70 protein-coding genes, 2 tRNA genes and 4 pseudogenes are annotated in these 87,247 nt (G+C 58.5%); 28 read left to right on the top strand and 48 right to left on the bottom strand.

Annotated elements, in window-relative coordinates; genetic code table 11:
* Positions 1-96: 96 nt before the first annotated feature.
* On the bottom strand, positions 97-1,611 hold the full coding sequence (locus JaAD80_RS01555) for an ABC transporter ATP-binding protein (RefSeq protein ID WP_102292578.1): 1,515 nt from the start codon (positions 1,609-1,611) through the stop codon (positions 97-99).
* A 438-nt stretch (positions 1,612-2,049) separates the two neighbouring features.
* Between JaAD80_RS01555 and JaAD80_RS01550 the strand changes: the two genes are divergently transcribed.
* Both JaAD80_RS01550 and gluQRS read left to right on the top strand, forming a co-directional pair.
* Positions 2,050-2,862 carry an outer envelope protein gene (locus JaAD80_RS01550; protein WP_102292577.1) on the top strand — a complete coding sequence of 271 codons (813 nt, stop codon included), beginning with the start codon at positions 2,050-2,052 and terminating at the stop codon, positions 2,860-2,862.
* Positions 2,863-3,135: 273 nt separating this feature from the next.
* The gene (gluQRS, locus tag JaAD80_RS01545; protein WP_102292569.1) at positions 3,136-4,062 is read left to right on the top strand and encodes a tRNA glutamyl-Q(34) synthetase GluQRS; all 927 of its coding nucleotides are present in this window, start codon (positions 3,136-3,138) and stop codon (positions 4,060-4,062) included.
* A 76-nt stretch (positions 4,063-4,138) separates the two neighbouring features.
* Here the strand turns inward: gluQRS and JaAD80_RS01540 are convergent, their stop codons facing one another.
* On the bottom strand, positions 4,139-6,370 hold the full coding sequence (locus JaAD80_RS01540; RefSeq protein ID WP_102292568.1) for a TonB-dependent receptor: 2,232 nt from the start codon (positions 6,368-6,370) through the stop codon (positions 4,139-4,141).
* A gap of 534 nt (positions 6,371-6,904) precedes the next feature.
* On the opposite strand from JaAD80_RS01540, the gene JaAD80_RS01535 reads away from it, so the two are divergent.
* Positions 6,905-9,580, top strand: a complete 2,676-nt coding sequence (locus JaAD80_RS01535) for a PAS domain-containing hybrid sensor histidine kinase/response regulator (RefSeq protein ID WP_102292567.1) — start codon at positions 6,905-6,907, stop codon at positions 9,578-9,580.
* Positions 9,573-10,463 (top strand): class A beta-lactamase, encoded by an 891-nt coding sequence (gene bla / locus JaAD80_RS01530; protein ID WP_102292566.1) that lies wholly within the window; start codon positions 9,573-9,575, stop codon positions 10,461-10,463. Before JaAD80_RS01535 ends, bla begins: the two co-directional genes overlap by 8 nt.
* Here the strand turns inward: bla and JaAD80_RS01525 are convergent, their stop codons facing one another.
* The 3 genes from JaAD80_RS01525 to JaAD80_RS01515 form a co-directional block, all read right to left on the bottom strand.
* A complete protein-coding gene (locus JaAD80_RS01525) occupies positions 10,464-10,904 on the bottom strand; it encodes a DUF695 domain-containing protein (protein ID WP_102292565.1) in 441 nt (146 codons plus the stop codon).
* A 42-nt stretch (positions 10,905-10,946) separates the two neighbouring features.
* Positions 10,947-11,621 carry a hypothetical protein gene (locus JaAD80_RS01520; RefSeq protein ID WP_146012226.1) on the bottom strand — a complete coding sequence of 225 codons (675 nt, stop codon included), beginning with the start codon at positions 11,619-11,621 and terminating at the stop codon, positions 10,947-10,949.
* 116 nt (positions 11,622-11,737) lie between these two features.
* Positions 11,738-12,604 carry a hypothetical protein gene (locus tag JaAD80_RS01515; protein WP_146012225.1) on the bottom strand — a complete coding sequence of 289 codons (867 nt, stop codon included), beginning with the start codon at positions 12,602-12,604 and terminating at the stop codon, positions 11,738-11,740.
* Between the two features lie 97 nt (positions 12,605-12,701).
* Between JaAD80_RS01515 and JaAD80_RS01510 the strand changes: the two genes are divergently transcribed.
* Positions 12,702-13,676 (top strand): nucleoside hydrolase, encoded by a 975-nt coding sequence (locus JaAD80_RS01510; protein WP_102292562.1) that lies wholly within the window; start codon positions 12,702-12,704, stop codon positions 13,674-13,676.
* A 3-nt stretch (positions 13,677-13,679) separates the two neighbouring features.
* Here the strand turns inward: JaAD80_RS01510 and JaAD80_RS01505 are convergent, their stop codons facing one another.
* The 8 genes from JaAD80_RS01505 to JaAD80_RS01470 all read right to left on the bottom strand — a co-directional run bounded on the left by JaAD80_RS01505 (position 13,680) and on the right by JaAD80_RS01470 (position 22,250).
* Positions 13,680-14,870 carry an esterase-like activity of phytase family protein gene (locus JaAD80_RS01505; RefSeq protein ID WP_102292576.1) on the bottom strand — a complete coding sequence of 397 codons (1,191 nt, stop codon included), beginning with the start codon at positions 14,868-14,870 and terminating at the stop codon, positions 13,680-13,682.
* 116 nt (positions 14,871-14,986) lie between these two features.
* Positions 14,987-15,982: a PHB depolymerase family esterase gene (locus JaAD80_RS01500; protein ID WP_102292561.1), complete on the bottom strand. Its 996-nt coding sequence runs from the start codon at positions 15,980-15,982 to the stop codon at positions 14,987-14,989.
* A 124-nt stretch (positions 15,983-16,106) separates the two neighbouring features.
* On the bottom strand, positions 16,107-18,326 hold the full coding sequence (locus JaAD80_RS01495; protein ID WP_102292560.1) for a TonB-dependent receptor: 2,220 nt from the start codon (positions 18,324-18,326) through the stop codon (positions 16,107-16,109).
* A 147-nt stretch (positions 18,327-18,473) separates the two neighbouring features.
* Complete coding sequence (locus JaAD80_RS01490; protein ID WP_102292559.1) at positions 18,474-19,268, bottom strand: alpha/beta fold hydrolase; 795 nt, start codon at positions 19,266-19,268, stop codon at positions 18,474-18,476.
* A gap of 107 nt (positions 19,269-19,375) precedes the next feature.
* Positions 19,376-20,023 carry a TetR/AcrR family transcriptional regulator gene (locus JaAD80_RS01485; RefSeq protein WP_219726767.1) on the bottom strand — a complete coding sequence of 216 codons (648 nt, stop codon included), beginning with the start codon at positions 20,021-20,023 and terminating at the stop codon, positions 19,376-19,378.
* An 86-nt stretch (positions 20,024-20,109) separates the two neighbouring features.
* Positions 20,110-21,075 carry a bifunctional helix-turn-helix transcriptional regulator/GNAT family N-acetyltransferase gene (locus JaAD80_RS01480; protein WP_102292558.1) on the bottom strand — a complete coding sequence of 322 codons (966 nt, stop codon included), beginning with the start codon at positions 21,073-21,075 and terminating at the stop codon, positions 20,110-20,112.
* Positions 21,076-21,149: 74 nt separating this feature from the next.
* A complete protein-coding gene (locus JaAD80_RS01475) occupies positions 21,150-21,578 on the bottom strand; it encodes a hypothetical protein (protein WP_102292557.1) in 429 nt (142 codons plus the stop codon).
* 114 nt (positions 21,579-21,692) lie between these two features.
* The gene (locus JaAD80_RS01470; protein WP_102292556.1) at positions 21,693-22,250 is read right to left on the bottom strand and encodes a hypothetical protein; all 558 of its coding nucleotides are present in this window, start codon (positions 22,248-22,250) and stop codon (positions 21,693-21,695) included.
* A gap of 187 nt (positions 22,251-22,437) precedes the next feature.
* Between JaAD80_RS01470 and JaAD80_RS01465 the strand changes: the two genes are divergently transcribed.
* On the top strand, positions 22,438-22,959 hold the full coding sequence (locus JaAD80_RS01465; RefSeq protein WP_102292555.1) for a DUF1993 family protein: 522 nt from the start codon (positions 22,438-22,440) through the stop codon (positions 22,957-22,959).
* A 42-nt stretch (positions 22,960-23,001) separates the two neighbouring features.
* Positions 23,002-23,520 carry a hypothetical protein gene (locus JaAD80_RS01460; RefSeq protein WP_102292554.1) on the top strand — a complete coding sequence of 173 codons (519 nt, stop codon included), beginning with the start codon at positions 23,002-23,004 and terminating at the stop codon, positions 23,518-23,520.
* 3 nt (positions 23,521-23,523) lie between these two features.
* On the opposite strand, the gene JaAD80_RS01455 is transcribed toward JaAD80_RS01460, so the two are convergent.
* Positions 23,524-24,240 (bottom strand): SDR family oxidoreductase, encoded by a 717-nt coding sequence (locus JaAD80_RS01455; RefSeq protein WP_102292553.1) that lies wholly within the window; start codon positions 24,238-24,240, stop codon positions 23,524-23,526.
* Between the two features lie 170 nt (positions 24,241-24,410).
* On the opposite strand from JaAD80_RS01455, the gene JaAD80_RS01450 reads away from it, so the two are divergent.
* The gene (locus tag JaAD80_RS01450) at positions 24,411-25,715 is read left to right on the top strand and encodes an MFS transporter (protein WP_102292552.1); all 1,305 of its coding nucleotides are present in this window, start codon (positions 24,411-24,413) and stop codon (positions 25,713-25,715) included.
* A gap of 57 nt (positions 25,716-25,772) precedes the next feature.
* On the opposite strand, the gene JaAD80_RS01445 is transcribed toward JaAD80_RS01450, so the two are convergent.
* Positions 25,773-26,186 (bottom strand): SMI1/KNR4 family protein, encoded by a 414-nt coding sequence (locus tag JaAD80_RS01445; RefSeq protein WP_180979252.1) that lies wholly within the window; start codon positions 26,184-26,186, stop codon positions 25,773-25,775.
* Positions 26,187-26,573: 387 nt separating this feature from the next.
* Here JaAD80_RS01445 and JaAD80_RS01440 point away from each other — a divergent pair, with 387 nt between their 5' ends.
* The 6 genes and pseudogenes from JaAD80_RS01440 (at position 26,574) to JaAD80_RS01410 (ending at position 35,398) form a co-directional block, all read left to right on the top strand.
* A complete protein-coding gene (locus JaAD80_RS01440; protein ID WP_102292550.1) occupies positions 26,574-28,154 on the top strand; it encodes an isocitrate lyase in 1,581 nt (526 codons plus the stop codon).
* 465 nt (positions 28,155-28,619) lie between these two features.
* Positions 28,620-28,739: pseudogene (locus JaAD80_RS31305) on the top strand (LysE family translocator); the annotation flags it as partial.
* Positions 28,740-28,938: 199 nt separating this feature from the next.
* Positions 28,939-30,987, top strand: a complete 2,049-nt coding sequence (locus tag JaAD80_RS01430; protein ID WP_102292549.1) for a M13 family metallopeptidase — start codon at positions 28,939-28,941, stop codon at positions 30,985-30,987.
* A gap of 384 nt (positions 30,988-31,371) precedes the next feature.
* Positions 31,372-31,872 (top strand): RNA polymerase sigma factor, encoded by a 501-nt coding sequence (locus JaAD80_RS01420; RefSeq protein ID WP_258002762.1) that lies wholly within the window; start codon positions 31,372-31,374, stop codon positions 31,870-31,872.
* Between the two features lie 12 nt (positions 31,873-31,884).
* Complete coding sequence (locus tag JaAD80_RS01415; RefSeq protein ID WP_102292547.1) at positions 31,885-32,862, top strand: FecR family protein; 978 nt, start codon at positions 31,885-31,887, stop codon at positions 32,860-32,862.
* A gap of 118 nt (positions 32,863-32,980) precedes the next feature.
* A complete protein-coding gene (locus tag JaAD80_RS01410) occupies positions 32,981-35,398 on the top strand; it encodes a TonB-dependent siderophore receptor (RefSeq protein ID WP_180979251.1) in 2,418 nt (805 codons plus the stop codon).
* Positions 35,399-35,653: 255 nt separating this feature from the next.
* On the opposite strand, the gene JaAD80_RS01405 is transcribed toward JaAD80_RS01410, so the two are convergent.
* The 5 genes from JaAD80_RS01405 to JaAD80_RS30075 form a co-directional block, all read right to left on the bottom strand.
* Entirely contained in the window at positions 35,654-36,073 is a 420-nt protein-coding gene (locus JaAD80_RS01405) for an STY0301 family protein (RefSeq protein WP_308410548.1), read from the bottom strand.
* A gap of 53 nt (positions 36,074-36,126) precedes the next feature.
* On the bottom strand, positions 36,127-36,513 hold the full coding sequence (locus tag JaAD80_RS01400) for a BPSL0067 family protein (protein WP_102292544.1): 387 nt from the start codon (positions 36,511-36,513) through the stop codon (positions 36,127-36,129).
* A 1,128-nt stretch (positions 36,514-37,641) separates the two neighbouring features.
* On the bottom strand, positions 37,642-38,685 hold the full coding sequence (locus tag JaAD80_RS30080) for a hypothetical protein (RefSeq protein WP_146012222.1): 1,044 nt from the start codon (positions 38,683-38,685) through the stop codon (positions 37,642-37,644).
* Positions 38,682-40,583: a DUF3696 domain-containing protein gene (locus tag JaAD80_RS01395; RefSeq protein WP_102292543.1), complete on the bottom strand. Its 1,902-nt coding sequence runs from the start codon at positions 40,581-40,583 to the stop codon at positions 38,682-38,684. Before JaAD80_RS01395 ends, JaAD80_RS30080 begins: the two co-directional genes overlap by 4 nt.
* A 20-nt stretch (positions 40,584-40,603) precedes the next feature.
* Positions 40,604-41,131: a hypothetical protein gene (locus tag JaAD80_RS30075; protein WP_146012221.1), complete on the bottom strand. Its 528-nt coding sequence runs from the start codon at positions 41,129-41,131 to the stop codon at positions 40,604-40,606.
* A gap of 585 nt (positions 41,132-41,716) precedes the next feature.
* Here JaAD80_RS30075 and JaAD80_RS31955 point away from each other — a divergent pair.
* Positions 41,717-42,121, top strand: a complete 405-nt coding sequence (locus tag JaAD80_RS31955) for a hypothetical protein (protein WP_146012220.1) — start codon at positions 41,717-41,719, stop codon at positions 42,119-42,121.
* A 26-nt stretch (positions 42,122-42,147) separates the two neighbouring features.
* Here JaAD80_RS31955 and JaAD80_RS01385 read toward each other — a convergent pair whose 3' ends face one another.
* Positions 42,148-43,062, bottom strand: a complete 915-nt coding sequence (locus JaAD80_RS01385; RefSeq protein ID WP_102292541.1) for a GIY-YIG nuclease family protein — start codon at positions 43,060-43,062, stop codon at positions 42,148-42,150.
* A gap of 109 nt (positions 43,063-43,171) precedes the next feature.
* Positions 43,172-43,585, bottom strand: coding sequence for a DUF1249 domain-containing protein (locus JaAD80_RS01380; RefSeq protein WP_102292540.1), 414 nt, complete (start codon positions 43,583-43,585; stop codon positions 43,172-43,174).
* A gap of 168 nt (positions 43,586-43,753) precedes the next feature.
* Between JaAD80_RS01380 and JaAD80_RS01375 the strand changes: the two genes are divergently transcribed.
* The gene (locus tag JaAD80_RS01375) at positions 43,754-44,626 is read left to right on the top strand and encodes an HNH endonuclease (RefSeq protein WP_102292539.1); all 873 of its coding nucleotides are present in this window, start codon (positions 43,754-43,756) and stop codon (positions 44,624-44,626) included.
* 272 nt (positions 44,627-44,898) lie between these two features.
* On the opposite strand, the pseudogene JaAD80_RS01370 reads toward JaAD80_RS01375, so the two are convergent.
* A pseudogene (locus JaAD80_RS01370) lies at positions 44,899-45,552 on the bottom strand (transposase); the annotation flags it as partial.
* A 202-nt stretch (positions 45,553-45,754) separates the two neighbouring features.
* On the opposite strand from JaAD80_RS01370, the gene JaAD80_RS01365 reads away from it, so the two are divergent.
* From JaAD80_RS01365 to JaAD80_RS30065, 3 genes are all read left to right on the top strand, one after another.
* Positions 45,755-46,510, top strand: a complete 756-nt coding sequence (locus JaAD80_RS01365) for an HNH endonuclease (RefSeq protein WP_102292538.1) — start codon at positions 45,755-45,757, stop codon at positions 46,508-46,510.
* A 355-nt stretch (positions 46,511-46,865) separates the two neighbouring features.
* On the top strand, positions 46,866-47,252 hold the full coding sequence (locus tag JaAD80_RS01360) for a hypothetical protein (RefSeq protein WP_102292537.1): 387 nt from the start codon (positions 46,866-46,868) through the stop codon (positions 47,250-47,252).
* Between the two features lie 1,179 nt (positions 47,253-48,431).
* Positions 48,432-50,348, top strand: coding sequence for a hypothetical protein (locus JaAD80_RS30065; RefSeq protein ID WP_146012219.1), 1,917 nt, complete (start codon positions 48,432-48,434; stop codon positions 50,346-50,348).
* 457 nt (positions 50,349-50,805) lie between these two features.
* Here the strand turns inward: JaAD80_RS30065 and JaAD80_RS01355 are convergent, their stop codons facing one another.
* The 9 genes from JaAD80_RS01355 to acs all read right to left on the bottom strand — a co-directional run bounded on the left by JaAD80_RS01355 (position 50,806) and on the right by acs (position 61,744).
* The gene (locus tag JaAD80_RS01355) at positions 50,806-51,696 is read right to left on the bottom strand and encodes a DNA adenine methylase (protein ID WP_102292536.1); all 891 of its coding nucleotides are present in this window, start codon (positions 51,694-51,696) and stop codon (positions 50,806-50,808) included.
* 15 nt (positions 51,697-51,711) lie between these two features.
* Positions 51,712-53,226: a ParB/Srx family N-terminal domain-containing protein gene (locus tag JaAD80_RS30060; RefSeq protein ID WP_146012218.1), complete on the bottom strand. Its 1,515-nt coding sequence runs from the start codon at positions 53,224-53,226 to the stop codon at positions 51,712-51,714.
* Positions 53,227-53,355: 129 nt separating this feature from the next.
* Positions 53,356-54,696 carry a hypothetical protein gene (locus JaAD80_RS30055; protein WP_146012217.1) on the bottom strand — a complete coding sequence of 447 codons (1,341 nt, stop codon included), beginning with the start codon at positions 54,694-54,696 and terminating at the stop codon, positions 53,356-53,358.
* A gap of 370 nt (positions 54,697-55,066) precedes the next feature.
* The gene (locus JaAD80_RS01345; protein WP_102292573.1) at positions 55,067-55,267 is read right to left on the bottom strand and encodes an AlpA family transcriptional regulator; all 201 of its coding nucleotides are present in this window, start codon (positions 55,265-55,267) and stop codon (positions 55,067-55,069) included.
* Positions 55,268-55,403: 136 nt separating this feature from the next.
* Positions 55,404-56,270, bottom strand: a complete 867-nt coding sequence (locus JaAD80_RS01340; protein ID WP_102292534.1) for a phage integrase N-terminal domain-containing protein — start codon at positions 56,268-56,270, stop codon at positions 55,404-55,406.
* Positions 56,271-57,268: 998 nt separating this feature from the next.
* A complete protein-coding gene (locus JaAD80_RS01335) occupies positions 57,269-57,907 on the bottom strand; it encodes a DUF4102 domain-containing protein (protein WP_180979250.1) in 639 nt (212 codons plus the stop codon).
* Entirely contained in the window at positions 57,900-59,210 is a 1,311-nt protein-coding gene (locus tag JaAD80_RS01330; RefSeq protein ID WP_102292532.1) for an integrase arm-type DNA-binding domain-containing protein, read from the bottom strand. The genes JaAD80_RS01335 and JaAD80_RS01330 overlap by 8 nt, the downstream gene beginning before the upstream one ends.
* A gap of 231 nt (positions 59,211-59,441) precedes the next feature.
* Positions 59,442-59,532, bottom strand: a tRNA-Ser gene (locus JaAD80_RS01325).
* Positions 59,533-59,737: 205 nt separating this feature from the next.
* A complete protein-coding gene (gene acs, locus JaAD80_RS01320) occupies positions 59,738-61,744 on the bottom strand; it encodes an acetate--CoA ligase (RefSeq protein ID WP_102292531.1) in 2,007 nt (668 codons plus the stop codon).
* Between the two features lie 309 nt (positions 61,745-62,053).
* Here acs and JaAD80_RS01315 point away from each other — a divergent pair, with 309 nt between their 5' ends.
* The 6 genes from JaAD80_RS01315 to JaAD80_RS01290 all read left to right on the top strand — a co-directional run bounded on the left by JaAD80_RS01315 (position 62,054) and on the right by JaAD80_RS01290 (position 67,395).
* The gene (locus tag JaAD80_RS01315) at positions 62,054-62,668 is read left to right on the top strand and encodes a YqhA family protein (RefSeq protein ID WP_102292530.1); all 615 of its coding nucleotides are present in this window, start codon (positions 62,054-62,056) and stop codon (positions 62,666-62,668) included.
* A gap of 140 nt (positions 62,669-62,808) precedes the next feature.
* On the top strand, positions 62,809-64,350 hold the full coding sequence (locus JaAD80_RS01310; RefSeq protein ID WP_092798220.1) for a fumarate hydratase: 1,542 nt from the start codon (positions 62,809-62,811) through the stop codon (positions 64,348-64,350).
* Between the two features lie 177 nt (positions 64,351-64,527).
* Positions 64,528-65,346, top strand: a complete 819-nt coding sequence (murI, locus tag JaAD80_RS01305) for a glutamate racemase (protein WP_102292529.1) — start codon at positions 64,528-64,530, stop codon at positions 65,344-65,346.
* A gap of 142 nt (positions 65,347-65,488) precedes the next feature.
* Positions 65,489-65,564: transfer RNA gene (locus tag JaAD80_RS01300), tRNA-His, on the top strand.
* A 182-nt stretch (positions 65,565-65,746) separates the two neighbouring features.
* Positions 65,747-67,105, top strand: coding sequence for a family 43 glycosylhydrolase (locus JaAD80_RS01295; protein ID WP_102292528.1), 1,359 nt, complete (start codon positions 65,747-65,749; stop codon positions 67,103-67,105).
* A gap of 50 nt (positions 67,106-67,155) precedes the next feature.
* On the top strand, positions 67,156-67,395 hold the full coding sequence (locus tag JaAD80_RS01290) for a hypothetical protein (protein WP_102292527.1): 240 nt from the start codon (positions 67,156-67,158) through the stop codon (positions 67,393-67,395).
* Here JaAD80_RS01290 and JaAD80_RS01285 read toward each other — a convergent pair whose 3' ends face one another.
* Positions 67,396-67,842 (bottom strand): response regulator, encoded by a 447-nt coding sequence (locus JaAD80_RS01285; protein WP_102292526.1) that lies wholly within the window; start codon positions 67,840-67,842, stop codon positions 67,396-67,398.
* Between the two features lie 286 nt (positions 67,843-68,128).
* On the opposite strand from JaAD80_RS01285, the gene JaAD80_RS01280 reads away from it, so the two are divergent.
* Positions 68,129-70,249, top strand: coding sequence for a TonB-dependent siderophore receptor (locus JaAD80_RS01280; RefSeq protein WP_102292525.1), 2,121 nt, complete (start codon positions 68,129-68,131; stop codon positions 70,247-70,249).
* 109 nt (positions 70,250-70,358) lie between these two features.
* Here JaAD80_RS01280 and JaAD80_RS30510 read toward each other — a convergent pair whose 3' ends face one another.
* Positions 70,359-70,535 (bottom strand): hypothetical protein, encoded by a 177-nt coding sequence (locus tag JaAD80_RS30510; protein WP_180979249.1) that lies wholly within the window; start codon positions 70,533-70,535, stop codon positions 70,359-70,361.
* A gap of 45 nt (positions 70,536-70,580) precedes the next feature.
* Here JaAD80_RS30510 and JaAD80_RS01275 point away from each other — a divergent pair, with 45 nt between their 5' ends.
* Together JaAD80_RS01275 and JaAD80_RS01270 are read left to right on the top strand one after the other, a co-directional pair.
* Positions 70,581-71,240: an FxDxF family PEP-CTERM protein gene (locus JaAD80_RS01275; RefSeq protein WP_102292572.1), complete on the top strand. Its 660-nt coding sequence runs from the start codon at positions 70,581-70,583 to the stop codon at positions 71,238-71,240.
* 255 nt (positions 71,241-71,495) lie between these two features.
* Positions 71,496-71,942, top strand: coding sequence for a hypothetical protein (locus JaAD80_RS01270; protein WP_102292524.1), 447 nt, complete (start codon positions 71,496-71,498; stop codon positions 71,940-71,942).
* Positions 71,943-72,300: 358 nt separating this feature from the next.
* Here the strand turns inward: JaAD80_RS01270 and JaAD80_RS01265 are convergent, their stop codons facing one another.
* From JaAD80_RS01265 to JaAD80_RS01200, 14 genes and pseudogenes are all read right to left on the bottom strand, one after another.
* Positions 72,301-72,684 (bottom strand): hypothetical protein, encoded by a 384-nt coding sequence (locus JaAD80_RS01265; protein WP_102292523.1) that lies wholly within the window; start codon positions 72,682-72,684, stop codon positions 72,301-72,303.
* 152 nt (positions 72,685-72,836) lie between these two features.
* Positions 72,837-73,409: a hypothetical protein gene (locus JaAD80_RS01260; RefSeq protein WP_102292522.1), complete on the bottom strand. Its 573-nt coding sequence runs from the start codon at positions 73,407-73,409 to the stop codon at positions 72,837-72,839.
* Positions 73,410-73,575: 166 nt separating this feature from the next.
* Positions 73,576-73,923, bottom strand: a complete 348-nt coding sequence (locus JaAD80_RS01255; protein ID WP_180979248.1) for an energy transducer TonB — start codon at positions 73,921-73,923, stop codon at positions 73,576-73,578.
* A 30-nt stretch (positions 73,924-73,953) separates the two neighbouring features.
* The gene (locus JaAD80_RS01250) at positions 73,954-74,304 is read right to left on the bottom strand and encodes an energy transducer TonB (RefSeq protein ID WP_258002761.1); all 351 of its coding nucleotides are present in this window, start codon (positions 74,302-74,304) and stop codon (positions 73,954-73,956) included.
* Positions 74,301-76,067: a methyl-accepting chemotaxis protein gene (locus JaAD80_RS01245; RefSeq protein WP_258002760.1), complete on the bottom strand. Its 1,767-nt coding sequence runs from the start codon at positions 76,065-76,067 to the stop codon at positions 74,301-74,303. The genes JaAD80_RS01250 and JaAD80_RS01245 overlap by 4 nt, the downstream gene beginning before the upstream one ends.
* A 517-nt stretch (positions 76,068-76,584) precedes the next feature.
* Entirely contained in the window at positions 76,585-77,049 is a 465-nt protein-coding gene (locus tag JaAD80_RS01240; protein WP_102292520.1) for a hypothetical protein, read from the bottom strand.
* Positions 77,049-77,999, bottom strand: a complete 951-nt coding sequence (gene dusA, locus JaAD80_RS01235) for a tRNA dihydrouridine(20/20a) synthase DusA (RefSeq protein ID WP_374755214.1) — start codon at positions 77,997-77,999, stop codon at positions 77,049-77,051. Before dusA ends, JaAD80_RS01240 begins: the two co-directional genes overlap by 1 nt.
* A 164-nt stretch (positions 78,000-78,163) precedes the next feature.
* A complete protein-coding gene (typA, locus tag JaAD80_RS01230; protein ID WP_102292518.1) occupies positions 78,164-79,996 on the bottom strand; it encodes a translational GTPase TypA in 1,833 nt (610 codons plus the stop codon).
* A gap of 271 nt (positions 79,997-80,267) precedes the next feature.
* Complete coding sequence (gene truB / locus JaAD80_RS01225) at positions 80,268-81,203, bottom strand: tRNA pseudouridine(55) synthase TruB (protein ID WP_102292517.1); 936 nt, start codon at positions 81,201-81,203, stop codon at positions 80,268-80,270.
* Between the two features lie 2 nt (positions 81,204-81,205).
* The gene (rbfA, locus tag JaAD80_RS01220; RefSeq protein ID WP_102292516.1) at positions 81,206-81,628 is read right to left on the bottom strand and encodes a 30S ribosome-binding factor RbfA; all 423 of its coding nucleotides are present in this window, start codon (positions 81,626-81,628) and stop codon (positions 81,206-81,208) included.
* A gap of 116 nt (positions 81,629-81,744) precedes the next feature.
* On the bottom strand, positions 81,745-84,603 hold the full coding sequence (gene infB / locus JaAD80_RS01215) for a translation initiation factor IF-2 (protein WP_102292515.1): 2,859 nt from the start codon (positions 84,601-84,603) through the stop codon (positions 81,745-81,747).
* Positions 84,604-84,649: 46 nt separating this feature from the next.
* Positions 84,650-86,216, bottom strand: a pseudogene (gene nusA / locus JaAD80_RS01210) (transcription termination factor NusA).
* Positions 86,213-86,701: a ribosome maturation factor RimP gene (gene rimP, locus JaAD80_RS01205; protein ID WP_035828693.1), complete on the bottom strand. Its 489-nt coding sequence runs from the start codon at positions 86,699-86,701 to the stop codon at positions 86,213-86,215. Before rimP ends, nusA begins: the two are co-directional and overlap by 4 nt.
* Positions 86,702-87,046: 345 nt before the next feature.
* A pseudogene (locus JaAD80_RS01200) lies at positions 87,047-87,247 on the bottom strand (23S rRNA pseudouridylate synthase B); the annotation flags it as partial.

The raw sequence follows: 87,247 nt of genomic DNA, 5'->3' as shown, positions 1-87,247 counted from the left end.
TTCGGATACACCTGACGCTTTCCAACCGCAAGACGAACTTAGCCATGGGCCGTCCCCTTCGGGCACACCTGACGCTTTTCCAGCCGCAAGACGAACTTAGCCATGGGCAACCTCCTGCGGCCACAGCCCGCTCATCCATTGCCCCACCTGCGCCACGCTGGCCTCGCCCACGTCCAGGGACGGCGAGATTTTTCCCTTTGCCATCACCAGCAAACGGTCGCTGATATCGAACAATTCATCGAGCTCTTCCGACACCACCAGCAGTGCGCAGCCGGCGTCGCGCAAGGCCAGCAATTCGGCGCGGATCTGCGCGGCCGCGCCCACGTCCACGCCCCAGCTCGGCTGCGCCACCACCAGCACGGTGGGTTCGCGCATGACTTCGCGCCCGACTATGTATTTCTGCAAGTTGCCCCCCGACAGGCTGCGCGCCAGCGCCTGCGGTCCGCCCGCCTTGACCTGGAAGCGGGCGATGATGGCGGCAGCCCGCTGCGCGATCACCTTGTGCCGCACGAAGCCGTGGCGGATGGTGGCGGGAGTCTGCAAGCTCAATAAAACGTTGTCGGCCAGCGCCATGTCGGGCACGGCGCCGCGTCCCAGCCTTTCCTCCGGCACGAAACCGAAGCCCAGCGCGCGCCGGCGGCCCGGCGGCAAACGCCCCACTGGCGCGCCGTTCAGCACGATGCTGGCGGCGGGCGCGCGCGTATCCTCGCCCGACAGGGCGGCCAGCAATTCCTGCTGGCCATTGCCGGAAACACCGGCGATGCCGACGATTTCTCCCGCGCGCACGTCGAAATGAATGTCCGTCAACTGCGTGGCGAACGGGTGGCTCTTCGGCAGATCGAGGCCCTTGACGCTGAGCATGGCCGCGCCCGGCGTGCGCGCCACGCGCGTGACGGCCGGCGGCTCGGCGCCGATCATCATGCGCGACAGGCTGGCCGCCGACTCTTGCGCAGGGTCGCACACGCCTGCGTTCTTGCCAGCGCGCACCACCGTGCAGGTATGGCACAGGGCGCGGATCTCGTCGAGCTTGTGGCTAATGTAGAGGATGCTGCAGCCTTCGGCCGCCAGCTGACGCAACGTTGTAAACAGTTTTTCCACGGCGCCCGGTGTCAGCACGGACGTCGGTTCATCGAGTATCAAGAGTTGCGGCCTGGCCAGCAAGGCACGCACGATTTCCACGCGCTGGCATTCGCCCACGGAAAGCGTGTGCACATGGCGCTGCGGTTCCAGGTCCAGGCCGTACTGGCGCGCCGTGTCTTCGATGCGCCGCGCCAGCTCCGCCATGTTGCTGCCTGCAGGCAGACCGAGGGCGATGTTTTCCGTCACGGTCAAGGTATCGAACAGGGAAAAGTGCTGGAACACCATGGCGATGCCGAGCGCGCGCGCAGCCGCCGGGCTGGCGATTTGCACCTCGCGGCCATTCCACAGGATGCGGCCGCCATCCGGTTGCACGGCGCCATAGATGATTTTCATCAAGGTCGATTTGCCGGCGCCGTTCTCGCCCAGCACGGCATGGATCTGTCCGGGCGCCACGTTCAGGTGGATGCCGTCATTGGCCACCACGGCCGGATAACGCTTGCTGATACCGAGTAATTCCAGGCGTGCCGTCATGTTTTTTTCATGCCTCGCTGCGGGATAGCCGGCATCGTCGCCGGTGGAAAAAATCAAGCTGTTGTCTCTATCGTATCGGCATCCGCAGCGCTTGGGGACACGGCGTGGCGGCGTGCATTTCTATTTCCGCAAAAAAAACAACACCTGTATACAATTTCGAAAAAAATTATCAGCTTTACAGCGGCCGCCTTGCCCCGCAAGGGCGGGAAGGTGCGATGATTATATGCAAGAACTGATAGTAAGTATGCAGATAAGACATATCGCCCAACGCGGCGCTTCTCGCATCATGGATTGAACGGCGCGCAACTGGTCCTATCGCAGCGCATCGTGCGGGCGCCCCCTGCCATCCTATTTCCCGTTTCCCCACACCGCCACCAGGAGCCGAAAGTGCCAAAAAAACTACCTTGTCTGTTGCTCTGCCTCACCACCGCTCTCGGCGTGGGTACGACCGCGCAGGCTGCCGAATGGAGCGACACCGCGCTGAGCTGGCGCGCCGGCAATGACTACCGCGAACCGTTCAATCCGGAAGACATCAAGAAAAACATCTTCGCCATCACGCACGCCAGCGGCTACAAATACGGCAGCAATTTCGTCAACCTCGATTTCCTGATGTCCGACAGCAAGGACCCTGGCGCGCTGGGCAAGACGTCCGGCGCACAGGAGGCCTACCTGGTGTACCGCAACACCATCGACATCGGCAAGGTGCGCGGCAGCGACATCAAGTTCGGCCCCGTGCGCGGCGTCGGCGTCACCCTGGGTTTCGACGTCAACACCAAGAACGACGTCGGCTACAACTCGCGCAAGCGCATGCTGGTGGCCGGCCCCACCCTGATGTGGGACGTGCCCGGCTTCTTCAACACCAGCCTGCTGTTGCTGCGTGAAAGCAACGCCCCCAGCGGCGCCTTCCCGCCCATCTCGCAAGTGACGGGCCGCTACACGTACAAGACGCACGCCATGCTGACGGGTGCCTGGGCCATCCCCCTGTCGCCGCTGTTCTCGTTCGAAGGCTTCTTCAACCTCATCGACTCCAAGGGCAAGGATGAAGTGGGACGTGACACGGCAGTGGAAACCAATATCGACATGCAAGTCATGTTCGACGTGGGCGCGGCCCTGGGCAGCCCGAAAAACACCTTCCGCGTAGGCCTGGAATACCAGTACTGGAAGAACAAATTCGGCAACTCGGCCGCCACCACTGGCAACGTGGGGCAAACGGCGAAGACGCCGATGATACGTGCCGAATACCATTTCTAGGATTCATTGTTAAGTATCAACACCCACGGTCACGCCTGATGCCAGCATGAAGCTTTCCAGCTGGCGGAGAGCGCGATCGTGGAACACCGCACACCATGCGGCCTTGCAAGAGATGCGCAGTACCATCACCTTTTACTCGAAGCAAACGACACACCGCCACTGCGATCGACATCGCCTTCCGTTGCCCACACTCCGCTCATTTGACACACCTGGCTGCCTCGCCGATACTGGTGCCACCCCGCCTTGCCTCTGTCACCGCTTTTGCCCGCACGAATGAACATTTCCGCCCCCACCGCCCCCTACACCGGCCGCTTCGCCCCCTCCCCCTCCGGCCCCCTGCACATGGGTTCGCTCGTTGCCGCCATGGCCAGCTATCTTGATGCCAAGGTGCATCACGGCACCTGGCTGCTGCGCATCGAGGATCTGGACTATGACCGCAATGTCGAGGGTGCCGATATGGGCATCCTGGCCAGCTTGCAGCGCTGCGGCATGCACTGGGACGGCGAGGTGACGTGGCAGAGCCGGCGGCTGCCGCTGTATGAGGCGGCGCTGAAGCAGCTGCAGGATGCGGGGCTGGTGTATGCCTGCGGCTGTTCGCGCAAGGAGATTCAGGATTCTGTAATGCAGGCGGGGGCGGCGAAACAAGGCGCGGCCGTGTATCCGGGCACTTGCCGTCATGGCTTGGCGCCGGGCAAGGCGGCACGGGCCTTGCGCTTGCGCTTGCCGCAAGGGGCGGACGCCGTGTACGGTTTTACCGACCGCTGGCATGGGCCGCAGCGGCAGGACCTGGCCAGCGAAGTGGGTGACTTCATCGTGCTGCGTGGCGATGGCTACTGGGCGTATCAGCTGGCCGTGGTGGTCGACGATGGCGCGCAGGGCATCACGCAGGTGGTGCGCGGCGCCGATTTGCTCGACTCCACGCCGCGCCAATTGTATCTGCAAGACGTCTTGCACTTGCCGCATCCGGGCTTTTTACATGTACCGGTTGTCACGAACGACAGCGGCGAAAAGCTGTCCAAGCAGACGGGCGCCCTCGCCTTCGATACAGCCGGCAACGCCGCCGACCTGCTGCGCTCAGCCCTGCTGCCGGCCGCCCGGTTTCTGGGCATAGCGGTGCATGCGACATCGGTCGAGGATTTCTGGCGGCAGGCGATTCCCGCCTGGGCACAGCGGCTGGCGCGGCTTCCCGAACAAGCATAAAAAAACCCGCCGCGGCGAACCGTCGGCGGGTAGCAATGCAGGCGCCAGCACATGGCTGGCGCCTGGTATCAGGCAATTAGAAGTTGCCTTTGAACTGCACGCCAAACTGGCGCGGCTCGTTGATGAAGCCCGTGCGGTTGTTGAAGTCGATGGCGCCCGTGATGCGTTTGGTGTCGGTGATGTTGCGGCCGAAAGCTGCCACTTCATACTTGCCGGCATCCCAGGTGTAACCGACACGCAAGCCGCCTTCCAGCATGGCCTTGCCGGCGAACTCGGTCGCTTCATACAGGAAGAAGTTGACCTTGCTGCGGTAAGCCCAGTCCGTGAAGACGAAGAATTCGCCGTTTTCCATCGGGATCGAGTAGCGGCCCGTGGCCGTTACCGTCCACTTCGGTGCTTGCGGCAGCGGGTTGCCATCGATGATGGCGTTGCCAGCCGCGTTTTTCGGATCGGTCACGCTGCAACGCAATGGATTGCAGGTGGCGATCGACAGGCTCGGGTCCTTGATTTCCGTGAAGTTGTAGCTGCCGCCCAGGGACATTTTAAGGCTCGGCGTGACGAAACCTTCCAGTTCCAGTTCCGCGCCGCGGCCATTCGTCTTGGCTGCATTGATCAGGCGCGTGACGTTCGACGTGCCGCCCACTACCGTCAGCTGCTGGTTCTTCACCTGGTAGTCATACACGCTGAAGGCGACGCGCGCGCGGCGGTTGAACAGGTCGGCCTTGATGCCGGCTTCGTACGAGGTGATGGTTTCCGCATCGGCCACGGTGACCGGCACGCTGGTGCTGGCCGGGGCGATACTTGGCGCGCGGAAACCGGTGGCGATACGGCCGTAGAAGTTCACGTCCTTGTTGTACTTATAGGTACCGCTCAAGTCCCAGTTGACCTTGGCCTTGCTGACATCGGCGCTGGTCGGATTGATCTGCACGACGTTGTTCGCCGAAACCGTATCGAAATCCTTCTTGTCCTTGGTGTAGCGTAAACCGGCGCGCAGCATGAAGTCGTCGTTCACGGCGTAGTTGACGGAACCGAACGTGGCCCAGGCCGTGTTCTTCTGGCGGCTGGCCAGGTGCGAGGCCAGCACATGCGTGCTGGTGTCAAAGGTGTCGGAGAAACCGTTGGCATCTTCGTTGAAATAGTACACGCCTGCCTGCCAGTTGACCGGGCCGGCGTTTTTCGATTCGGCGCGGAATTCTTGCGAGTATTGCTTCACGCTCGTGATGCCGCCGGCCGTTTCCACCTGGAAGGGAATGAAGCCTGGGCCCGTCGGCGCGCCGCCGTCGATGTCGCCGTGCGACACATAGCTGCCCACGCGCTCGAAACCGGTGATCGAATACAGCTTGACGCCGTCCAGGTCCCAGCTCAGACGGGCGCTGGCGCCGTTGGTGCGCAATTGCTGGAAGTTCGGTGCATTGGTGAACGACTTGTTCGGGTCAAAACCGTCGACGATATCGTTCGTGCCTTGCTTGATCATGTTGGCGTAGAAGACGCGCGCGCTGCCCGTGGTGCTGCGCTGATGCACGTTGAACAGGGCGTTGAACGTGGTGTTCGGCGCGTACAGCAGCTGCACGCGCTCGGCGTGTTCGTTGTAGCCGTCCAGCGCATTTTTCTGGCCCGTAAACGTGTTGTCGACATAGTCGTCGCGGTGCTGGCGCAGGGTCGAGACGCGCATCGCCCATTCCTTGCTCAGCGGCACGTTGACGGCGCCTTCGGCATTGATGGTGTTGTGCGTGGCGACCGAACCGCTGTAATAGCCTTCGACCTTGTCCAGGCTCGGCTTGACGGATTCGAACTTGACCACGCCGGCAGGCGTGTTACGGCCGAACAAGGTGCCTTGCGGGCCGCGCAATACTTCCACGCCGGCCACGTCGAAGATCGGATAACCCTTGAGGATAGGATTTTCCTGGACGACGTCGTCGTAAATCAGGGAAACCGGTTGCGATGCGAAGATGTTGAAGTCGGTATTGCCGTAGCCGCGGATATAGAAGCGGGGGAAGGTGCGGCCGTTCGACGATTCCACATTCAGGCTCGGCACTTTGCCGGCCAGCACGCGGATGTCTTGACCGCCCGATACCAGCACGTCGAGCTTCTCGTCGCGCAGCAGCGAAACGGAGACGGGCACGTCGCGGATATTTTCCTTGCGGCGCTGTGCCGTGACGGTCACGGTTTCCAGCTGGCTGGCGGCAGGGGCCGTGTCAGCAGCGGCTTCATCGGCGTAAGCCGAGCCGATCGGCAAGGCAGCGGACAGTGCCAGCATCGCTGCGCTTTTGGCGCACAAACGCTTGTGCATCTTGGACATCTTGATCATGTGGTTTCCCAGAAGTTTAAAAAAAGAATTGCGAAATCTGTCTTTCTTGCAACTTGTCTCCGGAATGTACGGCGCTGGACGATCGTTTGCACCATCACGGTGCAACAGCGCGAGCGGATGTCCCCCCGCTCTCGGCGTCACTGGCTCTGCCCTGACTGTCTCGTACGTCAACAGTGGTTCCGGCCGCATCTCTGGGATGTCTGATGAACACCAACTTTTCAGTAAGGCGCCACTTTATTTCACGCGGCTGATGCGCTGCAAGAATATTGTTCTGTAAAATATTTATTCATCAACATAAACGGCTGACTAGTGGTTATTCAGCCACACTAGGGTACCCACCGCGCTGTTTTGGCCCGTTCCGGACGCTGGCGCCGCTATTGCCGATAGGCACGAAAATTACGCTTGCGTCCGCCTGGAGGACGGCCCCGCGCCGGCAATTGCCTGTAATATCGGCGTACCTGCGTGCCGCCCGCCGCTCCATCCCGGTGCGGCGCCAGCCCACTGCACCACATTGCACCACTACGTACGCGACCCATGCCCGAACCAAGCCAGCACAGCCACGACGAACCTTCTTCCCCCTGTGCCTCCCAGGCGGCGCACATGCTGCTGGGTGCGCATTGCGACATTGTCTGGCGCACGAAAACCTTCGGCCAGTTCGACGCCGACCAGCCTTCCTGGCGCGCATTCACCGGCCAGAGCGAAGAGGAACTGATGGGACGCGGCTGGATCAATGCGCTGCATCCGGACGATCGCAATTTGCCCTATGTCGTGCCGTCGCACCTGACCACCGTGTTCGAAGCGGAATACCGGCTGCGTCACGTCAGCGGCGCGTATCGCAACATGATCGTGCGCATGCTGCCGGTGCTGGCGCCCGACGGCAGTATTCTTGAATGGCTGGGTTCACACAGCGATGTGACACAGCAGCGCCAGACGGAGCAGCGCCAGCGCCTGGCCATGCAGGGTGGCCGCATGGGCACCTGGGAAATCGACCTGGGCAGTGGCAGCATGAGCGGCTCCGATGCGTTCAAGGCGAATATCGGTTTCCCGCCAGATGGCAACATCAATTATGCGCAGCTGACAAACGCCATGTTCGACGGCGACCTGCAGCGCTGGCAGGCCGTCGTGCATGCGGCGATCGCCAGCGCCAGCGATTTCGAGATCGAAATCCGCGTACGCTGGCCCGATGGCTCGCTGCACTGGGCACACATGCGCGGCACCTGCGCCAGCGATGGCGCAGGCAATGTCGTCGGCCTGTCCGGCATTTCGCTCGATCTGACCACCAGCAAGCACAACGAAGAAACCCTGCGCCTGACCCTGGCCGCCGGCGAAGTGGCGACATGGAACTGGGACATCGCCGCCGACAGGGTCACGGTCGACAGCAACATGGCGCGGCTGTTTCCCGTCGATACCAGCGAGGCGGCACCGGCGCCGCTGGCGCGCTACATGGACATCATCCACCCAGACGACCGCGCCCTGGTGCACGAACACATCCGCCAGGCGCTGGACGAACGCCTGCCGTTCGAGGCCAGCTACCGCGTCTGCGCCAGTGATGGCCAGTACCGCTCCGTCATCGCGCGCGGCCGCGTGGAGTATGGCGCCGACGGCACGCCCTTGCACTTGCCGGGCGTCATACTCGACGTGACGCGCCAGAAACAGGTGGAAGACGCGCTGCGCAGCAGCGAGGAGCGCTACAGCAGCCTGATCGAACTGATGGATCAAGCCTTCTGCGTGATCGAAATGCTCTACGACGAGCAAGGCAATCCCGTCGACTTCCGCTACCTGGAAGGCAACCCCGCCTTCGTCAAGCAATCAGGACTGGAAAACGCCATCGGCAAGACCATCCGCAGCCTCGTGCCGAACCATGACCAGCACTGGTTCGACCTGTACGACCAGGTCGTCAAAAGCGGCGACCCCGTGCGCTATGAAAACGAAGCCGTGGCCATGGAGCGCTGGTTCGAAGTGTTTGCCGCGCGCCTGGGCGGCCCTGGCAGCCGCAAGCTGCAAGTGCTGTTCAGCGATATCAGCGAACGCAAGCGTTCAGAGCAGCAGCTGCGCCAGCTGGCCGACAACCTGTCCGAGATGGACCGGCGCAAGACGGAGTTCCTGGCCACCCTGGCACATGAGCTGCGCAACCCGCTCGCGCCCATCCGCAACGGCCTGCAAATCATGCGCCTGGCCGCCGACAAGCCCGCCACCGTGGCGCGCGTGCGCGACGTGATGGAGCGGCAAGTCAATCAGATGGTGCACCTGGTCAATGATTTGCTGGACGTGGCCCGCATCACGCGGGGCCAGATCGAACTCAAGCTGGAACGCACGGACTTGAAGGCCATCATTGCCGGGGCCGTGGAAACAAGCATGCCGCTGATCGAGGCCAGCCGCCACCAGTTGCAAGTGCTACTCGATGACCACCCGCTGCCGCTGAACGCCGATCCCACGCGCCTGGCGCAAGTGCTGGGCAATCTGCTCAACAACGCGGCCAAGTACACGCCTGCGGGCGGCCTCATCACATTGCGCGCCGTGCGCGACGGCAACGACGTGCTGATCTCGGTGCAGGACAGCGGCGTGGGCATTCCAGCCGATTCGATCGCGACCGTCTTCGACATGTTCACCCAGGTGGGGCAGAACATGGGCCGCGCGCAAGGCGGCCTGGGCATCGGCCTGTCGCTGGTGCGGCGCTTGGCCGAACTGCATGGCGGCAGCGCCACGGCGGCCAGCCCCGGCGCCGGCCTGGGCAGCACATTTAGCGTGCGCCTGCCACTGCTGGTAACGGTGCCAGCGGCACCAGCCGGGGCGGTGCCCGTTGCAAGCGCCGTTGCCGCGCGCCATTTCCGCGTACTGGTAGTCGATGACAACGTCGATGCGGCCGATACCCTGGCAGCCGTGCTCGACATGATGGGCCACGCCACGCAAGTGGCCCACGATGGCGCGCAGGCACTGGCCGTGGCGCCGCATTTTTTGCCCGACGTCATCTTCCTCGATATCGGCCTGCCCGGCATGAACGGCTACGACGTGGCCCGCACGCTGCGCCAGACGGATGCCGGCAGCAAGGTCGTGCTCGTCGCATTGACGGGCTGGGGCGCGGAAAATGACCGCAGCCAGTCGAGCGCGGCCGGTTTCGACCACCACCTGACCAAGCCGGCCAACCTGCTCGCCATCGGCGAGTTGCTGGCCAGCCTTTCCCACTCCAATACGAGCCACGAACATGACTAATTTCACCCATTCCCCGCGCCGCCGCACCCTGCTGGCCACCGGCGCCGCCTTGCTGCTGCCCTCCCCGCTGCTGTTTGCCGCGCCTGCCGCCGCTGGCACTGCCGAGGCGCAACTGGCGGCACTGGAACAGGCCGCAGGCGGGCGCCTTGGCGTTGCTGCCTGGCGCACGGACAACAGCGCCCGTGTCAGCCACCGCGCCGACGAACGCTTTCCCCTGTGCAGCACCTTCAAGGCCATGCTGGCCGCCGCCGTGCTGGCCCGCAGCGCCAGCCAGCCGGGCTTGCTGGATCAGCACGTGCGCTACGAGAAAAAAGAACTGGTGACGTATTCGCCCATCACGGAAAAGCATCTGGACGACGGCATGAGCGTCGCCGACCTGTGCGCCGCCACCTTGCAGTACAGCGACAACAGTGCGGCCAATTTCCTGATGGTCATATTGGGCGGCCCGCAAGCCGTGACGGCGTATGCGCGCAGCATCGGCAACATGGTGTTCCAGCTGGAACGCTGGGAAACGGAATTGAACAGCGCCATTCCGGGCGAAGTGCGCGACACGGCCAGCCCCGCGTCGATGGCGCACAGCTTGCAGCAATTATTGTTGGGAACGAGTTTGCCGGCGCCGCAGCGCCAGCTGCTTGACAGCTGGATGCGCGGCAACACGACGGGTGACAAACGCATCCGTGGCGGCTTGCCCGCCGGCTGGGCCGTGGCCGACAAAACGGGCTCGGGCGCCTATGGCAGCGTCAACGATATCGGCGTCGCCTACCCGGCCAGCGGCGCGCCGCTGGTGATCGCCGTGTACTACACGCGCGAGCAGAAAAACGCGCCGACGAATCAGGACATCATCTCGGCCGCCACGCGCATCGTGGCCGCCGCGCTGGCTTGATCAGGCCGTTGGCGGCAGTGCCGCCATGAAACCGGCATAAGTCGACCAGGCAGGGTCGGCCGCGCTGCGGATTTCAATCGGGAATTTCGGACGCGGCGCCAGCGCCGTGTTCAGGCGATTGAAGAATTCCTCGCCCGACTGCGTGTAATAAATCCACTCGCGCAAGTTTTCACCGGTAGACACCAGGGCCAGGGTGGCAAAGCCATCCTCTTCCACCACGGGCGCCAGCGCCGCTTCCAGTTCTTCCATATGCTCGCGCTCGTTCGGCGCGGGCATGCCCGTTTCGTCCTCGTAGCGCCAGGCAATGATGATGCGGTCCGGCTGCGACGACAGGTCCCAGTCGTCATGGAAGGTGTCGACGTAGCGGTAAATGATGGCCATCTCGTCGCTGTGCGTGACGATGGTGCCCCAGCTGCGGGCGGAAGTGGAATTCTGGTTCATGGTTGCGGCAGTCAAAAAAGGATCAGGCAAAGGGCGAACAGTTTACAGCACCGGCGGGCAAGTCACATTCCACGCGTCATATTGGGCGCCGCTCTTGCGCAGCCAGATGCGCGCGTAGCTGTCGCGGTCGCTCTTGAAGACCAGCGCATAGCGCTCCTCGGCGCGCGGCGCGGCGGCCCCCACATCGACGGCCGCCAGCGAGAATTTCAACGCGCGCAGCGGCGCGCATGCCGTATTGCCCGCCATCAATAACCGCGCCCGCTCCAGCAGCGATTTCTGGTACAGCAAGACGCCTTCCAGTTCCGTATCGGGTACGCGCTGCAGCATGCGGACAGGCTCGGCCACGGGACGGCAGGTGCCCCGGTCCAGCCAGGCGAAATATTCCATGCCCGCTTCCTGCCAGCGCGCCTGCTTGCCGGCGCCTTGCAGCACGAACTTGGTGCGCTGCGTGCGGCACAGCGCGCCATGGCCACGATACGGCGGCGCTTCGACGCTGCCCACCACCTCGCTGCCACGGCCACCCACCACGGGCACGCTCTCGAACACGGTACGCACGGCCGGCTCGCCCGGGTATTGCTGTGCATAAAAGGCCAGCAGGGAAGCGCGCTGCTGCGCATCCACCGCCACCTGCCCGGCAGCACCGGCAGAGAGGCACACGGCCGACACGACACACAGCGCCAAGGGGCGCACAAAATATCCTGGCATGGTTCCTGGCATGTCATTCCTTCAGTGGGATTGCAGGGCGGACATCGCCCAAGCGCCGATTATATAGTTCCCAGGAAAGACGAGGAGGATGCGGTGTCAGAGGTGCGGAAGTCGGCGGAAACGGTTAGTCAGTCGGAACCCGCCAAGGTAGCCAATACTTCCATCAACGCTTGCCGCTTGGCCAGCAAGGCGGGGTCGAATGCGGTCCATTGCTGCAGGCGCGGGGCGTAGGCGGGGGTCATCATCCAGCCGAACACTTCCGCCTTGTCTTCCTCGGGGCCGTAGGCCGCGTACAGGCTGACGAAGCCAGGTTGCGGGTGGCCCAGGTTCTGGAAGCCTTTGCCGTAGGCCGTGGCGCCGCCCTGGCCGTAGACGGCGGCGGGCGGGTTCAGGGCCAGCCAGGCGGGGTCGCGGTAGTAGAAGTCGTTGAACAGCCGGTATTCGATGAAGTGGTAATACTCGTGGTGCACGCGCAGCTCCATGCCGGACGGACACATGGCGGCCAGCAGGTTATCGGCATACACGACACTGTCGATTTCCGGCGCCGGCATGGCCAGGCGGCGCTGGCCTTCCACGCTCAGGTTCTTGACCAGCACCACATGACGCAAGCCCGTCCGCGCGAAGACCCCGGCCGGATAGCGCTCCATGGCCGGCAAGACGATGCTGAGCAACAATTGCAAGCCGGCCCGGTCTTCGGGCGAATCCGTAAATGTTTGCGCCTCGCTGCCGGACATGTCCAGGCTCCAGGCCGGCGCCAGCTGCATTGCTGCCAGGCGGGCCGTGGCGACCGCCTGCAATTGCGCCACGCTGGCGTCCGCGGGGGCCACCGGCGCGTAGCGCACGCGCCAGTCGCACTCGCTGCGCATGCTGTCTTGCTGCGCAGCACGCTCGAACGCCTGCGTGCCAGCGGCCGATGGACTGTGCGTGCCGACATGGGCGCAGCCTCCCAGCAACAAGGCGGACAGGACAAAGGGCAAACGGCGGCAAGACAACATGGCGGCTTTCATCAAGAGGGCAGTGGCAGCATTGTACTGATGCAATGCGTGCGCCTGCTAAAATCGCCGCGCCCTTCTTTTTCCCTACAGGCCTGCCATGTCACTCTGCCGTTCCCTGCTGCGCCGCGCCGCGCTCTCGTCCATCCTGCTGCTTGCCGCCCTGCCCGCCAGTTTCGCCGCCGCGCCTGCCCACAAGGTCATTGTCGACATGGATATCGGCGACGACATCGACGACGCCTTCGCCCTGGCCCTGCTGCTGCAAAACCCCGACATCGAGATCGTCGGCATCACCACCGACTGGGGCGACACGGCCTTGCGCGGCCGCCTGCTCGAACGCCTGCTGCGCGAAACGGGCCACGCCCACATTCCCGTCGCGCAAGGCATTGCCACGCCCAACCCCACGCCGTTTACACAGGCCCGCTATGCGCAGCGGGGAGCCGCACCCACGCAGCCGCCGCAGGACGCCATCGATTTTCTGTTGCGCGAGATCAAGCGCCAGCCTGGCCAGATCACGATCCTCGCATTGGGACCGCTGACGAATATCGGCGCGGCCATCGCGCGCGACGCCGCTACTTTCAAGCAGGTAAAGCAAGTGGTCATGATGGGCGGCTCCGTGCGCGCCGGCTACCGCAAGTCGCAGTATGTGCCCGTGCGCCCGGCCGACAAGGAATACAACATCGCGTCCGAGGTCAAGGGTGCGCAGGCGCTGTTCGGCTCCGGCGTTCCCATCGTCATGATGCCGCTCGACTCGACGCAGATACGCCTCGACGAAGTCGAGCGCAACGCCATCTTCGGCCACGGTTCGCCGCTGACGGATGCCGTCACCCTGCTCTACCACCAGTGGATCGACACCTATCAGCCCTGGTCCAGCAACATGCCGTCGCTGTTCGACGTGGTGCCCGTCACCTGGCTGATCGACCCGGCCAGCTGCCCCACGACACCGCTGCGCATCGCCGTCACGGACGATGGTTATACGCGCGAAGTGGCGGGCCAGGCCAACGCCCAGGTGTGCCTGGCGTCGGACCAGCCGCGCTTTTTCCACCTCTTCATGCAGCGCCTGCTGGCACGCTGAACATCAACGCGGCAAGACTTCAAAGACGAGGAACTGCGTCACCTGGATCTTGTCGTGGAAATTGTCGTCCGACACCATCACCAGGCTGGCGTGGCCATTCGCCAGGGTTGGCCCCCAGCTGATGCCTTCGATATTGTCCAGGCGCGGCAAGTTCAATGCATTCATGTCCAGCACCAGGCGCTTGCTGGCCGCCGTATAACTGGCACCGGCCAGCGCCGGCATCGCCTTGACGTCCGTTGCGCCGCGCACATCCATTTCATACACGCGCACAAATTCGTGGAATACACCCTGCGCATCCTGCACGCCGGCCCGCTCGATCACCAGCAGGCGGTGCTCGTCGATGGCGAGGATTTCCGAGATGCCGTTTTCGGCAAAGCGCGTGGGACCGGCGATGGACGCCACCTTGTCCAGCGGATACACATATTGCGCCAGCACCCGGCCATCGCGGCCAAAGCGCGTGATGCGGTTGTGCGCGCCGGAAATGACATCGGCCACCGGCCCATCCTGCAGCAGCGGCGCCTCGATGGCCGCCCACAGCGACTGCCCATCGGCCGCGAAACTCAAGCCTTCAAAGCCCAGGTTGTCGCGCACGCCCGATGGCGTTGCCTGCGCCGCAGCGCCTGGTGCCGGCATGGCAAACATGGCCGGCAGCGGCAAGGTGGCGATCAGGCTGCCATCGGCGCGCGCATGGCGGATGAACGGTTGCGCGCCCAGCTTGCGGTCGCCTTCGCTCGTGTACCAGACGCTGCCATCGCGCGGATCGAGGCGGATGCTTTCGATGTCGGGCACTTCGCCGCCCTTCGTCCGCCATGCCTTCAAGTCCGGATAGGTGCTGCCGTCCGCTTGCAGGTAGAAATGCACGCCCGTAAGTTCGACAGGCGAGACGTGCTGTGCGTCATAGCGCAGCTTTGCGGTATAGAAGCGCGCCGGGTTGATGGCCGAACGGTCATCGCTGGTCATGATCCAGCGCACATTTTTTGCATCGTAATCGATGCCGGACAAGCCGCCCACGGCCGTGCCCTGGTAATCGTGTTGCCAGCCGATGCGCTGCTCGCCGATCAGGCGCAGGCGCAGGCCGCTTTCCGCCACGGCGGAAGGGGTGGCGGGCAAGCCGCGCAAGGGCGCCTGGGCGCAGGCGGCCAGCAGGCTGGCGATGGCCAGCGGGGCAATGATACGGCGCAAGGTGGCGGCCATGGTTTCCTCGTCAGTGATGCGCAATGCTGCGCCGGGACACCATGTCGCCGCGCGATGCGTCGACATTCTGCGGCGCAGGAAGGGGCCGGTCAAGCGCCCTCCCTGCCCGCTGCGTTTTACCGCTGGTAATGCTTGAAGAAATTCCAGCTGATCACGGTGGCATCCGGGCCCAGTTCATCGCTGAACGGCCAGCCCGGCGGGCCGCCGCTCCACGCGTGGTTCATGCCCTCGACCGTGTATTTCTGCGCGATGACGGCGCCATTGTGCAGATACGTGTCGATGGAGTAACTGCGGCCATACGGCACCGTCTGGCGCACGATGCTGTCGGCACGGTAGCGCACGCTGTCATTGTCCAGGCCATCGTCGCCGTAGTCGCTGGTCTGCAGGAATTGCTCGATGGTTTGCTCGCCATTGACGGGGTTGACGACGATGTCGGAGGTGCCGTGGAAAACCATCGTCGGCATCAAACGGCGTGGCGAACCGGAGCAGCGCCAGGCATCCTTGCCGCGCACTTTCGGATCGAACGAGCTGCCGTTGAACAGCGAATCGGCGGCCGTGACCAGGCCCGTGGCGCCCTTGTACATGCCACCCGAATGCACCATCACGGCGGCGAACACATCCGAGTAACAGGCGGCCATGATGGACGCCATGGCGCCACCGGCCGAGATGCCCGTCACATACACGCGGCTGTCCTGCACCGCGTATTTATTCTTGACCTTGTTCAAGATGCCCATCAGCACGGCCGGCTCGCCCGTGCCCCGCTCCTGGTTCAAGGGCAGCATGAAATTCCAGCAGCGCATGGGGTTGGCCGTGGCGTTCTGGCGCGGGTAGACGACGATGAAGTTCTCGCTGTCGGCCAAGGCGTTGTAGCGGCTGACGGCCGCCATGCTGTTGGGCTCGGAACCGCAGCCATGCAGCATCAGCACCACGGGCAGCGGCGTGTTGGGATTGTAATTGCTCGGCAGCCAGACCTGGTACTCGCGCGATCCCCACAGGCTCGTGTACAGGCCGAAGTCCCACTGTCCGGCGGACGCCGGCAGCGCGGCCAGCAAGCCGCAGGCGGCAATGCAGGCAGTAAATAAATGACGCAGTTGTTGATGCAGATGTGCCATGCCAGTCTCCATGATTGTTATTGACGACGAAAACAGCGACCACCAACCGGCCCGGACGTTTGCCAGGCCGGCACTCCCGACCGGCGAAGCGGCACCCAGGGGCCCGCCGCGCCAGCGCAGAACCTTAAAACTTGTAGCTTGCCTTGGCGATGATCTGGCGCGGCGGACCATAGAAACCGTCGAGGATGAAGAGCGCGGGGATGTTGTAGCCATCCGTGCGGTAGCGTTTATTGCCCAGGTTGCTGCCATGCAGGCTCAGGGTCCAGTTCTTCGGCGCTTCCCACACGACGCCAGCCGTCCACATGCTGTAGCCGCCCTGTGCCAGCGTTTCGCTCAAGTCCGTGGTCGGATAGACCTTGCTGCGGTAGCCATAGCCGACCATGCTGCGCAGCGCACCGCCGAAGACGTCGCGGTCCGTGCGCGTCAGGTTCAGGCCCACTTGCCGGCGCGGCGTGTTGCTGAACTTTTGCGTGTCCGCGATATTCTTGCCGCCGCTCATGAACTCGTCGTAGCTGGCATTGAGCAAGGCGAGGAAACCGTTGACTTCCCACTGGCGGTTGGGCCGCCATGAAAACTCGAACTCGGCCCCTTTGACGGTGGCCTTGCCCGCATTCGTGAAGTCGCCATAGAAGCCGGGCAAGCCGCCCGGCTGCACGTAGCTGGTGAAGACGGACAATTGAATGTCCTTGTAGCGGTTGTAGAACAGGGCCACGTTGGCGTCAAACGTATCGTCCGGCGCCGCGTATTTCATGCCCACTTCCAGCGCATCGAGTTTTTCATCCTTGTACGGCCGCGCCGAGTCCGGCACCACCAGGTTGTTGGCGCGCACGTTGTAGCCACCCGACTTGAAGCCGCGCGACAGGTTGCTGTAGAAATTCGTCGTCTTCGACGCTTCGTAGCGCACGGACAATTTCGGCGAGGTATTGCTGACGGAAAGCGACTTGTCGAAGTCGGCCGCCGTCTGGATCGGACGCGTAAAGCCAGAATCGGCAAAAGCGCGGTTGAGCACGATGGCGCGCTTTTCCTCGCGCGTGTGGCGCAAGCCCGCGTTGATGCTCCACACCTTGCCCACCGGCCAGGTCCAGTCCGTGTACAGGGCCGTGCTGTCCGTTTCCACCGTGCTGACGGCGGCCTGGAACTGGCGCCCCAGAAAATTGTTGTAGATGCCGCCGCCGGCCGTGCCTTCGAAACGGTACAGGCCGATCACGCCGGCGCCATAATCGCCGCTGTACGAGGCTTGCAATTCCAGGCTTTTCTGTTCGTCGCGCGAATCGCCAAAGACGTCGGCGATGGGCTGCGGCAAACCGTCGAAGTCGATGGTTTGCTCGGACGTGCTGCGCCGCTTGGCACCGATGACTTTCACCGACCAGTCGTTCGAGATGGTGTAGTTGGCCACCAGCGAGCCGCCCCGGTTATGCGTGAAGTTATTGCCCGGCATGCCGCTTTGGATATCGTACGCATCCGTGCTCGGCGGACGCTTGAGCGGATCGAAGGCGCTCACGCCCATGCGCTGGAAACCGCGCACGCCCGATTTGTCGTCGGTGGCGTCCAGGCTCAGCACGACGGTGAGCGGGATGTCTTGCGGGAAGTAGCCGACGGACAGGCGCGCGGCCGTGCTGTCCTGGTCGCTGACCTGCTCGCCGTTATAGGTGTTGCGGCCGAAACCGTCACGGTCCAGCTTGGCGGCAGCCAGGCGCGCGCGCCAGGTGCCGTTTTCATTCGCCACATTGAAGGCGGCCTTGAAGTTGCGCTGGTTATAGTTGCCCAGACCCACTTCCGCCGAGCCGCCATTTTCCTTTGCCAGCGGACGCGAAATGTACTTGATGGCGCCGCCGATGGTGTTCTTGCCATACAAGGTGCCCTGCGGGCCGCGCAGCACTTCGATGCGCTGCACGTCGAACACGTCGAGCAGCGCGCCTTGCGGCCTGGCCATGTAGACGTCGTCGAAATAAATGCCCACGCCCGGGTCCACGCCCCAGACGGGGTCGGCCTGCCCCACGCCGCGGATAAAGGCCGTCAAGGTGGTGTTCGTGCCGCGCGAGGCGTACACGGTGAGGTTCGGCACGCGTTCCTGCAAGTCGGCCAGGTTCTGGATATTCGCCCGTTCCAGCGCCTTGGCGGAAAATGCCGTGACGGCCAGCGGCACGTCCTGCAGGCGTTCTTCGCGGCGGCGGGCGGAGACCGTCACGGTTTCCATGCGTTCTTTCGCGTCGCTGGCCTCGCTGGCGCTCAGGCCGGCAGCGGGGGCGGGGGCGGGGGCGGCCACCTCTTGCGCCAGCGCATGGGTGGAAAAGGCACCGGCGACGGCGAGTGCGGCGGGCAATAATGTCAAAGCAAGTTTCATAGCGTCTCCAATGTCAGGCTTGCCCACCGCCAGGAAAGATGGCCGGATGCGAGGATCACAAGACGTGGCGGTACCCGCGCGCGTGGAGCGAGCACCTGCCCTGCGATGACGAAATCCGGTCCTCGGCCCGTGCGGCGAGTGGCCTGTTTATTTTGAATTGATGGTAAGGAAGGACTGCAACAAGGTATTCACACGCTGCGCCTGGTCCAGGGGCGTGGCGTGGCGCGAATTCGCAATGACTTCGAATTCGCAATGCTGAAACTGTGCGGCAAAGCCCCGCTTGCTCTCGACGGGCGTGTAATCCTGGTCGGCCGCCATGATCAGGACGGGCATGGCCAGGGCCTGAAAATGCGGATCGATATCCCAGTGAAAGATGGCATCGAGCGCAGCCAGATAGGCACGCTTGTCCATGCCCGCCATCTGCGTGGCGAAGCGCTCGACCAGTGCCTGCTGGGACGCATCGGGAAACAGTTTCCTGCCGATGATCTTGCCCATGGCTTTCAGGCCGAAGGTGGCGATCACCGTGCGGCGCAGCCAGTAGGCAAACAGCAGCGCGGCGGGCTTGCTGCCCTGGAACGGTTGCGAATTGATCAGGCACAAGCTCACCACGCGGCCCGGCGCGCGGTTGGCCATTTCCAGGCCCACCATGCCGCCCAGGGAAAAGCCGACAATATGCGCGCGCGCTATGTCGAGCTGGTCCATCAAGTTGAAGAGGTCGTTGGCGAAGTCGCCGATCTGCCAGTCGCCGGGGGGGGCGGGGCTGCGGCCGTGGCCGCGCATGTCGGGCACGAGCAGGCGGTGCGCACTGCCCAGTGCGACGATTTGCGGGCGCCAGTCTTCGGCGCAGGAACCGAGGCCGTGCAGCAGAAATACCGGCTCGCCGTGCCCCGTGCCGAGGTCGAGGTAATGCAATGGAACATCGGATGTCGTGTGACGCCGCATTCTGTCTCCTTGCTGTTGAACATGCTTTGTGTTCAGGTGCAGGAATATGTTTTCCTGCTGTTGGAAAACATAATACGGAATCCGAATTCCGATTTCAAGTTAAATCGCTAAATATCTGATGTCAGGTAATTTAAAGCAACACGCACCAGCTCATCTTCCAGTGCCGTGCCCGACAAAAAGGACAGGGAACCCGTCAGGGTATGCTGGTTCAGGATGCCCAGCAGCACGGGCGGCACCACCATCATGGCCTGCGTGGGATTCGGGTGGCGGATGCTGGACGACTTGCTGGCCAGCACGGCTACCGTGCGCTGCGAGATCAGGTGGTTGATCTGGTGCACCCGGTCGCGGAATTGCGCATCCTGCGAAGCGCGCGTGATGAGCGCGCGCAACACGCCGCTGCGCCCGCCATTCACGGCCACGAACATGGCCACCATGGCGCGAATGAAGTCTTCCAGGCTGCGCCCTTCCCACTGGCGCAGTTCCGTCAGTGCCTCGACTTTTTCCACCATGTCGGAAAAGAAGCGCTGCAGCAGCAAGCGGCTCAGGGTGTCCTTGTCGCCCAGCAGGCGGTAAAACGTGCCCACCGAGGTTTCCGCCAGTTTGGCCAGGTCGGCCACGCCGATTTCATCGAAACGGTTTTCCGCCAGTAACTGCTCGCCCACCTGCAGCAGGCGCTCGAATGCCTGCTTGCTGCGCGCCTGGGTAGGCTCCGGGGGAACGATCATTTGCGGGAAGGGCATCGGAAAGGAAGGCATGCGGCGTCGGCGTCTCTCAATAGTGGAACCAGGGTTCCGTTATGGGTGCGCGTATTGTAACGCGAGAGACGGCCGATGGGGTGCGTTCAGCCGCGCGGCCTGCCCTGCCACTCCATGTAGACGTCGGCGCGCTGGTAGTGCGCCTCGCCCGCAGGCCGCGCCACATGGACAAAACCGCTGCTTTCATACAGGGCGATGGCCGGCTGCAGCTTGCTGTTCGACTCCAGGAACAGCAATGTTGCACCGCTGGCCTCGAAGGCGTCGAAGGCGCGCTCGATCAGGCGCCGCGCAATACCCAGGCCCTGGCATGCGGGCGTGACAGCCATCTTCGACAATTCAAACGCATCGCCGCCCGCGCGGATCAAGGCGCAGGTGCCGACGATGCGGCCGTCGAGGCGGGCGAGGAAAATCTGCCCGCCAGCGTCGAGAATCGAGCTTTGCGGATCGGACAGCACCTTGTCATCGAGCGCTTCGACATAAAAATAGCGTTCCAGCCATTCAATGTTCAGGCGCTTGAAATCCGCCGCATACCTGGCCCCGTAATCGATGATGTCGACGGCCGCCCGTTCGCGCTGGCGCCGGCAGGCGGCGATCGTCTCGCCAAAACCCTGCGTGTGCAGCCGCGCCTCGGCCCGCTCCAGCAGGGCCATGAATTGCGGCGTGCCCTGCTCGAACACGGCATCGACGGCGGCGCGCACATCGTCCCACAGCGGTGCCATGTCGCGCAGCAAGGCCAGCCCGGCGTCGGACAGCGCCAGCAGACGCCGCCGCTCATCCTTGGCGTCCGGCATTTCCACCACCACGCCGGCATCGAGCAGCTTGCGCCCCAGCTGCACCACCACCGGGTGCGTCTGCCCGATCTGCGCGGCCAGTGCCGTGATCGCCGTGGGGCCGTTGTCGCGCAGCAGCAGCAACAGGGGGAAACAGCGCGACGTCAACTCGACGCCGGCCGCCAGGTAGCTGGCATCGACACCCGCGTACAGTTGATCGGAAAGACGACGCAGGCGGCTGGCCAGCATCAGGGAGCCATAGGTTTGCAGGGTGGAAGACATGTCAGTCAAGATATATGTAAGTATTTACGTATACCGTAACGCAAACCGGCTTGCCATGTCAAGCGCAGGCTTGCCTAGTCCTCATCGTCCGCCAGCGCCGCTTGCAGCCTGGCTTGAAACACGGCATCGGCCACCTCACCCAGCCCTGGCCACACCTGCGTCAACCAGCGCTTGCCCTCGACACTGGGCTCCACATACGCATCGCCCCGCGTGGCGCAGGCCAAGCCGATGGCGATGACTTGCCCTGCATCGTCCAGGCCGCCCGCGATCATCGCATCGATGGGGAATACGATCAGCTCGCGTGTCAGGTGCGGCCGCAGCAGGCAGGCGGGCGCGATGATGGCGAACGACGCTTCCACGTAGCTCCAGCAATTGGTGGGCCAATGGGCGCTTTTCACAGCCGCCAGGAAGGCCGCATCGCTGATGGCGTCCGGCTGCGCTTGCGCCCTTTCATAAAAGGCGGCAAGGGCGACGAGCTGCGGCGGGGAAGTCCAGGTTGACATCGATATTGATCCAGGGAAGGCGGCGAAGGCGGACTGTAGCATGTCCGATGGGCACGCTGGAACACGGCCCGGCAGCTCCTCCGGCAAGCACCCGGCAACGGGACCGAACTGAACTTAACCGGCGCCGCTGCGCTTGAACACCACCGTGGCGCGCGGCTGGGCGTCGCGCTCCAGGTGGTACGTGAGGGTCGTGCCGTCGGCGCTGACGCTGATGGTCCACACATTCGTGGCCGCGCCCTTGACCAGTTTTGCCGTGTAGTCGTCGGCCAGGAACGATTGCGACAAGGCCGAGCCTGTTGTACTGGCCATGCCGCCGTACATGGTCACGGCGTCGGGCGTGCCGTCCGCGTGGCGATGGTCGTGCTGCAAGGCCAGGCCAGTCGGCGTGCGGCTGATGATCCAGGTGCGCGACTTGTCCTCGCCCACCTGGAACGGCACCTTGATTTGCCGCTCGCTGCAGGCGGCAAAGTCCGCATGCAGGCGTTTGCCCGCGAAATCATGCTGGGGATCCTTGGGGTAGACCAGCACGCCGTCAAATTGCTGGCCGCACAGGCTTTTCAGGGTCGCGAAGAATTGATCGCGTGCATCTTGTGTTTGCGCTTGCGCTTGCGCAGCGGCCGGCAGCAAGCCCAGCAAGGAAGCGCAGACGGCGCTGGTGACGAGTGATTTCATGGCGTTCCTATCGAGGGAAAATATGCAAACCCGGGCAGCCAGCGAGGGCGGTCATCCGAGGCTGCCATGGTAGCGGGAACGGCACTCCTTTAGCAAATCATTACAAATTTCAATATGCTAATATCTGGCCCGCCCAGGCCCCACCTGGCGTCAGCCCCCTGCATCTCCGCTCAATCGAGGATTATCCATGTCGGTCTACGCCATCATCATCCCCTGCTTCGCACAAATGCTGCGCTCCCTGAACACGCTGTTAAACAAGGGCGAAGAACATGCCCAGGCACTGGGCTTCGATGTGCAAAACCTGCTCGAGGCGCGGCTGGCGCCGGACATGCACACCCTGGCCAGGCAGGTGGAATTCAGCTGCACCCAGGCGCGGGAAGCCGTCTGCCGGCTGAGCGGGCAAGCGCTGCCCAGGCTCGCCACGCCCACGGACATGGCTGCCGCCAGGGCGCTGATCGCGCAGACGCTGGCAGTGCTGGCCGCCGCCGACCGCGCCGTGATCGACGCCAGCGCGCAGCAGCCCGTGCCGGTCACCCTGGCCGATGGCCTGACCTTCGACATGACGGGCCACGAGTACGCCGTGAACTGGGCCACGCCGCAGTTCTATTTTCACCTGGTGACGGCGTACAACATCCTGCGCCACAACGGCGTGCCGCTCGGCAAGGCAGAATACGTACAGCACATGTTTGCCTACGCGCGCCAGGCCTGACGGCGCGGGTGGACGCCCCTCTCAATCACACTGGAAAGCACCATGCTGTTATCACTCGACGACCCCATCTGGCCCACCCTGGAAGGCGGCTACCGCATCGCGCATGACGCCAGCGCAGCGCTCAAGGCCATGCAGGCGGGAGAAGATGTGTGGCATGAACTGTGGGAAGACTTGCACCACCAGGGCGACGTGGGTGTCGCCTCGTATGCGGCCGTGCCCCAGCTCGTCCACATCCTTGGCAGCGCGCCCGCACGCGAGGAAGATTTCTACGCGCTCATCGCCTTGATCGAGCTGGAGCGCCACCGCAAACATAATCCGCCGCTGCCGGACTGGCTGGCCGACAGCTATCGCGATGCATGGGCGCAATTGCCCGCCATCGCGGCGCGCGACCTGCAAGGCCAGCCTGACCCCGTCATGCTCGATGCCATCTTTGCCGTGCTGGCCATGGCCAGGGGCAATCTGCGGCTGGGCGCGATGCTGCTGCAGATGGACTCCTCGGAAGTGGACGACTGGCTGGAAGAGCGCCTGGGCTGGAGCGAACTTTATCGGGACGGCGTGTAGCGCTTAAAAGCGCTCGTCGCGGATCGCCGGCATCACCAGTTCGCGCACGAAGGACACGTTCGACAAGCTCAGCAGCATGCGCACGACGGCGACGACATCGTGCACGGGAATCAGCTCGCCTTCGCCCCGTTCGGCCGCCTGCGCCAGCGGCACCGACAAGCCATCATAGGTATTCAGATAGCCCAGCTGCAGCGCCGTCACGGCCAGGTCCTGCGCGCGGAAACTTTCACGCAAGGCATCGGCAATGCCACTCAGGGCGAATTTCGACGCGCTGAAGGTCACTTCCGGGCGCCCGCTCTGGCGCAGGCCCGAAGTGGACCCCGTGAGTATCAGCTGCGGCTTGCGGCTGTTGAGCAGCCTGGGCACCAGGCGCTTGAGCAGCAAGATCGTCGCCGTGATGTTGATATTGACCATGTCGACGATGGCCTCGTCGCTATCGTCCAGAAAAGCGTAGTCGTCGCTGAAGGCTTTCTCTTCCCACACACCGAGGTTATAGATGACGGCATCGAGGTCATCGGGCGCTGCGCGGGCGATGCGGGCGACGGCCTCGGCAGGGTCGGCCATGTCCGCCGCGATCCACTGCAGCTGCGTGCCGTCGGCAATGTCCAGGTCGGCAGGCCGCTGGCGCGAGACGCCGATCACGGCATGCCCGTCATGCAACAGGCCATCGGCCAGCGCCCGGCCCAGGCCACGGCTGGCACCCACGATCATGATCTTCATGCGGTATTCCCTTCTGTATTGTGCTGAAATGGAAGGGCGATGATAGTTGCGTTTTATTAAATGTAGCTGAGGAAACCACCGCACGGATGCCCCGCCGCCGCGTTTACGGATTCGGCGGAAATGCGTATGCTAGGTCTGGCAATCTCCGATAACATACAAGAACGAGACACATGCCTAATTCCAATACCGCCGCAACGAACGCCGCAAGCCGTCCCCTCACCCAACAAGACTACAAGACCCTGTCGCTGGCCGCCCTCGGTGGCGCGCTGGAGTTCTACGACTTCATCATCTTCGTCTTCTTCGCCAACGCCATCGGCCAGTTGTTCTTTCCGCCGGAAATGCCGGAATGGCTGCGTTTGCTGCAAACCTTCGGCATCTTCGCCGCCGGCTACGTGGTGCGCCCGCTGGGCGGCATCGTCATGGCCCACTTCGGCGACTTGCTGGGCCGCAAGCGCATGTTTACTCTTTCCATCCTGATGATGGCCGTGCCCACCCTGCTGATCGGCCTGCTGCCCACGTATGCCACCATCGGCCTGGCCGCTCCCCTGCTGCTGCTGTTGATGCGCATCTTCCAGGGCGCGGCCGTGGGCGGCGAGGTGCCGGGCGCCTGGGTGTTCGTCTCCGAACACGTGCCCAGCCGTTTCACGGGCTTTGCTTGCGGCGTGCTGACGGCGGGCCTGACGGTGGGCATTCTGCTCGGTTCGCTGGTGGCGACGGGCCTGAACACCATCTACACGCCGGCGGAAATCGCCGACGGCGCCTGGCGCTACCCGTTCCTGCTGGGCGGCATCTTCGGCTTTGGCGCCATGTATCTGCGCCGCTGGCTGCATGAAACCCCGGTGTTTGCGGAAATGCAGCAGCGCAAGGCCCTGGCGACGGAAATGCCGCTGAAATCCGTGCTGCGCAGCCACCGCGGCGCCGTTGTTGTCTCGATGCTGCTGACGTGGATGCTGTCGGCCGGCATCGTCGTCGTGATTTTGATGACCCCTGCCCTGCTGCAAAAAATCCACCACATCGCGCCCCGCACCACCCTGGTGGCCAATACCGTGGCAACACTGTGCCTGGCCTTCGGCTGCATCATCGCCGGCATGCTGGCCGACCGCCTGGGCGGCAAGCGCGTGATTTTCACCGGTTCCGTGCTGCTGGCCATTTCCACCTACATCTTCTACACCACCGTCGGCAGCCGCCCCGACCTGCTGCTGCCCCTGTACGCCATGACGGGCCTGTTCGTCGGTGTCGTCGGCGCCGTGCCCTACGTGCTGGTGCAAGCGTTCCCGGCGCAGGTGCGCTTTTCCGGGCTGTCGTTTTCCTACAACTTGTCGTACGCGATTTTCGGCGGCCTGACGCCCGTGGTCGTGACCCTGATGCTGAAGAACAACGTGCTGGGCCCTGCCTATTACGTAATCGGCGTGTGCATGATGGGCATGCTGACGGCGCTGTTTATAAAGGATCAACGGCAGACAGTAGGACGCTAAATACACGCAGCGCGCCGGGCTTGCCTCGTGCGCTGCAACAATTACCCCGGCAAGCTATCAGGAAAATAGCAACAGGAAGTCGTCAAAGGAGTTTGAAATCTTTCGCCAGTAATCATCGTCCCACAAGATGACGGATGGTGCCCCCCGGGCACCCCTGAAATCGAGACAGAATGGACTCCCGTCACCGGCCATGCCGAAACAAATGATTCCTGTAAAATCAACGATGTCTGGCATGGCTCCCGGGCCGGCACTGCCACTTCCAGGCTCTCCATAGCAGCCATCGCAGACGAAATACGCCCCAAGCTGCGCTGTCCGGGCAGTCAATTCGACGACATCCGTATAGATGTGCGCCAATTCCGTCTGCAGAACGCGACCGAAAGAATCGAGCTCCTCCTTCAACCTCAAATTGCAGAATCCTGCCGCGTCCCGATATCTTGCCGCAAAAGCAATATACTCGACGGGTAAATCCATACCGTTAATCTGCATCGCTGACGTTACCTTTCACAAGCGGATCATGATATTAAAACAAATGTACCGCTACGCCACCTTCGGGTGGCTTTTTTTTCGCCCCGATTTGTCGCGCTGCACCAAAATCTGAAAAGGCGTTTCACATCGCGGAATTCAGCGCTTGAACCGCCTGCCTCAGCGTTCTCACTTTTTGAAAATTCATTTCACATCATGAAAAATAATAATTAACATCTTTAAAAACAAAGACTTAATTTAAGTTATATGTCTTATATAAGACTTGAACTGCTGCCTGAATCGGCCTACTATTTAGTCATGCAGTTTGCTTCGACAAGACGTTGTGGCGCACTCGGCGATTTTCTCAAACATTGCTTTTCTTTTTAGGAGATTCACATGTCCCAATATCAAGACGACATCAAGGCTGTTGCTGGTTTGAAAGAGCAACAAGGCAGCGCCTGGAACGCCATCAATCCCGAGTCCGCCGCCCGCATGCGCGCCCAGAACAAATTCAAGACCGGCCTCGACATCGCCCGCTACACGGCGAAGATCATGCGCAACGACATGGCCGCCTACGATGCCGACCCATCCAAATACACCCAGTCGCTGGGCTGCTGGCATGGTTTCATCGGTCAGCAGAAGATGATCTCGATCAAGAAGCACTTCAACAGCACCGACCGCCGCTACCTCTACCTGTCGGGCTGGATGGTGGCTGCCCTGCGCTCCGAGTTCGGTCCGCTGCCAGACCAGTCCATGCATGAAAAAACCGCCGTCACCAGCTTGATCCGCGAGCTGTACACCTTCCTGCGCCAGGCCGATGCCCGCGAACTGGGCGGCCTGTTCCGCCAACTGGACGCTGCCCAAGGTGCTGACAAGCAAGCCATCCAGACCAAGATCGACGGCCACGTGACCCACGTCGTGCCCATCATCGCCGACATCGACGCCGGTTTCGGCAATGCCGAAGCAACCTATCTGCTGGCCAAACAGTTCATCGAAGCGGGCGCCTGCTGCATCCAGATCGAGAACCAGGTGTCCGACGAAAAACAATGCGGCCACCAGGACGGCAAAGTCACGGTGCCACATGAAGACTTCCTGGCCAAGATCCGCGCCATCCGCTACGCCTTCCTGGAACTGGGTGTGGACGACGGCATCATCGTCGCCCGTACCGACTCGCTGGGCGCCGGCCTGACCAAGCAGATCGCCGTCACCAATGAACCAGGCGACCTGGGCGACCAGTACAATTCCTTCCTCGACTGCGAAGAAGTGTCGGCCGACGCGTTGGGCAATGGCGACGTCATCATCAAGCGCGAAGGCAAGCTGCTGCGTCCTAAACGCCTGCCAAGCAACCTGTTCCAGTTCCGCGCCGGTTCCGGCGAAGAGCGTTGCGTGCTCGACTGCATCACCTCCTTGCAAAACGGCGCCGACCTGCTGTGGATCGAAACGGAAAAACCGCATATCGCGCAAATCGGCGGCATGGTCAGCGAAATCCGCAAGGTCATCCCGAACGCCAAGCTGGTGTACAACAACAGCCCGTCGTTCAACTGGACCCTGAACTTCCGCCAGCAGGTCTACGATGCGATGAAAGCGGCAGGCAAGGACGTGTCCGCCTACGAACGCGCCCAGCTGATGAGCGTGGAATACGACCAGACGGAACTGGCGCTGGCCGCCGACGAGAAGATCCGCACCTTCCAGGCCGACTCGGCCCGCGAAGCCGGCATCTTCCACCACCTGATCACCCTGCCGACCTACCACACGGCAGCCTTGTCGACGGACAACCTGGCCAAGGAATACTTCGGCGACCAGGGCATGCTGGGCTACGTGGCCGGCGTGCAGCGCAAGGAAATCCGCCAGGGCATCGCCTGCGTGAAACATCAAAACATGTCCGGCTCGGACATCGGCGACGACCACAAGGATTACTTCAGCGGCGAAGCGGCGCTGAAAGCGGCCGGTAAAGACAACACCATGAACCAGTTCTGATTTTCAGCCCTGTCTCAGCATGAAAAGCCCGCTTCGGCGGGCTTTTTTCGTTAATCGAACGGCAATCCAGCTTGCTTAGGGATGTTCATGCTTCATAAGCATTCGCGAATCGATAGCGCCGATGCTAAGGGCAATCGATATCGATATTGTTCTATCCGGTCGTGCTGGCATTCCTGTCATTAACTTCGTAAAAATGAATGAATACTGTCGTGCATCCAGCTCGACCGTGTTACTTCACCGCTGCATTGCCGCCCCTTGCCGCCGGCGTTTTCACAGCGTGGCATCGATGCCGGGAAGACTGTGCTTCGCCGCTCGATTGTTTCGGCGGTTTTGGCTGATTAGGGTAGCTTCGCGGCTTGCCGTGGCGGGTGTTGGCCGCTTCAGTATGAAAATCACAAAGGAGCTCGTGGAATCACGGGCTTTTTTGCTTTGGGGTGCCAGGGTCAAACTGACCCCGGCCCTCTCGCCGACGGCCCGCGCAAGCTGTTTCTGATGGGCTTGACCACCAGCCTTGCCAATCCCGGGAGCGCCGTCATGTACTTGTTACTGCTGCCGCAATTCATCACGCCCGGCCATGGCAGCGTGCCATCGGGCATGGCCGCGAAGATGGCGTGGGAAGGCAAAAGGCAGCATTCCCTGCCGTGCTACCGGATGGCGGGCACGCCCATGGCATGTTGCATTGCAGCACCGTCACGTGCAATTCCTGCGAGTATAATCTTTCGCCACATGCCTGGACACAGCATGCTTTCCACCATGAAGTCAGATTAAAATTAAAGGAATCTTCGTGCACCGTTCCCTGATCAGCGCCGCCTGCTGCGCCTTGTTCGCCCTCTCCTCCCCTTCGCTGTACGCCCAGCAAGCCGCCAGTCCTGCCGCGCCCGTCTCCGGCATCGACTTGAAAACCCTGGACCCGGCCGTCAGCCCGAAGGATGATTTCTACGGCTACGTCAACGGCGTCTGGACGCGCAACACGGAAATCCCGGCCGACAAATCCGTCTGGGGCACCTACATCGAATTGCGCGAAATCGCCCAGGGCCAGCTGCGCGGCCTGATCGACGCGACCCTGAAAAATCCCGGCAAGCCCGGCAGCGATGCGCACAAGATCGCCGATCTGTACACCAGCTTCATGGACGAGAAGGCGCGCAACGCGGCCGGCTTCAAGCCCGTCAAAGCGGACCTGGCCCGCATCGCCGCGCTGAAGGACAAGAAGGACTTGCCGGCCCTGTTCGCCTACCTGCAAGGCAATGGCATCGCCACGCCGTTTTCCGCCTATATCGCGCCCGATGCGCAAGATCCCGAGCAATACACGATCAACATCAGCCAGTCCGGCCTGGGGTTGCCTGACCGCGACTATTACCTGAAGCAGGACGACGCCAAGCTGCAAGCCGTGCGCGCCAAGTACCTGAAACATATCGAGACCATGCTGGCCATGAGCGGCGACAAGCAGGCCGCCGACCACGCGGCGCAGATCCTCGACATCGAGACGCGCCTGGCAGGCGTGCAATGGACGCGCGTGCAGATGCGCGACCCCGTCAAATCGTACAACCGCGTCGCTTTCGACCAGTTCGCCGCCATGGCGCCGGCGTTTGACTGGAAAGCGTATTTCGCCGCCGCCGGCATGGCGAAAAAGGAAAGCTCGGCCGTAGTACGCCAGCCCAGCTTCCTCACCGGCTTCTCCGACACCGTGGCTGCCGTACCGCTGGAATCGTGGAAGAGCTACCTGAACTGGCGCGTCATCGAAAGCTATGCCTCCTACCTGGACAGCGCCACCGTCAAGGAACGCTTCGCCTTCGAAGGCACGGTGCTGCGTGGCGTGCCGCAAAGCGAACCGCAGTGGCAGCTGGCCCTGCGCTTTACGGACAGCGCCCTGGCCGATGCCGTCGGCAAGCGCTACGTGGAAATGTATTTACCGCCAGAAACCAGGCCGCGCGTGATGGCCATGTTCGACAACTTCGTCGCCTCGTTCAAGGACGGCATCGAGCAGCTGGACTGGATGGGCCCGGAAACCAAGAAGGAAGCCCAGCTCAAGCTGGCCGCCCTGAAGCCGAAGATCGCCTACCCGGACAAATGGCGCGACTACAGCAGCATGAAAACCCAGCCGCATGACCTGGTCGCCAACGTGCGCGCATCGCGCGAATGGAGCCGCCAGCAAAACCTGGCCAAGCTGGGCAAACCGGTCGACCGCGACGAATGGTCGATGACGCCGCAAACCGTCAACGCCAGCTACAGCCCGGCGCTTAACGCGATCACGATTCCCGCCGCCATCCTGCAGCCGCCGTTCTTCAACGTGAAAGCGGAAGACGCCGTCAACTACGGCTTGCTGGGCATCACCTTCGGCCATGAAATCAGCCACGCCTTCGACGATTCGGGCAGCCAGTACGACGCCAAGGGCCGTTTGCGCAACTGGTGGACGGCGCAAGACCGCGCCGCCTTCAAGGCCCTGGCCGCCGGACTGGTCAAGCAATACGGCGCCTACAGCCCCGTGCCCGGCTACCACATCAATGGCGAACTGACGCTGGGTGAAAACATCGGCGACAACTCCGGCCTGTCGATCACCTACAAGGCGTATCAGCGTTCGCTGCACGGCAAGCCATCGCCGGTGCTCGACGGCCTGACGGGCGAACAGCGCCTGTACATCGGCTTCGCGCAGAAATGGCGCGCCAAGCTGCGCCCGGAAGCGGCCATTGCGCAAATCAAGAGCGATCCGCATTCGCCCGGGGAGTTCCGCGCGAAAGGTACCGTGAAGAACCAGCCTGGCTTCTATGAGGCGTTCGACATCAAGCCGGGCGATCCGATGTATCTGGCGCCGGAGCAGCGCGTGATCATGTGGTAAGGGTGCACGGGCTGATGCGCCGGGCGCGGTCATAGCGTCCGCCATCCGGACCTGATCCGCAGCCCAAGTTGCACAGCCACCGCAAGGTGCCATGCCGTTCACTCCAGACTGAACGGCATTTTTTATGCGCCAAGCATTTACGCGCAGGCTTCCCGCCGCCTCGCCTGCCGGGCCGGGCCGGCAAGGCAAGACAAGGCAAGGCAAGGCAAGGCAAGGCGATGAGCATCATCAAGTTCATTACCAAAAGTAATCAAGTCCAGTATAATCAAATAGGAATGATTCTTATTTATAGTAGCATCCTGCCCAGTGGCCCTCACCGCGCACGCGCCATCCAGCCAGTCGTGCGCGCCGCGAGGGACAGCATCGCCGGGCATGGCAGCCGCCATGGGAGCAGCACGCGTGACCCTGCATTACTACAACGAATTGCTTGGCTACTTCACCCGCTCCGTGGCGGACCGCCACACGGCGACCGACATCGTCCAGGAGTGCTATGCGCGGCTGATCGCCATGGAAGCCCGCACGGCGCCGCATAATCCACGCGCGCTGCTGTATCACATCGGCAAGAACATCGTCACCGACGGCGCCCGGCGCAAGCTGGCCGAGTCGCGCATGCTGGAAACCCTGACCCTGATCGCCGCCGATGCCGCCCCTTCGCTGGAACGCGAAGCGTGCGCGCGCCAGCAGCTCGGGCGCCTGCTGTCGCGCCTGGAAGCGATGCCGCGCAAGCGCCGCGAGGCCTTCATCCTGGTGCGCCTGTATGGCTTGACGCATGCGGAAGCGGCCCGGCAGATGGCATGCACGGAAGCTGCCATCGAAAAACACATCGTGCGCGGCGTCATCGACTGCATCGATTTGCGCCGCCTGTTCGCTGACGCACAGCATTGATTCTCCTGCGCCATGTCTCCACGCCAGTCCTTTGAGCACGCCCTCCTGCTGATCGCCCGCTGCCACGGCGGTGGTGCGGCGGTGGCGCAGGCGGCCGAGCAGGAACTGAACAGCTGGCGCGCACACAGCGGCGACAACGATGCCATCTATCGCCTGGCGCTGAACGCCTGGCATGCCTCCAGTCCTGACGGGTTGCAGGAGCATATCGCGCGCCCGCTACCGGCAAGCATGCAACGCCGCAAGGTCGTCGCGGCGCTGGGCCTGCTGGGGATGGCCTCCCTGAGCGGGGCTGCCGCGCGCTGGCACTGGTTGCAGCCGGTGGAACTGGCCGCACTGAACACCGGCCAGTCGCAGTTGCTGCTGCAGCGCATGGGCGACGGCAGCGAACTGCACCTGGCCGCACGCACCCGTGCCGCTGTCGCGTATTACCGCGACCGGCGCGAGGTCACGCTGCAGACCGGTGAAATTCACCTGCGCGTCAGCCGCGATGCCGCGCGGCCGTTCAGCGTGCACACCCCATGGGGCAAGGTGGCGGTGCTGGGTACCACCTTCACGGTGGCCGTGCGCGACAGCGCCATGTACGTCGAAGTCGCGGAAGGCCATGTGGCGGTGTGGAGCGGCCAGGGCAGCGGCGAAAACAGCCAGTTGCCCGGACGCATACCGGACGCCAGCCTGCACGCTGGCCAGGCGGTACGCATCGGCGCCGATGGCGCGGGCGATGTGCACAGCGTGGCGCTTGCCAGCATCGGCGCCTGGAAAGATGGCTGGATGGTATTTAACGGCACGCCGCTCGGCGAAGCCGTGCTGCGCTGGAACGACTACCTGGCGCAACCGTTGCTGATGGGTACGGACAAGGCGCTTGCCGACCTGCGGCTGACGGGCAGCTTCCGTCTCGCCGAGCCCGACGTTTTCCTGCGGGTGCTGCCAACCATCCTGCAGGTCAGGCTGGTGCGGCAGGAAAATGGGCAGGCCATCATCCAGCCCCGGTAAGCAAGTCCCCTGGCCGCAATCCTGCGCCGCCAATGCTTTGCTGCGCATGGAAAAATAATTGTCCGGTATGCGGGAAGTTCTGCGTCTTCAGCAAGACAACTTACCTAAAGGACATACCATGCCTGTGCAGCACCTCCGCGTCACCTCCATCAAGCACCACGCCGGCACTGCGGCGCAGCGCCAGTGCGCCCTGTCGGCAGCGCTGCTGGCGGCATGCGCCCTCTTCGGCCATCCCATGGTCGCCCATGCCCAGGGCGCCTTGCCGGCCGCCTCGGTGGCGGTGGAAAGGCCATACGCCATCCCGGCCGGGCCCTTGGGCCAGGCCATCAATGCGCTGGCACAGCAGGCAGGCACGGCAATCTCCGTCAACGCCGCATTGGTGGAAGGAAAAAACGCGCCCGCCGTCCAGGGTACGATGACTTTGCAACAGGCGCTCGACACGGCTCTGGCGGGCAGCGGCCTGGCGGCGGCCAGGAACGGCTCGGCCATGGTGGTCGTGCCCGCCGGCCAGGCCGCGGCGCAGACGCTGCCCGGCATCACCGTCCAGGCCGAGCAAGACACGGCCAGCGATCCCGTCTTCGGCTATGTTGCCCGCCGCGCCGACACGGCCACCAAGACCGGCACGCCCATGCGCGAAATCCCGCAATCGGTCTCGGTGATCGGGCGTACGGAAATCGAGGCGCGCGGCGCACAGGACGTAATGGCCATCGTGGCCCAGACGCCCGGCATTTCCGTCAATACCTATGGCCCGGACAACCGCGGCTGGGAATATATTTCCCTGCGCGGCTTTAGCGGCAACAGCGGCAACTTCCGCGACGGCCTGGCGCAAACGCCCTTCGGCATCGTCTACCGCATGACCGAACCCTACCTGCTCGAGCGCGTGGAAGTGCTGCGCGGACCGGCCTCGGTGATGTTCGGCCAGGCCGACGCGGGCGGCATCATCAACCGGGTCAGCAAGCTGCCAGGCGGCGATCCCGTGCGCGAAGTGGAGCTGCAGTACGGCAGCTTCCAGCGCAAGCAGATCGGCATCGACCTGGGCGACAAGTTCGCCCCGGACAGTGACTTCAGCTATCGCCTGACTGGCGTGGCGCTCGACAGCGACGACCAGGACCGCTACCCGACGGGCCAGCGCATCAACCGCAAGCGCTACGCGCTGGCGCCCTCGCTGCGCTGGTCGCCAAACGCGGCAACTTCGCTGACGGTGCTGGCCGAGTTGCTGCGCAATGAGTCGGGCGAAGATCCCTACTACGCGATCGCCGCCGACAAAAGCCTGACGCGGGTGAAGATGGGCGACCCCGCATTCAGCCGCATCAGGCAGGACCAGAATTCCCTCGGCTACCGCTTCGAGCATGCGTTCAGCGACGACTGGAGCGTCCGCCAACACTTCCGCCACACGGATAACCGCGTCAAGCGCCGCGTGATCTGGGTGGACGCACTGCAAGCGGATGAACGCACCTATACGCGCATCGCGCGCACCTGGGACGACAAGCACCAGCACACAGGGCTCGATACCCAGCTGCTGGGAAAACTGCACAGCGGCAACGTCAGCCAGACCCTGCTGTTTGGCATCGACTGGAACCGCTCCAAGGGCGATGCGAACCGCTTCATCGGCCCGACGCGGGATCTTGACCTGCTCAACCCCGTCTACAACTTGCCCATCGCCATGCCGACCAAGCCATGGGCGAACTACACGCAGACGGCTGAACAGACCGGCTTGTATGCGCAAGACCAGATCAAGCTGTACGAGCGCTGGGTAGTGACCGTGGGCGGCCGCCAGGATTACGCGCGCAGCGTCACCGACGACCGGCTCGACGCCAGCCACACCGTCCAGAGCGACAGCGTCTTCAGCGGCCGCGCCGGGCTGAACTATCTGTTCGCCGATGGCTGGGCGGCCTACGCCGGCTACACGCAATCCTTCCTGCCCAACAATGGCCTGGACTACAACAACGATCCGCTGAAACCCAGCCGCGGCAAGCAGGTAGAGACCGGCATCAAATACCAGCCCGAGAATTCGCGCCTCTTCTTTGGCGCCGCCCTGTTTGACCTGCGCAAGACCAACGTCGTCACTTATGACAACATCAGCGGCGATACCCGCCAGATCGGCAAGCAGCGCTCACGCGGCATCGAGCTGGAAGCCAAGGCAGAACTGACGCGCGACCTGAACCTGGTGGCGTCGCTGACCAAGATGAACCTGAGGGTGCTGGAAAGCGCCGACCGCACCGAAGCCGGCAAAGTGCCCGCCACGGAACCGCAGCAGATGGCCTCGCTCTGGCTGGACCAGACACTGCCCAAGGGCATCGGCATCGGCGGCGGCATCAACTACGTCGGCCCGCGCCAGAACGACGAGGCCAACACCTCGCGCGCAGGCGGCTATGCGATCTTCACCGGCATGCTGAAATACGAGACAGGGCGCTGGCTGCTCAGGCTCAACGCCAGCAACCTGCTCAACAAACAGTACAACACCATCTGCTACCACGGCGAATGCTACCTGGGCGCCGAGCGCACGGTGACGGCGACGCTCAAGTACCGGTTTTGATTGGGGGGCGGGCTGCTTGGTTAGCGGCTCGTTTATCTGGCGATTTTTGATTTTTTTCTTGGCGCAGGAAGGCTTGGTCTGGTCAAGGTCAGGCGCTATGGCGACATGCCAGCGTCCGTGGCCGCGCGCTTCACGTATCTGGATTCCACACCCTGAACAGAACCACGATCAGCAAAAGGCGCAATGCCTTTCGGCCCCGGCTAGACGGCATTTTTTATGCGTCACCGGCATGCCTGCAAGACATTGCACATGCGTTTAGCGGCAAGCGATATGGATATCGTTCTGCCCGGCTTTGCTGCCCTGTTTATAACTGAACTCGCACTGGCTGACACTGTCATCCATTCTCCTCGCCAGCGTCACCTCGCCATGCGCACCATAGCTGCATTGCAGCCACTTGCCATCGGGATAGCTGCCTTCCAGCCGGTAACTGAGCGTCGTTTGGCCCTTCCTCTTGCGTTCGCCGCTGGGCGCCAGCTGGCCCCTGCGCTCCGGTGCGCCATCGATAGGCGCCGCGGCGCTCAGGTAGAGGGGGCTGTCGATATACGGCGTCCAGCCAGTTGGCACGGCGTTCAGGCTGATCGATGTTGCCGGCACGCTTACGGGGCAAGCATGGGTGTCGGGCATGGCCGCCAGCGCGAGCACCGGGCATATGCAGCAGGCGGCCCCCGTTATCATCAGCCTGAGAAGCATTGCGCTGCACGTCTGCAATTGATATGGCATAGCCGCTCCTATTCGATAACGAAAAATGCGTCGGCGTTGTTGCTGGGATCGATAAACAGGCCATTCTTGTGCTGGCCTTTGGCGCGCAAAGTACGCGAACTGATGGTGTCCGGGCGCTTGCCCTTCCACTGGTCCATGACAAGGATGCCGCTTGGCGTCTGCCCCATGTACAACGCCGCATGATTGCCATGTTGCTTATTCGCATACTTACCACTGATAAATGTGGCGATAGCGGTGCCTTTGCGCAGCAAGCTATTACCCATCACTGCCGCTCCCTGCTTCCAGGACAATGTGGCTGGGGCGCTTGCGTAGTGACGGACCATAGCCACGCATTGATGGTTGCCGACCATGGTGGTTTTTTCCAAGTCGGTGACTTTGGGGTAGGTGTAGGGCATGGGGCTCTCCTTGCTTTGTGGGAGAGGCTTACGATACATGGGGGAAACTAGAAGGAATTGAGGAGGGACAAGGGGTTCAAAGAAATAATAGGAAATGCACGCTGGGAGAGGGGGATTCACATCCTAGCTCAGAACCCGCATATATCCTAGATTATGGCAATTTGAAATTTCCATGTAACCCAAACCATCCCCCTTCTGACATATGCATCAGCCGCTTGGGAACCTTCTGGCCTACCCCTGAAAACCAAGCGTTCATGCAGGTCTGTAGGATATAGGCGTCGCCCTGTAGGTGGAAATGCGGCAGCTTGTTGAGGGTGTGGGCGCCGTTCGTAGGTTATGAGCCCTTAAACCTTCAGGCCTAACCCTGGAAACCGAGCTTTCATGCAGGTCCGCAGGATACAGGCGTCGCGCTGTGGGTGGAAATGAGGCAGCTAGTCGAGGGGTTGGACGAGGTGCGTACGTTATGAGCCTTCAAATCTTCCAAGCTACTGAGTGAAACTTGGCAAGCATGCCGGGTTACACCTTATTGCTAGTTTGGTATAGGCAGAAATAAGGTAGGTCAGCACTGCTCGGACGACGCGCATCTAATTGCTACGTTATGGGCCATCAGACGTTTTAACGTACAGGCGGAACCCAAGCACCAATATGAGTCTTCGAAGCATCATTAGATGCAGACTGCAATATGATATGTCGTCGCGAAAGGCAGCATAGCGACAGCACTATATGTCATCGGTTTTGGCCGACTATTTAAGTCGTGCCGCATATTCCGGCTGCCTACTGGCTGTTTGACGATACAAATCATCGTACGACTGTCATACACGTGTGACTCTATTGCTATCACGAGGTAAGGGACCGCGCTACAGCGGATAGTGTGCTACTGGAGGCGATGACGACTAGGGGGATTCCGGTTCAGTGGCACGCGGGCATTTATTCAGGAGTGGCGATCGGTGGTGCGTCAGCTTGGGGCGATGACGCGAAGACCAACGGTCACGCTGTCATTAACAGGCAGACTATATGGCTTATACAGCCGTGTACAGGCGGCTGTACACGGTGCCTCTATTTTCATAGACGGGGTATCTGCCTCACATTTGTAGGACTACATTTGATATAGGGGAAAGTGAGAAAATATTAAAAAATACAAAAATCATTGTGAACGACTAAGTTCGAAATTTCTATATCTGAGCCATTTTTCCAATAATGGATATGAAATTCGTAATCGACGTCGTGCCTCCAGGCCTTCCACTCACCTCTTGTGCGTTGAGGATCATCACCACCTCGGCCGCTTCGTAACGCATGCGAGTTAGCTAAATTTCGTCCAACGGCAAGATCTGAACAGGCTCTCAGCAATTTGTTTATTTTCGGATGGTCATGCATAAATCCATGTTTGTGCGCACTTGGGAAAAATTCTTTGCCAAAGGTAAATCGTGACCGTAGAAGGGCAATTTCCTCAAGTGGATTTTCTCCTTCTCTTGCTACCGTGATACATAACGCGTCGATGGCTGCATTTTCATGCCCAGAAGCCCACCAACTAGATAGGTCAGATCTTTTAAGTAGAGTGTCTATGCTATGAAAATTACTAATCTCGATACGAGCTGGCATATTAACATCAATGCAGGTGCCGTCAGTACGCTCAATCAATTCTAATAGATATTCAACCTTCACATCCGGGCTATCTTTTTTAAAGACCTTAGATGCCAGATACGTATTAGCATTAAAAATTTTTCCGTCACCGAGTAGAGGTAGCGCCAATGATATCTGTCTACATAGGTGGTCTGTGATATTTTTGCTCCGTCCAGATATAACGTCGACAATCATTTCGCACTCTGCAACAGCAACATCATTTATTGCGCCCATTTCCTCGAAGCAAAGTGTCTTTTCAAGTAATGACATGGCCAGAACATTTATATCCTGCAACTGGAAATCAACATCAATACTTAAAACGTCAAAGGCCGGCAAAAGTGCATGGCGGAAAGGATAGCATTTTTCCTCATGTAAAACTGCCGAAAGGTCTCTATCGTGCCATACCTTCACTGATTTACAATTGGCTCTCAATTTTGAGACATCTGAAATACCCTGGAGATAATCTAAAAATATATCCTCAAATTCTTCTGCAGGAAAATTTATTGGATTTGGACATGCGAGCAGGGGAGAATCTATAATCAAATTGCTCACAATATTCTTCCTTCTTTTATTGATTTTCGGCGTGTTGTAGCTTTTTCAAGCTGGGCTTCTATTATTGCAGCCGAATTGCGCTCTGTCTCATCAAAAAATCCATCAGGCCAATTTTTTATTACTCCAGTGTCTGAAATCGTTACCTCGGAGTAGATTGATTGATTTTTTGGCTTTTCCACAAAGTATATCTTTATTTGCTTTGATATTTCCACATCTTTGGCCATAGCAGAAAGGTATCTCAAGCGAGAAATCAAATATTCACTATGCGTCTCAACAATGCACTGTTTTCCTGCAAAAATAAGAGACATAAAAAAATCTGCTAGCCGCGTTTGTACTTTTGGATGTAGATGTAATTCAGGTTGTTCGAAGATTAGTGTCGAACCTCTTTCGGCTAGCAACGAAAGAACCACAATCGGAAGGGCTTGACTGACTCCCACGCCTACGTGGGTCAGATCGTGATGATGATCGCTGGACTGTGTCGCGATCGTCATTTCATGGCCCAATTTTCCCTTATCTTCTGTTGCAACCTCACTGGCGATTCCGAGATATTCTAGCCAATCACTGACAGCTACATATAGCTTAGCGCTGCCTGTCTGAATTCTATCCAGAGTCGAAAATGGGAAATGCGAGCTAGGTATAAAACTCACATTAGAATTTCTATTATTTTCCAATACTGCCGCGGTAAACTCGCCTTTATATCCTACGTCGTTAGGATCGTTATAGCCGGATATTGGGTAAATAGATTTTGGTTCATCGCGCAGAGGTCCAAGATATTTCACTTTATCAAGAAAAAAATTGCTTACATAATCTGCCGCATAACTTATGGGTTCGGAAAGCGGAAACATAGATATCTCATTACGAGGCTCTCTATCGTCACGCAAGTGTTTTTTAATTTCGGCTTCTCTTGCATTTAATAATATCGAGAGCTTCTTTCTTTCATCCGAAGTAAGCGATGCATGAACATTAGCAATATTTCTGTGGTTGAATTTCAAACCAAGTTCTAAAATGGCACTCTTGATCCTATTTACTGCAATTGCAGAAGAGTTACTTAACGCGACGAGGCAAACATCAGTAAATATTTTATTTAGCTTCTGGTTAGATAGCGGATTATTATTAATTTTTTGAATGTGACTAATGTAGTCGTATCTTGAATTTCCGTAAACTAAAGCATCATATATGGACTCTACCTCAACCTCAATCGCATCGTAAGAGACTGCTACGCTGGTAGGAAGAAAGTGTCGAAACATAACGCCTGCCTGTTTGATTTGGTCATTAAATCCAAATACGTTCAAATAGGCATGTTCGATTTTTGATTTTATGCGATAGGTTAAAATTGACTCATCTGGAATTCGAGCATTGCTAAGGTTTACACCGAGCTTTAACAAAGAGGAAGCTGCAGATTCGCCAGTCCGCTCAAATGAAAATTCTTGATTTGCACCGTCAGACTTATAACTAATCGTACCACTCTCCAATTGCGGTTGCAATTGGAGGCTCTTATCGATTAAATCGGAATTTCCAGCTGAAAACTTATAAGAGCAGTAAACATACTCCATCTTATCTTGATATTCGGACGAATAATATCGACCTTTATTAGAAATATTTTGAGGTTGAAGTGAAAAAGGTGAGCGTTTCAACTCAAAAGAAATTGCTATCTCGTTTTGTGGGGCATCATTAGATTTTATATCCGAGAACGCTCCCAGGCGAACAATTTTTCCGTTCAATACAACGCTTCTAGACGCCACGTTGTTTTGAATTGTCTGCGCAGTTATTAATATACTTTGAATTAAAGTGCTTTTCCCTGAACTATTTTGCCCGACAAATAATGTCAACGGCCCGAACTCCAGTGGATTTTCTTCTTGTATAGATTTAAGATTCTTAACAGCCCACGACTTTATCATTCTTATTTCTTTCTATTTATTTATGCAAAGTAACCTATCCAGTTTGAATTCCTATCAAAACACAAATGACCACCATGCCCGTTAGGAATAAAATAGCCAACCCAAGTGTTGTCAGGTAGGTAATGCAGATAACTATTATCGGGACCGGGAACGCCAAAACCTATGTAATTATTTATTAAATCAAAAATCGCAATTCCTGCATTTGAAGTTCTTATGCAAAATCCAGTTGATATATTTTTAATAGAAAATAAGAACAACACTTCCGCTGATGGCGAAATATGAGGATTTACGGAAGGATTAGTTTTTGGATTTATTGATAAATTAATTAAAGGATTAATTTGTTGATTAAAGGCCGGGTTAACAAAAGAATTGAGAGATGGGTTGATTGCCGCGTTGAAGCTTGGGTTCAAATTTGCATTGAACGAAGGATTAATTTGAGCGTTAAATCTTGGGTTTAGACTTGCATTGAAATTCGGATTAATTGCCGAATTAAGCGTTGGGTTGACTTGCGGGTTAAGGACGGGATTTTTGTTTCTGGGGATCAGCATTCGTGCTCCGGGCTCGTCGTCGTGTGGGTAGCTGTCTAGCTGCACAGTGGGATGTAGCGCAAATGTCTATATTGACATACGGGTTAACCCCGCCAGTGTAGCAGACGATTCTGCTTACGTCGCGTCAGGCAGAATAATTGGTACGGAATGTTGATAGGTGTCAGATTGCGACCAATTTCTGGTGGGGGCCGTCCTGAGTCGGCGGTCATCGTCAGAATGCTTGTTTGCTAGCAGGATTGTCCCGTCGTGTGCGCTGCCGCCGACTCAAGCACCGCGGAAAGCTGGCGACACTACGTTAGAAGCGTTTAAACCTTCTGACCGACTAGTGATTGGTCCCACAGCCGAGGCGTTCAAAGCTTCTAACGTAGCTCTCGCAGCCCCGTATTCATGCGGGTTTTAAGCGGATACCCCAGCGGGTGTGATGGGAAATGAGGTGGCTGCACACCGAAAATTGCTGTCACAGCGGATGTTGGCATCAGTTGATCGCGACAAGATGAACAGGTTTTGACCTGCAAGCTGGTCGTTGCCTAGCCGGTGAAAACTGTTGATGGTAAAGGCTCCTTAAAACACACGAGAGCCTACATCATGAATGCGAAGATTACTTCAACCGAGCTGCCGAAGACAACGAACGACCACAAACCGGCAATGCCGTCGAACACGACCACTGTCTCGCAAACATCCGTGGCCGGTGCATCGCCCAGCGTGACTGGACCGATTAAAACCGCCGCTACGCCGATTTCATCGACGCCGACGGCGGATAGGATGGGAAGCGAAGGAAAACCCGATACAGGCGTGTCAACTACGCCCAAGACCGAGAAGAAGCCGAAGGCGCCGACGAAGATGGAAATCGCATCCGCAATCTACGTGCGCATGTCGAAGCAAAAAGATATGACCCGCAAGCAGATCGTTGAACAGTTTGTAGCCGAAGCGAAGTTGAGCGCAGCGGGTGCCAGTACCTACTACCAACTGATCAAGGCGAAGCTGGGTTGATAAAACGATTCTCGACGAGACACAGGCTAGATAAGGTCAAGGCCGCTTTCGAAATATTGCTTGAAGGTCGTGCCGTCATCTAGTTTCCAGTTGTCTCGTCCGTTGATCGAGTATCCAGTGACGATTCCCGCCGCTTGCGATGGAGTCTTGAACATATGGTCGCGTCTAAAGATCAACTTCTCGTTTAAGCTTTCCAGCACTCCAGATGCAATCATCATCTGTCTTAGTGCGACAGCCCCGCCGGTTAGACTCGAAGCTGGCTTCAGGGCCGCATCTGAGCCTTCCAAGACGACCATGCCCTCTTCCGTCCAAACAGCTTTGGCGTGTAGGCCGCTAACCCTAAGATGAAAAACGGAAGACGGCTCAAGAACCTTGGCTGCTGGCGTAGGGGTATGCTTATCCAGAGCAGTGTTTTGTGAGTCTATAACGTTTCTGCGGACGACAAGGGGATCTAGCAGGCGATGCCCCAAGACCCCAAGAAGCGTCTTTGCAAAAGCCAAAAACTCCTCCATCGCATCCCGATCAGCTCTTGGTAAAGCTGGAAGCGCTGGTGTCTGATTATTCTCCAGCTGATAGCGGTTTGCTTCACCTGCCATCACGACCAGGCGCGCTTCCAAATAGCGTACATGAGCTTTCGTAAGGTTTTCGTCTTTGCTGCTGAAACTCACCAGCTCCGACCAAAACTCCTTCCCTGACAGGTGGCTGTGCAAGCGATCAGCGAGCACTTCAGCTTCGCCGATATATGCGATTTCGGCACCAGTCTCGTCATTCACACCGAACAAAATATAAACCCCGGGACGTTGGACCTCGGGCCACTCGCGTAATTCGCTAAAAAGCGAGCGAGGACATGCAAGAGCCTGCCCGGTCCAGTTTGCTATTTCGGCGTGACGAATGCCAGCTACCGTGTCGTTTGGAAGATAGATCCTTATGCTTTTTCCCATTTCTCTGCCCTAGCTTGAAGTGCTAGAACAATAGCAGAACACGAGGCTGCGGTTCCATGAAAAACGCATCCGTAGGTCATCGATAAATATCACACTAGAGCAACGATCGCTACGCAGCGTTTTCCCTTCGTTCAGATTTCGGCTGGCTTCGCCCTTCAGCAATCATCTTCGTCAGCCACTGTTCCAAGAAATTGTTCAGTTCCGCTTTTGCAAGCGGGCTGAAGGCCATCAATTCTGGGCAAAACACTTTGCGAGAGCCGAAGCAATCACTGTACGTCAGCGCGCCAACGGTCTCCGCCAGCGGAAATACTTCGATGGTCATATCAGGGTCAGGTATCGCTGCACCATGCAGTCGCTGGAGGTAGTGGCTCATACGAAGCACCAAGCGATGCTTATGGCGCTCGATCATGTCTACATGCACATCGGTATGTCCAAGCGCAGTGAGTTTAGCTGGTCCGTTCATCTCATGCAGGCTGGGGAGAAGTTGCAGCAGCTTGATGTAGTTTTTTTGGTAGAGGTCCATGTTGGTTCCGTGTTATTTTCTATACGGGAACCATCCATGAAAACATGAAGGCAGACAACTCAGTCCGGGTATACATTGTCGGCCAGCTAACCATGTGAGAGCGAGATGTTTTATCGAAAATGACTATGAACGCCCTCAAATTTAAACCAGCATCAGGAGTAGTAGGCTTTGAAAAAGAAGAAAGAGCAAAAGAAAAAACTAGCAACCGTTTTTCTCAATACTGATGCGGTCTCAAATAGGGACTACAGCCACCACGACGCCTGGATCAAAAATGAAGTCATCATCACTAGCGGGGAATCCTTTTATCAGGAAGAACTGGATAGCATCGCTCGTGGTGCAACTATTTTTGTTTACGCTAACCTCATAGGGGTTGTGGCTGCAGGTACAGTACTTGATGAGCATTCCGTTGCCGTCACTGATCCCAACCTTCTCGTATCGGATGAATCGCTTGAGTACCAAAGAAAGGTTTCTTGGTTTGCTGACATTGCTAGAAATCCGGTTCATTACAAGATAGTCAAAGATCTTTGCGGTACACCTTCACGAGCAGTACGATCTATAGTCACGAATAAAGATGCTTTGCGGGACTTGGTAGCAGCCCATGCAAGTGACGCCGATATCGCAGCAATCGAAGCAAAGTACGCCCACAATCCTACGGAAGCGCGAGCATGGGCGTTAACGCGTCTGTGCCAGGGTAAATATCGCGACGACTTGCTTGCACTATGGGATGACCGGTGTGCAGTTACTGGGTGTTCCTTGCTTCCCGTACTGCGTGCCTCTCATGCGATACCTTGGTGTTCATCTTCCAATGCCCAGCGCCAAGATCCGAACAATGGCCTTCCCCTAGTTGCCACGCTTGATGCACTGTTTGACCGCGGCTTGATCGGCTTTGCTGATGATGGGATGATGCTCTGCTCCATGGCATTTACAACGGCTGACCGCCAATTGCTTGGTGCTCCGGCAAACTTGCGCAAAACGCTCAATGATGCCCAGAAGACGTACCTTCGTGCACATCGAGAACGGTTTCCGCTACTAATCCCTTAATCCACGAGGATCCTCACCTGTGACGTCACATGCAGGAAAGATACAATTTGGGGTGGATTCAATCGGTGGGATAGGAATTTGTGATGTAAGGCGCTTCGGGCACCTTAGCCAACGGTCAGATTTTTTCAACCGGCCATCGCAGCACACATCAGCAGATTTTTTGACTAGATGTGGGGTCGAAAATGTGATGGCAAGTAACTTGTTGATTAAGGTGGAGTTTTGGTGTGATCGCAGACTCATGCGCTTCAGAGCCGCATGAACAGTGGCTCTTGACCCGAGCCACGCGTCATCATTGAACGCGCATCCGGATCGGTCAGCAATATCTGCGTTTCGCCAGTCGCTTCCAGCCTCGCTTCGATTTCCTTGAGGGCAGCCATCTGCGATTTCATCGCCGCAATCTTGTCGTTCAGTCGGGCGCTGCGCGCTTGCTTCGCCGCCGGTTCCTGCCTGTCGGCCGTATCCAAGTCTCCCAAATAGCGGTTAATGTTGGCCTCGATTTCTTCCATCCTGCGCTTGAGCTTGGCCTGCGTGAAATTGCGGTCACTGCTGTTGACCGCCTTGAACTTGCTGCCGTCAATCGCAACGACCGCATCAGCAAACAGATCCAGTTGCTGGCATAGCACGACGAACTGCCGGCAGACGTTACGGATTGCCTTGCCGTTGTCCTTGCTGAAGTTTGCGATCGTCTCGAAGTCCGGTGTCAGTCATCGCATCAGCCACATAAGTTCGACGTTACGCTGCGCTTCGCGCTCGAGCCGCCGGCTTGATTGGATAGGATTGAGGTAGCCGTAAATGTAGAGCTTGAGTAGCACGGCTGGGTGATATGCCGGCCGTCCTGTTTTTGCTGGCTGAACACCCTCAAAGCCCAGTAGTTCTGGCAGAAGCGTACCTTGCCCTCTGGCGTCGCCTTCGATAAAGCGTTTCATCTTGCACCTGTATTGATGAGATACTGGCTTAACGTTTACCCAGCGGCATCCGTTTACACGAAAACAGCGTTTTTACACGGCCTGGGCCAAGAGCGGACTTTCGGACTGCCTTAGGAGGCGGCCACGAAAATACCCTCGGGGGACCCCGAGCCGGGACGGTTTAGAAAGAATTTTCCCCGTCGAAATTATTAAAGGACAGCTAATGAAGATCAAGGACGTAGCAAGCAGTGCGGTGGAAGAAGCAATGCAGATTTTCGATGCGCAGTGGCGGGGTTCGGACGAATACAGCGGCTGGGAGCGGAATAAGAACTATGCGTACGCGATTGATCACAAAGGCCAGCTGTACCCGCCCAAAAAAATTATTTCCATCGCTACCGATACGCCGGCCAACACCTTTTACGGTGGCAGACCTTCGAATACATACTTAAGATCGCGTGGATTTACCATCGTTGAGCTAGACAGGGACGACTCCCAGCAGGCTAACGAGGATGGCCCGTTTAGCGGGCTACTCAAGGAGATTGGGACTGAGGGCGAAAGTGAATTCTATCCCGGCAATCAAGAGGATGCACGCGATAGAACACTGCGTTCCGTGGTGCAACGGCGCGGCCAACCTCAATTTCGGGCTGATCTGATTAAGGCTTTCGATGGAAAATGTGCCATCTCAGGATGCGACGTCGTAGCTGTTCTGGAAGCTGCACATATTACGCCTTACTTGGGCCCTGCGACCAACACGATCACGAACGGCCTTCTGTTACGTGCAGATATTCATACCCTATGGGACTTGGGACTCGTTGCCGTCGATCCAGAGGAGTTTACCGTGTGGGTCAGTCCCATCCTTACTGCGCCGATGTATCGGGCTCTGGAAGGAAATCCGCTCTTCATGCCACCGCAAAAGCACCGCCGTCCTTCAGTGGAAGCACTTCAGGTCCAATGGGATAACGTGCGGCGTCTTCAGTAGAAAAGGGCTGGAGGAAAGCGGATTACCCGAACAATTCTATACAGGCGCGAGCGGTATATCTTGGCGAAGCAACCGTGGGCCACAGGTACCCGGAAGGACCGCTTTGGGTCGTACCGGCCTGTGGCGGCCATCATTGAATTTTTCAACCTGGCACCCTGCTATGCTGGAGCGAACGGCAGGATTCAGTCAAAAGCGAACCGGGGGTAGATGGCTATCGCGTGATCACGAAGACGTCTACAGCACAAATTGGCAAGCGATGTGTCCGCTAAAAATCGCAGAATTTTATGAAGCATCCGCCTGCCCATCATTCAAGCGACCCCACTAAAGCGGGCTGTTAACTCAATGGGAGAAAAATGTGAAATTCTGGAAATTCGAGATACCGACTGAGCAGCAACTGGACGCGCTCGTCGCGATGGGCGAACTGCCTCCGCCCGTCGCGGTTGCTGGCCTATCCAATACTTACGACGACATTGCGCGCAAGCTCAGACCTGGGGATGGTGTTGTGCTTGGAAAACTAAAAGGCGAAGAGGGCAAGATCGTAGCGTTTGGAAAGGTTCGGAAGGTGGGAAGTACGCCAAACTGCATCGAAATTCAGTGGGCTAAGGCATCACAAGATGTCTTTCCGACCGGAAGTGGATTGACGCACTGGCAAACCAAAACGGCATTCGAGATATCATCGCAGCCGGCGGAGCGATATGGTCTACGGCGATTCATCGACTTCCACATCAAAGATGGGACGTAACAAATGGTTCGACCGGACACGCTCCGGGATTGCGATTCGGGCAACTTCTACACTATTCCTTGTTACGTACGTCCGCTTCGGGGCGAAAGCGGCCAGTCGCGTGTGACTTTTTGACGCAAGGAGACGCGAGCCCTCGTGCTTCAGCAACAAAAATATGGTTTGCTGGTACTACTCTTCGGACAAAGTGACACCACCGCAGACAAACAAACACTTAGATTTTTCTGACTAGACATCCTACGCCCGTATCAGCAGCTTTTTTGACTCGATGTGGGGTCGAAAATGTGATGGCGCGTAACTTGTTGATTAAGGTGGAGTTTTGGTGTGATCGCAGACTCATGCGCTTCAGAGCCGCATGAACAGTGGCTCTTGACGAGGTGGAGGGGCTTGGGAACCTTCTTGCCTAGCCCTGGAAACCGAGTGTTCATGCAGGTCTGCAGGCGTCGCGCTGCAGGTGAAAATGCGGCAGCTTGTCGAGGGTCTGGGCGACGTATGCGTACGTTATGAGCCTTCAAAGCTTTTTGCGTAGGCACGGAAACCCTGCGTCTACGCCGAATTGCCGCCACTGGACAACTGGGTGTAGGCGGGAATGTAATGGTCTGTCCCATCGGTCCCGAATGCGAAGCACGACATGCGTCATCAGCCATCAGATCTTCCAGCATACAAGCGTACCCTAGCACTCAAGGAACTGCCAAGCATAGCCCCAACTGCGACACGAATAGATAGGGCATCGAGTGCAATGACAGCTATTACCGACCTGATATAACCTTGTCAGTCTATCCCCATTGACTCTTCAGACAAAACTCATGGTGCAGGCACATGGGGGCAGACGCTGAGTTAGCAGTTGGCAAAAAATAGATCGCGGTTCATCGGGATGGCCATGAAAGCGAAGCAGGATTCCTTCACAAATTTGCTGGTTTTGTTGGTCCGCTAGCAGACTATTACCTGTCAAACGGCAGGAAGTCGGTGAACAGGTAGAGGAAATGAACGCCACCGTGGTGACAATCCTCTGAAAACGCCATTAAGAATGGGTACACAAGCTAAATAATTTTTTTGTGCGTGCGATGAAAACATATGCGGATCACGCTATTACTATAGAAGTTAATATATCTACCACGACATAAAAGTTGCTATTAGTACATTTTGAGTTTAAAGTAGGTCATCTGGGACAGGGACCTATACATGCACAACGTAAACGACCAAACGCATCAACCTCTTCTCGACCTGCGAACCTCTGCATCATTACCGGTATCGGGGATAGTCTATACGCCTGCACTACAGTTTACTCAGGCTCAAATGGAGAAAACATTAAAAGAGCTTCTTCAAAAAATTTCAGATGACGAGAACCGCATACTGAATTCTGGCTTGAGCATAAGTGCCATTTTTGAGAAAAAAACTATAAACTTAAATGGAGTTGAGCTGGCTCTAAAAACCTCTTGGATGTGTGTGGGATTTAGCGGAGAGCCTAGTTTTCTGAAATCTGGCGAGATCGAGCTTAAAATTGGCTACATCATAATTTCGGAAATTGAAATTGAAAATAAGTTCTATTGCTTTGTTCAACGACTTCATATCGGTGATCCATTTGAGTGTGAATTTATCGACGCGTTAAAGCCACCTAACGAAGTCCCATTCAGAAAAATAGTAGAAAGCATAACTAACCAAGCAAGTCGCATTGAGACGATTCATATGAAGTATATGACAACGTCAAAGTATGAACTACGTGCAAAAACTGTCGAATCTTTCGATACAGCTAATAATTTAAGTCCTGCTGGAACGTATAGGACTATAGCAGCTAGAGTTAAAGTTGCAGATATTAAATCTGAATTTGGAACAAGTAGAGCTTCTGTCGCAGCATCTTCTAATAAACTTAGCTTAGGACTGACCTCTCTCACTTTCAACGATTGGGAAAGTACGATTGCACAATTGATATTCTGCATACATAACTCGCAGCCCAAAGATAGTGCTCTAAGTCGATTCGCACAAGAGAAAGCTAGCCTAGTTGGAGCGGAGCCTAAGTCTATTTTGTTTGATATTCACTTAATAGATATAATTTTCCGAAGCGATGGAGCGAAAAGACTCACATCCAATGCCGGTATGTCGCACGATGAGTTGTTTGAAAAAATAATAAAAGATTTTACTGAGCCTTTTATACTGACAAAAATCAATCCACAGGATGGTCATAGCAGCGCCCCTGGAAGATCGATTATTCGAAATATAAAAGTTACGCCCCGAACTAAAACTTGCAACGTATCCCTTCCAAAGTGCGACATAAAATTTGATAACGAACCGATAAGCTCAATAATCGATAGAGAAAAGGCTTTTAGAATTACATTTTCAGACCCGTCATTATTTTTCTGCAAAGAAGGGCTACTGGGAATAGGCAGCATTAAGGATTCAGCAAAAATTCTAGGCAATATAATCTTTGGAACTGACATTTTCATGACGGCGTCCTCGGAAAAGGGAAACCCCAACGGCAATAGTAAATTCCATGATGTGAATTCTGCATTTTACTCAATCGTGAACGGATTATGCAAAGATGTAGAATACCTAATTTGTGATGATGGCACTAATGAATGGGGGGATTTTTTCGGACTTCACTTAAACAATGGCAATCCGATTGCCACTTGGTACCATGCTAAAATGGATAAGCGAGATACGCCAGTACTTAATTCACGCACTTCATCTGGAGCCGGAGGCCTGCAAATAGTGGTTGCCCAAGCGTTGAAAAATTTGGGGAGAGCTCGCACGCTTTCATCTGATCCAGAATTCAAAGAGCGACAAAAGGCGTGGACGCAGAAATACGTGCTGCCCGAAGGACACGTTGCAACAGATATTCCACGTTTCACCTCGACATTACCCAATTCAACAATTCGAATATTTACGAATGCTTGGGAAAATGCAGCACTCAGTCCCAACACGCTTTATCAGTCCGCGATCGTAATTCCAGATTACAAGAAGAGTTTTTTTACAAAACTAATCTCGCGCGTGGGTTCTTCCCTAGGCAACGAAACCGATCTTCAAATATTTTATTTACTGAGCGCATTTATGGGCGGTTGCTTTGAAATGGGCGTTCGACCAGTAATTTATTGCCGTAGTTAACTAACGAAAATTCAATAATATGCGCATACGTACCGCTGATCAAGTCATCGCAGAATTATTAGAAGCTGATCCTTTAAGCGCGACGGAGTCAGATCCGCCATTTGGACACGGATTGGTACAGTGGTTGGAGTAGAAGACCTTAGGTCTTTGTCGGCAGCATCGCGTTCCGAGGACGTGTGTTCGTTGCTCTAATTGACTGGGCTTCTGCAGTGCTCAATGCATCAGCCCGTGTCCAAATGGCGGACCTGCCCCCGGCCCACGTTCCTAGCCTATCAGAGTGACGCCCCCCGTCTTTTTATAAACTAGGCATGCTTATTGTGCACAGGGTCGATTTTGACACCCGGCCATTTGTCCAAATTCTGGGGAGATGTTTCGTGGCAAAGACCCATTAAATCGATGGGCCTTTACGTTACATGCTACATCTCTTCTTTCCTGAATTTAAATTGCCGATTTAAATTTATTTACAAAATTCTTGCCACGGCTGATGATACCGTGACTTACGTGCACTCATGTCAGGAATTTGAAGCCCCTCGGAAAAGTAAATCAACTCAGTTCCACGACGAGAATTACCGAATGCGCTATAAGGAAGATTAATTGATGCCTCCAGGCAGCCATCGTAACATTCACGAATAAGACCATGGTCATCATAAGAAACCATCCAAGGCAATTCAAGGTTACTACGAACCCATTCGGCAAGACGTCTATGATCCAACTCATCGTAATGATTTAAGTATAAACCCGGCCCCTTTTCAACATAAGGTGGATCCAAATAAACCAACGACTTCTCTGGAAGTTGAGGAGTTAGCTCACCTAAAAAAGACAACGCTTCCTTGTTATAGACCTTAATTCTTGATCGAAACTTACCGATTTCCTCAATACGAGCTACAAGCTCGTCCTTATTATAACGGGCATCAATTTTCCACTGCCCATTTTGAAGTTTCCCTCCGATTACTCCCGCATCGAGAATGCCGGAACGATTAGTACGATTAAGAAAGAATGTAGCGAAGGCAAGTTCCAATTTTGAGGAGTGGGTGGGATTCTTCCAAACCTCTCGTTGGGCATACCAGGTATCCATGGTGCAAGGCGTATCCGCAATCAATGTACAAAGTAAATCCGTCTCATCAACGACGCTGCTCCAAAAAGCGTAGACTGCGGGATCCAAATCGTTGATATGTATTGCGGTAACAACGTAATCCATCAGTAATTGTAATGCTAACCCTGCACCACCGCAAAATGGTTCGACGTAATGGGCGTCATAAAGACGGTTCTGAGAAATTAACTTCTCTAAGTAAGGACGAAGTCGAGCCTTACCACCAGGATACCGTAAAGGGGTTCTATTTTTTGCCATTACTACCACGTGCTATCATGCTGCCGCTGCTGCTTTTTTTGCCAATTCTTGAGCATATATTCGTTTCCACAATAGATCCATGCCGCCTTTTAAGCTACTCCAAGTATGTCGTACATGATCTGAACTAACTGTGCTGATCGTATTATGTGCAGTTGCTGAGAGGTTGCCATATATATTTCGCGATTCCTGAAACGCTTTCGCCAGTTCCAAACGATTGTGGGGATCCGAGGCGTGTGCGTTCCCAAGAAGGTGATTAGCGGCAGCATCTATATTCGCTGCATTATTTGATGTTTTCTGCGAAAAAGACAACAAATAAAGCTCGGCACTTAACTCTTGCAATGTCCGCAAGAGCAAGGCGCAGGCAAATGGCGCTCTTTGCACCTCGACCTCGGTCTTTAACTCGTCTACGATTCCACGACATTTTTGATTACTGACGGTAATTAAGTCTTTTTTGTCGATCAGATACTTCGACATCCTCTGCTTCCGCGGAGGCTTCAAACTCGTTTCATCATTTCCCTGTCCAGCTGCGGTAGCTGATGTTGGCGAGGGGTTAGCAAACGGCGGTGTATGATCATCTACATCTGCGAAACCAGCATTGCCGCCTTGTGGGTGGGCGGGATTGGAAGTAATGTCATCATCGCCCCCTTGCCCAATTGGTCGAATGGGCGTCACGTTTGTCGGCGGAGCGGGTTGCTCGTCAGGGCTCTTTGGAACTTCGGATGCAAAAGCATCTAGCTCAGCAAGGTAGTTAGCCATACCTTTTGCTTGGGCAAATTCACCGCGTGAATCCACACGACCACTTACTACGTCACAAGCCAAACGATTGAGGGCCACTTTAGCTTTACGCGCATCGCCAGTGATCTTAAAGGTAAAGTTTCCAATTGAAACACCAAAGCGCTTCTGAAATTCTTGAGTTCCGCTTACACGATCAAAATTGGTGATATTAAATGCGCTTTGGTCTAGTGCATTGATTACCACAAGATCAAGTGCGCGCTCAGTTCGCAGGAATTCTAAACATTGCCACAAACCCGTGTTATCGAAGCGCGCTACCTGCAGCGAAGACCACGCGCTTCGGCCTGCGCCAGCATTTTCACCTGTATGGCGAAGCCGGATAAAACGATTTGCAGTAGCGCGATCTTCAAAAACGACAATATCGACAATAACCGGCCAGCGGCCAGCATGTTCTGTCTGCAACCGCTTAAATTTGTTGCGCATTGCGCTATTTAAGCCAATATCCTCGCGATCAATCATGCCTGGCCGTGAGAGCAATCTCAATGCTGTGAGCCGTCGATTACCTTCTAAGACGATGTATCGTCCAAGTTGTCCTGGAGCCGCCACAACATACAATCGGTCACCTGGATCAAGCATGCCGATTTCGCAAATATCACGTGCTAACTCGAAGACCTTCTCTCCGTCCTTCTCTACTGCCAGAAGACTACGCATGGCTTCGGTCTGATTGTCCTCAACTTTTATGCGGGGATTCAGCACATCCAGATCCAATTGCGCAATGTCAACACTCAACTTTTCCACGTTATCCTCTTTTCTCGCTAGTCCCAGCCAGCTCAGCGTGGCAGCATTCTAACTGCTTTGAACCACAGCAATGAAGTTTTCGCCCTCCATCCAAAAATGCGAGGGCTTGGGCTGCCTCTCTCACCTTTGTTACCACTGAACGCGCCAACGTCCGCCACCTGTACAAGCGCTGCATTTTTGAAGGCTCTTCCAGTTGTCGCGCCCTTCCAACTTTTGCACCCCTTTTTCCGCTTGAATGGCCTTAAAAGCTGGCCTCCATGTGCTTTCGTTGTGGTTGCATGCCTTCGTGACTACGAGATTGTCAACTTCCCCTTTCTTCCCAATCTTCTTGTAATGTCGAAGCTCACCTGCTGCGGGCGGCGTATGCACATTAGCAGCCTGTGGGAGAGGTGCCGTTTGCCCCTCGTTCACGTTGTCGTCGCTCCCGCCGGTGTTGCGCGAATACGCTAACCTCCGTTGTAACTCGGCTATCTGCTCCCTGGCTTCGTTCAGTTGCAAGACAAGCTGTGAGTTTTCATCAACAATCGATCCGAGTTCTTTCTCGCGGGCTTCCGCCCCCAATGTTAGAAAGCGCTCATGCGTAGCAGCGCTTTGAATCTTTCCAATTATCTGCGGTGGGGCGATAGTCAACGCGGCTGTTGACATCGCTGTTCGGCGCATCTGAGACAAGAACCGCCTCATGCCAGGAACTCCCTCACCAAAAGCATCAATAAGATGGGCTGCCGTCCAAACGGTGCCTTTGAGCCCCGCAGCACCTTGCGTTGCAACGGGCCAATACAGTCGCACCGCCCCCAAGTAGCAAGAGTTCTGCTTCCCTAGCTCGTCGGTGAGTACCCAGGACCCCTCTTCGTTTACAGCAACAACCTGAGCAATGCCAACCAAGTCCCTAGACAATTCGTGCGCAAGTTCAGACCAAACAACTTCGTCTGGATCTACAGAGACAACTATGATGGGCAAATTTCTTGCCGGACTCTGCAAAAGGTCACAGAGATCTAAAGCTGCAGATTCATCGAAAGCCTCAATCGCTTTCGGTGCAGGCACTGGCCGCCCGCCCAAAGTCCAATCATTGAATGACTCTACAAGACTCCGTATGACCTTAGGGCAACGCGGATAGACTTGGACAGGTGTTATGACATTGTTGACGCTCATTACGGATAGCGAGCTAAAGATAGTGACGGAGGCCGGGTGCTTTGCAGCGTATATTACTGTCGTGAAAATCTGACCGCTGGCAATCGTCTCAACTAACTGTATTTCCCTAAGGCTACCAACGCTTGTGTCCGTAAGTTTCCGAGTAAACTTGCCCTCACCTTCACCAGCTAGCGACTTAAACTGTCCTTCATGAGCCTTCGCGTCAGAAGCACCCTTGTCCGATAGCCATATGTCTACTAGGGAGTCTATCACGGCGAGTCGTACTTCGGCTTCAGAATCAGTAAGCGACGCCTGCAATGAAAATACCGCGAGATCGTGCATTTTTTTTGCCCAAAGGTGATTTCTAATGAGCAAAGAGTAGCACGTCTTACAACTATAGGACCAGTCCTATACAGCGCCGGGATCACGTCTGCCATTCCAATACAAACACATGCGTTGGGCGTCGCAGAAGCCAAGCTCAACCGAAAATCAGAGGAGCAAGGGCCAGGTCCGCCATTCGGACACAGACTGATGCTTTGAACGCCGTAAAAGCATGCTCAGTCGATACCTAATTAGAACCACGAACGCACGCCACATGTGCGCGGGGCTGCCGCACAGCGGCAGCAGTTGGACGATTCGGAGAGGGCCGGTAGGCCCTCCTCGTGAGGTCTTACGAGGTGGGACGCTTCTAATCCAGCCACTAAACTCCCACTCAAGCGACTCCACGCCTAGCGTCAATACAGCGCTGCTGCCATTGAGCGATCTCCTCTGCGTCCCAGGCGATGGACTTGGGGCCAATGGGAATCGGCGCTGGCAAGACGCCTGCCTTCACCTTGCGCCAGATTGTGGCGCGGGACCAGCCCGTGGCTTGGATTACCGCAGGCAAGCGGAGGAATTTTTTAGTCGTGGTCATGAGATTCTCCTTCGATTGATGAACAGCAAACAATGGAGAGTCATGCCGACTCTCCGCGATCATTCCGGCAGCGCCAGCGCTGCCCCTTCTGCATCTCTTCTATTCCATGCGCTGCGGCCCTGATACAAGTGGGGGCTCATCTCCCCAGGTAGATAGACGTGACCTGTTCACGGCCATGCCCCATCTCCGTCGAAATCTTCAGGCGCGCAGCGTTATCCGCCAACTTTTGTGAAGCATCCAGCTGTCTCGAAGTCAGGCCGCCACAAGCTGGACAAGGTCGGCCAGTCAACTCGGCATAGCGCCGCTGCGCGTACTCATGGCGCAGTCCATGCACGCCATGGAGGCCCGCCTTGTCGCACTGCGCCCGAAAGCGGTTCAACTGGTCCCGATAGCGCAACTGCGCCGGAATCAAGCTGCCTTTGCCCGCCAGCGCCTTGGCCACATCCAGCACGGCGCGCTGCTGCATGGTGGCAATCGGCACCTCCCGGTACTTGCCGCCTTTAGTCCAGCTATCCTGCAGCCGCAAAATGCTCCCGCCATCGGCCCATCCCGGCTTGAACTTGATGCTTTCCTCGCGCCGCAAACCAAACGCCGCCTGCAGCTGCAGCGACATGCGCGTATACGGATCGTTCACGCGGGCCAGCGTGTCGGCGTCGAGCACCTTCGCCTTCGAAACATTGGTAACAAACACCCGCTCCGCGATGCCGTATTCGCCGTTGGTGCGCGCAATGATGTTTTCCTTGCCGATCTTCTCGGCCCACCAGCGCAAGGCGCTCATGCGATTCTTGATCGTTCCGGTACTGACACCGTCCTGTTTCCACTTGTCGAGCAGCGCCGCCACATGCTTCGGCTTCAGACTGTCCACGCTCATATGCTGGAAGCCCCGCTCCGCCAGGTCGTTGGCGCACAGGTTTAATAAGCGCTCGCGGTCGGCCTGCGTCGCAAAGCTGCCATCCCGGTTGCGGTGACACAGTTGCTTGAGCTGGTAGTTCAAGTCGCGCATGGCAAAGTCATCCCTTCGATCTTGGGTTTCCACATCAATGTTGCGTGGTGTAATCCTGTCTGGTAAGTGTTTCTGCCCCCCCTCACTGCCTCAGCAGAAAAGGTTGAATCAAGGGCCTCGGGACACCACTCCCGTGTATGCGGTTGCTGTTACTGCCTGCCCGCGCCGCATGCGCGTGTGGCACCGCTGCGCGCTCCCGGAGGAAGCTGCCGCAGCGGGGACCAATCACCCAGGGTCCATGGAGTGCACATCGTGCACGGATCAACTTCTACTAATCAGCCCGTAGCGGGCAAAGGACATCGCAGGGCTTGCCTGCGATGTGGGGCGCCTGGCCCCATCACTGAACAACATCACGCGGTGGAATTCCGCTTGCCGCCTTGGCCTATGCCGTCGGCGGCGCGTCGTCACTGGCAGCACGCCGCCAGTAACGACGCGCGCACGTAGCCATGGCATGTGACGGCATATAAGCCAGCATCGCACTCGCGGTGACGATACTGGCGACTCTGAAGCACATGCGCTGGCGGCAGCCGCAATGGCATCGCATCGCTGGCATTTCTGCTGACGGTGCGGCGTGCGGCAAAGCCATGCTGTGCTTCATACGGTGCGCTACCTCGCGGGGCATGCGAACCAATCGGGGCAGGAGTCTTGCTCCTGTTTGAGGAAGCGCCCAACGGGCGCAATCATCCGGGCAATCCGTCTTGCGGATTGTGGGATATGAAGACGCTGAAGACAGCGCTTTATCGTGCCGAGATGTGCATGCTTCTGCATGGCCCGGCGATATATCTAGCAGAAACTGCTATGTATCATGATGACGGGTAACGACCGCAACGCCTATGCCGCTAAGCATAGGGACATGCTCGAAGCATGCCCTCGTGGGAGCGATTCCCACATAAGAGAGCTTCATTCTATGCCGGTTAACGACGTTTGCAAGCGGTTCGTTTCGTCAAGTGCGCTTTTGGTAGTACGCAGAATTGCAGCCTGGACAAAGACTCCGATAGCTAATGCACGCTGTCGGACTCACGACGTACCCGCCTCCTTGACTCCTTCATCGCACTAACCAATTGGTCCATGCTCATACCGTTACGTAAATAGCTGGCAGCGAGCGCCGTCGCGACACCCTCCAGCTGACGGGAAACGACCTGCAAACCGTCCTGTTCAATTTGCCGAATGGCTGCTTGCTGGATACTGTGCTGTGCTTCACTGATGGAAATGCGCTTCAATGCAGGAAATAAGGCGGTTTCGAGGTGACGGATAGCGAGCAGGGTCGCCCGCAGAACACTGGTCTGCACATGGCCCCACTCCGGCTCATCGAATATTTCGTCGATTGGAATAGGCTTTGGCAGTGGCTGCAATTTTTCTCGATTGAATTCTGTGCTCGGGTCCTGCTTCCGCTCCAGCATCTGATGCGCTGCAAGCCTGTGTTCGCGGGCCTTGGCGATGGAGACTTCGGGATACCGGCCAAAAGTCAGAACGCTTTCACCACCGCCTTGCTGGCGATACTTCATGCGCCAGATCTTGCTGCCGCTGGGCTGCACTTCGATGTACAGACCAGCCCCATCGGGAAGTTTATATAATTTGTCCTTCGGAGCAGCTTGCTTAATAAGCGCATCCGTGAGGCGCAGTACATACTTAGACATGGTGCCCTCCTGTTCCGCCATCCCGGCTGAATTCACCGCTGACCAGCGTTAATCTGGGCGCCTGCGGCGGCGCTCCCTTGCCGCTGACGGCATCGATGTAGTCGGCCCAATCCTGCATCATCTTGCGCCGTTCCGCCAGGAACTGCGCCCGGTCATAGGCGCTGGCCACCTTATCCTTTGGTGCATGTGCCAGTTGCCGGTCCACGACTTCGTGCCGGTAGCCCAGGCGCTCCTTGATGGTGCTCATGGCCAGCGCCCGGAAGCCATGGCCGGTCATCTTGCCCTTGTATCCCATGCGTCCAAGCGCCACCAGTATCGTGTTATTGCTGATCGGCTTTTCGTGGTCGCGCTGATTCGGGAACAGGTACTTGCTGCGGCCCGTGATCGCATGCAGTTCACGCAGCAGCTCCAGCGCCTGGCGCGACAGGCATACGTGATGGTTGGTCATATCCGGATTGACGGTCAGCTTGCCGCGCTTCATGCGTTGCCATGGAATGACCCACTCGCCGCGCTCCAGGTCGATTTCACTCCAGGGCGTCTCGATCAACTCGCTGGTGCGCACAAAGCACAGCAGCATCAGACGCAGAGCAATGCGGGTCGGCGCGAACATGCGTGCTTCGTTGCGGTCCAGAATGGCCAGAAACTGCGGTAGCTCGTCGGCGTTGATGGCGGCGAAGTGTCCGGAGCGGACGGTCTTCAACACATCCTTCATATCGGTGACCAGATTGCGCTCTGTGAATCCGCATTGAATTGCGTAGCTGAAAATTGACGCACATACCGCTCTCAGGCGATGGGCGACTTCGCTTGCGCCACGCTCCTCGATCTTGCGCAGCGCGGCAATCAGATCGCGGTGCTTTATCTCATCGATCGGCATGCGGCCGATGGCTGGAAAGATGTCCGCTTGCAGGCGCTGGATGGTGTTCTTGGCTGTGCGTTCGCTCCAGGTCGGCACTTTGTTGCCATGCCACTCGCGCGCGATTTTTTCGAACGTGTTGGACGCCTTATCCTTTGCCAGGCGTTTGGCGTCGTCGCGATGCTTGGCGGGGTCGATCCCTTGCAGCAGCAAGCGGCGTGTCGCCAGGCGCTTTTCTCGTGCGTCCTGCAAGGTGATTTCCGGGTAAGGACCGAACGTCAGCGTATTCTCTTTGCCGTTGGCCTGCCGGAACTTGAAACGCCAGATGCGGGAACCGGTTGGCGCGACGACGAGATACATGCCGTCACCATCGAACATTTTGTACGGCCGCTCGCGTGGCTTGGCGTTGCGGATGAGTAAATCTGTCAACGGAGCAATGATCTTTGGCATGGCAAACCTCCTGCGCGGCATGCTGTAAAGATCAATATAGTCGTTTTTTTGAATTTTTGGGGCAAGCGGCAATGGCTGAGTACGAGAAGCCCCCAAACTTGCGCCTACTTGAGGTTGATGTCCTGGGACGCTGTGCAACGTCCGGAAACGAAAAAACCGCTTAGAATCAAGGCTCTAAGCGGTTTTTGAGGGACTTCCTGAGACGTCCTGATCTTACTTAATTACTATCCGTGGCGGAGAGAGGGGGATTCGAACCCCCGATAGGCTATGAACCTATACACGCTTTCCAGGCGTGCGACTTCAACCACTCATCCACCTCTCCTGCAGGCAATGTGTCTTGCTTACATTGCTTACTATTTCTCGCTTGTCGCGAAGCCGCAGATTATAGCAAAGATTCTACGGACTGCCAAAGTTATTTACCGTGGGGTAAAAGTCCTGCTTCTTTACAGTAACCCGGTAATGGCTGGGGTCAGACCCTCAGGGTCCGACCCCGGATGTTGGTTTGGGTTTCGACTACCCAAGCAACATCAGGAAGCTTCCTTCAGTTGCTCCAGGATGGCCGGGTTTTCCAGGGTCGAGACGTCCTGCGTGATCGTCTCGCCCTTGGCCAGCACGCGCAGCAGGCGGCGCATGATTTTGCCGGAGCGGGTTTTCGGCAGGTTGTCGCCGAAGCGGATTTCCTTCGGTTTCGCGATCGGGCCGATTTCCTTGCCGACCCAGTTGCGCAGCTCCAGGGCCAGCTTCTTGGCTTCCTCGCCCGTCGGACGCGCTTGCTTGAGCACCACGAAGGCGCAGATCGATTCGCCTGTCGTGTCGTCCGGACGGCCCACCACGGCCGCTTCGGCCACCAGCGGGTTAGCGACCAGCGCCGATTCGATTTCCATTGTGCCCATGCGGTGGCCCGACACGTTCAAGACGTCATCGATGCGGCCCGTGATGGTGAAGTAGCCGGTGTCCTTGTTGCGGATGGCGCCGTCGCCTGCCAGGTACATCTTGCCGCCCAGCTCTTCCGGGAAGTAGCTGGACTTGAAGCGCTCCGGGTTGTTCCAGATCGTGCGGATCATCGATGGCCACGGGCGCTTCACCACCAGGATGCCGCCCTGGCCGTTCGGCACGTCCTGGCCTGCTTCGTCGACGATGGCGGCCATGATGCCCGGCAATGGCAGGGTGCAGGAACCGGGCACCATCGGCGTCGCGCCCGGCAATGGGGTGATCATGTGGCCGCCCGTTTCCGTTTGCCAGAAGGTATCGACGATCGGGCACTTCTCGCCGCCGATGTTCTTGTAGTACCACATCCACGCTTCCGGATTGATCGGCTCGCCGACCGAACCCAGCAGGCGCAAGCTGGACAGGTCGTAGTTGCTTGGGTGGACTTTCGGGTCCACGTCAGCGGCCTTGATCAGCGAACGGATGGCCGTTGGCGCCGTGTAGAAAATGCTGACGTTGTGCTTCTTGATGGTTTCCCAGAAGCGGCCCGCGTTCGGGTAGGTCGGGATGCCTTCGAACACCACTTGCGTGGCGCCCACGGCCATCGGGCCGTACGCGATGTAGCTGTGGCCCGTCACCCAGCCGATGTCGGCCGTGCACCAGAAGACATCGTCCGGCTTGATGTCGAAGCTCCACTTCATCGTCAGCGCGGCCCACAGCAGGTAGCCGCCGCTCGAATGCTGCACGCCTTTTGGCGTGCCGGTCGAGCCGGACGTATACAGAATGAACAGTGGATGCTCGGCATCGACCCATTCCGGCTCGCATTGCGCGCTCTGGCCTTCGACCAGGTCGTGCAGCCAAGTGTCGCGGCCGGACACCATCGGCAGGTCGCTGCCCGTGCGCTTGTACACGATGACGTTTTTCACGCAGTCGCAGCCGCCCAGCGCCAGCGCTTCGTCGACGATGGCTTTCAATGGCAGCTTTTTGCCGCCGCGCAATTGCTCGTCGCCGGTGATGACGGCCACGGCGCCCGCGTCGATGATGCGTTCCTGCAGGGATTTCGCCGAGAAGCCGCCGAAAACGACGGAGTGGGTGGCGCCGATGCGTGCGCAGGCTTGCATTGCAGCAACGCCTTCGACGGACATCGACATATAGATGATCACGCGGTCGCCCTTGGCAATGCCCTTGGCTTTCAGGCCGTTGGCGAACTTGCAGACTTTTTCGTGCAGCTCTTTATAGCTTGCCTTGGTGACGGTACCGTCGTCCGCTTCGAAGATGATGGCGGTCTTGTCGCCCAGGCCGTTTTCAATGTTGCGATCGAGGCAGTTGTACGACACGTTCAGCTGGCCGTCCTCGAACCATTTGTAGAACGGCGCGTTGTCTTCGTTCAGGGTGCGGGTGAAAGGCTTTTTCCAGCTCAGGTTTTCACGCGCCAGACGGGCCCAGAAGCCTTCGTAGTCGGTTTCCGCCTCTTTCACCATGGCGTGGTAGGCGGCCATGCCGGAAATGGTGGCTTGGGCGGCAAACGCCGCCGATGGTTCAAACACGCGCGACTCTTCCGGTCCTTGCTGCTGCGTGCCCTGCCCTTGGTTTTCTGTAGCGCTCATGCTTGTCTCCAGTGTAGTAATTGTTTGCTAACACGATAGGCTCCGTGTCTTACGGACGCCTTACATGTCGCGTTTATGCCGCGTTTTACCCCTATCAAGGCTAACCATAAGCGCCTTCTGCAATAGGAGTCAAGGGGACGCCGTACAGTATTTTCGCTGGGGAAATGCACGCTACGCCGAAGCTTCAATACCACTTCGTGTTTCATCAAAGCTAATAATCAGGAGCAAGGCCATGCGCAGTAATCAACAGCAAGTGTAAAATGTCGGGCATGCCAAAAATTGGTATTTACTCCCCCAGGAAACCCCCACATGATCGACCACCTACCACCATCCACCAAACATACCAAGCTGCGCCCACTGTCCGCCTTCATCTTCATGTCGCGCTGGCTGCAGTTGCCGCTGTACCTGGGCCTGATCCTCGCACAATGCGTGTATGTCTTCCATTTCTGGGTGGAATTGTCCGACCTGATCGGCGCCGTGTTCGGCAATGACGCGGCCCTGCAGCACGTGCTGACGGCCGTTGCCGTGCCGGGCAGCGCCCTGCCGACCAAGCTGAACGAAGCGACCATCATGCTGGTGGTATTAGGCCTGATCGACGTGGTGATGATTTCGAACCTGCTGATCATGGTCATTATTGGCGGCTACGAAACCTTCGTTTCGCGCATGCACCTCGATGACCACCCAGACCAGCCGGAATGGCTGTCGCATGTCAATGCTTCCGTGCTGAAGACGAAATTGGCGATGGCCATCATCGGTATCTCGTCCATCCACCTGTTGAAGACATTTATCAATGCCAATTCCTACAAGATGGAAGTGATCATCGCGCAAACGGTAATCCACATGGTCTTCATCATTTCCGCCATGGCCATCGCGTACACCGACCGCATCATGACGGTAACGCAAAACCAGGCACGACCGCATTAAGGAGTGTCCATAAAAAGTCCAGGGCGTTGTTGCCTTGCCCTGAACATTTTTCTGGCGCTCCTATACTGATTAGCAAGCAGCACACAGCATCAAGTAAACAGCATCAAAGTCTTACCCTTCTTATCTACCGCGAGAACACCATGACTGTCATAAAGCAAGAAGACCTGATCGAATCCGTCGCCGCAGCGTTGCAGTACATTAGCTACTACCACCCTGCTGATTACATCGAGCACCTGGCGCGCGCCTATGAGGCGGAGCAAAGCCCGGCGGCGAAAGATGCGATCGCGCAAATCCTGACCAACTCGCGCATGTGCGCGGAAGGCAAGCGTCCGATTTGCCAGGATACGGGTATCGTCAACGTCTTCCTGAAAATCGGCATGGGCGTGCGCTTCGAAGGCTTCTCCGGCACCGTCACCGACGCCGTCAACGAAGGCGTGCGCCGCGCGTACAACTTCGACGACAACAAGCTGCGCGCTTCCATCGTGGCCGACCCGCACTTCGACCGCAAGAACACCAAGGACAACACGCCAGCCGTGGTGCACATGGAACTGGTCGAAGGCAATACCGTCGACGTGAAGGTCGCTGCCAAGGGCGGCGGTTCGGAAAACAAGTCGAAGATGATCATGATGAACCCGTCCGACTCGCTGGTCGACTGGGTCATGAAAACGGTGCCGACCATGGGCGCCGGCTGGTGCCCGCCTGGCATGCTGGGCATCGGCATCGGCGGCACGGCCGAAAAAGCCATGCTGATGGCAAAAGAAGTGTTGATGGAAGACATCGACATGTACGAGCTGAAACAGCGCGGCCCGCAGAACAAGCTGGAAGAGCTGCGCATCGAACTGTGCGACAAGATCAACTCGCTGGGCATCGGCGCGCAAGGCCTGGGCGGCCTGACCACCGTGCTGGACGTCAAGATCATGATGCACCCGACGCACGCCGCGTCGAAGCCGGTCGCCATGATCCCGAACTGCGCCGCCACGCGCCACGGCCACTTCGTGCTGGACGGCTCCGGCCCTGCCTACATGACGCCGCCACCACTGTCGACCTGGCCAAACGTGAGCTGGGCGCCGGACACGGAAAAATCCAAGCGCGTCGACCTGAATACCCTGACGAAAGAAGAAGTCGCTTCGTGGACGCCGGGCCAGACCTTGCTGTTGAACGGCAAGATGCTGACGGGCCGCGATGCCGCACACAAGCGCATCCAGGACATGCTGGCCAAGGGCGAGGAATTGCCGGTGGACTTTAAAAACCGCGTGATCTACTACGTCGGCCCGGTCGATCCGGTGCGCGACGAAGTGGTGGGCCCTGCCGGCCCGACGACGGCCACGCGCATGGACAAGTTCACCGACATGATGCTGGAAAAAACCGGCCTGATCGCCATGATCGGCAAGGCCGAGCGCGGCCCGGTCGCCATCGAGTCGATCCAGAAGCACCAGTCGGCCTACCTGATGGCCGTGGGCGGCTCCGCCTACCTGGTGTCGAAAGCCATCAAGGGCGCGAAAGTGCTGGGCTTTGCCGACATGGGCATGGAAGCCATCTACGAATTCGACGTCGTCGACATGCCGGTGACGGTGGCCGTGGACTCGAAGGGCACGTCGGTGCACAACACGGGCCCGAAAGAATGGCAGGCGAAGATCGAGCAACTCAATAGCGTCAGCAAGATTCCCGTGACGGTTGCTTAAACAAGCTCTACCATTAACGCCGCGCGGCAACCTAGCGCGGCGTTTTTTTATTTTCATCGGCCTCGGCTTAATATGACTTTTACCTTAAGTAATAGCGCAAATCCGGGGTCAGTCCCGTCGGGATCGGAATCTGCTCCACTGGAGCAGATTTCCCCGGCGGGTCTGACCCCGACAGTCATGCTGCCCATCGGCGTCTTCGACTCCGGCGTGGGCGGCCTGTCGGTGCTGCGCCATATCCGCGCGCAGCTGCCACAGGAAGACCTGATTTACTTTGCCGATTCGGCCTACGCGCCGTATGGCGACAAGACGGAACAGCAAGTGATCGACCGCTCGCTGGCGATCGCCGCGTATTTATTAGAGCAAGGCGCCAAGGCGCTGGTGGTGGCCTGCAACACGGCCACCATCTCCGCCATCAAGGCCTTGCGCGCGCGCTACCCGGAGTTGCCCATCGTCGGCGTCGAGCCGGGCCTCAAACCAGCGGCCGCCATCAGCCGCAACGGCAAGATCGGGGTGCTGGCCACCGAGCGCACCTTGCGCGGCGACAAGCTGCTGGCCCTGCGCGAACAGGTGAGCAACGCGACGGGCGCCACCTTCATCTTGCAGCCGTGCATCGGCCTGGCCGACCGCATTGAGCAATGCGCGCTGGGCAACGACCCGCTGGACGCCACCAGCGCCATGCTGGAACGCTACATCGCGCCCGTGCTGGCACAAGGCGTCGATACCCTGGTGCTGGGCTGCACTCACTACCCGTTCGTGCAGGACGCCATCGAGCGCACGGTGCGCGCGCACACGCAGGAAACCATCACCCTGGTCGACACGGGCGAAGCCGTGGCGCGCCAGCTGGCCCGGCTGCTCGACGCGGCCGGCTTGCGCCGTAGCAGCAGCAGCGATGCGCCCCGGCTGCAGGGCTACACGACGGCAAGCGTCGAATCGCTGGCGACAGCTTTCGCCGGTTTGCTGGACTTGCAGCCGCCCGTCGCCCACGTCCCCGTGTGAGCGGTGCCAGCCAAAGCGACCGTTTTCATGCAATCTTTCGATTCTTTAAAAAAGACTGCATTTAGATTTGCCACTTTGCCGAGTTCTTTGTATAATTCGGCACCTGTTCAGCAAAACAGCTAAACAGGTAAGTAAGACAGTGGTGGCTGTAGCTCAGTTGGTAGAGTCCAGGATTGTGATTCCTGTTGTCGTGGGTTCGAGCCCCATCAGCCACCCCACAGAATAATGAAGAGCCCGGTTTTCGAACCGGGCTTTTTCTATTCCGGCGCCCGTTTTTTATCCCTCTCCGATACCGGCCCCGGTATCGCTTCCTGCAAAAAATTCATTAGTGCAAATTTGACCATCGCCCTACTCTGGGGTGCGGCATCGACCGCATCATAAAAACAGCATGGAGACAACGATGAAACAATTGCTGGCAGCACTCTGCCTGATGTTCTGCGCCCACGCGCAGGCGGTCAACCTGACGGGCGTACCGAACGCGCACGATCCCGGCACCCTGACGCGCGACGGCGATACGTATTTCAATTTCACCACCGGCAACGGCATCTGGTATTCCAGTTCGACCGACATGCTGAACTGGTCGGCCGGCCCGGCGCCCGTTTTCAGCACGCCGCCGGCCTGGATTGCGAATAAAATTCCCAACTTCGGCGGCTCGTACTGGGCGCCGGATGTGATCCACATGAACGGCTACTATTATCTGTATTACTCGGTATCGACCTTCGGCACTTCCGTGTCGGCCATCGGCGTGGCCCGCTCGGCCTCGCTGAAAAACCCCAGCTGGACGGACCTGGGCATCGTCGTGCAATCGTATGGCGGCGGCGCGGAAATCAATGCCATCGACCCTGCCCTGTTCCGCGATTACGACGGCAAGGTCTACATGTCGTATGGCTCGTTCTTCGGCGGCATCGGCGTGACGGAAATCAACCAGGCCACGGGCAAGACCACGGGCAACGTCACCACCATTCTCGGGGGCGGCGGCAAGGATATCGAAGCGCCCTACATCACGCGCGACGGCGAGTATTACTATCTGTTCGTCAACCGCGGCAAATGCTGCCAGGGCGCCGCCAGCACCTATTACGTGGAAGTGCAGCGCGCCAGCAGCGTGACGGGGCCGTACAGCGGCACGCGCACGGTGCTGCCCAATCTCGATGGCAAGTACAAGGGGCCGGGGCATATCGGCGTGCTCAAGCAGGATGGCTGCAACTACACGTCCATCCACTACTACGACGTCAACGACAATGGCGCGGCCAAGCTCGACATATTGAAAATGAGCTACAGCGGCGGCTGGCCCAGCCTGACGCGCAATTTCACGGTGGCCAGCTGCGGCGGCATTTCCGACGGACCGACCGTACTGCGCTCGCGGCTGAGCGGCAAGGCCATGGCTGTGGCGGGCGCCAGCACGGTCAATGGCGCGCTGGTGCAGCAGCAAACGTATACGGGGGCCAAACACCAGCAATGGTATGTGGTGGGACATGGCGACGGGTATTACAGCCTGATCAACGCGAACAGCCTGCTGGGACTGGACGACTACAACAACTCGACCACGGCCGGCACGAACATCGCGCAATGGAGCTACTGGGGCGGACTGGGCCAGCAATGGCGCTTCGCCAGTCCCGCCTCCGGCTACCAGACGATCAGCAACCGCTACAGCAACCTGACCCTGGACGTATTAAATTTGAGCATGGCGGAAAACGCGCAGATCATCCAGTGGAACCTGACCAATGCGAACAACCAGCAATGGTCCTTGAGCCGGCCGTAGCGGTGGCGATAAAAGGCGTGCATACTGGAAGAAATTAACTGAAAGACACTATGCACGATACTGCCTACTTTAGCACCATGGGACGCTTCGTCCATGCCAGCGTGCGGCTGGAGGTACTGCTTGAGACGGCTCCCGCCGCGCTGCCGGCCAGCGTGCGGGCCGTGCAGGCAGAGCTGGCGGCGCTGCTCGCGCGCATGGTGGACGGCAGCCTGCAGCCGACGCAGGAGGAACTCGACGCCCTGACGGCGCGGGCCGAAGCGGCAATACGGGACGGCCAGGCGGCAGGCTGATCAGCCCGCCAGCACGGACTGCACCGTCGTCGCCAGGTCTTCCATGCGCACGGGCTTGACGAGGAAGTGGCGGAAGCCCACGGCCAGCGCGTCATCCATATACATGGGCAAGCTGTGGCCGGTAACGGCAATCAGCGCGGCATTTGCCGTGTCAGGATTGTTGTGCAGGCGGCGGCCGATCTCGATGCCGCTGATGCCGGGCATCTCGATGTCGAGGTAGACGGCGTCGGGCACGCACAGCTTGACTTGCTCGACGGCCATCTGCCAGTTGCGCACCACCACCACGTGGTGGCCCAGCGCTTCGAGCAGCATGGCCAGCGATTCGCCCACTTCCTGGTTGTCATCGACCACCAGCAAATTGAGCTTGCGCGCGGCGGCGGCAGGCTGCTCGCCCTGGCGGCGTTCCACGCTGGAACTGCCTGGTATCGGTTCAGTTATCTGGCTCATTGTACGTTCACGTCTGGCGGCTGCAAAAGCGGCAGTATACAAGAAGCGCGCAGAATGCCGCCGCACCCGAGCACTGTAGCCAAACGGCAATGCAAACGCCACTGTACCGCGCCAGCAACACTTCTCCCCGCTCCAGCAGGTAAAGCCGGGCCTACGCAGTTTGCGCAATTGACGGATAAAATGAGAATCATTATCATTCTTATCCCCTTGCGCCGGATGCCTACGCCACGATGCTGTCGCGCCGCCTGACTGCCCGCGCAACCATCGTCATTACGGAGATTCATGCATGGCTGCCACTTTTTCCCCACTTCCTTTCTCGCTGCGCCCGTGCGCGCTGGCCATCGCCCTGGCCTGCCTGGGCGCACCCCTGGCAGCCCAGGCGCAGGACGCCAATACCGCCAGCACAGCCAATGAGGCCGGCTCCATCATTGAATCGATCAAGGTCAGCGGCAACTTGCTGGGCACCAGCATGGCCGCCAGCACGAAGAATTTCGCCGGCGCCCGCACGGTGGTGCAAAAGGACGAGATCGAGAACTCGGGCGCGGCCAGCCTCAGCGACGTGATGCGCCGCATTCCCGGCGTGCAGATCAGCGACAATTCGGGCAGCGCCGGCAGCGCCGTATCGCTCAATATCGGCGTGCGCGGCCTGACCGGACGCTACTCGCCGCGCAGCACGATCTTGCTCGACGGTATCCCGATGGCGGTGGCGCCGTATGGCCAGCCGCAATTGTCGTTCGCGCCCGTCAGCCTGGCCAATGTCGAGACGGTCGACGTGGTGCGCGGCGGCGGCGCTGTGCGCTTCGGTCCGCAAAACGTGGGCGGCATCATCAACTTCAAGACGCGCCGCGTACCCACCACGCCCGGCGTCACGGGCGACGCCACCGTGCGCTACAACTCGTACAGCGAAGTGGGCCACAACACGCAGGCCAGTGTCTTTGCCGGCACCCAGCTCGACAATGGCCTGGGCCTGGCCGTGCTGTACTCGGGCATCCGCGGCAGCGACTGGCGCGTGGGCAGCGATGAAAAGGTCAACGACTTCGCCCTGAAATTCCGCTACGACCTGAGCCCTACCGCCGAGGTGTACGGCAAGCTGTCCTACTACGACGTGACGTCGCGTACGCCGGGCGGCCTGACCGCGGCGCAATACAAGCAGGACCCGTTCCAGAACACGCGCCCGACCGACTACTGGAGCGGCGAACGCAAGGCCTTCGACATCGGCTACCTGAATGCCATTTCCAGCACGCAGGAATTCGAAGTGCGCGGCTACTACAACAAGAGCTCGCGCGAAAGCACCCTCATCAATAACGGTCGCACGGGCCTGGGCCACCAGCCGCGCAACTATGAAACCACGGCCATCGAACCGCGCTATACGCAACGTTTCATCACGGGCAAGGTCTCGCAGGACGTCACCGTCGGCTACCGCTACCTGGCCGAGCGCGCCGATGAAACCATCTACAACGTCGTCATCGCCACGGGCGTGCAGCAGGCGCCGACGCGCTTCGCCGATAACTCGACCGATGCGCAAGCCGTGTATATCGACGACAAGATCGCCATCGATGCGTGGCGCATCACGCCGGGCGTGCGCTACGAGCACATCAAGACGGAACGCTTCAACCACTTGCCGGTCGACCAGAAAATCGAACTGCTCAACAACAAGGCCCTGCCGTCGCTGAACGTGGCCTACTTGCTCAACAACAATGTGACCCTGTTCAGCAACTACAACAGCTCGTTTGGCGCCGTGCAAAACACGCAGCTGAACTCGCAATCAAGCAAGAATCCGCTGCAGCCGGAACTGGCGAAAACGGCCGAACTGGGCGCGCGCTGGAAGAGCGGCCAATTGTCGGCCGAGGCAACCCTGTTCAACATCAAGTTCGACAACCAGATCCAGTCCGTCGGTAGCGGCGAAAACGCCGTCTTTTACAACGTGGGCGCCACGCATCACCGGGGCCTGGAATCGGCCGTCGACTACCACTTCGACAAGTCCGGCCCGCTGGCCGGCTTGAACGCCTACGCCACCTACAGCTACACCAAGGCAACCTTGCAGGATGGCGTGAACGCCGGCAACGACGTCCCCTTCTATTCGCGCAATACGGATACCATCGGCGCGCACTACCAGCTGGGCGCGTGGGGCTTCGATTTGTCGAGCAGCCACCAGAGCCGCCAGTTTGCCGACGAAGCCAATACCGTAGCAGAAAATGCGGCAGGCAACCTGGGCGTCATTCCCGGCTACCGCACCTGGAACACGCAGGCGAAATGGAAAGTGCCGGGCCAGAATGGCCTGGAGCTGGTGGCCGGCGTCAACAACCTGACGGACAAGCGCTATTTCACGCGCACGTCAGACGGCAACCTGGGCAAGATGGTGGGCGCGCCGCGCATGGTGTACTTGCAAGGCCGCTTGGCGTTCTGAACTGAAACGCCGCACCGTCTATCGCATCGATAGGCCGACGCGCACGCTTGCGGCAGGCAAAAACCTGCGCCATTGTTGTAATGGTGCAGGTTTTTTTTCGCCCACGATGTCACAAAAATTCTCTACTGCAAGCACGCTCAAGGCCGCGCTCGCTCTGGAGCGGAATTGCAATTAGTTCACCATGGAAATCAATTGCACCACAGCCATAAATGATTTCACAATTACAAATATTTTCAGCGAGCGCGTGTTCTTTTGGTGATTTTTGGTGATATTCTTTAAATGTCATTTAAGAAATTAAATGATCTTTTAATCAACTAAAACGAGAGCTCACATGAATACGCCTGCCACCTTGCTGAAGATTGCCGCACTGGCCACCCTGGTCACCGCCGGCGCCGCCAACGCCGCGACCGAACTGGTGGTCAACGGCAGTTTTGAAAGCAATGCCATCTCCTCGCCTTACGCGCAGCTGAGCGCAGTCACGGGATGGACCTCGTCCGTCAGCGGCAACACGGCCTTTGAAATCCAGAAGGGTGCCACGCAAGGCGGCCTGAGCGGCTTCAACCCTGTCGCCGCCGATGGCATGCAGTACCTGGAATTGAACACGGAAAGCCTGTCGTCCACCTACCAGACGATCGCCACCACGGCCGGCGGCACCTACGCGCTGTCGTTCGCCTACTCGGGCCGTCCCGATACCCCGGGCGGCGCCAGCAGCCTGATGAATGTCTACTGGGGTTCGACCCTGCTGACACCGACTGCACTGGTCGGCAACACGGGCGGCACCTGGCAGACCTACAGCCAGAACCTGACGGCGCTGGGCGCCTCCACCGTGCTGCGCTTCGAGTCGATCGGCCCCGTGTCCGCACCTACCTACGGCTCTTACCTGGACAATGTATCGGTGATGGCCGCCGTGCCCGAACCGGAAACCTACGCCATGATGCTGCTGGGCCTGGGCTTGCTGGGCTTCATGGCACGCCGCAAGCCTGCCGCCTGATCCAGCCGCATGCCAGCCAGGCCGCCCCGCTGCAAAGCCGGGCGGCTTTTTTACGCCTGAAGAGATAGTCCAGACCCAATAAATGTTGCCCAGAAGAATTAAATTGGGACTACAATAGCAGGGTATCAAGCAATGCCAAGCATCGCTCCGCCAAGGCCGCTACCCCGCCTTGATCATCAGCACGCATTTTTTGAACAGGATGGCCGGCGACCCCGGGCACGCTTGCGCCCCTGGCAGCGCCACCAAGCACGTACTATGTCTGAAGAAAAAACCATTACCGAAACCAGTTCCTACGGCAAGGACACCCCAGTCGGCCGTCCCGACGTCGATGGCCGCGCGGGCATTTTCGTGCCTACCGCGGCATTCGACATCAACAGCACCACCATCCGTAAGGGCGCCGGCATTGTCGGCTTCGGCAATCTGGATGGCACCCTGACCGTGTATTTCGAAGCCAACCGCTTTGATGAAAGCAATCTGCACAAGTGGGAGCACAAGGCGCGCAAGGCCTATGACCGCATGGTGATGGGCGCGCCGACGGTGTCGAAGGCGAAGATCGATGCGCGCATGCTGGAACAGGTGGGCATCATCGACGGCATGGGCATCAACCTCAAGCATCCGGAACGGCTGACGCACTGGCTGGCGATCTCGAACGTGCCAGACACGGCGCCGGAAGAACCGGTGCTGCGCTGGAAGAACCGCTAGAAGGGCCAGGCATGGGGCTTGGGCGCCCGTGACAAGGTGTTGTCCTACACGATAGCGGACAGTCATCTGATGCCCCTGGGCATTAACTCATCCTATGATGACAGCATACCCACCGCATCCAACGGGTCTACCATATCACCTACTCACACCTACTCAGGAGTACGACATGTCCCGCCTCATTCCGATCAGCTTTGGCGCCTTGCAAATAGGTCTGGCAGCGGCGGCGGTGTACATCCTGTGCTCGGCGGACGTGCTGCATCAGACATCCGTGTATTTCCACTAATGCACATGACAAAGCCAGGCAAGCGCCGCTTGCCTGGCTTTGTCCCGCATGCATCCGAATCTGATCAACCGTCAATCAGCGGCGGCCGTGATAACGGCCATGCCCGCCCCAGCCGCCGCGGTGTCCACCATAACGGCCAAAGCCAAACACGAAGTCCAGCCCGATCGACACGGGCGGATTGTAATAATACGGTTGCGGCGCGTACACGGGCGCCGGCACATACACGGGCTGCTGTATGTAGACAGGCTGCTGCTGCACGTACACGGGTTCATTCGTGTATTCCACGCGCGGCTGGCTCACCACGCGCGACGACTGCACGGGTTCGGACGACACCGTGTGCCATTCATATGGGTTGTAGGCGGCCTGTGGCGCACGCGTGCCGTAATACGCGGGGCCGGGCGGGGCCACGGCGCAGCCACCGAGGGCGGCCAGTGAAATTACTGCCAACAGGGTTTTCATCGCAATTCTCCTGATATGTACCACTACTTAATTAAGTACTATAAGAAATAATGCGGCACTTTGCTGTGCTTTTACCGATTGTTACACCCCTACGCACGCCGCAACATGACATGTCGCACGGCCGCCACATGCGGCCTGCCCAGCACATTGCCTCAAATAAAGGGAATGTCGCAAGTATCGATGGCCTTGCCGGCCGCATCGTAACGCTGCACGCACATCTGGTAACGCACGCCGTAATCAAGCTCCACCTGCTCGACCTTGCCGTACTTTAATTTCCAGCTGGGCTGCACCTGCCGCTTGCCGCTCAGGGCCGCCACATCCTGCGGGATGGCCATGGCCGTCTGGGTCTCGCCCTGGCGCGCATCCTGGCGCCGCGCCACCTCCATGGACACGCTCAGCGCCACGTCAACGCCACCTTCGGCATACGCCAGCGTGGGCGCGCTGCGCTTGGCCCGCATCACGCCCCAGGCGCAGGCATTGCCGCCGGCTTCGCATTGCTTCAGTTGCGCCAGCGGAAAATATTCCGCAGCGACCTTGCCATCCTTGATGGGCCAGCTGGTGCGCACGCCATCGCGCTTGCCGCTGAGGGGATTGTCCCAGCTCAGGCTATTGACGACGGCGACGGTCTGTCCCGGCTGCAAGCCTGCCGGCGTACCCAGGCCAGCACAGGCGGACAACAGCAGGGTGCTGGCGGCGAACGTGGACAGTATCAGGATGCGTTGCATAATAAACCTCTTCTGGCGGAATCCGCAGTGGTATGCCCCGAGGGTAACAGAATCGGGAGCGGTGGCGCCGTTGACTGGCGCACATAAGAAGACGGGCAGCGCCCTTGCAAGCGCTGCCCGTCGCGGGTCAAGCATGCCGGGAGTCACGCTCCCGACGGTACCTGGATCAGTCCAGCTTCCAGGCGTAATCGACCTTGGTCCAGGTTTGCGCGGCAGCGCCATCCTTGGTGCCCGGCTTGAACTTGCATGCGGACAGCGCCTTGATGGCGGCCTTGTCCAGATTCTTGAAGCCGCTGCTCTTCTCGACTTTCGAATCGGCAACACTGCCGTCCGCATTGACCAGGAAGGACATCGACACGGTGCCCTGCTCTTCGTTCATCAGCGAGGCTTTAGGATAGTCGGCCTTGCAGTTCTTGGAATCGAACGACGCCGGCACTTCCGCCGCAAAGGCAGCGGACGAAACGGACACCAGCAAGGCTGCTGCAACACTCATAAAACGCTTATTCTCAAACATGTGCTTCCCCATGATTATCAGATACGGTAATTACAATTTCCAGGAATAGTGGACCGTGGTCCAGCTTTCCACTGCGCTGCCATCTTTGCTTCCCGCTACCACCTGGCAGCGGGCCGCCGCTATCACGGCCGCCTTGTCCAGATCGCGAAAGCCGGTACTTTTTTCGATTTTGACATCGACTACCTTGCCTTCCGCCGTCACCAGCACGGACAAGCGAATGTCGCCCTCTTCCTGGTTCAGGCGGGAACGCTCCGGATAGTCAGCCTTGCATTGTTCGACGTCAAATACGGCCGGCACCTCCGCCGCCAGCACGGCGCCGCTCGCGCAGCCCAGCAGTGCGGCGGCTACGATGGCCTGGCGACAGCAATGCCGGACGCTCAAAACTCTTCCCACTCGTCATTGCTGGTGCTGCTGGCAGCTGCCGCCTTGCGTGGCGCCGGGGCTGCCGGAGCGGCAGGCGCGGCCGCTTCGGCCTTGCGCGTCAGCGACTTCACCGGGCGCAATGCCGCGGCCGGCTTGCGCACGGCGACAGGTGCGGCGGCCACAGGCGCCGGTACATATGCCGCCGGTTTTTCTTCGCCTTCAACCAGCTTGAAAATGCTGACCACGTGGGCCAGTTCGGCCGCCTGGTCCTGCAGGCTTTGCGCTGCGGCGGCCGCTTGCTCCACCAGCGCCGCATTTTGCTGCGTCATGCCATCCATCTCGATGATCGACAGGTTGACTTGCTCGATGCCGGCGCTTTGTTCCTGGCTGGCACTGGCGATCTCGCTCATGATGTCGGTCACGCGGCGTACGCTGTCGACCACTTCGCCCATCGTCACGCCGGCCTGGCCGACCAGGCGCGTGCCGCGTTCCGTCTTCTCGGCCGAATCGTCGATGAGGATCTTGATTTCTTTCGCGGCGCCAGCCGAGCGCTGCGCCAGGTTGCGCACTTCCGACGCCACCACGGCAAAGCCGCGGCCTTGTTCGCCGGCGCGTGCCGCTTCCACGGCCGCGTTCAGCGCCAGGATGTTGGTCTGGAAAGCGATGCCGTCGATCACGCCGATGATGTCGACAATCTTCTTCGCCGACTCGTTGATCGAGCTCATGGTATCGACCACTTGCGAGACCACGGAGCCGCCCTTCAGGGCCACGTCCGACGCGGTGGCGGCCAGCTTGTTGGCTTCCCGCGCATTGTCCGCATTCTGTTTCACGGTCGAGGTCAGTTCTTCCATGGCCGACGCGGTTTTTTCCAGCGCGCTGGCCTGCATTTCCGTACGCGACGACAGGTCGATATTGCCGTCGGCAATTTCACGCGACGCCGTGCCGATGGTTTCCGTACCGACGCGCACCTGGCCGACGATGCCCACCAGGCTGTTGCGCATTTCCTTCATTTCCGCCAGCAGGCTGGAATTGTCCGAAGGCTGCGTGTGGATGCCGATCGACAGGTCGCCATTGGCGATGCTGCCGGCGATCGATGCCGTGTAGTCAGGCTCGCCGCCCAGCTGCTTCAGCAAGCCACGGGTGATCACCAGTGCCGCCGCCACGCCCATCGCCACGGCCAGTGCGCCGAGGATGATCATGAACAGGCGCGCGCTGTCGAAGGCCTTGCGGGCATCCGACTGCATCTGCTCGTTCAGCTTGTCTTCCAGCGTGGCCAGCTGCTCCAGCGCTTCCATCCATTTTTTCTGTACCGGGCGGATTTCCTTGATCATCACGCGCGTGGCGCCTTCCGCATCGTTGGCCATCCACAGGGCGGATGCCTTGGCGATGGCCGGCATGGCGGCGGCTTCGTATTCCTTGATCGAGGCCAGCAAGGCCTTTTCTTCAGGCGTCGACTCGATGGCGAATTTCTCTTCGAGCTTTTTCTGCGTGTCCTGGTAAGTGGCCGTCTGCGTCTTGATACGTGCCATTTCCGGCTCCATATCGCTCGCGTCCGTCATCAGGGTCAGGATGCGCAGCGAGGTGATGCGGTCGCTGACGTTGCCACGCATATCGATCACCAGGCGGGTGACGACGTTGTTGACGTTGATCACATGATCGAGACGTTCCTGGATTTGCGCCATGCGCGCGATGCCGAGGACGGTCACGGCCACCAGCAGAACCAGCACCAGGGCGAATCCCAGGCCCAGGCGGGTACCAACCTTCATTTTTGCTAAATTCATTTCGGCTCTTCGTAAATGAAACTATTGATAAGAATTTTGCCCGGCACGACAAGACGAAGGCTGCGTGACGCCGGTATCCACCGCTGCCGACTGGTCAGCTGGTGGTATCCGGCCGCACGCAGCCCGAGGTACTTCCTGGTCTACGCAGCCCCGAAAACACCGGTGACTGCGAATGCAAATTTGTTCCACACGCTGAAGTTTTCACACCATTGATGGCTAGATCAACATCAAACATTCATATGAGAAATATTTGTCTATAATCAATTATAGGTGTAAATTTTGCCTCAAAGCAAGCAATAAGTGCCTGAATAAATTGCATATTAACTTTCTTCGGGGAAATGGCAACAAAGCCGTTTCTTGCCTTCTAGAAATGCCCCCTGGCAGTGCAGGCGTGCGCCGAAACAGCGCATTTACAACACATGGCATAGCCATATGACATCGTTTTGGGAGAGGTGCTCAGAGGAAGGGGAAGTGCGACAATACCAGTGCGCAAGTGCACCGGTATAGACAAGTTGGATTAGCGGTCCCAGCTGCAACGCAACACATAGGCGTGGTCGTCTGTGCCGAAGACAAAGATGCTCCAGATGGCACCCAATCGACTGGCCAGGCTGCCCCGACCCGATGATACCAGTTGATACCAGCGCGGCTCGCTACCGAACAGTTCGGCCAGTTCAGCTTCGAAACCGTCATATAAACGCGCGTCAAGCGGCGCGCGGTCCGCCTCGCTCATCGGCAGCAGGCGCTCGAGCAGCCACTGGCGCGGCGTGCACAAGGCACCGCTGCATGCTACGCTCTCGATCGGCTCCAAACGCATGCCGTCCGGTGCCAGCGTCAGCGCGCGGCACAGCGTGTCAAGCGCGGCCTGCGGCGCGACGGGCCCCAGATACTCGCACAGAAACAGGCTGCCATCATCCTTCAGTGCCGTGACGGCTTGCAGGTAGCCATGCAGTTGCTGCGCATGGGCGTGGACGTCGCCGCTCATCAGGCCGGCAGCGACAGGCGCGCCGCCGCTTCCAGCAGCAAACGGGGGTCGCCCGAGGCCAGCTTCTTGGAATCGGACAAGGTCTGGCGGAAGCCGCGCGCGCCGGGCAGGTTTTGCATCAGGCCCAGCATATGGCGCGTGACGCTGTTCAGTTTTAATCTGCCCGCTTCTTTTTCCAGCTGTGCGCTGATGTAGGGAATCATCGCTTCGAGCACCTGTTCGCGCGTTTTGACGGGCGCGTCGTCGCCGTAGTAGCGCTGGTCGAACTGCGCCATCACATACGGATTGTGGTAAGCCTCGCGGCCCAGCATCACGCCATCGAGGTGCTGCAGATGCAGGTCGATTTCATCGAGCGTCTTGATGCCGCCATTGATGATGAACTCGAACTGGGGAAAGTCGCGCTTCAACCGATACGCGTAATCGTATTTCAGCGGTGGCACTTCGCGGTTTTCCTTCGGGCTCAGGCCTTTCAGGATGGCATTGCGCGCATGCACGATAAAGGTCTTGCAGCCGGCGTCGGCCACGGTGCCGACGAAGTCGCGCACGAAGTCATACGACTCGCTGTCATCGATGCCGATGCGGTGTTTTACCGTGACGTCGATATCGACCACGTCGCGCATGGCTTTCACGCAGTCGGCCACCAGTTGCGGCTCGGCCATCAGGCAGGCGCCGAATGCGCCCTTCTGCACGCGCTCGGACGGGCAGCCGCAGTTCAGGTTGACTTCGTCATAGCCCCACTGCTGGCCCAGCCTAGCGCTGGTGGCCAGGTCCTTCGGATCGCTGCCGCCCAGCTGCAGGGCGACCGGGTGCTCTTCCTCGTTGAAGCGCAAATGGCGCTCCACGTCGCCGTACACCAGCGCGCCCGTCGTGACCATCTCGGTATAGAGCCAGGTGTGGCGCGTGATCTCGCGGTGGAACTTGCGGCAGTGGCGGTCGGTCCAGTCCATCATGGGAGCGACGGAGAGGCGGCGGGAAGGCAAGGAAGAGGAAGTCATGGTGTCTACAAAAAAACAGGGGCTGCAAATGACAAACCCGCTGCGCGCCCCACCAGTGACGGTGACGCGGCGCAGCGGGCCGGAGGCAACATGGCCCGCAGGCCATGCGCTACAACATATTAAGAATCACGCGACGCTTTTTTACGCTCGTGCTCTTTCAGGAAACGCTTGCGCAGACGGATCGATTTTGGCGTGATTTCCACCAGTTCGTCGTCCTCGATGAACTCGACCGCGTATTCCAGGGACATCTGGATAGGTGGTACCAGGCGCACCGCTTCGTCGGTACCCGACGAACGCACGTTGGTCAGCTGCTTGCCCTTGATCGGGTTGACGACCAGGTCGTTGTCGCGCGAGTGGATACCGATGACCATGCCTTCGTACACTGGATCGTTGTGCGACACGAACATGCGGCCGCGGTCTTGCAGTTTCCAGATAGCGTAAGCAACAGCAGCGCCGTCATCTTGCGAAATCAGCACGCCGTTGCGACGGCCAGCCATTTCGCCACGGGTGTTGTCGACCGGTGCGTATTCGTGGAATACGTGGCTCATCAGGCCGGTGCCGCGGGTCAGGGTCATGAATTCGCCCTGGAAGCCGATCAGGCCACGCGCCGGGATCAGGTACTCGAGACGCACGCGGCCCTTGCCATCCGATTCCATGTTTTGCAGGTCGCCGCGACGACGGCCCAGTTCTTCCATGACGCCGCCCTGGTTGGCTTCTTCAACGTCAACCGACAGGTTTTCAAACGGCTCGTGGCGCACGCCATCGACCATCTTGAACACCACGCGTGGACGCGATACGGCCAGCTCGAAGCCTTCGCGGCGCATGTTTTCGATCAGAATCGTCAGGTGCAGCTCGCCGCGGCCCGATACTTCAAAGATCGTGTCGTCGTCGGTTGGTGCCACGCGCAGAGCAACGTTGGCTTTCAATTCTTTTTCCAGACGGTCGCGCAGTTGACGCGAGGTCACGAACTTGCCTTCGCGGCCAGCCAGTGGCGAGTTGTTGACCATGAAGTTCATGGTCAGGGTAGGCTCGTCGACGGTCAGCATCGGCAGCGCTTCAGGCGTGTCCAGTGCGCACAGGGTCGAACCGATGCCGATTTCATCGATACCGTTGATCAGGCAGATGTCGCCGGCGACGGCTTCGTCCACCAGCACGCGCTCCAGGCCCTTGAAGTTCAGCACCTGGTTGATGCGGGCCTTGGTTGGGGTAGCGCCTGGGCCATTGATGACCAGCACGTCCTGACCGACTTTGACGGTACCGCGGTTGACGCGGCCAATGCCGATCTTGCCCACGTACGACGAGTAGTCGAGCGAGGTGATCTGCATTTGCAGCGGGCCTTCCGGATTGTCGTCGCGCACTGGAACGTGTTCCAGGATGGCGTCAAACATCGGCTTCATGTCGCCGCCGCGCACGTCTTCGGTCAGGCCGGCATAGCCGTTCAGGCCCGAAGCGTAAACGATAGGGAAGTCCAGTTGCTCGTCGGTAGCGCCCAGCTTGTCGAACAGTTCGAACGTCTGGTTGATGGCCCAGTCCGGGCGCGCGCCTGGACGGTCGATCTTGTTGACGATGACGATAGGCTTCAGACCCAGTGCCAGCGCTTTGCGCGTGACGAAACGGGTTTGCGGCATCGGGCCTTCCTGTGCATCGATCAGCAGCAGGACGGAGTCAACCATCGACAGAACACGTTCCACTTCGCCGCCGAAGTCGGCGTGGCCTGGGGTGTCGACGATGTTGATGTGGGTGCCTTCGTACTCAACAGCGCAGTTCTTCGACAGAATCGTAATGCCGCGCTCCTTTTCCAGGTCGTTCGAGTCCATGACTCGGGTGTCGACCGCTTGGTTTTCACGGAAGGTGCCGGACTGGCGCAGCAGCTGATCCACCAGCGTGGTTTTGCCGTGGTCAACGTGGGCGATAATGGCGATATTACGAATTGCGCGTTTTGTATTTGACATGGTCGTAGTAGTTACTGAAAAACTGCGGTGTGCGTACAAGATGTACGAGATACCCGAATGCTAATCTATTTCCGGAACCGCGTAGTATAGCATGTTGCGTTGCAACGCTATCTAAAAATGCTGGCGGCTCCCGCAGTCGGGGACGGATTGTTTAAAAAAGCGACACTGTTTGAAGAGTATCGCTGAGTGATGACATTAAGATGACTTATGGCAACCCTGGCCAAAGCCGGGGTCGGACCCTGAGGGTCCGACCCCGGTATTCGCTGCGGGCTTATTGATGTGCCGTGGCAATCAGCCTTTCCGGCGCCAGGATGCTATATTCCTGCAACTGGCCCGTGCCCAGCAGCTTGGCGTCGTGATACACGCGCACCCTGCCCGGCTCGGCTGGCACGGCGACGTCTTCCTTGCCCAGCGCGATGCGCTGGCCATGCAGGAAACGCTTGGCCAATTCTTCCGTCAGCTGCACGGCAGGGAAACTCGACAGCAAGGCATCGACGGGCGCCAGCAAACTCAAGGGAGCGGCATGCGCGGTCAGTTCATCGAGGGTGACGACGCCATCCAGCGTCAGGCTGCCCACCTGCGTGCGGCGCAAGGCGTTCAGGTGCGCGCCACAGCCGAGGGCGTGGCCGATGTCTTCGCCCAGCACGCGGATATACGTGCCCTTGCTGCACATCACGGACAATTTCAGGAACGGGGCTTCGTAGCTCAAGAACTCCAGCTTGTGGATGGTCACCGGGCGCGCTTCGCGCTCCAGGGTGATGCCCGCCCTTGCATACTCATATAAGGGCTTGCCGTCTCTTTTCAAGGCCGAGTACATGGGCGGCGTCTGCAGGATCGGCCCGCGGAACCGCGCCAGCACGGCGTCGATCTGCTCTTGCGTGACGTTGACGTCGCGCGTTTCCAGCACTTCGCCCTCGGTATCGCCCGTATCCGTCGTCTGCCCCAGATGTACCAGGGTTTCGTAGGTTTTGTCAGCTTCCAGCAAATCCTGGGAAAACTTGGTGGCCTCGCCAAAGCACAGCGGCAGCAAGCCCGTGGCGAACGGGTCCAGGGTGCCCGTGTGGCCCGCTTTCTTGGCGTTCAGCACGCGCTTGGCCTTGATCAGCGCATCGTTGCTGGACCAGCCCACGGGCTTGTCCAGCAGCAGAACGCCGTCCACCAGGTCGCGCACCCGCTTGATGCCGGGCGGTTTCTTCGGACCGGCCACTGTTATTGCTCGTCCGCTTTGTCTGCAGGCTTTTCGTCCGGCTCGGCATCGGCCGCGCGCGTGGCGTTGGCCTTGTCGATCAGGAGCGACATTTCCATGCCGCGCGAGGTCGAGCTGTCATGCACGAAATGCAGCATCGGCAGAGTGTGGATGTGCAGGCGCTTGCCCAGCAGGCCACGGATGAAGCCGGCCGCGGCCATCAGGCCTTCGGTGGTGTTCTTGATGGCTTCCTTGCTGTCTTTCAACATCGTGAAAAACACCTTGGCGTGCGCGTAGTCGGGGGTAATCTGTACTTCGGTGATGGTGATCATCGTGCCAACGCGCGGGTCTTTCAATTCGTAGGCGATGATTTCAGCCAGATCGCGCTGGATCTGGTCCGCCACGCGCAAGCCGCGCGCTGGCATGGTTTTGCTATGTTTAGCCATGATAGTAAGTGCTGTCCTAAGTGCCGCAGGGCGCATGGGTCAAACGGTTGCCCGTTGACCAATGCGCCCCACGTGTTTGCGCGGACAACGATATGTCCGCGCCATTACTTCTGTGATTACAGGGTACGAGCGATTTCCTGAACTTCGAACACTTCCAGGGTGTCGCCAACCTGAATGTCGTTGTAGTTCTTCAGCGACAGGCCGCACTCCAGACCGGCGCGAACTTCTTTCGCATCGTCCTTGAAGCGTTTCAGGGAGTCGATCTCGCCGCTCCACACCACGATGTTGTTGCGCAACAGGCGGACGGAAGAAGCACGCTTGACCACGCCATCGGTGACCAGGCAACCGGCAATCGCGCCCACTTTCGAGACCAGGATAACCTGGCGGATCTCGACCTGGCCGATAACGGTTTCGCGTTTCTCTGGTGCCAACATGCCCGACAACGCCGATTTGATCTCGTCGATCGCATCGTAAATGATGTTGTAGTAGCGAATGTCCACGCCATTCGACTCGGCCAGCTTGCGTGCCTGGGCATCAGCACGGGCGTTAAAGCCGATGATGACCGCTTTCGAGGCGACTGCCAGGTTGACGTCCGATTCCGTGATACCACCGACGGCAGCGTGAACCACTTGTACGCGCACTTCGGAAGTCGAGAGTTTCTGCAAGGAACCCACCAGCGCTTCTTGCGAACCTTGCACGTCGGTCTTGATGATCAATGGCAAGTTTTTCACTTCGCCTTCGGCCATCTGGTCGAACATGTTTTCCAGCTTCGCGGCTTGCTGCTTCGCCAGTTTCACGTCACGGAACTTACCTTGACGGAACAGACCGATTTCACGCGCCTTGCGCTCGTCAGCCATGACGACGACTTCTTCACCGGCAACCGGCACTTCCGTCAGACCCTGGATTTCGACCGGGATCGAAGGACCCGCTTCAGCGATGGCTTTGCCGTTCTCGTCCAGCATGGCGCGAACGCGGCCATACGAAGAGCCCGCCAAGATCACGTCGCCGCGGCGCAAGGTACCGGACTGCACCAGGATCGTCGCGACAGGACCACGGCCCTTGTCCAGACGCGCCTCGACCACCAGGCCGCGCGCAGGTGCTTCCACCGGCGCCGTCAGTTCCAATACTTCGGCTTGCAACAGCACTTGTTCCAGCAGATCGTCGATACCCTGGCCCGTTTTGGCCGATACCGGCACGAATGGCGATTCGCCACCGTATTCTTCCGGCACGACTTGTTCGGCGACCAGTTCCTGCGTCACGCGGTCAACGTTGCCGCCTGGTTTGTCGACCTTGTTGATCGCCACCACCAGCGGTACGCCAGCTGCTTTCGCATGGGCAATCGCTTCTTTCGTTTGCGGCATCACGCCATCGTCGGCGGCAACCACCAGAATGACGATGTCGGTTGCCTTGGCGCCACGGGCACGCATGGCGGTAAACGCCTCGTGGCCCGGGGTGTCGAGGAAGGTGATCATGCCGCGTGGCGTATCGACGTGGTATGCGCCGATATGCTGCGTAATGCCGCCCGCTTCGCCCGACGCCACTTTGGCGCGGCGGATGTAATCGAGCAGCGAGGTTTTACCATGGTCGACGTGACCCATGACGGTCACCACCGGTGCGCGTGGCTTGGTTTCGAAGTGCGCGTGTTCGCCCACGTCGGCCAGCAGCGCTTCCGGATCGTCCAGTTCGGCGGCGAACGCCTTGTGGCCCATTTCTTCCACCAGAATCATGGCGGTTTCCTGGTCCAGCACCTGGTTGATCGTGCACATCTGGCCCAATTTCATCAAATGCTTGATGACTTCGGATGCCTTGACGGACATCTTGTGTGCCAGTTCGGCCACGGTGATCGTTTCAGGTACGTGCACGTCCTTGACGACGGCTTCCGTCGGCGCCTGGAAGTTCGATTCACGGTCGTCATGGTGCGTCGGGCGACGGCCCTTCGCGCCACCGCGCCAGCTGTCACGGCCGCCTGGGCCGCTATTGCCGCGTGGCTTTGGACCACCGGTGGTGCCGCGTTTTTTCGCGTCATCGGACCAGGTGGACGACACATTCGCCGACTTGATGGATTTCTTGTCTGCAACAGCAGGCTTCTTGTCGCCCGGCTTGTCGCCTGGTTTCTTGTCAGCAGGCTTGTGCAGGGTGCCTTCCGGCGCCTTTGGTTTGACAGCAACCGGTACCGGCTCAGGGGCTTTGATGGCGCGGCGTGGCGCGTTCATCATGGCCTTGATCTGGGCTACCTCATCGGCAACAGCCTTGCGTGCGCGCTCGGTGGCTTCCGCTTTGTCAGCGGCTTCCTTGGCGGCAACAGCAGCGGCAGCGGCTTTTTTCTTCGCTTCTTCAGCGGCGGCAGCTTTTTTCGCTTCCGCGGCGGCGTCGTCAACGACAGGCGCGGCGGCGCTGGCGGCAGGCGCGGCGGCAGCCTTGGCGGCGGCTTTCTTCGCTTCCGCTTCAGCTTCTTTCTTCGCGGCCAGTTCAGCCTGTTGCGTGGCTTTCGCCTGGGCTTCTTTTTCCGCGTCGAGTTTGGCCAGACGTTCTTGCTTTTCGCGCAGATCGGCTTCCTGACGGGCGATCAGTTCTGCCTGTTTACGGGCATCTTCTTCACGGCGCGCCACTTCGGCGGGATCGATCACCGGCGCGGCAGGCGCGGCCGGTTCAGCTGCGACCGGCGCAGCTTCGTCACGCTGGACAAAGGTGCGTTTCTTGCGCACTTCCACCTGGATGGTGCGCGACTTGCCGGTGGCGTCAGCTTGCTTGATTTCAGTCGTTTCCTTGCGGGTCACGGTGATTTTTTTCTTTTCTGTGTCAGCCGCTGCGCCGTGTGTGCGGCGCAGATGATCCAAAAGCTTGTCCTTATCATCTTTCGACAATGGATCTGACGTCGAACTTTTCTCGACGCCGGCAGAACGCAGCTGCGTCAGCAGCAAATCTGCAGGCATCTTCAGTTCGGTGGCAAATTGGGCTACGTTGTTACTCGCCATTCAGTCCTCTTTTCTATGTGTCGCGGAGATGATAAAGATACTCAAATTAAGCCTTTGCGGATTCGGCCAGACTCCATGCCTTGGCTTGCAACGCCTTGGCACGATCGTCATATTTCGAGTCAACCAACTTCATCTCATCGTCGGTCACATCTTTAAATTCACTTGTAATCAGTTCACGCGCACGGTCCGCAGACAAGGCCAGGATTGCGCCAAATTCGTCGTATGCCAGTGCTGCAAATGCTTCTACGGTCTTGATACCAGCCAGACCCAGCTTGCCGGCGGTGATGCGGTCCATGCCTTCCAGATTCACCAACGCCTCGTCCATGCCTTCCAGACCCTCTTCCGAAGCGATCGCTTCGGTCACGAGCGCATCACGCGCACGGGTACGGAGTTCATTGACGGTATCTTCGTCAAACGATTCGATTTCCAGCATTTCGGAAATTGGCACGTAAGCGATTTCTTCCAGACTGGCGAAACCTTCTTCCACCAGAATATCAGCCACTTCCTGGTCGACATCGAGCTTTTCCATGAACAGGATGCGCACGGCAGCCGTTTCCTGGGCAGCTTTGTCAGCCGATTCTTCGGCCGTCATGATGTTGATCTTCCAGCCGGTCAGTTCGGAAGCCAGGCGCACGTTCTGGCCGGAGCGGCCGATCGCGATTGCCAGGTTTTCTTCATCGACCACGACATCCATGGCGTGCTTCTCTTCGTCGACCATGATCGACGACACGTTCGCCGGCGCCAGGGCGCCGATGACGAACTGCGCCGGATCTTCCGACCACAGCACGATGTCGACACGTTCGCCGCCCAGCTCGCCGGTCACAGCCTGCACGCGCGAACCGCGCATGCCGACGCAAGTACCGATCGGGTCGATGCGCTTGTCGGCCGTGTAGACGGCGATCTTGGCGCGCACGCCGGCATCGCGGGCTGCGGATTTGATTTCCAGCATGCCTTGCTCGATTTCCGGCACTTCCAGCTCGAACAGCTTCATGATGAATTCCGGCGCGGTGCGCGACAGAATCACTTGCGGGCCGCGCATGTTGCGGTCGATGCGCAAGATGTAGGCACGCACACGGTCGCCGATACGCAGATTCTCTTTCGGGATCATCTGGTCGCGTGGCAGACGTGCTTCGATCTTGCCCGACTCGACGATGGCGTCGCCGCGTTCCATGCGCTTGATGGTGCCGGTGACGAGCGAATCGCCGCGTTCCAGGAAGTCCACCAGGATCTGTTCGCGCTCGGCGTCACGCACGCGCTGCAGGACAACCTGTTTGGTGTCTTGCGCAAAGCGGCGGCCGAATTCGACGGATTCAATCGGTTCTTCGATGTGGTCATCGACTTCGATATCGGGAATCTGTTCTTTGGCCTCGAAATGCAGGATCTCCTGATCCGGCAGTTGCAGACCTGCTTCATCGGGCACCACGTGCCAGCGGCGGAACGATTCAAATTCGCCCGTTTCGCGGTCGATCGAAACGCGGATGTCTACCTCACCCTCATACCGTTTCTTCGTGGCTTGCGCCAACGCGAATTCGAGGGCGCCGAAGACGACATCTTTATCGACGTTTTTTTTCGCGCGCCAGCGCGTCAACCAATAATAAAACTTCGCGGCTCATGCTTTGCGTCCCTTAAAAACCACCTGCGGCACCAAGCGTGCCTTATCCACGTCGGCGAGCGTAAACTCCAACATCGCCGGACCATCCTTACCTTCAAATTCCAACGACAATTTATCGCCCACGGGTTCTTGCAGAATCCCCTGGAACGATTTCCGGTTGTTCGTACCCGGCATCGCCACCATCAGCTTGACGATGATTTCCTGGCCTGCGAAACGGACAAAGTCTTCCAGCTTGCGCACCGGACGATCCAGACCCGGGGAAGAAATCTCGAGACGTTCGTAAGGAACGTTCTCTACCGTCAACACATGCGATAACTGGTGACTGACCGTGGCACAGTCTTCGACCGTGATCGGACCTTTTTCAGCGGCATCGGCGGCGCTGAAATCAATAAAGACGCGCAGCAGTCCGCGCTCGGCACGTTCGACATCAACGAGCTCATAGCCCAGACCAGTGACTGTCTTTTCAATTAATCCCAACTGCTGCAAGAAATTCTCCAGAAATAAGGCCCGCTTTCAGCATCGCGGCACTGAAACAGCACCGGCGGCATGCAAAAAACACGCATTCAAGTCATATATGGCCCCTTGCGGAGCCATTACAAACGGTTCAACAAAAAAAAAAATGGGCATCTGCCCATCTTCTTGTATTTCCCCAACCAGATGAAAGCACTCCCCACCAAACAACCCTGCGGAGAACTTTTATTAGGCTGCAGATTATAACCTCTTATTAACTTCGCCGCAATGCCGCACACGAGGAGCGGCCCGGCTTACAACAGTTACAAGAGCGCGCACCCGCGGCAGATCGGCGGGCGCGCGAGAAGAAACTCTCCCGAATTAACCTTTGCTGCGGCGGCGCGGCATGCCATCCATGCCGCCACGATCCATGCCGCCACGTGGCTGGCCACCGGAACGCGCCTGGCCGCCGGCACCACCGCCCGCATTACGGCGCGGACCGGTATTGGCGAAACCAAATGCCGTTTGCAGCGGATCTGGCTGGCGCGGACCGCGCTGCGGTGCGCGGCCTTCGCCACCACC

The sequence above is a fragment of the Janthinobacterium sp. AD80 genome (genome assembly GCF_002878455.1).
GTDB lineage: Bacteria > Pseudomonadota > Gammaproteobacteria > Burkholderiales > Burkholderiaceae_D > Janthinobacterium.
The sequence above is the reverse complement of the archived record's forward strand: the minus strand, read 5'-3'. Positions and strand labels throughout refer to the sequence as shown.

Excerpts from the sequence above, each read along its gene's own strand:
- JaAD80_RS01385 (WP_102292541.1), bottom strand. The coding sequence starts at position 43,062 with ATGGGAAAAAGCATAAGGATCTATCTTCCAAACGACACGGTAGCTGGC.
- JaAD80_RS01295 (WP_102292528.1), top strand. The coding sequence starts at position 65,747 with ATGAAACAATTGCTGGCAGCACTCTGCCTGATGTTCTGCGCCCACGCG.
- JaAD80_RS01510 (WP_102292562.1), top strand. The coding sequence starts at position 12,702 with ATGTCACTCTGCCGTTCCCTGCTGCGCCGCGCCGCGCTCTCGTCCATC.
- JaAD80_RS30075 (WP_146012221.1), bottom strand. The coding sequence starts at position 41,131 with ATGCTGATCCCCAGAAACAAAAATCCCGTCCTTAACCCGCAAGTCAAC.
- murI (WP_102292529.1), top strand. The coding sequence starts at position 64,528 with ATGCTGCCCATCGGCGTCTTCGACTCCGGCGTGGGCGGCCTGTCGGTG.
- JaAD80_RS01285 (WP_102292526.1), bottom strand. The coding sequence starts at position 67,842 with ATGAGCCAGATAACTGAACCGATACCAGGCAGTTCCAGCGTGGAACGC.
- JaAD80_RS01490 (WP_102292559.1), bottom strand. The coding sequence starts at position 19,268 with ATGCGGCGTCACACGACATCCGATGTTCCATTGCATTACCTCGACCTC.
- JaAD80_RS31955 (WP_146012220.1), top strand. The coding sequence starts at position 41,717 with ATGAATGCGAAGATTACTTCAACCGAGCTGCCGAAGACAACGAACGAC.
- JaAD80_RS01415 (WP_102292547.1), top strand. The coding sequence starts at position 31,885 with ATGTCTCCACGCCAGTCCTTTGAGCACGCCCTCCTGCTGATCGCCCGC.
- JaAD80_RS01400 (WP_102292544.1), bottom strand. The coding sequence starts at position 36,513 with ATGCCCTACACCTACCCCAAAGTCACCGACTTGGAAAAAACCACCATG.
- JaAD80_RS01330 (WP_102292532.1), bottom strand. The coding sequence starts at position 59,210 with ATGCCAAAGATCATTGCTCCGTTGACAGATTTACTCATCCGCAACGCC.
- JaAD80_RS01315 (WP_102292530.1), top strand. The coding sequence starts at position 62,054 with ATGATCGACCACCTACCACCATCCACCAAACATACCAAGCTGCGCCCA.
- JaAD80_RS01265 (WP_102292523.1), bottom strand. The coding sequence starts at position 72,684 with ATGAAAACCCTGTTGGCAGTAATTTCACTGGCCGCCCTCGGTGGCTGC.
- JaAD80_RS01480 (WP_102292558.1), bottom strand. The coding sequence starts at position 21,075 with ATGTCTTCCACCCTGCAAACCTATGGCTCCCTGATGCTGGCCAGCCGC.
- JaAD80_RS01465 (WP_102292555.1), top strand. The coding sequence starts at position 22,438 with ATGTCGGTCTACGCCATCATCATCCCCTGCTTCGCACAAATGCTGCGC.
- typA (WP_102292518.1), bottom strand. The coding sequence starts at position 79,996 with ATGTCAAATACAAAACGCGCAATTCGTAATATCGCCATTATCGCCCAC.
- JaAD80_RS01450 (WP_102292552.1), top strand. The coding sequence starts at position 24,411 with ATGCCTAATTCCAATACCGCCGCAACGAACGCCGCAAGCCGTCCCCTC.
- gluQRS (WP_102292569.1), top strand. The coding sequence starts at position 3,136 with ATGAACATTTCCGCCCCCACCGCCCCCTACACCGGCCGCTTCGCCCCC.
- JaAD80_RS30510 (WP_180979249.1), bottom strand. The coding sequence starts at position 70,535 with ATGACATTTAAAGAATATCACCAAAAATCACCAAAAGAACACGCGCTC.
- JaAD80_RS01410 (WP_180979251.1), top strand. The coding sequence starts at position 32,981 with ATGCCTGTGCAGCACCTCCGCGTCACCTCCATCAAGCACCACGCCGGC.
- JaAD80_RS01460 (WP_102292554.1), top strand. The coding sequence starts at position 23,002 with ATGCTGTTATCACTCGACGACCCCATCTGGCCCACCCTGGAAGGCGGC.
- JaAD80_RS01485 (WP_219726767.1), bottom strand. The coding sequence starts at position 20,023 with ATGCCTTCCTTTCCGATGCCCTTCCCGCAAATGATCGTTCCCCCGGAG.
- JaAD80_RS01245 (WP_258002760.1), bottom strand. The coding sequence starts at position 76,067 with ATGAATTTAGCAAAAATGAAGGTTGGTACCCGCCTGGGCCTGGGATTC.
- dusA (WP_374755214.1), bottom strand. The coding sequence starts at position 77,999 with ATGATGGACTGGACCGACCGCCACTGCCGCAAGTTCCACCGCGAGATC.
- JaAD80_RS01310 (WP_092798220.1), top strand. The coding sequence starts at position 62,809 with ATGACTGTCATAAAGCAAGAAGACCTGATCGAATCCGTCGCCGCAGCG.
- JaAD80_RS01280 (WP_102292525.1), top strand. The coding sequence starts at position 68,129 with ATGGCTGCCACTTTTTCCCCACTTCCTTTCTCGCTGCGCCCGTGCGCG.
- JaAD80_RS01420 (WP_258002762.1), top strand. The coding sequence starts at position 31,372 with ATGGGAGCAGCACGCGTGACCCTGCATTACTACAACGAATTGCTTGGC.
- JaAD80_RS01275 (WP_102292572.1), top strand. The coding sequence starts at position 70,581 with ATGAATACGCCTGCCACCTTGCTGAAGATTGCCGCACTGGCCACCCTG.
- JaAD80_RS01260 (WP_102292522.1), bottom strand. The coding sequence starts at position 73,409 with ATGCAACGCATCCTGATACTGTCCACGTTCGCCGCCAGCACCCTGCTG.
- JaAD80_RS01290 (WP_102292527.1), top strand. The coding sequence starts at position 67,156 with ATGCACGATACTGCCTACTTTAGCACCATGGGACGCTTCGTCCATGCC.
- JaAD80_RS01520 (WP_146012226.1), bottom strand. The coding sequence starts at position 11,621 with ATGCCAGGAACCATGCCAGGATATTTTGTGCGCCCCTTGGCGCTGTGT.
- JaAD80_RS01445 (WP_180979252.1), bottom strand. The coding sequence starts at position 26,186 with ATGGATTTACCCGTCGAGTATATTGCTTTTGCGGCAAGATATCGGGAC.
- JaAD80_RS01340 (WP_102292534.1), bottom strand. The coding sequence starts at position 56,270 with ATGCGCGACTTGAACTACCAGCTCAAGCAACTGTGTCACCGCAACCGG.
- JaAD80_RS01515 (WP_146012225.1), bottom strand. The coding sequence starts at position 12,604 with ATGTTGTCTTGCCGCCGTTTGCCCTTTGTCCTGTCCGCCTTGTTGCTG.
- JaAD80_RS01255 (WP_180979248.1), bottom strand. The coding sequence starts at position 73,923 with ATGTTTGAGAATAAGCGTTTTATGAGTGTTGCAGCAGCCTTGCTGGTG.
- JaAD80_RS01500 (WP_102292561.1), bottom strand. The coding sequence starts at position 15,982 with ATGGCACATCTGCATCAACAACTGCGTCATTTATTTACTGCCTGCATT.
- JaAD80_RS30055 (WP_146012217.1), bottom strand. The coding sequence starts at position 54,696 with ATGCACGATCTCGCGGTATTTTCATTGCAGGCGTCGCTTACTGATTCT.
- JaAD80_RS01495 (WP_102292560.1), bottom strand. The coding sequence starts at position 18,326 with ATGAAACTTGCTTTGACATTATTGCCCGCCGCACTCGCCGTCGCCGGT.
- JaAD80_RS01395 (WP_102292543.1), bottom strand. The coding sequence starts at position 40,583 with ATGATAAAGTCGTGGGCTGTTAAGAATCTTAAATCTATACAAGAAGAA.
- infB (WP_102292515.1), bottom strand. The coding sequence starts at position 84,603 with ATGGCGAGTAACAACGTAGCCCAATTTGCCACCGAACTGAAGATGCCT.
- JaAD80_RS01380 (WP_102292540.1), bottom strand. The coding sequence starts at position 43,585 with ATGGACCTCTACCAAAAAAACTACATCAAGCTGCTGCAACTTCTCCCC.
- JaAD80_RS01335 (WP_180979250.1), bottom strand. The coding sequence starts at position 57,907 with ATGTCTAAGTATGTACTGCGCCTCACGGATGCGCTTATTAAGCAAGCT.
- JaAD80_RS01345 (WP_102292573.1), bottom strand. The coding sequence starts at position 55,267 with ATGACCACGACTAAAAAATTCCTCCGCTTGCCTGCGGTAATCCAAGCC.
- rbfA (WP_102292516.1), bottom strand. The coding sequence starts at position 81,628 with ATGGCTAAACATAGCAAAACCATGCCAGCGCGCGGCTTGCGCGTGGCG.
- JaAD80_RS01505 (WP_102292576.1), bottom strand. The coding sequence starts at position 14,870 with ATGGCCGCCACCTTGCGCCGTATCATTGCCCCGCTGGCCATCGCCAGC.
- JaAD80_RS01405 (WP_308410548.1), bottom strand. The coding sequence starts at position 36,073 with ATGATAACGGGGGCCGCCTGCTGCATATGCCCGGTGCTCGCGCTGGCG.
- JaAD80_RS01535 (WP_102292567.1), top strand. The coding sequence starts at position 6,905 with ATGCCCGAACCAAGCCAGCACAGCCACGACGAACCTTCTTCCCCCTGT.
- JaAD80_RS30065 (WP_146012219.1), top strand. The coding sequence starts at position 48,432 with ATGCACAACGTAAACGACCAAACGCATCAACCTCTTCTCGACCTGCGA.
- JaAD80_RS01525 (WP_102292565.1), bottom strand. The coding sequence starts at position 10,904 with ATGAACCAGAATTCCACTTCCGCCCGCAGCTGGGGCACCATCGTCACG.
- JaAD80_RS01475 (WP_102292557.1), bottom strand. The coding sequence starts at position 21,578 with ATGTCAACCTGGACTTCCCCGCCGCAGCTCGTCGCCCTTGCCGCCTTT.
- bla (WP_102292566.1), top strand. The coding sequence starts at position 9,573 with ATGACTAATTTCACCCATTCCCCGCGCCGCCGCACCCTGCTGGCCACC.
- JaAD80_RS01270 (WP_102292524.1), top strand. The coding sequence starts at position 71,496 with ATGTCTGAAGAAAAAACCATTACCGAAACCAGTTCCTACGGCAAGGAC.
- acs (WP_102292531.1), bottom strand. The coding sequence starts at position 61,744 with ATGAGCGCTACAGAAAACCAAGGGCAGGGCACGCAGCAGCAAGGACCG.
- JaAD80_RS01440 (WP_102292550.1), top strand. The coding sequence starts at position 26,574 with ATGTCCCAATATCAAGACGACATCAAGGCTGTTGCTGGTTTGAAAGAG.
- JaAD80_RS01355 (WP_102292536.1), bottom strand. The coding sequence starts at position 51,696 with ATGGCAAAAAATAGAACCCCTTTACGGTATCCTGGTGGTAAGGCTCGA.
- JaAD80_RS01240 (WP_102292520.1), bottom strand. The coding sequence starts at position 77,049 with ATGAGCGGCGACGTCCACGCCCATGCGCAGCAACTGCATGGCTACCTG.
- JaAD80_RS01455 (WP_102292553.1), bottom strand. The coding sequence starts at position 24,240 with ATGAAGATCATGATCGTGGGTGCCAGCCGTGGCCTGGGCCGGGCGCTG.
- JaAD80_RS01540 (WP_102292568.1), bottom strand. The coding sequence starts at position 6,370 with ATGATCAAGATGTCCAAGATGCACAAGCGTTTGTGCGCCAAAAGCGCA.
- JaAD80_RS01365 (WP_102292538.1), top strand. The coding sequence starts at position 45,755 with ATGAAGATCAAGGACGTAGCAAGCAGTGCGGTGGAAGAAGCAATGCAG.
- JaAD80_RS01470 (WP_102292556.1), bottom strand. The coding sequence starts at position 22,250 with ATGAAATCACTCGTCACCAGCGCCGTCTGCGCTTCCTTGCTGGGCTTG.
- JaAD80_RS01555 (WP_102292578.1), bottom strand. The coding sequence starts at position 1,611 with ATGACGGCACGCCTGGAATTACTCGGTATCAGCAAGCGTTATCCGGCC.